Annotated in this window: 95 protein-coding genes and 3 tRNA genes (2 of these 98 cut by a window edge); 46 read left to right on the top strand and 52 right to left on the bottom strand. The window is 34.6% G+C overall.

Annotation, left to right across the window (positions count from 1 at the left end; genetic code table 11):
* The 4 genes from plsX to PMOB_RS09470 form a co-directional block, all read right to left on the bottom strand.
* A protein-coding gene (plsX, locus tag PMOB_RS09485; protein WP_012209631.1) for a phosphate acyltransferase PlsX crosses the window boundary here: on the bottom strand, window positions 1–212 show its start. Its footprint begins 769 nt before the window's first position; the window shows 212 of its 981 coding nt (coding positions 1–212); it begins with the start codon at window positions 210–212; its stop codon lies beyond the left edge, outside the window.
* Window positions 213–216: 4 nt separating this feature from the next.
* On the bottom strand, window positions 217–399 hold the full coding sequence (gene rpmF, locus PMOB_RS09480; protein WP_012209630.1) for a 50S ribosomal protein L32: 183 nt from the start codon (window positions 397–399) through the stop codon (window positions 217–219).
* A gap of 27 nt (window positions 400–426) precedes the next feature.
* Entirely contained in the window at window positions 427–990 is a 564-nt protein-coding gene (locus PMOB_RS09475) for a YceD family protein (RefSeq protein ID WP_012209629.1), read from the bottom strand.
* 150 nt (window positions 991–1,140) lie between these two features.
* A complete protein-coding gene (locus tag PMOB_RS09470; RefSeq protein ID WP_012209628.1) occupies window positions 1,141–1,635 on the bottom strand; it encodes a hypothetical protein in 495 nt (164 codons plus the stop codon).
* A 196-nt stretch (window positions 1,636–1,831) separates the two neighbouring features.
* On the opposite strand from PMOB_RS09470, the gene PMOB_RS09465 reads away from it, so the two are divergent.
* The 10 genes from PMOB_RS09465 to PMOB_RS09420 all read left to right on the top strand — a co-directional run bounded on the left by PMOB_RS09465 (window position 1,832) and on the right by PMOB_RS09420 (window position 11,262).
* The gene (locus PMOB_RS09465; protein ID WP_012209627.1) at window positions 1,832–3,034 is read left to right on the top strand and encodes a hypothetical protein; all 1,203 of its coding nucleotides are present in this window, start codon (window positions 1,832–1,834) and stop codon (window positions 3,032–3,034) included.
* A gap of 159 nt (window positions 3,035–3,193) precedes the next feature.
* A complete protein-coding gene (locus PMOB_RS09460) occupies window positions 3,194–3,646 on the top strand; it encodes a hypothetical protein (RefSeq protein ID WP_012209626.1) in 453 nt (150 codons plus the stop codon).
* Between the two features lie 133 nt (window positions 3,647–3,779).
* On the top strand, window positions 3,780–4,232 hold the full coding sequence (locus PMOB_RS09455; protein WP_012209625.1) for a hypothetical protein: 453 nt from the start codon (window positions 3,780–3,782) through the stop codon (window positions 4,230–4,232).
* A 190-nt stretch (window positions 4,233–4,422) separates the two neighbouring features.
* Window positions 4,423–5,913 carry a hypothetical protein gene (locus PMOB_RS09450; protein WP_012209624.1) on the top strand — a complete coding sequence of 497 codons (1,491 nt, stop codon included), beginning with the start codon at window positions 4,423–4,425 and terminating at the stop codon, window positions 5,911–5,913.
* Complete coding sequence (locus tag PMOB_RS09445; RefSeq protein ID WP_012209623.1) at window positions 5,910–7,076, top strand: type II secretion system protein GspD; 1,167 nt, start codon at window positions 5,910–5,912, stop codon at window positions 7,074–7,076. Before PMOB_RS09450 ends, PMOB_RS09445 begins: the two co-directional genes overlap by 4 nt.
* The gene (locus PMOB_RS09440; protein WP_012209622.1) at window positions 7,073–8,152 is read left to right on the top strand and encodes a hypothetical protein; all 1,080 of its coding nucleotides are present in this window, start codon (window positions 7,073–7,075) and stop codon (window positions 8,150–8,152) included. The genes PMOB_RS09445 and PMOB_RS09440 overlap by 4 nt, the downstream gene beginning before the upstream one ends.
* A gap of 94 nt (window positions 8,153–8,246) precedes the next feature.
* On the top strand, window positions 8,247–9,278 hold the full coding sequence (locus tag PMOB_RS09435; RefSeq protein ID WP_012209621.1) for an AfsR/SARP family transcriptional regulator: 1,032 nt from the start codon (window positions 8,247–8,249) through the stop codon (window positions 9,276–9,278).
* Between the two features lie 12 nt (window positions 9,279–9,290).
* Window positions 9,291–11,006: a diguanylate cyclase gene (locus tag PMOB_RS09430; protein ID WP_012209620.1), complete on the top strand. Its 1,716-nt coding sequence runs from the start codon at window positions 9,291–9,293 to the stop codon at window positions 11,004–11,006.
* Window positions 11,007–11,075: 69 nt separating this feature from the next.
* Window positions 11,076–11,165: transfer RNA gene (locus tag PMOB_RS09425), tRNA-Ser, on the top strand.
* Window positions 11,166–11,185: 20 nt separating this feature from the next.
* A tRNA-Arg gene (locus PMOB_RS09420) sits at window positions 11,186–11,262 on the top strand.
* A 45-nt stretch (window positions 11,263–11,307) separates the two neighbouring features.
* Here the strand turns inward: PMOB_RS09420 and rpmB are convergent.
* The 11 genes from rpmB to PMOB_RS09365 all read right to left on the bottom strand — a co-directional run bounded on the left by rpmB (window position 11,308) and on the right by PMOB_RS09365 (window position 21,708).
* Entirely contained in the window at window positions 11,308–11,499 is a 192-nt protein-coding gene (gene rpmB / locus PMOB_RS09415) for a 50S ribosomal protein L28 (RefSeq protein ID WP_012209619.1), read from the bottom strand.
* A gap of 90 nt (window positions 11,500–11,589) precedes the next feature.
* Window positions 11,590–11,991, bottom strand: coding sequence for a chemotaxis protein CheX (locus tag PMOB_RS09410; RefSeq protein ID WP_158245242.1), 402 nt, complete (start codon window positions 11,989–11,991; stop codon window positions 11,590–11,592).
* A gap of 96 nt (window positions 11,992–12,087) precedes the next feature.
* Window positions 12,088–13,479, bottom strand: a complete 1,392-nt coding sequence (gene cysS, locus PMOB_RS09405; RefSeq protein ID WP_041534441.1) for a cysteine--tRNA ligase — start codon at window positions 13,477–13,479, stop codon at window positions 12,088–12,090.
* A gap of 14 nt (window positions 13,480–13,493) precedes the next feature.
* Window positions 13,494–14,960, bottom strand: coding sequence for a glutamate--tRNA ligase (gltX, locus tag PMOB_RS09400; protein ID WP_012209616.1), 1,467 nt, complete (start codon window positions 14,958–14,960; stop codon window positions 13,494–13,496).
* Window positions 14,961–15,140: 180 nt separating this feature from the next.
* Complete coding sequence (locus PMOB_RS09395) at window positions 15,141–15,671, bottom strand: NUDIX domain-containing protein (protein WP_012209615.1); 531 nt, start codon at window positions 15,669–15,671, stop codon at window positions 15,141–15,143.
* A gap of 341 nt (window positions 15,672–16,012) precedes the next feature.
* A complete protein-coding gene (cdd, locus tag PMOB_RS09390) occupies window positions 16,013–16,411 on the bottom strand; it encodes a cytidine deaminase (protein ID WP_012209614.1) in 399 nt (132 codons plus the stop codon).
* A complete protein-coding gene (locus tag PMOB_RS09385; protein ID WP_012209613.1) occupies window positions 16,404–17,750 on the bottom strand; it encodes a hemolysin family protein in 1,347 nt (448 codons plus the stop codon). Before PMOB_RS09385 ends, cdd begins: the two co-directional genes overlap by 8 nt.
* A 17-nt stretch (window positions 17,751–17,767) precedes the next feature.
* The gene (locus PMOB_RS09380) at window positions 17,768–18,664 is read right to left on the bottom strand and encodes a YitT family protein (RefSeq protein WP_012209612.1); all 897 of its coding nucleotides are present in this window, start codon (window positions 18,662–18,664) and stop codon (window positions 17,768–17,770) included.
* 22 nt (window positions 18,665–18,686) lie between these two features.
* Window positions 18,687–19,823, bottom strand: coding sequence for a molecular chaperone DnaJ (gene dnaJ / locus PMOB_RS09375; protein WP_121515548.1), 1,137 nt, complete (start codon window positions 19,821–19,823; stop codon window positions 18,687–18,689).
* Entirely contained in the window at window positions 19,823–20,527 is a 705-nt protein-coding gene (locus PMOB_RS09370) for a nucleotide exchange factor GrpE (RefSeq protein ID WP_012209610.1), read from the bottom strand. Before PMOB_RS09370 ends, dnaJ begins: the two co-directional genes overlap by 1 nt.
* A 173-nt stretch (window positions 20,528–20,700) precedes the next feature.
* Entirely contained in the window at window positions 20,701–21,708 is a 1,008-nt protein-coding gene (locus PMOB_RS09365; protein WP_012209609.1) for an HrcA family transcriptional regulator, read from the bottom strand.
* Window positions 21,709–21,819: 111 nt separating this feature from the next.
* Between PMOB_RS09365 and PMOB_RS09360 the strand changes: the two genes are divergently transcribed.
* The 8 genes from PMOB_RS09360 to PMOB_RS09320 all read left to right on the top strand — a co-directional run bounded on the left by PMOB_RS09360 (window position 21,820) and on the right by PMOB_RS09320 (window position 32,116).
* Window positions 21,820–23,322, top strand: a complete 1,503-nt coding sequence (locus PMOB_RS09360; RefSeq protein WP_012209608.1) for a UDP-N-acetylmuramoyl-L-alanyl-D-glutamate--2,6-diaminopimelate ligase — start codon at window positions 21,820–21,822, stop codon at window positions 23,320–23,322.
* Window positions 23,322–24,614, top strand: a complete 1,293-nt coding sequence (gene murF / locus PMOB_RS09355) for a UDP-N-acetylmuramoyl-tripeptide--D-alanyl-D-alanine ligase (protein WP_012209607.1) — start codon at window positions 23,322–23,324, stop codon at window positions 24,612–24,614. Before PMOB_RS09360 ends, murF begins: the two co-directional genes overlap by 1 nt.
* A gap of 8 nt (window positions 24,615–24,622) precedes the next feature.
* Window positions 24,623–25,546: a phospho-N-acetylmuramoyl-pentapeptide-transferase gene (gene mraY, locus PMOB_RS09350; protein ID WP_041534439.1), complete on the top strand. Its 924-nt coding sequence runs from the start codon at window positions 24,623–24,625 to the stop codon at window positions 25,544–25,546.
* Entirely contained in the window at window positions 25,543–26,838 is a 1,296-nt protein-coding gene (murD, locus tag PMOB_RS09345) for a UDP-N-acetylmuramoyl-L-alanine--D-glutamate ligase (protein WP_012209605.1), read from the top strand. The genes mraY and murD overlap by 4 nt, the downstream gene beginning before the upstream one ends.
* Before the next feature lie 213 nt (window positions 26,839–27,051).
* Window positions 27,052–28,392: a 23S rRNA (uracil(1939)-C(5))-methyltransferase RlmD gene (gene rlmD / locus PMOB_RS09340; RefSeq protein ID WP_012209604.1), complete on the top strand. Its 1,341-nt coding sequence runs from the start codon at window positions 27,052–27,054 to the stop codon at window positions 28,390–28,392.
* Window positions 28,393–28,404: 12 nt separating this feature from the next.
* Window positions 28,405–29,562, top strand: coding sequence for an aspartate aminotransferase (aspC, locus tag PMOB_RS09335; protein WP_012209603.1), 1,158 nt, complete (start codon window positions 28,405–28,407; stop codon window positions 29,560–29,562).
* A complete protein-coding gene (locus tag PMOB_RS09330; RefSeq protein ID WP_012209602.1) occupies window positions 29,559–30,911 on the top strand; it encodes a GlmL-related ornithine degradation protein in 1,353 nt (450 codons plus the stop codon). Before aspC ends, PMOB_RS09330 begins: the two co-directional genes overlap by 4 nt.
* Window positions 30,912–31,252: 341 nt before the next feature.
* A complete protein-coding gene (locus PMOB_RS09320; RefSeq protein WP_012209600.1) occupies window positions 31,253–32,116 on the top strand; it encodes a deoxyribonuclease IV in 864 nt (287 codons plus the stop codon).
* Window positions 32,117–32,140: 24 nt separating this feature from the next.
* On the opposite strand, the gene gdhA is transcribed toward PMOB_RS09320, so the two are convergent.
* The 6 genes from gdhA to PMOB_RS10350 form a co-directional block, all read right to left on the bottom strand.
* Window positions 32,141–33,505 carry an NADP-specific glutamate dehydrogenase gene (gdhA, locus tag PMOB_RS09315; protein ID WP_012209599.1) on the bottom strand — a complete coding sequence of 455 codons (1,365 nt, stop codon included), beginning with the start codon at window positions 33,503–33,505 and terminating at the stop codon, window positions 32,141–32,143.
* Between the two features lie 366 nt (window positions 33,506–33,871).
* A tRNA-Val gene (locus PMOB_RS09310) sits at window positions 33,872–33,946 on the bottom strand.
* Window positions 33,947–34,009: 63 nt separating this feature from the next.
* Window positions 34,010–36,637, bottom strand: coding sequence for a tetratricopeptide repeat-containing glycosyltransferase family 2 protein (locus PMOB_RS09305; protein WP_012209598.1), 2,628 nt, complete (start codon window positions 36,635–36,637; stop codon window positions 34,010–34,012).
* Between the two features lie 247 nt (window positions 36,638–36,884).
* Entirely contained in the window at window positions 36,885–38,051 is a 1,167-nt protein-coding gene (locus PMOB_RS11060) for a flagellin (RefSeq protein WP_012209597.1), read from the bottom strand.
* Between the two features lie 67 nt (window positions 38,052–38,118).
* Complete coding sequence (locus PMOB_RS09295) at window positions 38,119–38,304, bottom strand: hypothetical protein (RefSeq protein ID WP_012209596.1); 186 nt, start codon at window positions 38,302–38,304, stop codon at window positions 38,119–38,121.
* Window positions 38,305–38,508: 204 nt separating this feature from the next.
* Window positions 38,509–40,851, bottom strand: a complete 2,343-nt coding sequence (locus PMOB_RS10350; RefSeq protein WP_012209595.1) for a glycosyltransferase — start codon at window positions 40,849–40,851, stop codon at window positions 38,509–38,511.
* A gap of 889 nt (window positions 40,852–41,740) precedes the next feature.
* Between PMOB_RS10350 and PMOB_RS09280 the strand changes: the two genes are divergently transcribed.
* The 11 genes from PMOB_RS09280 (at window position 41,741) to PMOB_RS09230 (ending at window position 55,316) form a co-directional block, all read left to right on the top strand.
* Window positions 41,741–44,647 (top strand): PolC-type DNA polymerase III, encoded by a 2,907-nt coding sequence (locus PMOB_RS09280; protein ID WP_041534151.1) that lies wholly within the window; start codon window positions 41,741–41,743, stop codon window positions 44,645–44,647.
* Window positions 44,648–44,752: 105 nt separating this feature from the next.
* Complete coding sequence (locus tag PMOB_RS09275) at window positions 44,753–45,184, top strand: hypothetical protein (RefSeq protein WP_012209593.1); 432 nt, start codon at window positions 44,753–44,755, stop codon at window positions 45,182–45,184.
* 66 nt (window positions 45,185–45,250) lie between these two features.
* On the top strand, window positions 45,251–45,466 hold the full coding sequence (gene rpmE / locus PMOB_RS09270) for a 50S ribosomal protein L31 (RefSeq protein WP_012209592.1): 216 nt from the start codon (window positions 45,251–45,253) through the stop codon (window positions 45,464–45,466).
* 243 nt (window positions 45,467–45,709) lie between these two features.
* The gene (locus tag PMOB_RS09265; RefSeq protein WP_012209591.1) at window positions 45,710–46,081 is read left to right on the top strand and encodes a S1 RNA-binding domain-containing protein; all 372 of its coding nucleotides are present in this window, start codon (window positions 45,710–45,712) and stop codon (window positions 46,079–46,081) included.
* Window positions 46,082–46,347: 266 nt separating this feature from the next.
* On the top strand, window positions 46,348–47,613 hold the full coding sequence (gene hisS / locus PMOB_RS09260) for a histidine--tRNA ligase (RefSeq protein ID WP_012209590.1): 1,266 nt from the start codon (window positions 46,348–46,350) through the stop codon (window positions 47,611–47,613).
* A 26-nt stretch (window positions 47,614–47,639) separates the two neighbouring features.
* Entirely contained in the window at window positions 47,640–48,494 is an 855-nt protein-coding gene (locus PMOB_RS09255; RefSeq protein ID WP_012209589.1) for a hypothetical protein, read from the top strand.
* Between the two features lie 97 nt (window positions 48,495–48,591).
* Window positions 48,592–49,845, top strand: coding sequence for a DegT/DnrJ/EryC1/StrS family aminotransferase (locus tag PMOB_RS09250; protein WP_012209588.1), 1,254 nt, complete (start codon window positions 48,592–48,594; stop codon window positions 49,843–49,845).
* Window positions 49,829–51,688 (top strand): polysaccharide biosynthesis protein, encoded by a 1,860-nt coding sequence (locus PMOB_RS09245; protein ID WP_012209587.1) that lies wholly within the window; start codon window positions 49,829–49,831, stop codon window positions 51,686–51,688. The genes PMOB_RS09250 and PMOB_RS09245 overlap by 17 nt, the downstream gene beginning before the upstream one ends.
* Before the next feature lie 84 nt (window positions 51,689–51,772).
* Window positions 51,773–52,846 (top strand): glucose-1-phosphate thymidylyltransferase, encoded by a 1,074-nt coding sequence (locus tag PMOB_RS09240; protein WP_012209586.1) that lies wholly within the window; start codon window positions 51,773–51,775, stop codon window positions 52,844–52,846.
* Between the two features lie 18 nt (window positions 52,847–52,864).
* Complete coding sequence (locus PMOB_RS09235) at window positions 52,865–54,469, top strand: alpha-amylase family glycosyl hydrolase (protein WP_012209585.1); 1,605 nt, start codon at window positions 52,865–52,867, stop codon at window positions 54,467–54,469.
* 70 nt (window positions 54,470–54,539) lie between these two features.
* Window positions 54,540–55,316 carry an inositol monophosphatase family protein gene (locus PMOB_RS09230; RefSeq protein WP_012209584.1) on the top strand — a complete coding sequence of 259 codons (777 nt, stop codon included), beginning with the start codon at window positions 54,540–54,542 and terminating at the stop codon, window positions 55,314–55,316.
* Between the two features lie 62 nt (window positions 55,317–55,378).
* On the opposite strand, the gene PMOB_RS09225 is transcribed toward PMOB_RS09230, so the two are convergent.
* The 8 genes from PMOB_RS09225 to PMOB_RS09190 all read right to left on the bottom strand — a co-directional run bounded on the left by PMOB_RS09225 (window position 55,379) and on the right by PMOB_RS09190 (window position 68,946).
* The gene (locus PMOB_RS09225; protein ID WP_012209583.1) at window positions 55,379–55,714 is read right to left on the bottom strand and encodes a P-II family nitrogen regulator; all 336 of its coding nucleotides are present in this window, start codon (window positions 55,712–55,714) and stop codon (window positions 55,379–55,381) included.
* 1 nt (window position 55,715) lies between these two features.
* The gene (locus PMOB_RS09220) at window positions 55,716–57,041 is read right to left on the bottom strand and encodes an ammonium transporter (protein WP_012209582.1); all 1,326 of its coding nucleotides are present in this window, start codon (window positions 57,039–57,041) and stop codon (window positions 55,716–55,718) included.
* 134 nt (window positions 57,042–57,175) lie between these two features.
* Entirely contained in the window at window positions 57,176–58,696 is a 1,521-nt protein-coding gene (locus tag PMOB_RS09215) for a glutamate synthase subunit beta (RefSeq protein WP_012209581.1), read from the bottom strand.
* 30 nt (window positions 58,697–58,726) lie between these two features.
* A complete protein-coding gene (gene gltB, locus PMOB_RS09210; RefSeq protein WP_012209580.1) occupies window positions 58,727–63,307 on the bottom strand; it encodes a glutamate synthase large subunit in 4,581 nt (1,526 codons plus the stop codon).
* A gap of 117 nt (window positions 63,308–63,424) precedes the next feature.
* Complete coding sequence (gene glnA / locus PMOB_RS09205; RefSeq protein ID WP_012209579.1) at window positions 63,425–64,750, bottom strand: type I glutamate--ammonia ligase; 1,326 nt, start codon at window positions 64,748–64,750, stop codon at window positions 63,425–63,427.
* A gap of 300 nt (window positions 64,751–65,050) precedes the next feature.
* On the bottom strand, window positions 65,051–67,378 hold the full coding sequence (locus PMOB_RS09200; protein ID WP_231282468.1) for a homocysteine S-methyltransferase family protein: 2,328 nt from the start codon (window positions 67,376–67,378) through the stop codon (window positions 65,051–65,053).
* On the bottom strand, window positions 67,368–67,889 hold the full coding sequence (locus PMOB_RS09195) for a vitamin B12 dependent methionine synthase activation region (protein ID WP_012209577.1): 522 nt from the start codon (window positions 67,887–67,889) through the stop codon (window positions 67,368–67,370). The genes PMOB_RS09200 and PMOB_RS09195 overlap by 11 nt, the downstream gene beginning before the upstream one ends.
* A gap of 223 nt (window positions 67,890–68,112) precedes the next feature.
* Window positions 68,113–68,946, bottom strand: coding sequence for an HAD-IIA family hydrolase (locus tag PMOB_RS09190; RefSeq protein ID WP_012209576.1), 834 nt, complete (start codon window positions 68,944–68,946; stop codon window positions 68,113–68,115).
* Between the two features lie 293 nt (window positions 68,947–69,239).
* Between PMOB_RS09190 and PMOB_RS09185 the strand changes: the two genes are divergently transcribed.
* The 4 genes from PMOB_RS09185 to murJ are packed head-to-tail and all read left to right on the top strand — an operon-like array spanning window position 69,240 to window position 73,252.
* The gene (locus PMOB_RS09185) at window positions 69,240–70,136 is read left to right on the top strand and encodes an aldo/keto reductase (RefSeq protein ID WP_012209575.1); all 897 of its coding nucleotides are present in this window, start codon (window positions 69,240–69,242) and stop codon (window positions 70,134–70,136) included.
* 18 nt (window positions 70,137–70,154) lie between these two features.
* A complete protein-coding gene (locus PMOB_RS09180) occupies window positions 70,155–71,090 on the top strand; it encodes a 1-phosphofructokinase family hexose kinase (protein WP_012209574.1) in 936 nt (311 codons plus the stop codon).
* 27 nt (window positions 71,091–71,117) lie between these two features.
* On the top strand, window positions 71,118–71,747 hold the full coding sequence (gene upp, locus PMOB_RS09175) for a uracil phosphoribosyltransferase (RefSeq protein ID WP_012209573.1): 630 nt from the start codon (window positions 71,118–71,120) through the stop codon (window positions 71,745–71,747).
* Window positions 71,748–71,767: 20 nt separating this feature from the next.
* A complete protein-coding gene (gene murJ, locus PMOB_RS09170; RefSeq protein WP_012209572.1) occupies window positions 71,768–73,252 on the top strand; it encodes a murein biosynthesis integral membrane protein MurJ in 1,485 nt (494 codons plus the stop codon).
* Window positions 73,253–73,255: 3 nt separating this feature from the next.
* Here the strand turns inward: murJ and PMOB_RS09165 are convergent, their stop codons facing one another.
* The 5 genes from PMOB_RS09165 to PMOB_RS09145 form a co-directional block, all read right to left on the bottom strand.
* Window positions 73,256–74,269, bottom strand: coding sequence for an ABC transporter ATP-binding protein (locus PMOB_RS09165; protein WP_012209571.1), 1,014 nt, complete (start codon window positions 74,267–74,269; stop codon window positions 73,256–73,258).
* Complete coding sequence (locus PMOB_RS09160; protein ID WP_012209570.1) at window positions 74,262–75,251, bottom strand: ABC transporter ATP-binding protein; 990 nt, start codon at window positions 75,249–75,251, stop codon at window positions 74,262–74,264. Before PMOB_RS09160 ends, PMOB_RS09165 begins: the two co-directional genes overlap by 8 nt.
* A gap of 5 nt (window positions 75,252–75,256) precedes the next feature.
* Complete coding sequence (locus tag PMOB_RS09155; RefSeq protein ID WP_012209569.1) at window positions 75,257–76,132, bottom strand: ABC transporter permease; 876 nt, start codon at window positions 76,130–76,132, stop codon at window positions 75,257–75,259.
* Between the two features lie 13 nt (window positions 76,133–76,145).
* Window positions 76,146–77,153: an ABC transporter permease gene (locus PMOB_RS09150; RefSeq protein ID WP_012209568.1), complete on the bottom strand. Its 1,008-nt coding sequence runs from the start codon at window positions 77,151–77,153 to the stop codon at window positions 76,146–76,148.
* A gap of 106 nt (window positions 77,154–77,259) precedes the next feature.
* Window positions 77,260–78,765 (bottom strand): ABC transporter substrate-binding protein, encoded by a 1,506-nt coding sequence (locus PMOB_RS09145; protein ID WP_012209567.1) that lies wholly within the window; start codon window positions 78,763–78,765, stop codon window positions 77,260–77,262.
* A gap of 703 nt (window positions 78,766–79,468) precedes the next feature.
* Between PMOB_RS09145 and PMOB_RS10345 the strand changes: the two genes are divergently transcribed.
* From PMOB_RS10345 to purD, 6 genes are all read left to right on the top strand, one after another.
* Complete coding sequence (locus PMOB_RS10345; protein WP_049755314.1) at window positions 79,469–80,020, top strand: amidophosphoribosyltransferase; 552 nt, start codon at window positions 79,469–79,471, stop codon at window positions 80,018–80,020.
* A 238-nt stretch (window positions 80,021–80,258) separates the two neighbouring features.
* Window positions 80,259–81,227 (top strand): phosphoribosylformylglycinamidine cyclo-ligase, encoded by a 969-nt coding sequence (purM, locus tag PMOB_RS09135; protein WP_012209566.1) that lies wholly within the window; start codon window positions 80,259–80,261, stop codon window positions 81,225–81,227.
* Between the two features lie 27 nt (window positions 81,228–81,254).
* Window positions 81,255–81,833, top strand: coding sequence for a phosphoribosylglycinamide formyltransferase (gene purN, locus PMOB_RS09130; RefSeq protein ID WP_012209565.1), 579 nt, complete (start codon window positions 81,255–81,257; stop codon window positions 81,831–81,833).
* Window positions 81,834–81,900: 67 nt separating this feature from the next.
* Window positions 81,901–83,427, top strand: coding sequence for a bifunctional phosphoribosylaminoimidazolecarboxamide formyltransferase/IMP cyclohydrolase (gene purH / locus PMOB_RS09125; RefSeq protein WP_012209564.1), 1,527 nt, complete (start codon window positions 81,901–81,903; stop codon window positions 83,425–83,427).
* Window positions 83,428–83,490: 63 nt separating this feature from the next.
* Window positions 83,491–85,134, top strand: a complete 1,644-nt coding sequence (locus tag PMOB_RS09120; protein WP_012209563.1) for a sensor domain-containing diguanylate cyclase — start codon at window positions 83,491–83,493, stop codon at window positions 85,132–85,134.
* 67 nt (window positions 85,135–85,201) lie between these two features.
* Window positions 85,202–86,440, top strand: coding sequence for a phosphoribosylamine--glycine ligase (gene purD / locus PMOB_RS09115; protein ID WP_012209562.1), 1,239 nt, complete (start codon window positions 85,202–85,204; stop codon window positions 86,438–86,440).
* 7 nt (window positions 86,441–86,447) lie between these two features.
* Here the strand turns inward: purD and PMOB_RS09110 are convergent, their stop codons facing one another.
* A complete protein-coding gene (locus PMOB_RS09110; protein WP_012209561.1) occupies window positions 86,448–86,798 on the bottom strand; it encodes a hypothetical protein in 351 nt (116 codons plus the stop codon).
* A gap of 247 nt (window positions 86,799–87,045) precedes the next feature.
* Here PMOB_RS09110 and PMOB_RS09105 point away from each other — a divergent pair, with 247 nt between their 5' ends.
* The 7 genes from PMOB_RS09105 (at window position 87,046) to PMOB_RS09075 (ending at window position 94,009) form a co-directional block, all read left to right on the top strand.
* On the top strand, window positions 87,046–88,080 hold the full coding sequence (locus PMOB_RS09105) for an L-threonylcarbamoyladenylate synthase (protein WP_012209560.1): 1,035 nt from the start codon (window positions 87,046–87,048) through the stop codon (window positions 88,078–88,080).
* A 47-nt stretch (window positions 88,081–88,127) separates the two neighbouring features.
* Entirely contained in the window at window positions 88,128–88,895 is a 768-nt protein-coding gene (locus PMOB_RS09100; protein ID WP_012209559.1) for a type III pantothenate kinase, read from the top strand.
* 14 nt (window positions 88,896–88,909) lie between these two features.
* Window positions 88,910–90,256, top strand: a complete 1,347-nt coding sequence (locus tag PMOB_RS09095; protein WP_012209558.1) for a B12-binding domain-containing radical SAM protein — start codon at window positions 88,910–88,912, stop codon at window positions 90,254–90,256.
* A 116-nt stretch (window positions 90,257–90,372) separates the two neighbouring features.
* Window positions 90,373–90,627, top strand: a complete 255-nt coding sequence (locus PMOB_RS09090) for a type II toxin-antitoxin system Phd/YefM family antitoxin (protein ID WP_012209557.1) — start codon at window positions 90,373–90,375, stop codon at window positions 90,625–90,627.
* A gap of 141 nt (window positions 90,628–90,768) precedes the next feature.
* Window positions 90,769–91,869 carry an ABC transporter ATP-binding protein gene (locus PMOB_RS09085; RefSeq protein ID WP_012209556.1) on the top strand — a complete coding sequence of 367 codons (1,101 nt, stop codon included), beginning with the start codon at window positions 90,769–90,771 and terminating at the stop codon, window positions 91,867–91,869.
* Between the two features lie 83 nt (window positions 91,870–91,952).
* Window positions 91,953–92,738, top strand: coding sequence for a CRISPR-associated endoribonuclease Cas6 (gene cas6, locus PMOB_RS09080; RefSeq protein ID WP_012209555.1), 786 nt, complete (start codon window positions 91,953–91,955; stop codon window positions 92,736–92,738).
* A gap of 47 nt (window positions 92,739–92,785) precedes the next feature.
* Window positions 92,786–94,009 carry a 6-phosphofructokinase gene (locus PMOB_RS09075; protein WP_012209554.1) on the top strand — a complete coding sequence of 408 codons (1,224 nt, stop codon included), beginning with the start codon at window positions 92,786–92,788 and terminating at the stop codon, window positions 94,007–94,009.
* Window positions 94,010–94,073: 64 nt separating this feature from the next.
* Here the strand turns inward: PMOB_RS09075 and PMOB_RS09070 are convergent, their stop codons facing one another.
* The 17 genes from PMOB_RS09070 to PMOB_RS08990 form a co-directional block, all read right to left on the bottom strand.
* Window positions 94,074–97,271 (bottom strand): S41 family peptidase, encoded by a 3,198-nt coding sequence (locus PMOB_RS09070; protein WP_012209553.1) that lies wholly within the window; start codon window positions 97,269–97,271, stop codon window positions 94,074–94,076.
* Between the two features lie 21 nt (window positions 97,272–97,292).
* The gene (locus PMOB_RS09065) at window positions 97,293–98,654 is read right to left on the bottom strand and encodes a D-alanyl-D-alanine carboxypeptidase/D-alanyl-D-alanine-endopeptidase (RefSeq protein WP_012209552.1); all 1,362 of its coding nucleotides are present in this window, start codon (window positions 98,652–98,654) and stop codon (window positions 97,293–97,295) included.
* Window positions 98,651–99,256 carry a TetR/AcrR family transcriptional regulator gene (locus tag PMOB_RS09060; RefSeq protein WP_012209551.1) on the bottom strand — a complete coding sequence of 202 codons (606 nt, stop codon included), beginning with the start codon at window positions 99,254–99,256 and terminating at the stop codon, window positions 98,651–98,653. The genes PMOB_RS09065 and PMOB_RS09060 overlap by 4 nt, the downstream gene beginning before the upstream one ends.
* A 916-nt stretch (window positions 99,257–100,172) precedes the next feature.
* Window positions 100,173–101,093 (bottom strand): tyrosine-type recombinase/integrase, encoded by a 921-nt coding sequence (locus tag PMOB_RS09055; RefSeq protein ID WP_012209549.1) that lies wholly within the window; start codon window positions 101,091–101,093, stop codon window positions 100,173–100,175.
* Between the two features lie 29 nt (window positions 101,094–101,122).
* On the bottom strand, window positions 101,123–102,856 hold the full coding sequence (locus tag PMOB_RS09050; RefSeq protein WP_012209548.1) for a phospho-sugar mutase: 1,734 nt from the start codon (window positions 102,854–102,856) through the stop codon (window positions 101,123–101,125).
* 107 nt (window positions 102,857–102,963) lie between these two features.
* On the bottom strand, window positions 102,964–103,653 hold the full coding sequence (gene sdaAB, locus PMOB_RS09045) for an L-serine ammonia-lyase, iron-sulfur-dependent subunit beta (protein ID WP_012209547.1): 690 nt from the start codon (window positions 103,651–103,653) through the stop codon (window positions 102,964–102,966).
* 53 nt (window positions 103,654–103,706) lie between these two features.
* Window positions 103,707–104,582: an L-serine ammonia-lyase, iron-sulfur-dependent, subunit alpha gene (sdaAA, locus tag PMOB_RS09040; protein WP_012209546.1), complete on the bottom strand. Its 876-nt coding sequence runs from the start codon at window positions 104,580–104,582 to the stop codon at window positions 103,707–103,709.
* A 28-nt stretch (window positions 104,583–104,610) separates the two neighbouring features.
* Window positions 104,611–105,783 carry a MalY/PatB family protein gene (locus PMOB_RS09035; protein WP_012209545.1) on the bottom strand — a complete coding sequence of 391 codons (1,173 nt, stop codon included), beginning with the start codon at window positions 105,781–105,783 and terminating at the stop codon, window positions 104,611–104,613.
* Complete coding sequence (locus PMOB_RS09030) at window positions 105,780–106,601, bottom strand: bifunctional 5,10-methylenetetrahydrofolate dehydrogenase/5,10-methenyltetrahydrofolate cyclohydrolase (RefSeq protein ID WP_012209544.1); 822 nt, start codon at window positions 106,599–106,601, stop codon at window positions 105,780–105,782. Before PMOB_RS09030 ends, PMOB_RS09035 begins: the two co-directional genes overlap by 4 nt.
* A 37-nt stretch (window positions 106,602–106,638) precedes the next feature.
* On the bottom strand, window positions 106,639–108,303 hold the full coding sequence (locus PMOB_RS09025; protein ID WP_012209543.1) for a formate--tetrahydrofolate ligase: 1,665 nt from the start codon (window positions 108,301–108,303) through the stop codon (window positions 106,639–106,641).
* A 184-nt stretch (window positions 108,304–108,487) separates the two neighbouring features.
* Window positions 108,488–108,748: a JAB domain-containing protein gene (locus PMOB_RS11200; RefSeq protein WP_081429298.1), complete on the bottom strand. Its 261-nt coding sequence runs from the start codon at window positions 108,746–108,748 to the stop codon at window positions 108,488–108,490.
* Window positions 108,749–108,896: 148 nt separating this feature from the next.
* Window positions 108,897–109,262 (bottom strand): restriction endonuclease subunit S domain-containing protein, encoded by a 366-nt coding sequence (locus PMOB_RS09015; protein WP_041534148.1) that lies wholly within the window; start codon window positions 109,260–109,262, stop codon window positions 108,897–108,899.
* A complete protein-coding gene (locus tag PMOB_RS09010; RefSeq protein WP_012209542.1) occupies window positions 109,252–110,709 on the bottom strand; it encodes an AlbA family DNA-binding domain-containing protein in 1,458 nt (485 codons plus the stop codon). Before PMOB_RS09010 ends, PMOB_RS09015 begins: the two co-directional genes overlap by 11 nt.
* Window positions 110,699–111,202 carry a DUF1016 N-terminal domain-containing protein gene (locus PMOB_RS09005; RefSeq protein ID WP_012209541.1) on the bottom strand — a complete coding sequence of 168 codons (504 nt, stop codon included), beginning with the start codon at window positions 111,200–111,202 and terminating at the stop codon, window positions 110,699–110,701. Before PMOB_RS09005 ends, PMOB_RS09010 begins: the two co-directional genes overlap by 11 nt.
* A gap of 184 nt (window positions 111,203–111,386) precedes the next feature.
* The gene (gene glgX, locus PMOB_RS09000; RefSeq protein ID WP_012209540.1) at window positions 111,387–113,543 is read right to left on the bottom strand and encodes a glycogen debranching protein GlgX; all 2,157 of its coding nucleotides are present in this window, start codon (window positions 113,541–113,543) and stop codon (window positions 111,387–111,389) included.
* A 38-nt stretch (window positions 113,544–113,581) separates the two neighbouring features.
* Window positions 113,582–114,343, bottom strand: coding sequence for an ABC transporter ATP-binding protein (locus PMOB_RS08995; RefSeq protein WP_012209539.1), 762 nt, complete (start codon window positions 114,341–114,343; stop codon window positions 113,582–113,584).
* Window positions 114,340–115,343, bottom strand: partial view of a FecCD family ABC transporter permease gene (locus PMOB_RS08990; protein WP_012209538.1) — the 3' portion only. It continues 40 nt past the right edge of the window; 1,004 of the gene's 1,044 nt are visible here — the last part of the coding sequence; its start codon lies off the right edge, out of view — the gene reads right to left on this strand; the stop codon is at window positions 114,340–114,342. The genes PMOB_RS08995 and PMOB_RS08990 overlap by 4 nt, the downstream gene beginning before the upstream one ends.

Raw genomic sequence — 115,343 nt, 5'->3', positions numbered from 1 at the left:
GGTTTTGTCTCGTTACTAACCAAATTTTTAGCTGGGACAATCTGTAAATTCGATATTTTATCTAAATCTTCCTTTGAAATTTCATTTCCCACTATAACCAATTCTTCAGGAGAAAGGAACTTATTCTTTAAAGCAAAAAGTGCGCCCTCAACAACAGAACTGGGCGCATTATCACCGCCGTATAGATCGATACCTATTTTTACACTATTCATAGGCTCATTCACCTATTTCTAAGATTTGTTTGTCACCATAGTATCCACAATTCAAACAAACGCGGTGTGGTAATTTTGGCTCTCCGCACTTCGGACATTTTACAACATTGATCTTGTAGGCAGAGTAAAATTTCGCTCTTCTAGAATGTGTTTGACCTCTTGAAGCCTTTTGTTTTGGCGTTGCCATGTATGTTTCCCCCTTTGGTATTTTGTATTAATTTGATTTTTCATTATCCAACAACTTTTTTAGCATTACAAAACGTGGGTCAATATCCTCTGTTTCACAAGAATGCTCTGGATTTTCGTTCAAATCAATTCCACAGATAGGACATAGCCCTTTGCAATCTTCTTTACACAGTGGAACTTCTGGCACTGCTAATATTATAGTCTCTATTACTCGATTTGTCAAATCTATTGTTTGACCATCATAGTAAATGAGATTGTCTAACGTTTTTAAACGTTCAGTTTTCGATAAATACTTTTCAAAACTCCTACTCATATATACGGCTTCAAAACTTTCATCGATCCAATACTCTATAGGTTTCAAACATCTCGAACAATGAAGCTGAACCATAGTTTCAATTTTACCGTTTACCAATACTTGACTGTCGCCTTTCTCCAAAGAAACATTTACATCTATTGGGGCAAGTATCTTCGCCTTTTCAGAAGGTAGTTCAATTTCTTTCCAGTTTCTGATGATGATCTCTCTTTCTAATATCTTTTCAAAAGATTCTAATTCAACTATAAGGTTTTTATTTTTCAGTTCTTCGTTAAACATTATTCTCACCTCAGCCGTTTTATTTTACTTCAAAAACGTTTATCAAATACAAAATAATTGTTAATTTTTCAATAATAAAAAGAGAGGCAGGAATTAACCTACCTCTCGAGCATTTGCTGCACTATGCAAATAAGGGGCGCATAATTGTCTTTAAACTGCGGGGGAAACTGTGAAAACAAAATTACCAACCTTATCATTATATTCTCCATTTTTTAAAAGCAATTCTCTCATCTCAGGATTGCTAGCGAGCACCTGTTGAAAATTGAATCCTACTTGAACGGTTTTTTCAATAACTCCATACGATGAATCGTTACTATCAACAGAATAATTAAAGCTACTATTCAACAATTCAAACAATGCTTGGTTCTGTTCGTTAAAACTACTTCCTTCTGCATCAAATTCAACCATGAGTTCAAAAGTGGTATTTGCTACGATTTTTACCTTTATTTCTTCACTTTTGTTTTCAGGAGATGACAAATCCAATTCATAATCTAAACTTTCTTTATCAACAGAGTCAATTGCAGCATAACTAGAAACACTAATATAGACAGGGATATTAACACCATCAGAAGTTTGAGAAAAAGAAATAACACTGATATTTAAAACCAACAACATTATTATTGTTATAAAAATAATCTTTTTCATTACATTCACCACCTCTAATAAAAGTCTAATAAAATTATACTAAATAAAAATAAAAATGTCAAGTCTTTTATTATTTTTTTATGTACGATTAAAAGCGAATTATAATCATTTTTATTGAATTTTTATTGAAATAGTTAAAATTATTTATAAAAAATAATGTATAATTTAAAAAGAAAACTATTAGGAAGTGATTAAAATGAAGAAAATGATTGTCTTTATAACTTTCTTATTCTTAACTGTGAGCATATTTTCAGCAAATAATTATTTCGAATTTAAATTGGATTTAGACAATTACAACTATCAGCAAACTCAAATTTTTCTTAACCTGTCCAACGTTTATCGGGTAGAATTACAACTAGATAGTAATTACCAATTCTTTCATAGTTATTTTAACCTTTCAAGTTGGGGAAGCGGAAGTACTTATACATTACAACTAGGGTTTAATATCCAACCATTATGGCAAAACAATAACCAAAAAATTCTGGCTATGTTTCAGAATGGACTTTTATCTTCTTCAGGGACAAAAATAGGAGAAGTTTTGCTTTTAGACTCTACTGGGGAACAGTTAGATTTTATTGATGTTTATTTCGTAGTTGACAACTTTTTTGTCGACTATAACGTTTCAAACGATATAGTCTTTGAATTCACCCCACCTTATCCAGGTAGTGGGAAGTGGTATGATCAAAAATCCTCTAATGTATCCCTCAAGTCTAACTTGCCTCCCCTTCATGTTTACGTTGGTGTAGAGTTATTAGATGGGTTTGATTTTCTATCTGAAGGTAGCTATTTGCAATTTTTAGGTTCTCCAAATACGTATTTAAATAATCCTAATGTAGAGTTCGACATAACAGTTGGCTCTAATTTAGGTAACCTATTCAAAAATTATGGAAGTTTATTACAAGAAAAATTTGTCCAGGCTGGCTTCCCTGAAGAGGGACTTCACGTGGGGGATGTTGTAGTTTCTATCCCTATGGAGGGTGGGTATTTTAGTTATTTGGCTGTTCCTATTTACTTTAAGGTGCCTGAACCTGTTATAAACTTCATCGTCGGAGGAGAAGGCACAATTCAACTAACTTTTGACCTTGCCAATCCTCAGAATAATGTTATTTCTTCAGTTCCTGTACACATTGAATCAACTTTGCCAAATTACGATATTTATCTTTCAATGGATATTTTTGACAGTTACAGCTTTTTAGAGGATTATATTATATTACAAAATGACGAATTAATATCCGTAGATAGCAGTAATACCGATTTTGATATTGAAATAAAGGCAGATTTTGCTGATTTGTGGAATGACAAACGTGAGCAAATACTATCCCTTTTTGAAAATGAGGTGCTCACGGTCAATGAAATTATCCATATAGGTGATGTTTACATTACTCTTTCGTCCTCTTGATACCTTCCTGAATCTTTTTCTTATTTTTTATTTTCTTCTTACTGTTTTTCTTCAAAATTCTTATTGAAATTTTATTGAAATTAATTGCTATCTTATTAGCCCGAGTATAATTAAAACAGAATTAGTTTTATAAAAAATGAAGTCAGGGCGTGAGGGTAAATGATTCAAAAATTAAAATATACATTAATTTTTTCTTTCATAATTATCATTTCATCAACCTCATTTGCTATAAGCAAAGAGACCACTGTCCCTATATATTTAGCCGTACCTGAATACTTGAAAATTACCAACCTTAGCGATTCACGTTTAGACTTGTATGCTACAGTTGCCAATTGGGGCGACATAGTAGAAGACAGTTTAACTTTTAATGTTGAATCTAACATAAATTATAATTTAACAGCTAATTTTACGGTACTTAGCTCGCTACCTGGGTGGCAGCAATATTTGATACTAGGTTCTTATGATTTGCTACTGTCAGGCACTGGAGGAACTCCTGGAATCCACAATTATATTTTAACTTTTCAGCTGGATGTAGGCCTGTTGGAAGGACTTATATACACCTTTATGGAAGGTCAAATTGGGAATATTCAAATAACAGTTTCTAGCAACTGAAGTTGTAACATAAATTTTGATTGGATTTTTATTAAAAATTATTGTTGTTTTATTATAGTAAGTATAATTAAATTAGAAAAGTAAAATAAAGATAATTCAAATAAAACGAAAATTTTAAAAGGGGTGGAAAATTATGAAAAAAGTTTTAAGTTTGGCAGTTTTGATGATGGTGATGTTGATTTCAGTTTCAGGTTTGGCACAAGTTTCTGATACTGTTAACGTTCCAGTTTTTTTGAATGTTCCAGCATTTGTGAGATTGTCAGTAGATACTACAAGTCCTGATTCCCAGTTCGATTTAGTATTTGATCCAGCAAATCCTGCAAATCCTACAGATACTGTAAAGCTCTTAGCAGAGGCAAATGTTAATTATAGTGTTTCTTCTAGTATAGCTGAAGTGACTGGTTATGCTTCATGGGCTAGTTTATTACAAATTTCCATAGACACCAACGCAGCTGGTTTTGGAGGAGCAGGAAATGTGGTCTTCGATGTTACTGCAACACTTGACGTTCTAGGTAACTTAAATCTAGGTGCACTTCCTACAAATACAAAAATCGCTGATGTAACCTTTACCATAGCCTCAATTTAAGAGTTTTTAAAGAACATTTATTAATAATATCCCATATTTTTCAATTACCCCTTTTTGCAATTAGAGCACTTAAAAAGGGGTAATTTTATTAATATACACGTGCACTTTATTTTAGTGAATATAATTATTAAAGATTTTATAAATTTTAATTGTGCTATAATAGACACAAAAAAGGGGATAGGTAATAATCATGAAGAAATTTTATATCATATCAATTGTTTTTTTACTTTTTACAGCTTTTTCTTTTGCTCAGATAGCCGTTTCACCTTTGTCCGTTGAAAAAGATGTCAGGGCAGGGGAAGAATTCGTTGCCACAATAAACGTTATTGGTGGTAACACCACACAAAACGTTAGTATAGAGCTTTATCAAATGACTCAGGATCTTTCAGGAAATTTTGATTATGTAGAAGCAACTCCAGATAACTTTCTTTATTCAAGTTGGATTGAGTTCCCAAACTCCATCACTGTTTCTCCTCGTTCGACAACACCCGTTGAAGTCAGTGTAAATATTCCTTCGAAGGCTCCTTTTGGAACTTACAATTTTATCCTCATGATTACCCCAGAAGTTGAAACGAGTGGAACGATAGGAATAATTATAAGGTATGCAATACCAATAACGGTTCATGTACAAGGAACTGTCATAACAAGGGCAGAAGTTGAAGATGTGAAGGTTGTTCCAGATGAAGAAGGCAAACCGGTAATCGAAGCTACCATCTCTAATGGTTCCAGTTATGACCTCGTAATCTCTGCTGAAGCTATTTTGAGAGATAAATCGGGTAGGATGATAGAAAGATTACCTTTAAAATCTCCTTACATGGAAAATAACAATAGAACCGCCCAAAGAATATTGAAAGGAAATAAAGTTGTATTTTCAGGTAAGCCTACGTACTTGTTAGCTCCTGGAGAGTACAAAGTAAACCTTTTTGTTAACTACTCCAACAGGCAAAGGGTGTTTACATACGATATAACCGTTCCAGAAGAAGGCTTTAATTTCACTCCTCCCACGGAACTTGCGCTTATATTAGACAATACTGAGTTCAGTTATGAGCTTTACCCTGGTGCTGTAAAAACCTTTGTTATAAATCTACAAAATATGTCTAATCAAAACGTCACGGTACAAGTGGGGGGAGAAGAATTTGCGAGTTTACCTCAAGCTAAAGATAGATCCTTGCTATCATGGATCACGTTGAGGTCTCCATCATCTTTTATAGTTAACCCTCAACGAACCTCGAGGGTTATACTTTCTATAAACGTACCAAAGGAAGTCGAAAATGGTGCATACTACGGCAAAATCGTTTTAAATGCCTACGATGAATCGGGAGAATTTTTATCCCAGAAAAAGGTCAACGTTGAAACCGTTATAGGTGAAGTAAATTATGATGTTGAGTTAGTGAGCTCAAATTATGAAAAAATAGAAGGTAGCGGAATTTTCAGTGCTTTGATCAAAAATACGGGGGAGAGATACATAATTCCTAACGGAAGTTTGAGTATTTTAGACAGTGATGGTGTGAGCATAGGTGTTTACGATCTTCTTCCATATAGTCAAGAGTGGTTAGTACCAAGCCAAGAAACGATGTTGATCGGTGAAGTACCCATTTTAGAAGGGGAAGGTTATAGATACATCCTCACTATTTATAACACCGAACAAAGATTGAAAGTCTTCGAGGGGGAGTTAATGTGATAAAAAGCGTATTAAAAAGGTCCCTTTCTTTTGTTATTTTATCACTTATGTGTTTTTTAGCCTTCTCCCAAGAAAGTACTGCCCCAAAAGTGACTGCAACTTTCTATAACACCGATTTGATAGAAGCTCTGAACGAAATCTCTCTTCAAACGGGGGTAACGATTTTAACCGATCAATACTTGAGTGGCTTGGTCACAGCAGACTTTGTAGAAGTGGATTTAGAAAAAGCGTTGAATATACTTCTACTTCCCGGTGGCTACTCTTACAAAAAAATTGATGAAAATGTTTACTTTGTGGGATTAGCTGATCCTCAAAGTCATAATTTTTTGAACTTAGCTGAAATGCAAGTGTTTTCTTTGAATTATATTTCGGTGGAAAAATTTTTAAATTTGATTCCCGAAAATCTACACCAATACATAAAAACTAACGAAGAAACTAACCAAATAGTCGTGTATGCTCCACAAAATACAATAGATTATATAAAAGATCTGGTTGACAAGTTGGATAAGAGGGAACCATATATTGAATTAACCGTTTATATCGTTGAAACAAATGAAAGGTACTCTGATTTGATAAAGGGCAACGTGTTCAACATAAACCAAAAAGGTATAATTAACAGTTTTTCTTTTACGAGTCCTGCAATTGGATTTTCTGTACAAGATCTTTTTGAAGCTGAAATAGAGATGTACGAAAAGAACGAAACCGCAAATTTAGTTACTAAACAGGTTGTCAACGTTTTACCAGGAGAACCAGCGTTATTAAGTTTGAAGAATCTAGAGAGTATCGTTTTTACTACCTACAGAAACGAATTCAGAAATATTGAAAGTGGAATAGAAATAGAAATGACCCCAACTATGATGAATCAAATACTTCAAATTTCTTTTAGGACAAAAACAACAAACTTAATGGAAGTCACAAATGATAGCTATTTACTTTCAGAATCGGAGTTGGAGACTAAAGTGAATTTAAACCCCAACGAAATTTTGCTAATTGCTGATTTAGATTTGAGTCAACTTTATTCAAAAAATGGGGGAACAACTTTGTTAAAAGATCTTCCATTTCTTAGATTTTTATTCGGTGATAACCAAAACATTGATGAGAGCAAACGGATGATGATATTTTTAACTGCTACCCCAACCTTTGAAGGGGTTGATCAAAATTGAAAAAATATCTCTATCTTTTAACACTCTTCGTTTTGATGTTTCAAATTTTTGCGTTTTCACAAAGCTCTCAAATGTATAATTACTCAATTTACTCTGTTTTGAAGAATGATAGCAGAAGCGAAACTCTTTTGGGTAATGTGGCTGTTATTCAAGGTTACACTTTTAATTTTGTTTCGAAAGGCAATATTGATGCTACTTTCGGAATCACTCCTCTCAATGACTTGGGAGATAAGGTTAGAACAAAAATTATTATAGACAGTGTAAATATGCACTTTGAAAATACTATCGACCTCTCAAAAAACAAGAAAAACTATGTTACCTCGATTTATTATTTAGAAGGCGACGAAGAAAAGACGTTGGATATCTATCTCCAAGTTAACAACGTTGAAAAGTTAGAATTCACAGATCAAAAAGAAATTTCAAAAAAGAATAAAATTACTCTTAAAACTTATTACAACCAATTTTCTTATTATGAAGATGAGTTCATTACCGAAACAGAAGTGAAATTAAATAATTTAGTTTTCTTTGGCATGAGTAACTTACTTGATTACAAAAATGGGGGATATTACTTAGGAGTAATTTTTAATGGAATGAAAGTTGGCGCTAACTATCAAAACGATACCTTTTATCTGTTTTTGAACGACAAAACCTATATTGACTCGTTTGAATTCGATGGATTTTTTGTACCTTACACATTTTCCAATAACAGCCTTGATTTCAAAGGTGATTTTGCATTCACAGTTACCGAAAACTTCCCTACGTTTAAAATCGTCGATTTAAAGGATATACTTACCAATGAAGAACAAGGTTTTTATTTAGGAGAGAAAATAGCACGGGCTTTGAATTTTGAAGATCTTGGATTTTATCTTGGAAGAGAGCTCAAAAAATTGACTGAAAATATGAACAACAACTTTTTTGTTGGCTTAGATTTGAGTTATTTAGAAAATCAGTATGACTTCTCCTTAACAGGTGGCATTTCGAATCAGATATCAAATTTTAAATTTGAGACCTTAGGTGGTTATAACTTTGTTTCTAACACATTTTCTTTTTCTTTAACCTCCTTCTATGAATTTTAGTAGATATTGATCGCTTTAAAAACATTAATATTTTTTGGTTTATTATCGAAAGTGCTAAAATATTAATGGATTGATTATTAAAGGAGCATACCCTATGTTAAATATTTATATGTTAGGGGATTTTCAAATTTTTCTTGATGACAATCCAATAGAAAATTTAAAGTCAAGAAAAGCTAGAGAAATTCTAAAATATCTTATTCTCAACAGAGGCCAAAAGGTTTCCGTTTTTGATTTGTACGATCTCTTTTGGCCCGGTTTCGACGATGAAAGTGCCAGACAAAATTTAAATACCACACTATATTATATTAGAAAAAATTTAGGACTTAGTAGCGATGAATTAACTTTACAAGAGGATTTTTGCACATTTTCAAAATCAAAAGACATATATATAGATTTTGAAGAATTTTTAGCCTTAAGCGATGAAGGGTTTAAAGAGAAAGAAATCAATAGACGTTTGTTTTTATTCTCAAAGGCGGTTAGTTTATACAAAGGTGAGTTATTACAAGAAAACGTTCACGAAGAATGGGTAAGAGAAAAAAGGGAATATTTAAAACGTATATACGTTGATATGTTAATTGAAATGGGCAATATTCACCAAAAAATGAATAACCCAATAGATGCGCATTATTATTTTCAAAAAGCTTTTTATTATTCACAAAGAGAAGATAGTTGGTTAAGATTGATTAAATTCTACACAGAAAACAATGAACTTGAAAAAGCTAGAGGTTTATTCAACGAATACAAAGATATTTTTGGTCATGCAAAAGAATTTCCATTCTCTCCACCCATCGTGAATAATGGAGAATTAACAGCATTTTACGAAAAAAATGGTAACCTTTTGTCGTCAGAATTATTTGATATAGTTCTTGAACTTGAGAAAATTAAAAGAGATAAAGACCACCTATTAGTGGAGATTAAAATGCATTCTTCTTTTGACGACAAATTAATTAATGAAATAAAAAAGATCGTCAGGCAAGAAGATTTAATAAGTTATAATTCTCAAGATATATATATTTTATTTAGAGGAATTAAAAACCTTTCTGATAGTAGAGAGATTGTTGTTAAAAAGATCAATAATCTTTTAAATGAAAAAGGTTTCAAATACTCTGTAGTAAAGGTCGAATAAGGGTGATGGGGGGTGAATGAAATTAACGAGAACTACGAAAAACTTACAGGGGTAGAGAAAGACTTCATACTGTCTCAACTTCAAAAAAATTTAGAGGATTCAAAAAACGAGAGTTTTGAATTTGTCGAAGAAAACTTCCCTTCTTACATTTTAGATGACTTGAATGATCTTATACTTATTATGGATTGTGACAGAAAAATTGTTTTCGTTAACAAGAAGATCAATAATTTCGGTTTTTCAAAAAAAGATTTTATCGGTAAAGAGATCATAACTTTTTTTGAGGTTGACGTTAAGAAACAGATCGAATATTTCTTTAGAAGGCATAATCAAAATAAGTTGTTGATTTTCAAATCGTCTTTTTCCGAAAGAAATGGAGAAAAAATACCTTTTGAATTTAAATTAGAAAATTTTCGGCTAAACGATGAAAACTTCTACATATTAATTGGAAAGGATTTAAGCGAAAGTGAAAAATACAAAAAAGAGATTGAAATCATTCAAAAAAGCCAAGAAACTATTCGAAAAGCTTTAGAAGTGTCTCAAATAGGAATTTGGGAGTGGGATGTGAACTGTGGTAAATTCAGTTATGACGAAAGATACAAAGAAATCTTAGGATACACAAAAGACCCTTTTGAAGGCAAATGGGAGAAATTCGAAGAGTCGATCAATAAAGAAGACACTGAAACATTAATAAAAAATATAAGAGAACATTTTTTGACTAAAACAAGTAAATTTGAAGGAACTTACCGTATTAAAGATGTGGACGATAATTATAAATGGTTTCTTTCAAGGGGGAGAGTTTTAGAACGAAACAAGTTTGGACTGCCGATGAATATGGTTGGAGCCTATTTAGAACTAACTGAAGATAAAAAGCAAATTGAAGAAATGAAGAAAGAGAAAGATTTTATTGAAAAAGTTGTTGAAAACATGGGACAAGGTCTGGTATTATTAGATTTTGATTTTAACGTTAAATATGCTAATAAATCATTCTACAAAATGGTAGAGTTTGATGACAGAATTTTAGATTTGAAAAAAGTTTTAGATCAAAGGGATTGGGAAAGTTTTAATGAAAATATGCAAAATTTAAAAAGAAACACCAATAATGCAATTTCTTTCGAATCTAACTTAGTTACGAAAAGCGGTGTCAAAGTCCCAGTTTTAATAACAGGTGTAACGTATGAAGAAGTTGGTTTGAGTAGAATTATCTTGGTCATAACAGACATTACTGAAAAGAAAAAACTTGAAGAAATACTTAAAAAATACGCAACTTTCGATGATTTAACTGGTTCTTATAACAGAAGAGCGGGTTTTTATGCTTTAGAAAAATATTTTCAACTTGCCAAAAGAAGACAAGAGCCTTTGTCTGTTGTTTTTATTGATATTGACAATCTTAAATACATAAACGACAATTACGGTCACGATGCAGGAGATTACATTCTAAGAAAGGTAACTGATGTTTTAAAAAATACCTTAAGAGAATCAGATTTGATAATACGAGTAGGTGGGGACGAATTCGTTTTAGGCCTTCCAAATGCGGAAGAAATCGATGTTCACAAAATTTTTGAAAGAATTTTAAGCCAACTCAAAGAGGTAAAAGTGGATGGTAATGTGAGGATTAATTTAAGTTACGGTGTTTCGGAATATAAAGATTTTCAAAAGGATATAAACCTTGAATCATTAATAAAAGAAGCTGATAATAAGATGTATGAGATGAAAAAAGCTAAGAAATGAAATGTTTCCTTGACAGGTGAGAATATCAATGCTATAATATTTCAGGGTTGAATTAGAAGCAAAAATCACGGAGAGGTGGCCGAGTGGCCGAAGGCGCTTGCCTGCTAAGCAAGTGTAGAGGTGACTCTACCGAGGGTTCGAATCCCTCCCTCTCCGCCATTTTTTATCAAAGTATCAATGTGCCTGTAGCTCAATTGGATAGAGCGTTGGACTGCGGATCCGGAGGTTGCCGGTTCAAATCCGGCCAGGCACGCCAAATTATGTAAAATTAAATCGGTCTTATTTTAGACCGATTTTTTACTTAAGCTTTTTGAACTTTTCCTGATTTTAAACATTTCGTACAAACATACATTCTTCTTACTGTACCTTCGTCTGTTACTACTCTTATCTTTTGAAGATTGGGCTTCCATACCCTTCTTGTTGTTACTTTTGATTTAGCAACGGTGTTTCCGGTTGCAGGACTTTTTCCGCAAATTTCACATTTTCTTGCCATCTATATTCCTCCTTAGCCTATACTTTTTTCTGTTTTTAGAAATTTGGAAATTTTATAACTTTTTTATGAAGGCAAAAACAATTTTCCTTACTAAGAATTCTTGTATATTTCTCTGTAAATAAAGTACAAATCCATCTCGTTGTCACCAGAAACGTAAACTGGGAATTCTATTATAACACCTTTAGAATTGACTTTTACAATCTTACCAGTAAATACGGAAGGAGGAGTTACAATTATATTGTAACCATATTTTTCAAGATTAGTACCTATGGATCCAGAAACCATGTTGCCAAGTTCTCCTATTGCACTAATCGCCATATCATCAATCTCGTCTATTTTCATAATACCATCCATCATGTTATTAACTATATCCTTTGCTACATTCTCAGTAAAAGAATAAAGAATGTTCCCTTCAAGTTCACCGGTAAAACCAATATTAGTAACCACATCATAGTGTTTTTCAATTTCTTTAACGACATATGGCTTTTGCAATTGTATATCCATCTTTGTGATTATTTTAAAGGTGTTTTTGAGGGAGGCGAGTACTGAGTTTATTATATTAACGTCTATTTGAGAACACCTCCAGTTCTAAGACCATTTTGTTCCTTCAGGGGTATCTTTTATTTCTATGCCAATTTTGCTTAAGTTATCCCGTATATAGTCTGAAAGATTGTATAACTTTTCTTCTCTAAGAGCAGATCTTACGTTTAGAATGATTTCCATTAGTTGATTTAATTCTACATTGTTCTTCTGTATTTGTTCGTTAGTTTCAAAAACCCCCAGGACACTCCCGTAAATATTTCTTATTATATAATAATTATTTTTTATTGTTTCTTCATCACGTGAATTTAACGCTTTGTTTAAATCTCTTGATAATTCGAAAATTCTTGCCACAACTGATGGTGTATCAAAATCATTCGAAAGGCTACTAATGAGATACTCCTCTTGCTCTTTAAAATAATTCATTTTCTGAGGACAAGGGACTTTCCCGTTAAAGAAAGTTTCAGCCTCATTCAAAGATTCTTTAACTCTATTAACTGATACCTCTTGGTTACGAAGCAATTCTTCACTTACATCTATAGGTATACGATAATGCTTGCTGAGTATAAAAATTTTTAAGACATCCGAATCAAACTTTTTCAAAAGGTCTCTTAAATACCAGACGTTCCCCAAAGATTTTGACATCTTATCTTGTGCCATACGAATCATTCCGTTGTGCATCCAGTATTTTGCAAAATCCTTACCACTTTTTGCTATAGCTTGGGCTCTTTCGTTCTCGTGATGAGGAAAGATGAGATCGTTACCTCCCGCATGAATATCAAAGGTGTCGCCTAATATTTCAGACGACATAACAGAACATTCTATGTGCCACCCTGGGCGACCTTTTCCCCATGGACTTTCCCAAAATGGTTCCCCTTCTTTTGAAGCCTTCCATAGGGCAAAGTCCAAAGGATTTTTTTTGTATTCGGAGACTTCTACCCTAACCCCTACTTTCAGATCTTCGACCTTTCTGTGAGATAACTCTCCATATCTTGAAAATTTTTCCACTTCAAAGTAAACATCTCCATTTTCAGCCTTATAAGCATAGCCTTTTTCTTCAAGTTCTTTTATATAAGAAATAATTTCATCAACATAGTTGGTAGTTTTTGGGTGGAAATTAAAAGCCCTAGCTTTAAGAGCCGTCATATCTCTCCAGTATTCAATTATATATCTTTTCCCTACCTCTTCGAAAGGTAAGTTCTCTTTTTTTGCTTGTTCAATGATCTTATCGTCTATATCAGTGAAGTTCTGTACTAATGTAACTTTGTAACCAATATATTCCAAAAAACGTCTAAAGGCATCAAATATTATAATAGGTCTTGCATTGCCAATGTGTAACAAGTTGTAGACTGTTGGTCCACAAAGATAAATCTTTATTTCGCCTTCTTTCACCGGTACTAAATCAACTACTTGTCCACTTAAAGTATCGTATATTTTAATTGTAGGAAATCTTTTCAAATCTCGATCACCCTTTGAAGTCTTTCCAAAACAGTATTCCTACCTAATAAAAATATCGTATTTATCAAATCGGGTCCATGAAATGAATCCGTTAAAATTTTTCTTAAAGACATGTAAAATGGTTTCTTTTGAGGATTGGCTTCGTTCATAGCATTCTTTAAATTCTCTGTTATAGTTTGTGTATCCCATCTGTCATCTTCATTGAAATACTTATAAATCAAGTTGATAGCTTCTTTTACTCCTCTTTTATCAAAGTATTCTTTAAATTCAGGATCGTTTGTATCTGGATAAACATCTTTTAAAAAAACTTCCATTTTTTCAGGTATTTCGCTCAATATTTCAACAGAAGAAAGAATAGTTTCTAAAGCTTTAATAACCCATTTTTTGTTTACTTCATATTGTTCTTTGCTTAGAAGTTTTGATCCAGTCACAAAAGGTTCTGCAAGTTGATAGATTTCTTCCAAAGGCTTATTTCTTAGATACTGCCCATTCATCCATTTTAATTTTTTCTCATCGAATATTGCAGGGCTTGAATTGACTCTATCCAAAGTAAAATTATCAATTATTTCAGAGAGAGGCAATATTTCCTTACCCTCAGGATGAGACCAACCAAGCAGTGCCAGATAATTGTCAACAGCTTCAGGCAAATATCCTTGAACCATAAACTCTTCGACAGAGGTAGCTCCATGTCTTTTGGATAATTTTTTGCCATCTGGTCCCAAGATCATTGAAACATGTGCAAATATTGGGGGTTCCACCTCAAAAGCCTCATAAATCGCCATTTGTCGCAAAGTATTTGGTAAATGATCGTCCCCCCTGATAACATGGGTGATTTTCATTTCGATATCGTCTACAACGACAGCAAAATTATATGTAGGTATACCATTACTTCTTAAAATTATAAAATCACCAATAGAACCTTTCTTAAAGATAACTTTACCCTTTATTTTATCATCGAGTTCATAATCTTTCTGAGGCATCTTCAAAAAAATAACGGGTTTTAACCCTTTGTAATTGTACTCTTCAATTCTTTCCTTTGTGTTGTACTTTGAAATCAAATCATAGGTATAATGTGGCGGTTTACCTTCGCTTATTAACTGGTTTTTTACTTCTTCTATTTCTTCTGGTGAGATATATGCCTCGTATGCTTTACCTTTTTCTATTAGTTCCTTTGCTCTTCGCTGATAGATTTCTAACCTTTCACTTTGGCGATAAGGTTCATAATCTCCGCCAATTATAGGTCCTTCATCCCAATTCAAATTCAACCATTTTAGAGTGTTTATAAGTTGATCTTCAGATTCTTTTGTTGAACGTTCTATGTCTGTATCTTCGATTCTTAAGATAAATTTTCCTTCATTTTTTTTGGAAAAGAGATAATTAAAAAGTGCCGTTCTAGCTCCACCAACGTGGAGATATCCTGTTGGACTTGGTGCAAACCTTGTTCTTACAGTATTTGAGATCATTGTTTAGTCCTCCAAAATTTTTTGATTTTATTGTTTTTAGAAACTCTAAAATTTGTTTTAGCGCCCCTTCGCCCCGCTGCCCACCCTTTTAAGGATGGACCGATGGCCCCTATGCCCCGGTGCCCACCCATCTAAGGAAGTTTAAAAGGCTTTCCCTTCGCCACGCAGCATGCCCATTTATTAAAGAAGTAAATATTTGTAGAAAGCGCAAATACTTTTTGAATCGGTAATTTCGCCTTTTTTTATCATCTCTTTCATTTCATCTGTGGTTACTTTTAAGATTTCAACAAACTCGTCATCGTCAGGATTGACTCCTACTTCAGTTAATTCTTTTGCTAAATATAAATATATTTTTTCGTTTGAAAAACCCGGGGTTGTGTATATGTATCCTAATTCAATCCATTTATTTGCTTGCTTCCCTATTTCTTCTGCTAATTCCCTTTTACCGCATTCCAAAGGGTCCTCATTGGGGGAATCAAACTTTCCTGCAGGTATTTCTATTAATACTTTTCTTATTGGGAATCTGTATTGTTTAACAAGATAGATGTTCCCTTCATCATCTACCGGCAATATCGCTACTGCCCCCGGATGGTTGACAACTTCTCTGGTTGAAGTGTTTTTATTGGGCAATTCAACGTGGTATTTTTCTAGATCTAAGATTTTCCCTCTAAAGATCACTTCTTTTGATAATTCTTTTTCTATTAAATCCATTTTTAGTTAAACTCCTATATTTTGATTTTGGTGTTTTTAGAAACACAAAAACTTTATAATAGCGCCCTTTCACCCCGCTCCCCACCCTTCTAAGGAGGGACCTGCGGTCCCTAACCCCTTTAACATTAAGGGGGTTCCCCCTTAAAAACCCCAAATTCAAGGTCAAAATTATTTAAAAAAATGGTTTGCATACTGCAGCAAGCAGGGCTCCGCCCTGGAACCCATTTTAAAATCAAAATCTTATTTTTGAAAGATGCGCCCGCTTCCCAAGCATAAGGAAAAATAGAAGACTTAGTCTCAACTCCTACTAGCCTACTTTATGAAACGGATGTTTAGATCTTTCACAGATCTTTGGGGCTAAAGGCATTTGGTAGTAACTCACTTACCCTTGTTTTTTCTATTTTCCCCTTCGTATTTGCTAGATAAACGTCGAAATCTCCGAACTCAGCCATTACTTGCCTACATGCCCCACATGGTTTTACAGGTGCCTCTCCTTCTGCAACGACTAACATGGCTTTGAATTCACGTTTGCCCTTGGCAACAGCAGAAAATATTGCGTTCCTTTCGGCACATATAGATAACCCATAAGAAGCATTTTCTACGTTACAACCTGAAAATATTTCTCCATCATCTGATAACAAACATGCTCCAACCTTAAAATTAGAATAAGGGGCATATGCATTTTCTCTTGCTTTCATAGCTTCTTCATACAATTTTTCAACAATAGTTTTATCATTCATCTTTCTCTTTACCAGTCCCTTCTTGGTTTTCTGTTTGCATTTTTGGATGTACAGTTATTTTAACTTTATCTATCTTATTGATAGTTACGGAAACAATTTCGAATTCAATATTTTCAATATAATATATTTCTCCAGGTTTAGGAAATCTTTTGAACCTTTCAAGTAAAAATCCACCAATGGTTTCAAACTCAGTTTCTGGAAATTCTATGTCCAACTCTCTTTCAACGTCATTAATTGGTGTTGTGCCATCAACTAGTATAACATTTTCTGCTACTCTTATTATATTAGTTTCATCGCTGTAGTCATCGTACTCATCAAAAATTTCTCCGGTCATTTCTTCTATTATATCTTCTAAAGTAACTAATCCAGCGGTTCCTCCATATTCATCAACAACTATAGCCATATGTGTATGATTATTCAAAAACAGCCTAAAAACATCTCTTATTTTCATCGTTATGGGTACAAAGAATGGTTTATGCATAATTTCTACAACTCTTAATTTTTGCAGTTTGGTAAAATCTTTTACCTCATCGAGCTTTTTGAAAATATCTTTTGCGTAAACTATGCCAATTACATTGTCCAACGTTTCCTTGAAAACAGGAATCCTCGAGTACCCTTCTTCATTTATTATCTTTATCAACTCTTCCATGGTTTTTGTATCCTCAATCGCTAATATATCAACTCTTGGAGTCATAATTTCTTTGACAGAGGTATCCTTCATCTCTAGACTTCTTTGCATCAGGTACTTTTCACTTTTCTCAATTACCCCTTCTTCATGCCCTATGTCCAAGTAAGAAATTATTTCGTCCTCTGTGATTAATGGTGGAGCATTGGTAATGGTCTCGCCACCAAACAGCTTAATAAAAACGTTTGTAATGTTTACAAGCAACCACACCACAGGTGTTAAAAGTTGATTTAAAAAATAGATTGTAAAAAAGGCAAAATTAAAGTATTTCTCTCTATTTTCTCTTGCATATACCTTGGGTGTTATTTCTCCAAAAATCAATATCAATAGGGTCATTATAGCTGTTACTAAACCAATGGCACCACTATGAGAAGAGGGCATTAAACTAACTGCAAAAGCTGTCGCCGTAGATGTAGCTAAGATATTTACAAGGTTGTTCATTATAAGTATGGTTGTTAAATAATGATTCGGATTCTCAACAAAATGTTGGTATTTTTTCCTTTTTTTCTCATTTTTTTCTTCATCGATCAGTTCTCTTATCCTGTATCTCCCTATTGTAGTCAAAGCAGTTTCAGATCCTGAAAAAAAAGCAGACAAAGATAAAAGAACAACCAGTAATATTAATGAGCCCCACAAACCACCGGGGTCATCCACTTTCCATCATCTCCTTGTTAAGATATTTTTTTGAAACCATATCCTATGGCTTCACTATTTGGCAAAATAACCATGAAAGCACTGCTATCTCTTTCTTTTACAATGTTCTTAAGTAAACCTATCTCTGACCTGGAAATGGTTACCATTACAATATTTTTTTCTTGATTAGTGTAACTACCAACTCCTTTTAAAAAGGTGACTCCTCTATCTAATTTGTTATATATATCTTCTTTAATTTTATCATAATGATCGCTGATAATCAAAACTGTTCTTGTTGATTCAAATCCTTCTATCACCCCATCTATAGTCCTTGCAGTTACAAAAATTGCTATTATTCCATACATTGGTAATAAAGGACTGATTAATATGGAAGATGCGGTTATAACAGTATCAGCAATCATAAGACCGGTACCCACACTTAAAGAGAAATACTTGTTGAAAATCATTGCGATTATATCTGTTCCACCGGTAGTTGCACCTTTCCATATAACTAAACCCATGCCAAATCCAGCTATCAGGGCTCCGTAAAATGCAGCCAATAAGCTCATTTCTAGACCAGCGTTTCCTGTTTCTCTCATCAATGAAGGAATGAGTTGATCCCAGCCTAAACCATGTTGAAAAAAATCAGTGGAAAAGGAAAGCAAAGCAGCCGAATAAATGCTCTTTATTCCAAAACCTATTCCTAGTAACCAAAACCCTAAAAAGAACAAAATCAAATTATAAGCGAACATTTGTACCCCTACCCACCAACCAAAAAAATTGTTTAATATTATAGCCAATCCGCTAACCCCACCAGCAATAATATTGTAAGGGATCATGAAAAGAACTAGCCCTATAGCCGTTATCAAAGTACCGACCGTAATAATTATATAATCTTTGATAACTATTTTTTGATCAGAGATATTAAATTTCAATCTTCATACCCCCCAAGATGAATTACTCAACGTTTGTTTCTTCCAAAAGTTGACTAAGGATCTTCCGCTCTTTTCTCGATGGTTTGTTGATTTTTACGTTTATTTTGACATATAAATCTCCTCTTTTACCTCCACCAAATTCTGGAAGTCCCATATTTTTAAACCGTAAAATCGTCCCAGGGTTGGTCCCTTCTGGCAACTCCTCTTCTATGTCTCCTTCTAACGTAGGAATTTTTACGGTTCCTCCCAAAACTGCTTTCAAATAATTTATTGTGATCTCTGTTTCTAAATCTGCTCCTTTTCTGATAAACCTTTCATGCGGAAGAACTCTTACTTGAACAATTAAATCACCATTTGGACCTCCGTTCTTACCTGCATTTCCTTTATCTCTTATTCTCATGGTATAGTTATCTGGAACTCCTGCAGGTATCGTAATTTCCATTCGTTCTTTTTTCAAAACTTTTCCGCTACCACCGCAGTAAGGGCATCTACGGTTGACTATTCTGCCTTCTCCGTTACACGTTGGACATGTATAAGTCCTTACAAAACTTCCAAAAAAACTTCTTTGTTCCTCTCTAATAACTCCTCTTCCGTTACACCTTGGACAAGTTTCAAAACTGGTGCCGTTTTCTGCCCCGGTACCATGACAGTGCTGACATACTTCGTACCTGTTGTATTCTACAATCTTTTTAACATCATAAATAATCTCTTCTAATTTTAAACTGATTACTACATTAATATCCTCTCCGCGTTCCTTGACTACGTTTCTTCGCCTAGAGGAAGATCTACTACCGCTTCCTTCCGTACCAAAAATCATATCAAAAAAGTCCGAAACAGTGCCTCCACCAAAACCTTCTCCGAATATATCTCCAAAAATATCACCCATGCCACCGCCTGGATTACTTTGCCCTGTATAGGCGGTTCCTTCTTCTGGTACGAAGCCGAATCTATCGTACACTTTCCTTTTTTGTGGATCACTTAAAACTTCGTAAGCCTCCTGAATTTCTTTAAATTTGCGCTCTGCTTCTTCTTTATTTTCAATGTGTCTATCAGGATGCCATTCTTTGACTTTTTGTCTATAGGCTTTTTTTATCTCTTCCTGTGATGCGTTTCTATCTACTCCCAAGATTTTGTAATAATCTTTTCTTTCCGCCATAATTATTTGTCACCTTCTTTTGAGTCGATCCCTTCCGCAGTTTGTTCGTCAGAATCAACATTTTCGTCACAAGGGTTTTTCTTGTCTTCAACTTTTTCCTTGACCCCGTTCGGGGCGTTCTCCTTCGGTTTAACAGCCACTATAACCCTTGCTGGTTTTATTACTTCACCTTCCAATTTGTACCCGATGGATTGGACATCGTATATACAGTATTCACTCACTTCTTTTGTTTCAAACTTGTCAACAACATCATGTTCGAATGGATCAAATTGATCTCCTTTTTGTGGAACTATAAAATTCATTTTCAAGGAGTCAAAGACTTTCAACATATCTTTGTAAACCATCTCAACAGCAGAAACAAATTCGGGTTCATCTTTGTAATTCAAAGAAAGATTCAACTTTTCAAATGGGACAAGTAATTTTTCTATTATCATTTTTGTTGTGTTCAGTTTTATCTGCTTTTTTTCTTTCTCCACTAAATTTTTGTAATCTTCAAATTTAGTTTTAAGATATATAGAATACTCTTTAAATTCATCTCTTTCTTTTTCTAGATTTTTCAACTCGTGTTTTAACTCATTATTTTCTTTTTCTAATTCTTCTAATTTCTCTTTCAACGATTCGATATCTTCCTGACTTAATTCTTTTTCTTTTATTTCTTTTTGTTCCTCTTGTTCTGTTATTTCTTCAGTTTTTTTTCTTTCTTCCATTTCAAAAAAACACCTCCTAAAAACTGATCATTACTATTTTTAAGTTTGCACCCTTTCACCAACCGTTAAGGGGCAAGCCCCTTAAAAACCCCGAATTCAAAGTCAAAATCATTTAAAAACATCGTTTGTATACTACAACAAACTAAGTCTATAAACAAAATTATATACTAATTTCATAAATTTTTTGATATAATCTCTGAGAGTCTCGAAATATACTCTCTCAAAAAATAGTAATTTTTTTCATAATTACAGTATTTTTGAGTTATAAACAGCACCCTACCAAGGGGATCGGCATTTAATTTGTAAGTAGTGTAGAAAAATACCATTTTTTTTAGAGCTTTAGAGTTTAAATCTTCGCCAAACAATATTTCTATATCATCAGTGAAATCTAAAAGTTTAAATATTCCTTCTTTGATTGTATCATTTTCAACCATAGAAGCCAACGCTTCTATAGCTTCCAAGTCTGGGATAGATTGAGAGATGATTTTTTCCAAACCACTTATAATATATTTTTTTCTGTTGAACTCAGATGTTAGATGCCCTAAAATCTCAATAAAATTAGTCACCCTTAGATCTTCTGTTTCAAATTTTGGAGCTGAAAGAAACATGAAAAGTGAATGAAAAGACTTGCCAACAAGACCGTTATTCAAAATATTTTCCAATTCCTTTGAAGGTGGCAAACCATATATTTCAACCGTCCTGGATACAGCTAAGCCTAAATTTGTTAAAATAGTAATGACGTTATTTGTCTCCATTAAGGGAGTAACAGTCACCCTTGTTATATATACATACTTTGGATTAGGATATTCAAAAATCACCAAACCTTCCAAAGTATTGGATATTAGTTCACTCAAGCTTTGAAACATAAGATTTAAATCATAAAATTTGTACTTTTTTGGAATATCAATATGTGTATCCTCTTGGTTGTAGGCGTCTTTTATCATTTGAAAATAGATCTTCAAAGCGGAATCTGTAGGAATTCTTCCACCGCTTGAGTGTTGTTGATAAATGTATCCTAATTTTTGAAGTTTTTGCATATCGTTTCTGATAGTGGCGCTACTGGCTTTTATATTTGAGTTTTCCAAAACTTCGTCTGAGCTAACTGGTTTATCGTTTTTTAGGTATAATTCAACAATGGTTTTTAGAATTTCTTTTTGTCTATCGTGTAGCACCTTAGCCATTTTATCACTCCCGCATATTAAGTGCTAATAATATGATACCAGGTCTTATATACATTGTCAAATATATTAATTTACCACATTGTAACAACTAACATTTAGGAGGCAGTATTAATGAGAATCCCTTCAAACAAACTACTACAATTTTTAAACGGTAATATAAAAAAGAAAGTAATCAAAAATGAGATATTGAATATAGCAGATATCAAAGACAACAGTGAAAACGTTGAAAAAGACGATATTTTCATCGCTTTCAAAGGTTCCCGCTTCGATGGTCATGATTTTATTCTTTCAGCATTTGATAAAGGTGCTTCATTAATAATTGCTCAAGACGAAGAAAAAATTCCAACAAATGATTCTCTGCAATACATAATCGTAGAAGATATTAAAAAGGCTGCTGCTGATTTATCTCACAAATTATTCGACATCTCTCCAGATGATTTTAAAATACTTGGAGTAACCGGCACTAATGGCAAATCTACAACGGTATCTTTAGTTCATCACATCTTACAAAAATCAGATAAGGACTCGACGCTAATAAGTACCGTAGAAATTAAAATAAAAGACGAGGTAGTTAAGGAACCATACAACACCACTCCCAGTATTTTAGAGTTGTCCAAAATATTAAAAAACAGCAAAGAAAATAATATTGAATTTATTAACATGGAAGTATCGTCTCATGCGATCCATCAAAGAAGAATTGAAGGCGTTAAATTCGATATCATATCTTTCACAAACATCACAAGGGATCATTTGGACTATCATAAAGATTTTGAAGAATACAAAAGTATCAAATTATCCCTGATGAACTATTTAAAAGATGAAGGAAAAATAGTAATAAATCTAGACAGATTGAACAAAGACGACTTCGTAAAAAGTGGAAAAGAAGTTATCACCTATGGATTTAAAAAAAACGCAGACTTTGTGATAGAAAATTACGAACAAACGCTTCAACAAATGAAATTCACGATCAAGACAAAGGAACACAAAAGTTATGAAATACGATCCCACTTGATAGGGAAATTCAACGTTTACAATATAACAAATGCCTTTGTAATAGCAACCCTATTTGGACTAGAACCAGAGAAAATCATCTATTCCATTTCCACCTTTAAAGGTGTCTCTGGAAGGTTCCAAATCGTTCCAGGCAGCAAATCGCTAGGTTTCTTTGCAGTTATCGATTTTGCGCACACCCCCGATGCACTCAACGAAGTATTAAAAACCGCTTCATCAATAACTGAAGGTAGGATAATCACAGTATTTGGGGCTGGAGGAAACGCAGACAAGGGGAAACGAAAGTTAATGGGACAAGTTGTAAGTGAACATTCGGACGTTATAGTTCTCACCAACGATGATCCAAAAGATGAAGACCCTGACCAAATAATAGAAGACGTATCAAAAGGTATAGACCAAGATAAACATTTCATCGTTATACCCGATAGAGAAACCGCCATAGATACAGCCCTAAGATTTGCTAACAAAGGGGACATAGTAATCATAGCGGGAAGAGGCCATGAAAAATATCAACTCTTCGCCAATGGAAAAAAGGTTAAGTTCAACGATTACGAAGTAACAAAAAAACTAATTGACAAAATCAAAAGGAGTTCGGGAAGGTAATGTTGGAACGTTTAAAATATAAAGGCCACAATTTTCAAATTGACTCTCGAAAAGTGAATGAAGGTGACGTATTTTTATGTTTAAAAGGTGAGAAAACCGACGGACACCTATTTATAAACGACGCATTGAAAAACGGAGCGTCTTACGTAATTGTTGAAAAAGATGTTGTTGACTTTCCAAAAGAAAAAATAATCAAAGTCAACAGCGTCCTAGAAGAAATGCTTATCTCTGCTTCAACATTGATCAATGAAAACGCCAAATTAAAGATTGGAATAACCGGATCCACTGGAAAAACCACCACGAAAGAATGCTTGTATTATTTGTTGTTAGCTTATTTCAAAACTTTTAGAAACGAGATGAATTTGAATACGGAAATAGGAATACCCTTATCGATTTTGAACAACTATAACAACGAAGAAACCGTCATACTAGAAGAAGGTCTTAGAAAAAAGGGAGACCTTGAATTTTTATCAAGATATTTTAATTTAGATGTTGCCATTATCACGAACGTAGGGGCTTCACATTTGGAATTTCTAGACTCTTTAGAAACGGTAGCTGAAGAAAAAATGAAAATAACAAGCAACATGGATAAAGGAGTTTTAATAATCAATGGAGACTACTCATTATTAAAAGAATTGGCACCGAAACATCTGAACCGACTAACCTTTGGAACAAAAGATGAAAACGATGCCGTTTTAAAAAGCTTCGAGTACAATGAAAACCACACAACGACCTTTTACGCTAGAATTCTACAGGAAGATTTGATGGTAACGCTGAACCATTATTGGAGTGAAGGTCAGATATTAGACTTACTCTCAGGATTGCTGCTTTTGAGATTCATCGATTTACCAGTTGATCCATACTATTTATTTAACATCAACATCCCTCAAGATCGTTTTCAAACCATAAAACGTGGGAATCTTTTAATAGTAAACGACTCTTACAACGCATCCTACGAATCTTTTAAAAGTGCTTTTAACAGCATAAAAAAGTGGAATCTTTCTCCTAAAATTATCATAATGGGAGAAATAAAAGAATTAGGAAAATACAGCGAAGAATACCACATCAAAGTTATAACAGAAGCCTTAAATATTTTTGATCGGATTTATTTCTACGATCCTCAAGAAAATTTCACCTATCTATCAAATGATAAAGTTACCTTCTTTAAAGAGCTAAAAAAAATTGATGAAATAATATCAAACACCACCAAAGGAGTGATCTATATAAAAGGATCTAACACTACTGGAATAAACAAATATCTAAAGGAAAGTGACTTAATTTGGAAAGATTGATATTTTATATCACATTAATAACTTTTATTTTCTTACTTTTTCTCTACCCCATATTTATAAAATGGCTAAAAAAGAGGCAATTTGGGCAGTATATCAGAAAAGAAGGACCAGACCTTCATAATTACAAGCAAGGAACCCCAACAATGGGGGGAATTTTATTCATTCTTGCTATTTTTTTTCTAAGTTTACTCACCTACTTCATTCAAAAAGAAGATTTATTTCTGATAATTGGAGTTGCCTCTTTACTCTTTGGATTTATAGGATTTCTGGATGACTATCTAAGTATAAAAAAGAAAGATTCAACAGGATTAACAGCCATACAAAAATTGTTACTCCAATTCCTATTCTCAATCGTTATAGTATATCTAATATCAATATTTAACAACCATTCAACATTGAAAATACCATTCACAACTAAAAGCTTAGACCTAAAATTTTTCTATCCTTTATGGGGGATAATATACCTAACAGGTATGTCCAATGCAACAAATTTAACCGACGGGATAGACGGACTCTCTGGAGGTATTTATGTAATATCAGCACTATTCACAGCACTGATTGCGGGTATTAATTTTAATCACATTCCCTTATTGATTTTGCCTGTAATAGCGTATCTCTTCTACAATATAAAACCAGCAAAAATATTCATGGGAGATACTGGATCTTTAGCATTAGGTGGGATATTAGGTTCTTTAGCATTATATTATTCTGTTGAACTTTTCACCATTTTAACCTGTTTTATATTTATTTCAGAGATGTTTAGCGTTATAATACAAGTGGGGAGTTTCAAAGTACGAAAAAAAAGAGTCTTTTTAATGGCACCAATTCATCATCATTTTGAACTAAAAAAATGGAGCGAAGAACGGATTGTTCTAATATTCTGGACTATAAACATATTAACTGGAATAGTCGCACTGGGAGGAGTACTGTGAAAATATGCCTTGTAGGATACGGAAAAAGTAACAATGAGTTACTGACAAAGCTTTTAAAAAGTAATCACGAAATCTTTGTTAGCCAAGACAAAGATTTTACTAAAACCGATGAAATATACTTTAAGAAAAACAACATTCAATATGAAACCAACCACAACGACCTTTTAAAAAACTGTGATTTGGCTATCGTAAGCCCTGGTATCCCACCAAACAGTAAGGCTGCTAAAATAATATTTGAAAACAATATCGATTACACTACAGAATTAGAGTATTCATGGCAGAATATAAAAAAAGAAAACAAAAAAGCTGTTTTTATTGGAATAACAGGAACCGATGGAAAATCAACCACCACCTCTTTAATAGGACATATATTAAAATTCGCAGATCCTTTAACCTTTGTGGGTGGTAATATTGGAGTTCCCTTAGCAAAAGCGTCAGAAACTCTAAACTACTACGTAGTTGAGGTTAGCTCTTTTCAAATATTCTGGTCAAAAACGTTTACTCCTGAAATATCCGTGTTAACGAACCTGGCACCCGATCATCTAAACTGGCATAAAGACTTAAATGATTACTATCAAACCAAAGCAAAATTATTGTTAAGAACCCTCAAATCAGGAGGAGTGGCAGTTGTAAACGAAGATGCTGTAAATCTTTTAAACCTAAAAGATTATCAAGCAAGTGAAAGGATTATAACCTTTTCTAAAAACATGATTGAAGGCAATTACATTAAATACAAAGATAAAAAGATACAAGTCAACAACAAAATATTTGAACTGGACATCTTCAAAGAAGACATCTTGGCATCAGCAGTAACGACGCTAAATCTTGGGATCTCTGAAAAAATTATCGAAGAGGCAATAAACTCATTTAAACCACTAAAGTATAGGTTGGAACTGATAAAAAGCAAAAACGGAGTCAATTATTACAACGATTCAAAAGCAACCAACGTTCACTCCGCATACAACGCTTATAAAAGTTTCAGAGGAATGCATTATATAGCAATCCTAAGTGGAATCCCAAAAAATGAAGACTTAACACCATTAATCGAAGAACTTAAAACCTACGCCAAAGCTGTAATAGTATTCGGAGAAATGGAAAAAGAAGTCAAAAAATACCCCTTGAATTCTAAATTTATCTTCAAAAATAATTTAGAAGAAGTATTCTTATACCTAAGTGAAATATGTGAAGTTGGAGACAATGTGGTATTTTCACCAGCTGGCGCAAGTTTTGATAAATACAAAAATTATGAAGAAAGAGGAGAACATTTCAATTTATTGGTCGAAAAATCGTAAATGGTCGGGCTGCAAATTCAAGGGTTAATGGCAAAGCCCTTCCTTTATTCCTTATGGGCGGCTGCGGGGATCTAAGGGACCGCGGGTCCCTTCTTTAGATGGGTGGGCTGCGGGGCGAAGGGGCGCAAATGATGATCCTTTTCCTCACGGGCGGGCTGCGGGGTGGAAGGGCGCTAATAAGGACAATAATTCCCCAATTTTGGAGGCAGTTAGATGAATAATGAAGAAGTAAAAATCGTCATCGAAAAATTAGTCTACGGTGGATACGGCATGGCTCGTTATGCCGACAAAATCTACATGGTAAACAATGTTTACCCTGGAGAGTTTGTCTCAGTTATTCCAACAAGAACGAATAAAAATTTAGTATTTGCAGATCTAAAAGAAATCCTACAACCATCCCATCAAAGGGTATCCTCCAAATGCAAGCACTTCCCCGAGTGTGGGGGTTGCCAATGGCTCGATTACGATTATAAATCCCAACTAAAATCAAAAACAGAGATAGTAAAAGAACAGTTAGAAAGAATCGGAAAGTTAGATAGCTCTGTTGTTAACGACATAATCGAAAGCGATTTAATCTGGGGTTACCGAAACAGAATGGAATACACCTTTCAGGAAAATAATAAATTAAAATTAGGTTTAAATATCGCCAATTCAAATAATGTTCTTGATATCTACTCATGCCCAATCTCACCAAACTTATTCGATAACATAAGAAATAAATTCAGAGAACTAGTTAACAAATTGAATATCGAAATATACGACAAAAAGACAAAAAAAGGTATCTTGAAACACTTAGTCATTCGAAGATCATTTTCCAAAAATCAAACGATGGTAATTATAGTTACCAACACAGAATATTTACCTTACGAAGAAGAGATAAAGCAATTTTTTCAACAAAATTTCCACCCTTATTCATTGATTCACCTGATGAACAGCTCCGATAGCGTTGTACTAAGAGGCCCTTACAAAACTCTTCTCGGTGAGGGAGTATTAAATGAGGAGTTTGATGATTTCAAATTTCAAATTCCACCAACCTCCTTTTTTCAAAACAACTACAACGTTACACAAAAACTATTAAGGCACATTTTAGAATATTTCAAAAGTAACGCCCAAAAAGACGCAACTATGTTAGACTTATACTCTGGTGTTGGGCTCTTTTCGATATACTTTTCACCGCTCTTTAAACATATAGAATCTGTTGAAACCTCTAAAGTCTCAGTAAAAGCGGCAATTGCTAATTCACATATAAATTTTACTAAAAACGTTAATTTCATTCTAGCAAGCTCAAAACCATACCTCATGAAAAATTCCAGTAAAAGATTTGACTATGTCATCTTAGATCCCCCAAGAAAAGGTTTGGAAAAGAAAGAAATACAACTACTATCTTCTATGGCAAAAAAGGGGATTATCTATGTATCCTGTGACCCTTCAACTTTTGCGAGAGACCTCAATCTATTTACAAAAAATGGATTCACTTTAAAATCAGTTCAACCATTTGACATGTTTCCACACTCATACCACATCGAAAATGTAGGCATTTTAGAAAAAAACTGAGAGGAGGTTCCTATGGAATTTTCTACAAAAATAGAATCAATTCAACCATCCGCAACTATTGAGTTAAACTCAAAGGCATTAGAACTACAAAGCAAAGGGTACGAAATAGTCAGATTGACAGCTGGAGAACCTGATTTTGATACTCCGCAGCCTATAATAAACGCAGCTTACCAAGCCATGAAAGAAGGAAAAACCAAATACACGGACAACAAAGGAATAAAAGAGCTCAGACAAAAGATAGCTCAATATATAAATAAAAAATACTCAACTAATTACAATGAGAACAATGTAATCGTAACTAATGGGGGAAAACAAGCACTATTTAACTCACTCTTTTTGATAACAAACCCAGGCGATGAAATAATCGTTATTGATCCATCTTGGGTCAGTTACGACGCACAAATCAGAATGGTTGGCGGAATCCCCGTTCACGTTAAAACTACGAAAGAAAATAACTACATCCCCGAAGAAACAAAGTTGGAAAAAGCTATAACCAACAAAACAAAAGCCATTATAATTAATTCTCCCAACAACCCAACAGGTGTTGTTTACGATAAAGAGTTTTTGAGTTTTATCTCAAGACTCTCCATCGAACATGACCTTATAATTATAAGTGATGAGGTATACGACGCCCTAGTTTACGACGGTAACTACACCTCTATGACAAACTTTGAAGAATCAAGAGATAGAACAATATTGATCAACAGTTTTTCAAAGACATGGTCAATGACTGGATGGAGAGTCGGATATACGATTGCTAACGAAAAAATCGTATCTCAATTGGCTAAGATTCAATCCCATTCAACTTCTAATGTAAACACACCTTCCCAATATGCAGCTCTCAAAGCCCTAGAAATAGACAATTCTTATATGGTAAAAGAATTCAAAAAAAGAAGAGACTACTTGTACGATGAATTCAAAAAGCTCGGTTTAACAAACGATAAACCAAAAGGCGCATTCTATTATTTTATCGATATATCGAATTATGGATTAAGCGACAAAGACTTCTGTGAAAAATTACTCGAATACGGTCTAGCAGTTGTACCTGGTTCTGCTTTCTTTAGCGATGGCCACATCAGACTTTCATTCGCCGCGTCTATGGATGACTTGCAAAAGGCGGTTGAAATACTTAAAAAGTTCCTAACAGATTTGGAGAAAGAAATGTCATGAAAATTGATTTATTAGTAGCTGAGATAGGAAGTACAACAACGGTAATTACAGCTTACCAGCTCAAAGAAAAAAACGTTAAAATAATAGCTCAAACAGAAAGTTATACAACCATTGACAAAGGTGATGTAACTCTAGGAATAGAAAAAGCACTAAAAAACATGGAAGAAAAAGTTAAAGATAAAATAAGTTGGGAAAAATTTTTAGCAACCTCATCTGCCGCTGGTGGGCTAAGTATGACGGTCCACGGATTGGTATACGATATGACAGTCAGGGCAGCAAAAGAAGCGGCTTTAGGTGCAGGGGCTATTTTAAAATACATCACATCCGGCAAACTTAGAGAAAGCCATTTAAAGCATATTTTAAAAATAAAACCAAAATTGATTCTCTTATCAGGTGGGGTAGATTACGGGGAAGAAGAAACCGTTCTTTACAATGCTGAATTACTCTCTAACTTGCCATTAGACATTCCCATAATATACGCAGGAAACACTGCTGTGAAAGAAGAAATAGAAGAAATCTTCAAAGAAAAGAACAAAAATATAATCATAACAGAAAACGTTTATCCTAAAATAGATCACCTCAACGTCGAACCAGCAAGAAAAATAATCCAAGAAGTTTTTTCAAAACATATAATTCATGCACCTGGTATGGAAAAAATCTATGATGTAGTAGATGAAGAGGTCATACCTACCCCCGGGGCTGTTATGAACACCACAGAATTATTAAATGAACTATATGGAGATGTTCTAACAGTTGACATTGGTGGAGCCACCACGGATATAGATTCCGTTACCGACGGCTCACCAGAAATTCAAAAGATTTTGGTATCTCCACAACCCCGTTCCAAAAGAACGGTAGATGGAGACATGGGAATATACGTAAACGCACATAACGTAGTTGAAATGATAGGCAAAGAACAAATAAAAAAGGACTTTGAAAACTACGAAGAGATACTAAAAAATATATCCCCTTATCCACAAAACGACGAACAAGAAAAATTTGCAACTTACTTGGCAAAGTTTTGTTTCTTAACATCCCTAAAAAGACATGCTGGAAGAATTGATTACATCTTTACTCCTACCGGAAGAAAAAAGGTGGCTCAGGGAAAAGATCTAACCGCTGTAAAAATCATATTTGGCACTGGAGGAATATTATCCAGATCAAAATACAAAAAGGAGATATTTGAAAGCCTTAAGCAGCTAAAAAACTCAGAAGATTTACTACTACCACCAAAAGACGTAACCTTCGCTTACGACAAAAATTACATATTCGCTAACGTAGGTGTTATCGCAAACCTCGACAAAGAAATAGCAATAAAAATATTACAAGACGATATAGAATGGCTATAGGATAGCGTTTAAGGGTTGAGCCCTTCCTTAGATGGGCGGGGTGCGGGGCGAAGGGACACTAATAAAGACTTTTCCTCACGAGTGGGAAGCTGGGGAAAGGGCTGCAAATAAAGAACTTTTCCTCACGGGTGGGGAGCGGGGTGGAAGGGCGCTAATAAAAACTAAGCGTAGCTTACAAAAAAGTTCATCTTTCAAAAATAAGATATCAATTTTAAAAGGGTATAGGGTGAAGCCCTCCCCCCTTGTTGGTTATAAAGGACCGCAGGTCCTTCCTTAGATGGGTGAGGTGTGGGGGGAAGGGTCGCAAATCCGCAAACTAACAACGATTAGGAGTGAAAAAAATGATAAAAATCGGCGCACATATGAAAATCTCAAAAGGCTTCACAAAAGTCCCTCCTGACACAGCAAACATAGGAGGCAACACCTTTCAAATCTTCACAAGTTCACCACGAGTTTGGAAAGTAAACCCACCAAAAGAAAACGACGTAGAAGGCTTCAAAAACGCGATGACCGAATTCAACATAAATTTTGAAGACGTCTTAGTTCATTCAAGCTACTTAATAAATCTAGCCTCTCCAAAAGACGACATCAGAGAAAAATCCATAACTGCAATGATAGAAGAAATAAAAGCCACAGACCAATTAGGAATACTCCACTACAACTTCCATCCCGGAAGTCACTTAGGCGAAGGAGAAGAATTCGGTATAAACAAAATATTAGAAGGGTTAGATATCATCTTCAAAGAAGTTCAGAATACAAAAGTAACTATCTTGCTCGAAAACGTCGCTCAAAAGGGTTCAAACATAGGATACTCCATGGAACAATTGGGAAGAATAATAAACAAATCCCCCTGGAAAGAAAGATTAGGCATAACTTACGATACCTGCCATGGATTCGACTCAAACTACGACATAAGAAAAAAAGAAGAGGTACAAAGACTCTTAGACGAAATTGACAAATACATCGGCTTAAATAAACTAAAAATGATCCATCTAAACGACTCAAAATACGACGTGGGCGCAGCTAAAGACAGACACGAATTTATAGGAAAAGGATACATAGGAAGAGAAGGATTTAAAACCTTCCTCTCTTTCGATGAAATATCTAAGCTACCTCTGATCCTTGAAACCCCTGGAGATGATCCAGAGCATAGCCAAGACATAAAAGTAGTAAAAGAAATCTTCAAGGAATTAGGAAAGCTTTAAAAATACCCCTATCAGGGGGTATTTTTAAACAATCCCTTGATCCATCATTGCTCTTGCTACCTTTAGAAAAGCCGTCACATTAGCCCCAAAAACAAGGTCTCCGTCTTTCTTGTACTCTTCAGCTGTCGTCTTTATACTACTGTATATATTCTTCATGACCTCTCGTAGTTTTTTATCTACCTCTTCAAAACTCCAAGACTCCCACATACTATTTTGAGTCATTTCTAAGGCAGAGGTAGCAACACCGCCAGCGTTGGCAGCTTTAGCTGGGGCAAACAAAACGTTGTTTTTTTGGAAACATTCAATAGCTTCTGGCGTGCAGGGCATATTAGCGCCTTCTGCTACCACTAAAACACCGTTATTTACAAGTGTTTTTGCTTCTTCCATATCAATTTCGTTTTGAGTGGCACATGGGAAGGCAATATCACATTCAATTTTCCAAATATTTTTACTATTATCGTTATACTCTGCTGATGGATGAGTTTTGAGATACTCAACTATTCTTCCTCTTCTTTTTTCTTTTATCTCAATTACAGAATTTAAATCTATTCCTTCTGGATCGTATACCATTCCATCTGAATCACTAAGGGCTATAACCTTTCCACCGAGTTCTATAACTTTTTGAACCGTGTAAATAGCCACGTTTCCAGATCCAGAAACTATCACCTTCTTGCCTTCAAATGTTTCACCAATATCTTTTAGCATTTCATCAACAAAATACACCAATCCATACCCTGTTGCTTCTGTTCTTGCTAAACTTCCACCCCAATCTACACCTTTTCCAGTAAGGGTGCCAGCTTCAAAACGGTTGGTAATTCTTTTGTATTGACCAAAGAGATACCCAATTTCTCTATTTCCAACACCTATATCTCCTGCTGGAATATCCGTTTGTGCCCCTATATGTCTATATAGTTCAGTCATAAAACTTTGACAAAATCTCATAACTTCGGAATCTGACTTCCCCTTTGGATCGAAGTCACTGCCACCTTTTGCTCCACCTATAGGCCTTCCAGTTAAAGCATTTTTGAAAGTTTGTTCAAATGCAAGAAACTTCATAATTCCAGGGTATACGGTGGGATGAAAACGCAATCCCCCTTTATAAGGCCCTAATGCGGAGTTAAATTCTATTCTGTATCCCCTATTAACATGAACGTTCCCTTGATCATCTACCCATGGAACGCGAAAGATAATCTGCCTTTCAGGCTCAGTTAACCTTTCTAAAATCCCGTTTTCTTCAAATTCAGGATACAGTTCAACAACCGGTTTGATACTTTCAAGCACCTCACGTACCGCCTGGTGAAACTCGGTTTCTCCAGGATTCCTTACAACTACCCTTTCAATTATGCTGTCAACATAACTTTCTTGGGTTAATTCAATTGAGTTACTCACTGTTACCTCCTCCTTTTTGGTTTTTCCCCGGTATACCTAAAAAAGATCAAAAAACAAGAAATTATTTTCATAACAAATAATTCAATGAAATATATTTCATTATTACTAATAAATGGTAATAAATATATTTACTCGGTTATTTTTGATTATACACAAAACTGGCAAAAATGCAAAATTTTATAATTTTTTTGCCGAATATGCTTAAAATTACTTATTCATGGTAGGTTTTGATGATGTGCTATAACTGAAGAAAGCTAATTAAAAAAATATTTATATTTCTTTAATAAAAAATTTATTTTTCTAGTCTCGTGAGTAGGTACCAGAAGGTATGCAGAAAGAATAAAACTTACAGAAGTATAAAAAAGATGGTGGGCGCTGTAGGGTTTGAACCTACGACCTTCTGCGCGTGAAGCAGACGCTCTCCCACTGAGCTAAGCGCCCCGAAAACACTTTTCGAAAATATTATACATTATATTTCAAAACTTGTCAATGAAAGTAAAAAAATTACTCTTTATATGCTTGAATACATCTCAAATTTCCATCAATAGCCTCAACTTTTGAAACCTTAAACCCTTCTTTCTCAAATAACGAAATCAACTGGCTCGTTGTTCTTAGCACCCTAAACTTCGGAATAAACCAAACCACGTTCTCTCTATCCTTTAAATCAGGAACATACGCAAAAGCTAAAACCTTCTTTGCCTTCTTTAAAATATCAGACAGATCATAATTTTTCTCAAACTCACCTACAATTAAAAGATTGTTAGAAGTATCCTTCACAGAAACACCCAAATCTTCAAAAACACTTTCATACTTCTCTTTATCAACCCCAAGAAGCTTGATATCTTTAAAATCACTATCAATTAATCCCTTTAAAATAACTTCCTTTTTGATCTCCAAAGGAGCAGACTTGTAAGCCTCTTTCTCACGTTCTTCGTAAATCCTCAAAGCTTCATCAGAAGGATAAGGGGAAGCGTACATAAAAGATTCTGATTTCTTCCAACTCCTAATGGGATGAATGATTCCAAGCGTGGAAAACTTTTCGGAAATATTCCCTACCCAAATCATTTCATCGTTGCTTTTCATAAAACTAATCTGAGTACTTGGATAAAGCCCAGAATAACTGTATCTACCAAGTGCCAAATCAGCGAGTTTGTTATTTTCCTCAACAGCTTTTATATGATATTCAAAAGCTTTTTTAATATCTTTTTTTTCGTATATCTTAGCAAGCCTATAATAATAAAAAGGAAATTCGTCGATATTTTCTACTTTTTTCAACAACGTTTCAGCCTTTTGTGCATCCTTTTGAATAAAAGATACCCCCGAAACGTACAAAGCCAATGGAGCTTCAGAAATAAGATAAAGTTTTTCAGCGTTCTCTTGCCCAACGTACCCCATTATATCGAAAATGAACTCTTTCCCTGAAGCAAAATGGGTATACATCTCTTCGTAAACCCCATCCATCTCGGGGTCTAATTTCGTGCTCAAATCCTCAATTATAGGTTTAATAAACTGTGAAAGCTCAGGAAGTATTTCTAAAGACTTTTTATACTGACTCAGAGCCTCTTTGAACCTTTTCAAACTCAGATAACAATCTCCTAATAAGGCGTATAAAACTCCTTGAATCTTTTCATCTTCGATCTTTCTTAAACTAGAAAGGGTCTTCAACGTATCAACAGTATCTTTTGTGTTTTGCAAAACAGAATAAAAAAGCAAAAGTCCAGGTATACCGTTTTTTTCTACAAAATTAAGATAATCACTTTTTGTTATAAAATCTAAAAGTTTGTCTTCTGATGTTTTCATTTTCTTTATTATGTATTTTGAAAGTTCATTTCTACAAGATAATTTATCTAACAAAACCTCATCGACTTCAACTTCTAATTCAGCAATTTTTTCAACGACGCTGTCATAATAAACAACAATTCCTGATTTTTCTACACCTTCAACCATAACTCTTAATCCAGGTAATAACTTTTCAAACTCATCTTTAGCTTCAACACTTTCTTTTATATCGTTCATCAAAACATACAAATTCTTTTTATCAATATTAATGTTCTCATCTTCACTAAATGCAATTGAAATATGATTGTTGAAACCTTCAAAATCCTTTCTTTTCAACATTGCACGTGCCATCAAAATATGCGCCAAAGGCACTTGCTTGAAAGACATAATAGTCCAATCAAAATTCTCAACATTTTTCATAGCTTCATCTAAGACATTAAAAAACTTTTCCCCCCACTTGCTTAGCTCATCCCAATCTTTTGATCTTTCGTACAAAGCCATCATACCAAAATAAGGGTCAGGATACTGAGGAGTAGCATCTATACACTTTTGCAGCAAATCCCTTCCAAGGTCTTTCAAACCCGCAAACATACAGTCCAATCCAAACATGTACAAAAATTCAAGCCCTATGGCAGGAACTTTTCCCACCCTTTTTATCTCTGCCAACGTCTCCCAAGCAACTTGGTTCTTTTTATGCGTATACCCCCCGATAGACTCTGTTTTGTACAACTGAACTAAATAGTATAACCTCTCGATTGGGTGTTTTGCGTCTTTTAGTTGCTCTCTTATTAAATTACCTGTTCTTTCATACTTCTTTCTCTTCAAAGCCCTTGTCCAGATGTAACCGTAATGAAGAATTGGAAAATTACCTCGAACGACCTTTGGTTTATATTTAGCTTGATTATGTACAACGTTTTTGTATTCAATGGTACCTTTTCTAAAAATTCTTGAAGTTGAAGCAACTTCAGTTCTTGTGTAGTTAATATCCATATAACTGATTGTTGGTATATAGACGGTATTAACATCTTTTGGCTGCTTCATAAGAAAATCTCTTATATTTTTTTTAAACGATTCTGAAGCCTCCTCGTCCGCATCGTATATCAAAACCCACTCACAGGTTGGAAACTTCAAAGAATAATTTCGAGCCTCAGAAAAATCATTCTGCCATTCATGGAAGTACAACTTATCGGTATACTCTTTAACTATCTCCGGTGTTCTATCTGTTGAACCTGTATCAACAACGATTATCTCATCAGCCACATCTTTAATAGCCTCTAAGGCACGTCTAATATTAGTCTCTTCGTCCTTGACGATCATAGCAACGGACAACAATTTTTCTTTATCAGCACTCATAAACTTTCCTCCCATCAAAAAGCTACATCTATTATATCATTCTTGTTCAATATATTTAATTCCTTAAGGGGCTTTCTCCAATCATAGAAAAACTACCTTAAGGGGTGGTGGGCGGGAATAGATAAAAGAAGCTCTAACCAAAGAAATAACTCCTTAAAGGGCGGCGGGTGGGAATAGATAATAAATAGATAATAATTAGATAATAAATAGAAAAAAGAGGGCCGAAGGCCCTCTCTCAAATTCCCCTTTATCTCAACAACTGCAACACATTTTGTGGAATTGTATTCGCTTGTGCCAACATCGCATTCGATGCCTGCAAGAGTATCTGTTGCTTTGTAAAATCCATCATCTCTTTTGCCATATCTGCGTCTCTGATTCTGCTTTCTGCTGCGGTTAAGTTCTCAGAAGCTACACCCAAGTTGGATATAGTATGTTCCAATCTGTTTTGAACGGCACCAAGTGAAGCTCTCGCTGTACTTACCTTGTGAATTGCGGCGTCCACAACCATTATCGATCTTTCAGCACTGTCTTGGTCGGTTGCTTTAAGTGAATCCTCCGTGAGTCCAAGAGCCTTGGAACTCATATCGTCTATTCCAAGTACGATGTTGTGACCTTCATTCGCCCCTATTTGCAAAACTAATTGATTAGCAGCTGTATTAGCTGCTTCAACTCTAACTACTGCACTATCTACAATTTCATTTTTGGGCAAAGACCCTCCAAAATCTGAGATAGCAAAAGTTGATGATTCCCATTTAAATGAAATTCCACCAATAGTAGCTGCTCCAGCTCCCAAAGTGACAATGGTGCTAGTTTGTCCACCAGCTGTTATCTGAGTTATTTTAACATCCAAAGCAGTGGTTTCAGTACCACTTAATTGTCCAACTTCTACAACGTAAGTACCTTCCACTGCTGTACTGCCGGATATCAATCCAGCTTCAACATTTATATTTCCTCCAGTAACAACTTTAATATCTTCACTACCTCTGAAAGATTCAATCTTACCATCAAGCAATTTCATTGTGTTGAACTCTGTGGTTCTTGAAATCCTATCGATCTCTTCTCTTAGTTGGTCTAATTCTAACTGAATTTGATTTCTATCAACATTTGTGTTGGTATCAGATGCAGCTTGAACAGATAATTCCCTCATTCTTTGAAGTATAGAGTGTGTTTCTGTCAATGCTCCTTCTGCTGTTTGTATCAAAGATATAGAGTCTTGTGCATTCTTTACAGCGGTATCCAAACCTTTTATTTGACCTCTCATCTTTTCGGATATTGCTAATCCCGCTGCATCGTCTCCTGCTCTGTTGATCCTTAAACCAGAAGAAAGTTTTTCAAGTGTTTTACCCATAGATTGGTTTACTTGATCCATCGATCTCCATGCATTCAATGCACTGATGTTGTGGTTAATCCTCATAATTCATACACCTCCATGTGATTTTTTTGTTTCTTGCCCTTCCTTGGACAAGGATTTTCCCTTAGCGCTAAGGATTTTCATACATATTATCGAACAGTTTTCCAAAAACTTTAGCATTTTTTATATGTTCTTTTTCTATCCATTCTTCAGCTTTTTTAACGTTCTTTGATTTCAACATCTGTTTGAATTCATTTAGTAAGTTTATTATACTTTCAATAACTGGGTATCTTTGAATAATCTTTTCGTACAACACTTTTGAAAGACCTTCTACTTCTTCAACGGGTTAGCCATAGCATCAATTATACTCAAACTTGATTCTTTAAGCCTTCGAACATTCCTGCCTTTTTCTTTCAGAAGAAAAGTGTTAAGAACTCTCAAAGGTCGTGGAGAGATTAGTGAATATTATATAAATCAGAAAATATAAATAATTTATATATTGACAATGACCGTTACATTATCAATGATTGTTTAGACCTTTTTGGCGTCTGCAGAAAATAAAAAAATCAGAGAGAGACTCCTGAGGATATTTGTTTTTAATCTTACGGAATAATTCCCATTCTGGAGAGTTCTTTTCAATCCAATCAGTAAACCTTCTGTATTTTATGTGAGGGGGCGTGCCTTCTGGATTTTTATCTGTGTTTGAAGAATAGACGATAACAAATTTTTCTGCAGATAGGAATAAGTTTTTCATGTATAAATCAAACTGCAAATCCTCAACCAGGTGGTAAATCACATCCAATGACAACGACAGCTCAGCCTTAAAAAGTGATTTGTTGCTTTCTACCTCTTCTGGATTATATAAGAAAAAACTTTTTGTTTTATCTTTCATAAAACGTTCTCTACACAAATTAACAGCAGTCTCTGAAACATCCAAACCAGTATACTTTGGAAAGTCAAACAAAGATACTTGATTCCCATCTCCACATCCAAGTTCTACAATGGATTTAATTCTTTTCTCCTTTACAAAAGAATTTATTACTTCTGCTTTGAATTCTGCTAATTTTCCATAAGAACCATGTCCTGAATTACCTCCTGTTTTGTATCTTTCTTCCCAATATTTTTTACTTCCTGGAAATCTAAACATATTACCAATGTAACTTAACCTGGATTCGAGTATCTGATATACAAAATTTTGAATTATCTTTTTATTTTTACTTAATGAGATATAATTTGGGAAAGTTATTTGCTTAGTAGAGTGATTATACCAAATATTTTGCAATGCTAATTGTTGACCCTTTTTATTTTTTACTATAAATTCAATAAGGCTAATCTCATCTGTAATTTTTTCTACCTTTCCAATTCTAATTTTAGAACCTTCAAAATCGAAAGAATCAATATATTTGTCTGTGTATGGTGTAAATTCTATAAATTTAGGAATCATATAATCTAAAAATGAGTCCTTCAGATCTTCGGCAACTTTTTTATTTATTTTCTTGTTGACTTTTTCTAATGTATTTAGTGCGGTTTCTAATGCATTAATCTGTTCCTCCAACGTGTAATTATCTTCGATAAACCTACGGTAACTTTCGGAGTCGTAACTTTCTTCTGTTATTTTTTCTACTGCTTCATCGACTGTGTTGTATATAAGCTCATCTGGATAAAATCCTCGGGCAGCGTAAAAATTATGAATTATTGGTTTTATCCCTCTTGCCATAGATTCCATTATTCCTACCCCATAACCCTCATGAATGCTGGTTGATAAAAAATAATTTTTATCTTCCAACCATGAATTGATATCATTTGTCCAATCGTGAAAAGTAAATTTATCTTCTATTCCCATATCTTTTAATATGTAATTTAAATATTTCTTTATTCTTATATCCTGATGATCTCCTGCCCAATCTATTCTGTATTCTTCATCTATTTTTAAAAGTTTTTTTAAGATTTGGATTATGAGCATAGGATTTTTTTTGTAGTTAACGTGTCCACTAAAACATATTCTTTTACCTTTCGTCCTTTTGCTAAAGACAAACTTATCTAAATTAATTCCATTATAAACCATTGTATATGGAACATTTTTTATCTGGGGGCAGGATTCATAAGCATCTTCTCTAACATGATCAGCAACAAAAATCATCCTATCAATAAGATTCCAATTTATTTTGTTAAGAACATTCACATTAAAAGCCTCATACCCATGTAATCTACAAATAACTTTTTTATTTGCTATTTCAGGGACTTTGTTAGTTGCAAATACTGCTAAGTCATTTGCCCACTCAAGCCAGACTATGTCTGCCCATTTTATCGCTTGTGTTATTTCGTTGCCGTCTGTTGATACTACGAGTTTGACATTGTATCCGAGAGAAAAGGTTTCTACTATGTCTTTTAGGAAGTTGTCTAAGCCAGGTAAACAAAGGAAGGCTATCTTTGTGTCTTTCTTTAGCTTGTTTCTTATTTCTAAGAATTTCTTTTTCATTTGTGGGTTATCTGTTAGTTCTGCCGCTTTTAGGTAAAATCTTAAAGATGCTAGTTTGCTTCTGTTTTTGAATTCTATGTCTCCTAAGAGGTCATAAGTTGCCCAGTCTTTGTCGTGTATCCTCATCAGGTATCTCCATGCTTCCATTTCTTGATTCATTTCTTTTAGTAGATACCCATAGTTGAATAATAGGTCTGTGTCAACGGGGTTTATTGTTAAACCTTTTTCGAATTGTTCTTTGGCTTTTTCGAGTTCTTTTTTGTTGAAGTGTATTAGTCCTTTTAAGTTGTATTTTTTCGGGTCATCATCGGATATTTTTTCTATTTGTTCTTGAGCTTTGTTTATTTCTCCTTTGTTTATCAATTCAAAGATTTCTTCGTACATGGGATTCCTCCTTAGCTTTTGAAGTTGTCTTTAGAAGTTCTAAAACTTGATAAATAGCGCCCCTTCGCCCCGCTGCCCACCCTCTAAAGAAAGGACTCTGGCCCTTTTCATCCCGCAGCCCGCCCTTTAAGGTTGATCGTACTTTTCATTGCCTTTTAATATTTCTTTTTAAGTAATTGTTTATCCTATTTTTATCGACTGAAATTGAGGGATTTTTAGCAGAGTTTTTTAAAAGTGATATTGTTGCCAAAAATTTTTGCTAAAAACTATTGCATTTAATTTTTAGTATGGTATAATATTTATAAGATTATTATATGTGTTGGTTATAGGTATAAGGGTTCCATTGACAGGGCTTTTGCCCGGAGGAGGAAGGGTCATGGCAGAGGAAAAAAAGAAGAAACAAGACAAGCCAAAAGATAAACCAAAGAAGTAGTTAAGTGATATTGATCGGAATGAAGGCAGATAATTATTTATCTGCCTTCTACTTTTTATTAGCGCTCTTTTTATTAGCGCCCTTTAACCCTTTGAAAGTTACAAAGTTTTTAAAATAATCATTTTATCTACATTTGCGCCCCTTCGCCCCGCAGCCCACCCTCTAAGGATGAGCAAAAGGCTTTGCCCTTCCCCCGCTCCCCACCCATTTACGGAAGGGACCTGCGGCCCCTAAAACCCCCGAACATTTAAGAGAGCCCCCCTTAAAAAACCCCGCTCTGAACTTTTTTAAAATCGGAATCTTATTTTTAAAATTTATGAAGTTTTTAAAATAATCATTCCATCTAGGTTTGCGCCCCTTCGCCCTGCTCTCCGCCCCCACTGCAACCCACTGTTGACTTCTTGGGTAGAATTATGTATAATAATATATATACGTATTCCTAAAGGAGGAGGTTCTATGTATTTTTTTGAGAGTCTATTGGATATTAAAGGGCGGGAGGAAGAGTTTTTTAATAAGGAGATAAGCATAAAAGGCCAAATTTTTCATGTTAATGAGTCAAAGGATTTTTATTATCTGTTTGTTTCTGATTATAGTTATTCTTTTTTGTGTAAGTCAGAAAGCGGGAAAACGCCCCGAACAGGGTCAAGGAAAGGTGAATGGTTTAGATTTGAAGGGGTATTAGAGTACGATTGCGAAATGGGGAGTTATTGTTTGAAGGTAAACACAATAAAAGCTGCTGTTCACTTATCTTGGCATGATCTTTCGGTAGAAAAGAGGGTTGAACTTCATGCTCATTCAAAGATGAGCTCAAAGTTGTCTATATTGGGTATGGAGGAGTTGGTGGATGCTGTTTCTTCGTTTGGACAAAAGGCGGTTGCCATTACTGATAACGAAAATGTGCAGATAATTCCTTATTTCTATGAGTATGCTAAAAGAAAGGGTATAAAAGCTATTTTTGGTTGTGAGTTGAATGTACACGATGAGAGAAGAGGGATCGTAAAACATGTGAATGTTTTGGTTAAGAATAAAGAGGGGTTGAAGAATCTTTATAAAATAATATCGATTTCACATATGAACGTTGTGAATAAAAGTGCAATAATTTCACTCTCTGATTTGAAGAATTTGAGAAAAGGGCTACTTTTAGGCTCTTCACTGGATGGGTTTTTGCTTTACTCCTATTTGAACAAGTATTCTACTAACGATTTGAAGGAATGGATAACTTTTTTTGATTATATAGAGCTTTTCCCTATGAATTGTTATAATGATTTATGTTTGGAGAAGGGTAAGATTATCGATTATTCTAGAACTGTCTATGAGATTGCAAAAGATGTCAGAAAGCCTGTTGTTATGTCCGGTGATGTTCATTATTTGAGAGAAGAAGATCGAGAGTATTTAAACGCTATGATCGTTGGTACCTCCACAAAGAGTAAACCAAGAAAGACTGTGCGAAGTGTTAATTATTTTAGGAGCACTTCCCAGATGTACGATGAGGCGTTTGAGATCTTCAAAAAGCGTGGCATTGCAAAAGAAATTGTGGTGAAAAACACGAATAAAATCGCTGGTGAGATAGAGGAGCTTGCTCCTTTTGATTTTAAATTGAAGGCGCCTTATATCCCCTCCGCCGACCAAAATTTGAGAGATATCGTTTATAGCAACGCAAAAAAGAGGTATGGGGAAAAGTTACACCGTATAATTATAGATAGGATAGAAAAGGAATTGAAAAGTATAGTAGATAACGGGTATGCGGTGATATTTTTGATCTCAGCCGATATGGTCGAGAAGTCTTTAGAGATGGGTTACCCAATCGGTTCGAGGGGTTCTGTTGGTTCTTCGCTTGTGGCTTTTCTTTTGGGGATAACGGAGGTTAATCCGTTGCCGCCACATTATTTTTGTGAGAGTTGTGGGTTTATAGAGTTCGTGGAGAATTTGAATTTGAGTGGTTTTGATTTAAAAGAGAAGTCATGCCCAAATTGCGGTGCAATTTTAAACTCCGATGGGCATAATATAAGGTTTGAGGTTTTTATGGGGTATTCTGGCGAGAAGATCCCAGATATAGACGTGAATTTTTCGGCTGAGATCTTCACCGATATACAGAGGTTCTTGGAAGAGAAATTTGGTAGGAATTATTGTTACAAGGCAGGTACGATTAGTACCATCTCAAGGTACAACGCTATGAAGATGGCTCTCAATTACTTCAAGGATGAAGATATGAATTTTGCACATCTTTTTTGGATTTCTCAGAAAATAAAAGGAACAAAGTTGAATACAGGTCAACATCCATCGGCTATGATAATAATCCCTCAAGAGTACGATGTTCACGATTTCACTCCTTACCAATATTCTGCAAATTCTCCTGAGATTGGTATCGTTACGACACATTACGATTTTAAGGCTTTAGAAAATGATTTGTTGAAAATAGACGTGTTGTCTCACGATGGGCCAACATTTTTAAAAATGCTTAAGGATTTAACCGGTTACGATTACAACGATATTTCTATGCACGATGAACGGATTCTTTCACTTTTCTCTTCTACAAAGGAGTTGGGAGTGGATCTTTCGGAGATAGGTACGGAGATTGGCACGTTGGGTGTTCCAGAAGTTTGGACACCTTTTTCCCATAAGATGCTCACCGAGACAAAGCCTGAAACTTTTTACGATCTGTGTAGGACGAATTCACTTGCACACGGAACGGATATTTGGTTCAACAACGCCCGTGAGATAGTTTTGAAAAATGTTGCAGGTATCGATCAGATCGTTAGCTGTAGAGATGATATTTTGACAACACTTGAGTATTTCGGAGTGGAACCAAAAACAGCCTTTATGGTTATGGAAAAAGTGAGAAAGGGGAAAGAGCTTACAGAGAAAGAGCTGAAGGCGATAGATGATTCAGAAGCTCCCGAATGGTACCTTGATTCTTTGAAGAAGATTCATTATCTCTTCCCAAAAGCCCATGCGGTTGCCTACATGATAATGGCGTACAAGATAGCGTTTTACAAGCTTTATTATCCTCTTGAGTTTTACAGCGTTTATTTCACTATTAGAGCGAGGTTTTTTGATATTGACATTATAATGGATGAAGACTTGACTGTTAAAACGATTAAGAAGCTTTCAAAAAACGAATACCAACATAATTACGAAGAGTCCAACTTTTATTCCACACTTAAAACCGCCTATGAGATGAGAAAGAGAGGTTTTGGTTTTTTAAGACCGGATCTTTACAAGAGCGAGGCAAAACTTTTTAAAATTGAAGGAGAATATTTGAGGATTCCTCTGACCAAAGTGAGAAATATTGGTAGCAAGAATGCTCAGCGGATCCTAAAAGAAAGGGGAGAAGCCACACAGAAAACTCTCCTTTCAAAATAATGTTATTACTAAAGAAATTAATAAAAATTTAATAAAGTTATGATATTATATTTTTGTTACTTTTTTTGCATTTTTGAAAAAACTTTAACATCAGGAGGGATTAGGATGAAAAAGATAGTAGTCTCTTTATTCGCTTTAATAGTTTTAACTGCAGTAGTTTTTTCGGCTCCATTAGGGTTAGGAGTAAAAGTTGGTGAACCAACGGGATTGTATATAAGAAGTTACTCTAGTAATACAAGTTTTGCAGGAATCACAGCCGCTTGGTCTTTTACTGACGAAAGTTTTTTAATTGACAGTGATTTCAATGCACTATCTCATAATTTATTTGGCGATATAGGTTTTAGTTATGGAGGAGGTTTGCATGTTGGAGTAACTTCCAGTGAATTAAGTGTGGGGGTTAGAATGCCTTTAGCTTTAAATTTTGAAATTCCGAGTACACCTCTCTTAACATTTTTAGAATTGGCTCCTGGCTTTAATGTAATTCCAGAGACCAAATTTAACTTATCCGGGGGATTAGGTTTTGGTTATGTTTTTTAATTTGACATAATTATCAGATTATGATATAATAAGTTGGTAAGAAATATAGATTAAGGAGTGTTAGACGTGAAACAAGGTATTCATCCAGAAATGAAACTTATAACCGTAAAATGCGCTTGTGGCGCCGAACATACTATGTATTCAACAGTTGACAATTTCAGATTAGATGTTTGTTCTGAATGTCATCCTTTTTACAGAGGAGAATTAGGTTCACAAATATTGGATACAGAAGGTAGAGTTCAGAAGTTTAAGAACAAATACAAAGATTTTCTTGAAAACTAAAATCTCTAATTTTCTTATTGGGGGGGATTTATTAGAGTTAAGAAATAAAAGTATCGAGAGATGAAAAGCGTTATCCAGTTGGTCCTTGCTATTGGTAAGTTTCTACCAATATCCATCTGGAAACACAACAAAAAATTTCGGAGGTGAAAACCAACGCCCGGACCCAGGCCATCCGTTTAGAAAGGGTGATATCACGACTTAGCAAGGTTCTCGTGATTAAGAAAAAAGGGCAAGGTAATTATTTTGGTAAATGAAAGTTTAGCAACAGGGGATTCTGTGAAAGGTAAAGTAGTCGATATCAAAAAGTTTGGTGCTTTTTTAGAACTTGAAAATGGTGAAGAAGGATTTGTACACATTTCAAAGATTTCAAAAAAGTATGTTAGAGAGATATCCAGCTTTTTAAAAATTGGTGATGAAGTTCAAGGAAAAGTCATTGGAAGAACGAAAGACGGAAAGTATGAGATCTCTTTAAAAGATTTTGATGAGGAAAAAGAGGACACGGGAAAATCACACAACTTTGAAAAAAGATTGAATCAGTATCTAAAAGACAGCGAAAAGAAGATATCCGAGTATAAAAAGCACCTAGATAAGAAAAAGAATACACGTAGAAGATAATTAATTATAGGTTATGCATATATAGAATAATATCTGAGAGGGAGATTTTCTCCCTCTCAATTATTTTTTACGTCTTAAAAATTCTTAACTTTGATCTTTTCTTTTAAAGTTATAAACTTTGTGGTAAAATAATTGAGAAAGCGGGGAACGGGCTGCGGCAAGTCTCCTTCCTTAGAAGGGCGGGGAGCGGGGCGAGGGGGAGCTAAAATAAGTTTTAAAGTGTCTACAAACAAGTACTACAATCAAGATCTAAGGAGGATTACTATTTGAGTACTTATACAAGAATAAAAGGTACAAAAGACATTTTTGGGGAAGAAGTTAAGTATTGGGAATACATCGAAAATACGGCAAAGAAACTTTTTAAAATATATGGATACAAAGAGATAAGAACCCCATTAATTGAAAAAACCGAACTTTTTAGCAGAGGAATAGGCCAAGAAACAGATATTGTTCAAAAAGAAATGTACACTTTTGATGATAAAAAAGGAAGGTCACTAACTTTAAGACCTGAAGGCACCGCTTCGGTAGCAAGGGCTTATATAGAAAACTCTTTAATAACCTTTGGGTCTCCTCAAAAATTATTTTACATGGGTCCTATGTTCAGATATGAAAAGCCTCAAGCAGGACGTTATAGGGAATTTTATCAAATAGGAGCAGAGATTTTTGGAACAGACCATCCTTTAGCAGATGCTGAATTAATCACATTTGTCTACGATTTCTTCAATAAGCTAAAATTGAGCAATTTTAAGGTGAAAATTAACAACATAGGCACCTTTGAAAGTAGAGAAAAATACAAAGAAGTATTGAAAACGTATTATCAACCGTTGTTACCCAACCTATGTGAAGATTGTCAAAGACGTTTTAACACCAACATTATGAGGTTGTTGGACTGCAAAATCGACGTGGAAGCGGCAAAAAATGCTCCTTCAATTTTGGATTATTTAGATGAAGAAAGTCGCGAACATTTTGAAAACCTTCAAAAATATTTGAAGGCTTACAATGTACCCTTTCAAGTTGATCCAAAGATAGTTAGAGGTTTAGATTATTACACGAAAACCGCATTTGAGGTAGAACATTCTGATTTGGGTGAACAAGCTGTCGTAGCAGGTGGTGGTAGGTACGACGATCTCGTTGAACAATTAGGGGGTCCTAAAACTCCAGGGGTTGGTTTCGCTATAGGGATTGAAAGAGTAATAGAAGCATTAAAAAAAGAGAATGTCGAGGTCGAGAGTGAAAGCGAAATAGATGTTTACATAGCTTTTCAAGGTGAAAAGGGTGAAATGGCGGCAGTTACTTTATCGAAAGAACTGAGAAAAAAAGGTATAAATACTTTTCTAAATATATCGAAAAGGAATTTATCGGGGCAATTTAAACATGCCAACAGATTGAACGCTAAATACGTGGTTGTAATAGGAGAGGAAGAGATTTCTCGGGATATCGTTACAATAAAGAATATGAAAAGCGGAGAACAGACCCAGATCGAAAGAAATTGGGTGTCTGAGATCATAGTGGAAAAGCTTAGAGAAGAATAAAGACTTTTTTAACTGGAGGAAATGGAATGATTTTGCTGAGACCTTTTATTATTTTTATAACCTTTATACTGTCATATATACCTGTCCTACAATTCGTTGGACTGGCTTTATTATTTTTTATTTACCACGTTTTAATCAGAAACAGAAATCTTCATATTGAACGAATGAAGAAGGTCTACCAATCGAATAATTTGAGTTTTCCGGATATAAAAGATAAGAACCCCATAATTTGGTTTATTTTGTACATAGTTTCTTTTTTGGTACTAAATGTCTTTTATCTGTACTTGATACAACAAGTAGGAAGTTTAACATTGGATGAAATACAAACTTTCACACTACCTAGTTGGCAGATTTATTTATTTTTGGGAAGTTTTCTATTAAGCTGGATCTCATATGCAAGTATGATAAATAGGATTGACAAAGACCAATGGCAGCTTCAAGAATCCGAAATTAGCAACAAAATAGTTAAAAATCGTTTCATCAAATTGAGAGACGGAAACGTCGTTATGTTACTGAGAATCATCACCCTTGATGTATACCAGTGGTTTCTTTTGTTTTTCTTAATACGAGAAACAACAATACATTATTTTGAGGACGGTACCGCTACGGGAAGGTATCTTGAACTTATTAAAAAAGATGAAAAAGAAACACAAAACGATGCCTCAACAAGTGGCGCAGCCGAAAAACCTGCACAAGAGAACCTTTATGAGAAAATAACCAATCAAATTAAAAATATGGGCGAAGATGAAAGATATAGCACTATTTTTTCTCATGTTACATCCTTATCAAATAGAAAGAAAGCCGAAGAGATATTAGAAAAGCTGCTGAAAGATGGTTATATAAAAGAGGAAGAATACAAAAAACTCCAACAATTTTTATAATTTTTGCAGCTTTGCGCAAAAAAATTCTTTTAAAATAAAATTAGGTTTTGGGGATCTTAAGGGCAAAGTCCCTTAACGCGTGGAGGCGATATCAACTATGTTTGTCCCATTATCAGGTGCAGATATTACTGACTTAGAGAAAAGAACTATCATGGATGTTTTGAATTCTGAAAGACTTGCTTTGGGTCCTTACTTAGAAAAATTCCAAGAAATAATAAAAGAATACGCTGGAATGAAATATGCTCTGGCTGTAAACAGTGGAACATCAGCCTTACATTTGATTATAAGGGCTTTGGATTTTCAACAAAATCAAAAAATGATTGTAACACCTTTCACCTTTATATCTTCGGCTAACGTAGCTTTGTTTGAGAAAGGAGTGCCGGTATTTGTTGATATAGATCCTCATACTTACAACTTATCCGTTAAAAATTTAAAAGAGTTCATAGACAAAGATTACAAAGATGACGTCACAGCCTTCATGGGTGTGGATGTTTTTGGAGTTCCCTTGGAATGGGATGAGATACTTAAGATTCTTCCAGATAAAATTAAAATAATCGAAGATTCATGCGAAGCACTGGGGGGAGAGTATAAAGGGCGTAAATTAGGAACTTTTGGAAAAGCTGGCACATATGCCTTTTACCCAAATAAGCAGATAACCACTGGTGAAGGCGGGGTTATAGTTACTGATGATGAAGAAATCTTTGACTTATGTAAGTCCATGTGTAACCAAGGTAGAGGCAAAAGCGGTGAGTGGTTAATAAGTGAAAGACTCGGATACAATTATCGTATGGATGAAATGTCTGCTGCACTTGGCTTTGCTCAAATGAAACGGATAGAGGAGATAAGTTCTAAAAGAAAAGAGAAGGCTATGAATTATTTTGAGTTGTTTCAAAGTGAAGAAAGAGTAGTTTTACCTTTCATTCCTCAAGAAGTTACTTCTCAGAGCTGGTTTGTCTTCGTTTTGAGATTGAACTTAGATTGGGTATCAGAGTTAATTCATATACCTACATGGGTTAGAAATTTCGATCTACCAATAAAAATTGAAGGGAAACAAAATCGAAAAGAATGGAAGGAATTAATAAATAAGATAAGAAATATCTTACAAACCTTTTTAAAAAAATTGAGTGAAAAAGGTGTTGAATCCAAAAATTACTTTTACCCTGTCCACTTACAGCCTTTCTATAGAAAAATGTTCGGCTATGAAGAAGGAGATTTCCCTGTCACGGAGCTGATCTCATCTTTAACTTTTGCAATCCCATTTTTCTCCAATATCAGTCTTGAAGAACAGAATTACGTATATCAAATAATAACAGATAGCTTAACGGAGATAAAAAATGAAACATTTGTCTAAAAGATCTTTTAGATTGATGATAATTGACTATATTTTGTTTTTCCTTGCTTACATTGTTGCAATGTTCATAAGGTTTCAATTTGACTTTGTGGAGATGAGAAAGTACATCTCCCCCATCTTTTTCTTTCCTTTGATTATGGTAATTGTTTTTTATTACTCTGGAATATATAGATATATTTGGAGATTTGCCACTCTTAACGAATTAAGACCTGTATTTAATAGTGGTTTCATAGGTTTCCTTATCAACTTTTTTATTTTTGAGTTTGTAAGAAGATATATAAGCGATATTTTTACACTTCCTTTCAGCGTGGCGGCGACTGCGTCGGTGGTTGGAGTAGTCTTTGTTTCAGCTAGTAGGATATATTGGTTTTCAAGACATTCTCGAAATTATAAAAAGCGGTTAAACGGAATTAAAAATATTCTTATAATAGGAGCAGGCGATGCAGGAACAGAATTGTTGGGGGAATACGAAAGGCATCCAGAAGAGGGATCAGTTGTAGGCTTTTTGGATGATGATCCAGAAAAGATAGGAAGAAACATTCGAGGCTATCCTGTACTGGGGAAAATAAACCAAGTTATGGATTTTGTTGAAAAATACAATGTTGAAGAGGTTATAATAGCTATTCCTAGCGCTTCATCAGATCAGATAAAAAAAATCATAGATTATGTTGATACATCGAAGGTTAGATTAAAAACTTTGCCAGGAATCTTGGAAATTTTAGATAACAAGTTATCACTTGGCTTTCTACGAGAGGTCGATATTTCCGATTTATTAGGTAGAAAGGAAGTTAGCGTTGATTTAAAAGAGATAAAAGATTACATAAAAGGCAAAAAAATACTGGTTACTGGTGCAGGGGGAAGTATAGGTTCTGAAATATGTAGACAGGTTTTACCAATGGGTCCCAAAGCTCTTTTCTTGCTTGGAAAAGGTGAAAACAGTATTTTTGAAATATCGAATGAACTGAAAGACAAATTTTCAGATGCCTTTATAGAAGAAATTATCGCAGATGTATCCGATGAAAATAGAATGAGGTATTTATTTTCAAAATATAGATTTGATGTTGTTTTTCATGCTGCTGCTCATAAACATGTACCCCTCATGCAAAAAAATCCAACAGAAGCCTTCAGGGTCAACACAATTGGGACTTACACTGTTGCAAAACTTTCAGGGGAATACAATGTAGAAAGATTCGTTTTTATTTCCACCGACAAAGCCATCAAACCAACATCCATTATGGGTGCTTCAAAGAGACTTGGGGAAATTATAGTAAAGACAATGTCTAATTTTTATCAAACAAAGTATGGAATTGTAAGGTTCGGGAACGTTTTGGGAAGTAGAGGGAGTGTAATTCCAATTTTCAAAGAACAGATACAAAAGGGTGGTCCCGTTACTGTCACACATCCCAATATGAAAAGGTATTTCATGACTATTCCGGAGGCTGTCTCTTTAGTATTACAATGTGGACAGTTCGCTCAAAAGGCTGAAATATTTGTTTTAGAAATGGGAGCGCCTGTCAATATTGATCGATTAGCAAGGGATTTGATCAGACTTTCCGGGTATATCCCTGATCAAGACATTAAAATAGTTTATACAGGCATCAGGCCTGGTGAGAAATTATACGAAGAAATATTTTTGGAAGATGAAGATTACGAAAAAACTAGAAACAGACGAATCTTTATTTCAAAATCCAACAATCACGAAATAAATAAAGAGAAGCTAAATGAATTGATAGATCGAATAAATATAATGATAAAAAATCATGATTACAACAGTGTTATTGAGATAATAAAAGATTACATACCAGATTCAAATATATCAAAGATCAGCGAAGAAACTCAATGAGTAAAGACCCCTTTTCCTTATGGGTGCGGAGCGGGGTGAAAGGGCACTAACAACTACAACAATCAAACAAGGAGGCAAAAAGCTATGAAAGCATTAATACTCTGTGCGGGGAAAGGAACAAGACTTCGACCACTAACCTTCACAAACGCTAAACCATTGATACCGATAGCTAACAAACCAACCATTATGTATAGCTTAGAAAAAATAAGGGACGCTGGGGTTACAGAGATCGGTTTGGTAGTAAATTCAGAAAATATAGAAGACTTTAAAAAAGTCTTAGGTGACGGTAGTCAATTAGGTATAAAATTATCGTATATTATACAAGATCATCCAAAAGGTTTGGCGCATGCTGTAAAGGTTTCAAAAGACTTCCTTGATAATGATGACTTTATAATGTATCTGGGGGATAACTTGGTAAATTTTGATCTTAAAAATTTTATAGACCAGTTTAAACAAGGAAATTATGAATCTTTTATACTTTTGACTTCCGTTGATAACCCTTCACAATTTGGAATAGCGGTGATGGAAGATTCTAAAGTAACAAAGGTTGTCGAAAAACCAAAAGATGCGCCATCGAATCTCGCAATAATTGGGGTTTACATATTCACTCCGAAGGTTTTTGAGGCAATTCAAAATATTCAACCTTCGTGGAGAGGGGAACTTGAAATCACCGATGCCATTCAATGGTTAATAGATAATTCAAAAAACGTTGGAGCTCACATTGTTGAGGGTTGGTGGAAAGATACTGGAAAACCTGAAGATTTAATCGAGGCAAATAGAACGATTCTCAGTAATTTAAAAGAGCAAAAAATAGAAGGAGAAATAAGATCAGATTCTTCGGTCCAAGGAATGGTCCACATAGGGAAAAATACGAAGATAATGAACTCTATCGTCAGAGGACCTGTAATAATTGGAGAAAACGTTACAATAAGCAATGCGTACATAGGGCCATATACAAGTATCGGTGACAGTGCCTATATAAACTCTTCAGAGATTGAGAACAGTATAATCTTAAGTTATGCAAATATTTCAAATGTGTATATAAGGATAGAATCATCTATTATAGGAGAAAATTCAAAGATTTATTCAGCAGAACGAAAACCATATTCTCTAAAATTGATAATAGGCGATTATAGCAACATACAAATACCAAAATAATAGATAGTTAACTTGGGGGTGAAAATAATAGACGATAAAATAGAGATAATAACTGAACTTTGGAACAAACTGTATTCTGATAACCATAAATTGGAAATTCTCTTAGACTTTTTAAAGTCAAAAAAAGATTCTTTCACATACGCACCAAACGATAAATTTTGGTATAAGAAAGGTTTGGTCTATTCTACTTATGTTGACCTATTCGCTGGTGATTTTGACAAAATGAAAGAAAAATTAGATTATTTGAGTGATTTAGGTGTAACTATATTATGGCTTCTTCCTATTTTACAATCTCCAATGAAGGACCAAGGATTCGATATTTCTGATTTTTACAAAGTTCGAGATGAATTAGGTGGCAATGAAAGTTTTTTCGAATTCATCGATCTTGCGCACGAAAAAGGTATAAAAATTCTTTTTGATGTCGCAATAAATCATACTTCTGATGAACATCCATGGTTTCAAGAGGCAAAAAAATCAAAAGATTCTAAGTATAGGGATTATTACATATGGAGTGACACAGATAAAAAATACTCCCAAGCCCGACTGCTTTTTAAAGGTATGGTAAACAGCAACTGGACCTACAACCCTGAAACGAATGACTATTACTTTCATAGATTTTACGAAATACAACCGGACTTAAATTACAAAAATCCTGATGTGCTGATAGAGATGATAAAAGTTTTTACCTTCTGGAAAGAACACGGTGTCGATGGTTTTAGAATGGATGCAGCACCGTTTTTATGGAAAGAAGAAGGTACTAACTGTGAAAATTTAATTCAAACTCACTGGATTTTAAAAATATTCAGAGCAGCTTTAGATTACCTAAAAGAAGGAACAGCATTGATAGCAGAAGCCAATCAGCCTCCTAAAGACGTTGTTGCTTATTTTGGTAATTCTGATGAATGCCAGGTTGCATACCATTTTCCCGTTATGCCAAAAATTTTTTTGTCTATAGCTGAAGGTAACCCCAATTATATAATAGATACTCTTTCTGAAAGAATCACCCCGCCTATTCCAGAAAATTGTCAATGGTTCGTTTTTCTAAGGTGCCACGATGAATTAACCTTAGAATTCGTCGACCCAGAAGAAAGGGCGAAGATGTTGAAATACTACTTGCTCGATGAAAGATGGAATTTCAGAGAAGGAGAAGGGATCGCAGGAAGATTGTACAACCAAATGGGTAAGGATTACAAAAAAGTGCTTTTAGCTTATTCAATTTTGTTTTCTTTGGATGGAACACCAATAAATTATTACGGTGATGAAATAGGAATGGAGAACAATGAAGAATTCTATAGGAAAATGACTGAAAAGATAAGCCATAAAGATTCAAGATTTTTCAACAGAGGACCTTTCGATGAAGAGAAAAGAAAAGAAGCTCTGAACAACTCTAACAGCGATAGTTATAAGATTTTTCATGGAATAAAAAAGATGCTTGATTTAAAAAAGGAAAACCAAGGTCTGTTTTCAGAAAAACCAATCTATGAAAATATCGATGGTGTATTTAAAGTTACAAGGAGTAATCAAAATAGGCAGATTATTATTTATAACAACTTAACCGCTGAAAGCAAATCATTAGATAGTATCACTTTGCAACCTTATGAATATGTGTGGAAAATAAGTTAAAAGCGCCCCGAAGGGGCGCTATATACAAAGTTTCTAAAGATACTCAAAACTCTTTTAGGAGGAAAATTAATTGACAAAAAATGATTTCATTGAAATAAAAAGAATAGTCTCTAATGCCGGTGAAAAATTAAAAATGTGGAGCACCGAGAATTTCCATGTTAATTCAAAAAAATCTCGAACCGATCTTGTAACCGATGTGGATTATCAAATACAGGAATACCTGATAGAAGAGATAAATAAAAGTTTCCCAAATTCATTATTTTTAGCAGAAGAATCAGGGCTAACCAAAACTCCTGAGAAAAATGAATATTGGGTTATAGACCCTATAGACGGTACGGTTAATTTTTCAAGGGGATTGCCAGAACATTGTATCTCGGTAGCCTATGTTGAAAATAAAGAACCAACAATAGGTATTATCTATTCGCCTTTTATGAACCTTTTTTACTCAGCCACAAAAAACAATGGCGCTTATTTAAACGATAAAAGATTGATACCGCACTGGGCTAAAAATTTTGAAGATTCCATGATTTCCCTTGGAAATGAACGAGGGAAAACATACAAATATTTTAAAGCCTTGGAAGAGAAAGTTATGAGGATTAGATTGTTTGGTACTGCCGCCTTGCAGATCGCTTATGTGGCATCGGGTTTTTTGGATGCCTTTATATCTATAAGATCTCATCCATGGGATGTAGCAGCAGGACATCTAATATTAAAAGAAGCGGGCGGGGAAATTGTAGATCTCGATGGAAAAAATGTAAATATTTTCCAGCCTGACGCCCTTTACTGCAATCCTAATATTATTCAAGATCTGATAAATAATGTAAAAAATATTCAAAAATTTCAATGATGGATAATAATTCGTATTTATTGGTCCAACGAAACAAATGCGCCCACAGGGCGCATTTTTATTTAAGTGGTTCGTATTTTTATACTTTCTTCTACCGGTGTAATATAAATCTTTCCATCACCTACCTTACCTGTTTGCGCGTGTGCTTTTATAGTTTCTATAATTTTTTCAACTTTGTTTTCGTCAGTTACTATTTCTAATTTGATCTTTTCCTTGAATTTTACTTCATATTCTTTTTTCTGTTTGTAATCTTCCACCTCTTTTTCTTCCCCTTTTTGACTACCATATCCATAGATCTTATCAATGTTAATGCCATCGATACCAACTTTTTCTAATCCTACGATGACTTCCTCAAATTTTTCTGGCCTGATAAAACATTCAATTTTCTTGTATCCCATATTATTCACCTTCCTCATCAATTTTTACTCTCACGCTTCGCCCTTTAAGCGGAGTTAAATCAGGATAACTAACAGATCCATGCTCTGCAAAATCTAAGCCCTCTATTTCACTAGTAGAATCAATCCTTAAACCTATTGTTAAATCGATACTTTTAAAAAGGATGTAGGTAGTTACAACGGTCCAACCTGCAACAGCTAGCACCCCTTTTAGCTGAGTCAAAAACAGATTTAATCCTCCTCCGTAGAGTAATCCACCATCCACAGCAAATATTCCAACCATTAATGTACCGAACGCTCCACCAACTCCATGCACAGAGATTGCTCCAACAGGATCATCGATATGTATTTTGTCGAAAAAATCTATAGCTAGAACAACTAAACCACCGGATAAAGCTCCTATTATGGCAGCGCCAACATTAGTAACACTTGCTGTGCCAGCAGTGATTCCCACCAATCCAGCTAAAACACCATTTAGGGTAGAGTTGACGTCCGGTTTTTTGTAAATAAACCAACCTATCGTCAACGCCCCCAACCCTCCTGATGCGGCAGCTAAATTTGTAGTCATCGCTATATCAGCGATTTTGAGATTTAAACCTGAAATGGTACTTCCAGGGTTAAAACCAAACCATCCAAACCATAGGATGAAAACCCCTAAAGCAGCTAAAACTAAGCTATGTCCTGGAATCTTATTCGGTGTTCCATCTGATCTGTATTTACCGGTTCTTGGCCCTAAAACCATTGTTCCCATCAGTGCAGCCCATCCGCCTACGGAATGAACTACTGTGGAACCTGCAAAATCAACCATATCTGATAACCAACCTCCACCCCATATCCAATGACCAACTATGGGATATATAAATGCACTGATGAAAACACTGTAGATCAGATAACCTGTGAATTTAGTTCTTTCCGCCATTGCTCCAGATACTATAGTTGCAGCGGTTGCAGCAAATACCGTCTGGAATATTAAAAAAGCGTTAAGCGGAATGTTTAATCCCAGATATTCAAAACTTCCTTGCCAACCTATGAAACCATTCCCAACACCAAACATAATAGTAAACCCAACTAGCCAGTAAAGTATTGAGCCAACTAAAAAATCCGTAAAGTTTTTCATGATGATGTTTACCGTGTTCTTTGATCTTGTAAACCCTGCTTCCACGAGCGCAAATCCAGCTTGCATAAAAAACACTAAAAACGCTGCGAGTAAAGTCCACATAGTATCGATGGAGCTTACCACGTCCTCCATAGTAATACTATCTGCGAGTAAAACGGTTGGAACAATAAAGGCAACAGACATCATCAACAAACTCTTCCAAACTCTCTTCATAATACCCTCACACTCCTTTTTTTGTTTTTTCCAAACCCCAGAATATGGTACTTAACGTAGACTTTTTTCACCTCCCATTACAAAATAAAAAACCGACGCATTAATTTTTCTGCGTCGGCTTTATAACAACAATACTACAGCGTTTTGAGCCGACGCTGTTTATTATTGTTATTATTGGAAGAAATTAAGTATTCATTACATTCTTTTGCTGCTTGTTTCCCTTCATTTATTGCCCATACTACCAAACTTTGTCCCCTTCTCATATCTCCAGCTGAAAAAATCCCTTCCACATTTGTCGAGTATTTTCCTTCTTCCGTTTTAACGTTTGATCTTTTATCTGTTTCTACATTTAACTGCTCAATTAAATACTTTTCGGGGCCTAAGAATCCCAAGGCTAACAGAACTAAATCTGCTTTCCATACCTTTTCTGTTCCATCGATTTCTTTTGGAAACAATTTTCCTGTTTTATCCTGTTTCCATTCTACTTCAACGGTATGGACCTCTTTAACGTTACCTTTTGCATCTCCAACAAATCTTTTAGTTGAAATGTTGTACAATCTCGGATCTTTACCGAATAGTTCTGCATATTCTTCCTGAGCATAATCAACAGTTAAAACTTTGGGCCATTCTGGCCAAGGATTGTTTTGTCTCCTTAAAAGTGGAGGTTTGTCCATAATTTCAAACTGTACAACACTTTTACAACCCTGTCTTAAACTAACTCCCACACAATCCGTTCCCGTATCTCCTCCACCGATTACGATAACGTTCTTACCCTTAGCAGAGATCTCCTCAATATCTTTTTCACTTTTTATAAATTGAGACAGTATTCTCTCGTTTGCACTCTTCAAAAATTCTGTGGCAAAGTATATCCCTTTTAGGTTTCTTCCCTCTACGTTTAAATCTCTCGCTTTAGCGGTTCCTCCACATAATACAACGCTATCAAACTCTTCTTTTAGCTTTTGAGCAGGATAATCTTTACCAACGTCTATATTAGTTTTGAATTGTATGCCAGATTTTTTCATCAATTCTATACGTCTTTTTACAATCTTTTTGTCCAATTTCATATTTGGTATACCGTAAGTCAATAAGCCCCCCGGATATTCATACTTTTCAAAAACTGTAACTTCATGACCATATCTTTTTAACTCCCAAGCACATGATAACCCTGCCGGTCCAGAACCTACAACAGCCACCTTTTTACCAGTGGAGTAAGATGGCTTATCCTCTTCTACCCAACCATTTTTGAATGCTTCTTCTATAATATAATATTCAATACTTTTAATGGAAACCGGATCCTTTACCAAATTGTTTACACAAGCTTTTTCGCATGGAGCAGGACAAACCCTTCCCGTGAATTCTGGGAAACTGTTTGTTTCGATCAACCTTTCGTAAGCTTCTTTCCAAAGGTTTCTATATACTAAATCGTTCCATTCTGGAATCAAATTATTCAAAGGGCACCCCGAGACCATATTATTTATCAATATGCCAGAATGACAAAACGGTGTGCCGCAGTTCATGCATCTTGCTGCTTGCATTCGAAGTTCATCTTTTTCCATTTCTATATATAATTCTTCCCAATCATTTATTCTTATTTTTGAGGGTCTTTCTTCAGGGGTTTTTCTTTCATACTTTAGAAATCCTTGGGGATCGCCCATATAGTGACCTCCTTTACAAATTGCGAATGTTCAATGCATTTCAACCAAAGATTGTTGCTTGTAATTATCTTCAAAAGCCTTCATAAGTGCTTCTTCACCAGTAATCCCTTCGATATGCATCCTTTTTACAGCTTTCATCATTCTCTTGTAATCTTTGGGTATAACCTTAACGAATCTTTCTTTAGCTTTTCCCCAATTGTTCAAAATGTTTTTAGCCACATTACTACTCGTGTATTCGTAATGCTTTTTTATCAGTTCTTTTATTTCGTTCTCTTCGTTCTCTTCTTCAACTTTTTCCAACAAAACGGTATCTTTGTTACATTTGGATTCAAAGCTATTGTCTTTGTCATATACGTAGGCTATTCCACCTGACATACCTGCAGCAAAGTTTCTACCCGTTTTACCAAGTATAACAACCTTCCCACCTGTCATATATTCACATCCATGTTCACCAACACCTTCGGCAACAGCCGTAGCCCCACTGTTTCTGACCGCGAAACGTTCGCCCGCTAAACCACTGATGTATATTTCACCGCTCGTTGCTCCATACAAGGCAACGTTACCAACAATTACATTTTCTTCTGCATAGAATTGAGAATCCTTGGGTGGATATACAATAATTTTTCCGCCCGATAAACCTTTAGCTATGTAATCGTTTGAATCGCCTTCTAATATCAACGTTTCCCCCTTGGGTATGAAGGCTCCAAAACTTTGACCAGCTGATCCTTTGAAATGTATTTTTATTGTATCTTCAGGCAGTCCTTCCTCACCATATCTTTTAATTATTTCATTTCCCAAAATTGTTCCAACGGTTCTATTCACATTTTTTATATCTAAAGTGGCCTCAATTTTTTCTCCGTATTCTAGTGCATTCTTGCAAATGGGAAGTAATTTAGTTATGTCCAAGGTATCTGATAAACCATTGTTTATTGGTTTAGGATATTGGCTGAATGAGTAATTTGTTATTTCTGGTTTGTATAATAATTTTGAAAGATCGATACTATGTGCTTTCCAATGATTTTTTATTTCTTTTTGTCTTAATATATCCACACGCCCAACCATTTCACTAACCGTTCTGAACCCTAACTTGGCCATATATTCCCTTACTTCAGAGGCGAGAAAGTACATGAGATTGATAACGTATTGAGGATCGCCTTTGAAATTTTTTCTCAGTACAGGGTTTTGTGTTGCAATTCCCACAGGACATGTATCCAAATTGCAAACTCTCATCATGACACACCCTAAGGCAACTAACACAATTGTGGCAAATCCAAACTCTTCTGCACCTAAAAGTGCGGCAATCACTATGTCTTTTCCTGTTAGTAACTTACCATCCGTTTCCAAAGTGACCCTATCTCTCAACTTGTTCATCACCAAGGTTTGATGAGTTTCCGCCAATCCTAACTCCCATGGCAAACCAGCGTGCCTTATACTAGTACGTGGTGAAGCACCTGTACCTCCATCAAAACCGCTTATCAATATAACATCCGCTCCAGCTTTTGCTACGCCCGCTGCTATAGTACCTACACCAGATTTTGAAACTAATTTTACGTTTATTCGAGCGTTTCTATTAGCGTTTTTTAGGTCGTATATCAATTCTGCTAAATCTTCTATCGAGTAGATATCGTGGTGTGGAGGAGGTGAAATGAGAGTAACTCCTGGAATAGAGTTCCTTACCTTTGCCACCCACGGATAAACCTTGTTCCCAGGTAGCTCCCCACCTTCCCCAGGTTTTGCACCTTGTGCTATCTTTATTTGGATCTCTTGAGCGTTGTTTAAGTAGTTGATCGTGACTCCGAATCTTCCAGAAGCAACTTGCTTTATTGAACTATTCTTTGAATCCCCATTTTGTTCTTTTGCGAAACGGTTTGAATCCTCCCCTCCTTCACCTGTGTTACTCTTGGCACCTATTCGATTCATCGCTATTGCTATGGCCTCGTGTGCTTCTTGACTTATTGACCCAAAAGACATAGCTCCTGTTTTGAATCTTTTAACAATCGATTCCACAGGTTCTACTTCGTCAAGGGGAATTGCTTTCGTTTTATCAAAATTGAACTCAAAAAGACTTCTCAAACTGTATAATTTTGCATCTTCGTCGACTATAGATTGTGAAAACTTTTTGAAAAGTTCATAATCGTTGTTTTTAACAGCATTTTGTAAATAATAGATGGATTCGGGGTTATACAAGTGATACTCACCTTTTGCCCTCCATTTTATAAGACCTTCTGAATCAAGCACCGATCCTTTATTAACCTGATCAAATGCATTTGAATGGCGTTTAGAAATTTCTTGAGCTATTTCTTTTAGGCCTATTCCTTCTATTTGTGAAGTGGTTCCAGTAAAAAATTGCTCTACGATAGACTTTTTTATCCCTACTATTTCGAAGGTTTGAGCACCTTGATAGCCTTGAAGGGTCGAGATCCCAAGCTTTGATAACACTTTTTGAATACCTTTCAAGGCAGCATCTTTATACCTTTGAACGGCTTCTTCATATTTCAAACCTTTAATGTAACCTTTATTAACTAAACTTTCAATACTTTCATAGGTGAGATATGGATTGATAGCAGAAGCACCATAACTTATGAGTGTACAAAAATGATGTACTTCTCTTGGTTCTGCAGATTCCAAGATTATTCCAATCTCCGTCCTATTTTCTCTTCTAACCAAATGGTGATGAATACCCGATACCGCTAGTAAAGCTGGAATTGGAGCATAATCTTGGTTAATTCCTTTATCCGACAATATTAATATATTTGCACCATCGTTTATGGCAGAATCAGCCTTTTGAAAGAGGTTTGCAATTGCTTTTTTTAGCCCTTCTTCTCCATCTTTTACCTTGTACAAGATGGGTAAGATAACGGTTTTGAAACCTTCTAAGTCAATGTTTTTTATTTTTTCTATTTCATCGTTGGTAAGAATAGGGTTTTCGATCTTTATTTGCCTACAACTGATGGATGATGGATCAATAAGATTACCTTCAGAACCTATGTAAAGATGGGTAGAGGTGACTATTTTTTCTCTTATAGCATCTATTGGAGGATTGGTTACTTGAGCGAAAAGCTGTTTGAAATATTCATACAATAACTTTGGACGTTCAGATAAGACGGCCAAAGGTGTGTCATCCCCCATGGCCCCAACGGGGTCGGAAGCATCCATAACCATAGGTTCTATGATCATTTCAATGTCCTCAAATGTGTATCCGAAACATTTTTGTTTTGTAGTTAAAGATACATCATTAATTTCCATATTTCTCTTTTTTGGATGCTCAGGAAGATCCTCAATATTCACAATGTTCTCTTTTACCCATGAGAAATATGGCTTTTCTGAAATTATCGGTCGTTTTATCTCTTCGTCATTTAGAATTCGACCTTTTTCAATATCCAGCAACAACATATTCCCTGGCGTGATCCTTCCCTTAGTTGAAATCTTTTGAGGAGGTATTTCAAGGACCCCAGCCTCTGAAGCAAGTATCAATTCATCATCCGTTATGTAGTATCTTAATGGTCTCAATCCATTTCTGTCCAGTGTCGCACCTACTTTTGTACCATCGGTAAAAATAATCGCCGCAGGGCCATCCCAAGGTTCCATCAAGCAACTGTGAAATTCATAAAACGCTTTCTTTTCTACATCCATCGTTTGATTGTTTTCCCAAGGTTCGGGTATCATCATCATTATCGAATGAGGTAGCGATCTACCAGACAAATAAAGGAATTCTAAATTGTTGTCAAACATTGCTGAATCACTGCCATCTTCATCGATTATTGGGAAGATGTCCTCAATGTTTTCTCCAAAGATATCTGTGCTTACCTTGGATTGCCTTGCCTTCATCCAGTTAACATTACCAATTATAGTGTTGATCTCACCGTTGTGAACCATGTACCTATAAGGGTGAGCCCGTTTCCAACTGGGAAATGTGTTCGTACTGAATCTGGAGTGTACAATAGAAAACGCCGATTTGAAAAGAGGATCAGTCAAGTCTGGGAAAAAGTGTTTTAATTGTTCCGCTGTTAACATCCCTTTGTAAACAATTGTTTTAGAGGATAGACTTGCTATATAAAAGGTTTTATTTTCATCTGTGTACGGTATTTTTATCTCTTTTTCACTTTTTTTCCTAATTAGGTACAATTTTCTTTCAAATTCTATTTCAGATTTCAAGGAAGGATTCTTAGCGATAAAAACTTGTAGAAAAGATGGCATGCTTTTTAATGCAGTTGGGCCAACAAATGCTTTATTGATAGGTACATCTCTCCAACCTATTACTTTTTGGCCTTGATCGGTGACTATTTTTTCAAATTGTTGTTTGAAGATATTTGTAAGAGTTTTATCTCGGGGACAAAAAACCATACCCACGGCATATTCATTTTGATTCGGAAGCTTGAATCCTAAGTGTTTTGATACGTTTATTAAAAAATCATGGGGAAGCTGAAGCAGTACCCCTGCCCCGTCCCCATCATTTTCTTCTCTGCCTCGCGCACCACGATGAGCCATATTTTTTAAAACGCTCAACGATTTGTCAACTATTTCATGTGACTTTATTCCTTTTGTACTTGCAACTAATCCAACTCCACAAGCATCATGCTCAAACTTTGGATCGTAAAGCCCATTATTCATTTTAACCCTCCCTCCTATATTGGAGACTGTCCCAATACAGTGTGTTTCTGTATAATACTTTTTGAAACCCCGGTTTTATTTTTAAAAAAGAAAATAATAATAGATATTAAAGGTTTATCAAAATTGGTTTATGTACTTATTAATCTCCCAATCAGTTACCGCTATCTTAAACTCTTCAATCTCTTTTTCTTTTAATTCTATAAATTTTTTAAATATGTGTTCTCCCAAGATTTCGGCTATAAATTCGTCTTTTTTCAGAGCTTCCAAGGATTCATTGAGTGAACCAGGTAAATATCTAATATTTTTTTCACTCTTTTCTTTGTGGTCCATTTCGTAAATATTTCCATCAACGGGTTGAGGTGGCTCTATCTTGTTTTTTATACCTTCTAAACCTGATGAAAATACACTAGCTAAAAGTAAATAAGGATTTGCTGTTGGATCTGGAGATCTTAATTCCAACCTAGTTCCGTCTCCTCTCGACATCGGTATCCTCACTAAAGCACTTCTATTCAATACGGACCATGCGATGTTAACAGGGGCTTCGTATCCGGGAACTAACCTTTTATATGAGTTTATCGTAGGATTTGCCAAAACGGTTATCGCATCTATATGCTTAAAAACACCTCCAATAAACCATCTAAGCTCACTGCTTAATTGATAAGTACCGTTTGGATCGTAAAAGATATTCTTTCCGTCTTTAAAGATACTCAAATGGGTGTGCATCCCTGAGCCGTTCATACCAAAAAATGGCTTAGGCATAAACGTTGCCCACAGCCCGTTCAATAGAGCTATCGTCCTTACAACCAATTTAAAAGTTTGAATATTGTCGGCGGTTCTAAGAGCGTTGTCGTACCTGAAATCAATTTCATGTTGAGAATTTGCTACTTCATGGTGAGCAGCCTCCACTCTAATACCCATACTTTGTAGAGTTTCTACCATGTTTTTTCTAACCCTTTCCCCTAAATCTATTGGGAGCAAATCGAAATAGCCTCCCCTATCAAGAGGAGATAATACCGGTTGTCTTGTTTCCTCATCCCTTGGAAGGATAAAAAATTCTGGTTCTGGACCGGCATATGGGGTATAGCCATACTCTTTCATATCATTCATGACTTTCTTCAACACATATCTGGGGTCACCTTGGAAATGCTTCCCATCAGAAGTATAAATGTCACAAATGAATCTACCAACTTTTTCTCTTTCAACGGTCCACGGCAAAACTGCAAAGGTGTCTATATCAGGTTTAAGCAACATATCGGATTCGTTGATTCTCACTAGCCCTTCAATCGATGAACCATCAAACATAGTCCCGTTAGTCAAAGAAGATTCTAACTCTGTAGATGGTATTTCTACGTTTTTCAAGGCTCCGTTGATATCAGTAATTTGCAGTCTAATATACTTTATACCTTGACTTTCTATCTGTTCCAATAGTTCCTCTTTTGTCATAAATTTTTCCCTCCCAATAAAGTAAAATCGCTAAGATATTATTTTCAAAAGTTAGTTTAAATTGAAAATTGTTTCATTATTTCTAATTATCGGTAAATATTTATGATTAGAAGCATTTATTTGCGATTATACACTGAAATCTCCATTTATCAAAATTTGAAAAAAATTTCGTTATATTTGCTCGAAATTTTTTATCTATAAGTATTTTAGAAAAATTGATAAATTTTATCATGTTTTATCGACATAAAGCTTTTTCTTTTTATTAACATTTTTGATATATAAAAATCGGAAGATACACAATTACGAATTCAAATTGACCCAACTTTTGCATATCTTGAGCCCTTCGCTTGCATCTTTAGCGTAGGCATCACATCCAAAAGTTTCAGCTAATTTTCTGTTCATAGAAGCACCACCAGCAATAACTTTCACATTAAGACTCAATTTTTTTAGTTCATTTACCACATCTTCTATTTTTCCCACGGTAGTTGTCATCATAGCCGAGAGCCCTAATATATTTGGTTTTTCTTTTTGTACAGCGTCGATTATTATAGAAGTTTCCACATCTTTGCCAAGATCTATAATTTTGAAGTTAGCGCTTCTTAATACTGCTGCTACTATATTTTTACCAATATCGTGTATATCTCCTTCTACCGTGGCTAGTACGACTTTAGCTTTTTTATCGTTTTGAGATTCAGGAATCAAATTGTTTAGGTAATCAAAAATGGGTTTGACAGTTTCGGCAGCTAACAATAACTCAGGAAGATATATGTTCCCTTGTGCGTAGAGGTCTCCGATCTTTTCCATCGCTTTACCCAGCACATCTTGACTAACTTCTAATGGACTTTTCTCTTTTAACTGATTTTCAATGATTCGTTTTACTTCACCTTCTTCACCTTGTAGGATTTTCTCGGTTAATTCATCTTGTTTTTCAACCTTAGTTGGTATTACAATATTTTTATCCAACAATAGGTTGCCATTCAACGTGTTCATAAGAAACTCATCTTCTGGATTTAAGATGGCTGAAGTCAAGCCTTTACTTTTTGCCCTTGAGAGAAAAGCTGCATTTATATAATTTCTGTTTGGTAAACCGAAGCTAAGATTCGAAAGACCCATAGTGGTATTGAACCCATTTTGCGAGAGTAATTTTACTGTCTCCAAAGTAATATTTGGATCGTTATTGGCAGCAAGGGATAGCACCAATGGGTCAACTATAATTCTATCTTTACTTATTCCTTTACTTTCTATGTATGGCCATTTTCTTAGCATTAGTTGTAGTCTTTCTTCTGCAGATTCTAAGATTTCTTTCTCAAGCGCTAATACTATTAATAACCCACCATATTTTTTAATCAACTCTAGTTTTCTGTCTAGATCTTTTTTACTCAATTTAGAAGAATTGATTATTGGTCTTCCTGGATACTCTTTTAAAGCGCTCTCTAAAAACCCAATATTTTGAATGTCAAAAGAAATAGGAAGAGAAGAGTGTTTGTCTAATTCTATGATAATTTTTTTGAAATGCTCTTCGTTCAAAATCTTTTCGATACCCAAGTTAACGTCTATTGCATGGGCTTTTGCATTTTTTTGATTGTTTGCCCTTTTTATTACATTATCGAAGTTGAATTCTTCAATTTCATTTTGAAATTTTTTGTTCCCCGCAGGATTTATTCTCTCTCCGATAACGGTAAAGGGATGAAATTTGTTTAAGATCGTTCTTGAAGAGTACATAATAGGTATTTCTTTAACTATTTTTTTAGGTCTTCTTTTTACCATATTCCTAATTACCTTTATATGTTCTGGAGAGGTACCACAACAGCCTCCAATAATATTTACTCCTAAATCTAAATAGTCTTCAACAAACATTCCAAATATTTCGGGCGTCATTTTGTATTCCAAATTTTTTCCATCAAAAATGGGTTTACCAGCGTTTGGTTCGACTGATAAAAACTTGTTTGTTGAGAGTGATAGACGCTCAAAAACCTTTAAAAGATCCTCGGGACCCAAAGTACAGTTAATTCCTAGTACATCTACATCTAAATCATTAAAAACATTCGCAAAGATTTCCACAGAAGTCCCCGTAACGGAACGGCCGTTCTCTTCAAACGTCATATGAGCTATTAAAGGTAAATCTTCTGTAACTTTTCTTATTCCATATACAGCAGCTTTTAGCTCTTTTATATCTGTCATTGTTTCAACGATAAATCCATCTACACCGCTTTCAAACAACACTTTTGCCTGTTGATAATACTCCTCAATAGCTTCGTCCATTTCAAGAGCTCCCATAGGCTTTGGATACTCTCCTAGAGAAGATAGATCGCCAAAGACCAAAGCTTTGCCTTTTGATGCTTGCTTGGCAATTTCAACTGCTTTGACGTTGACCTTTTCGAATGCTTCTTCATAATTTAGCTCTTTGAGTTTTCGTCGATTTCCACTAAAAGTATTAGTTAAAAGAATGTCTGCTCCAGATTTTACGTATTCACTTTGTAGATTGTAAACTACTTCTGGATATTCGATGTTTAAAATCTCAGCAGGAATATTTTTATATCCTCTTTTTATAAATTCTGTTCCATATCCTCCGTCTAAAATGAGTATCTTTTCATTCAATATTTCTGCAAACTCTTTTCTATTCATCATACCACCCTATCATACATACAGTACTTTTTCTTGGAGTTATGATACCAGTTTCTTTGTTGACAACTACTATCTCTGTTTTGAGTAAATTACAGACGATATCCCAATTTTTTCTCACATCTATATCCGAATATCCAGGAGAAAATCTCCTGGTACCTTTACCGAAATCTTTTCTAAGTTTTTTATCGATAGATTCGTTGAACGCTTCTATGGCTTCTGAAGCCCAAGCATCCATTAACATGGAAGAGAGAGTATTGGCGTTTGATATATAGTTGTCTATTTCGTATCCTAAGGTGGATACAAAAAAAGTGATCGACTTAACACCTTCGAAAGATTTAGGAATCAGCTCTTTTGGAAGTGAGTCTACTTTATATGTGTCACATATGGCTTTTGGTTGTGCTAATTCTAAGCCGATCTTGTATATTTTATTTATTTCTTCTTTTAATTTGTCGTTGATTTGGAATTTAGATCCATTGAAGCCTGCTCGGAGTAAGTATATTTTTTTTTGAGGCATTATTTCATAAGTTTCTGGAATGTAGATTTTAATAAAATTCCCCCTCCTGTTATTTCGATAATAACATCTTTAGAAAGTCCTGCGATAGCGCCCCTTCGCCCCGCAACCCGCCCATAAGGAAAAGGTTCTTTACCCTTTCATCCAACTCCCCACCCATAAGGAAAAGATTCTTTGTCCTTTTATCCATTTCCCCCCATCTACGGAAGAACAAAAGACTATACCTTTAGCCACGTCCCCCATCTATGATTAGATCTGCAAGTTGTCCTAAATCGTCAACTACAAGATCCGGTTTTATTGCAGAATCTTTTAGGTCCTCTAATTTTGCTTCCCCGGTTAATACTAATGTAGATAACGTACCAGCGTTTATTCCAATTAATATATCGGTATACAACCTGTCTCCAACTATACAGGTTTTTTCTGGGGTTACTTGATAATCTTTCATTATCATTTCTAAAATCTTGGGATCTGGTTTCCCAAAGATGATGTCGGGTTCTTTATTGCATGCTTTAGATACTACACTTGCAATAGCAGCGGTATCGGGGATAGGCCCTTCTTCAGTTGGACAGTTCAAATCTGGATTGGTAACAAAAAAGAAGGCTCCTTTAGATACAAATATGGAGGCTTTTGCTAACTTATCATAGGTTAAACTTTTATCGAAAGTAACTACCACCATCTCAGGGAAATCTGTAACAATTTGATGTCCAAATCTTTCATATTCTTCTATCATTGAGGGAGTAGCCACCAAAAAAATCCTTTTTGTCCCAAACTTATCTTTTATATATTCTGCAGCAGCGATACCTGCTGTGTAGATTTCGTTTTCTTTTATTGGATAGTTTAAAGCGTCAAACTCTTGTTGGTATTCTTTCTTCGATTTGTTTGAATTGTTGGTTAAAAAGACAAGCTTTTTATTTTGCTTTTTTAAAAGGTTGGAGAATTTTAGTGCACCGTTAACTAACTTTTGGCTGACATAAAAAGTACCGTCTATATCTAAAACGAAGAGTTCTATTTGTTGTAATTTTTCGATTGTTTTTATATCGTTTATCAGAGTAAAAACCACCTTTTTTAAAATTTAATTCTGTTTTTAGAAACTCTAAACCTTTTATTAGCGCCCCTTCGCCCCGCTCCCCACCCATAAGGAAAAGATTCTTTTGTCATTTCATCCAGCTCCCCACCCATAAGCAAAAGGAGCCTTTACCCTTTTGACCCGCAGACCTGCTTATGCATTTAATTATATCAAAAAATTAAAAGTTTGTTGCTTTTTTTCTATTTCAAACGATAGCTAAGAATAAAATATGTTATAATAAATGGAATAAAAAGTATTCAAATTCTTCTAGATCAAGAGGTGAAATAATGCAAGTCAACGTTTCTAATAGTGGTTTGTATTTATCAAGAATAGTACAAGGGATGATGAGACTTAGAGACTGGAATTTTTCAACAGAACAAACAGAAAAATTTATTATGAAAGCGATAGATTTAGGAGTAACTACTTTCGATCATGCCGATATTTATGGAAATTATACTTGTGAAGGCTTATTTGGAGAAGTTTTAAAGTCAAATCCTTCTTTAAGAGATAAGATGCAAATTGTAACCAAGTGTGGCATAGTACTTCCTAACAAGGAGACAAAAAGAATTCATTATTACGATACTAGCAAAGAACATATTCTGAAATCTGTAGATAATTCCCTTCGTAGTCTTCATACCGATTATATCGATTTACTACTGATACATCGCCCAGATCCCTTCATGAACCCAGAAGAAATTGCAGAAGCCTTCTTAGAATTACACAAATCTGGTAAAGTTCGTTTCTTCGGAGTGTCAAACTTCACCATCAATCAGTTTGAAGCTTTACAATCGAAATTGAATCTTCCTTTGGTGACTAATCAGATAGAAATCTCTCCATTCAACTTAGAACATTTTGAAAACGATAATATTTATTTTCTAAAAGGGAAAAATATCAATCCAATGGCTTGGTCACCTTTGGCTGGCGGGAAGTTATTCGATGGTTCAAACGATAAATCAGTAAGAATATTGACAACGTTGAAAGAAGTTGGCAAAGAACTGGATATTGATTCAATAGATACTGTTGTCTATGCTTGGCTTTTAAACCATACTGTCGGGATAATCCCTGTTTCTGGAAGCGGTAGATTAGAAAGACTTAAGAACGCTGTTGAAGCTCTGAACGTAGAAATGACGAGGGAGCAATGGTTTAAAATCTATGAAGCTGCCCTCGGCCATGATGTACCGTAAAGGAGACGATGATTTTATATGATATTTACAATAACGCTTAATCCATGTTTAGATAGATACCTTTATGTAGATAAATTAAAAACAGATGATACTACCCGTGTTAAAAAGATAAAAGACTATCCTGCAGGAAAAGGAATAGATGTTTCTAGGGCAATCAAAGAATTAGATGGGAAGTCCGTAGCTATTTCTTTTCTTGGTGGTGAAAACGGAAGAAAGATTGAGGAAATGTTGGACAAAGAAGGGGTAATATACACAGCTGTTAGAATTACAAAAGAAACGAGAATGAACATCATCCTACAGGAGCAAAATTTTCAATACCGGCTGAGTGTTCAGGGCCCAAAGATTCCAAAAACTGATTTGAACCAACTGTATGAGACTCTCAAACTTTTAATCAGAGAAAATGATACCGTTGTTATTTCAGGAAGTTTGCCACCAGGAGTAACCCCAAATTTTTATGCAGAAATAATTTCTTACCTTAAAAGGAAAAACGCTAAGGTATATTTTGATGCCGATGGTGAAAATTTAAAAGTCGGAATCGAATCACACCCTGATTGTATCAAACCTAATTTATACGAGTTTCAAAGGGTTCTTGATAAAAAAATAAATGAGATTGACCAAGACGAACTTGCTAAATATGGTTTGGAGCTAATTGATAAGTACGGAATAAAAGAAATATTGCTTACTCTAGGATCAAACGGAGCTATGTTTATCTCAAAGGAGAGTTGCCTATACTCTCCTTCCATAGATGTCCCTGTTCAAAGTGCCGTTGGATCCGGAGATTCCTTTCTTGCCGCTTACGTTTTAAAACGTGAAGAAGGCGCAAATGTAGAAGAATCATTTAAATGGGCAAATGCCTCAGGTAATGCCTCAGTCATAACTCCAGGAACAGAACTTTGTAGAAAAAATGACGTTTTGAGGCTTTTAGATGAAGTCAAAATCGAGAAGATATTTTAACAAAGATTTGGGAGGTGCAAATTTTAAATGAATAATCTTCACGTCGTTGATCATCCTTTGATAAAACACAAACTTTCTATAATGAGAAATAAAGACACAGGACCTAAAGAATTCCGGGAACTTTTGAAGGAGATAACCCTTTTGCTAACCTATGAAGCAGCCAGAAATCTCCCTACGATGGAAGTTGAAGTTGAAACGCCAATTGCACAGACAAAGGGAGAAATGGTTGAAGATAAAAAAGTTACCATAGTTCCTATATTGCGAGCAGGTTTAGGTATGCTGGATGGTGTTCTTTCATTGGTTCCAAACGCCAGTGTGGGCTTTCTGGGTGTGTATAGAGATCCCGAAACCCTCAATGCAATAGAGTATTATGTGAAGTTTCCGCCTTTGACAGAAGACCATCAAATCTTTATTCTCGATCCTATGCTTGCCACAGGACATTCTATGAATCATGCTATAAAGCAAGTGAAAAAACAGGGAGGACAAAATATCACTATTATGTCCTTGATAGCCGCTCCTGAAGGGGTTAACGTAGTTGTAAGTGAAAACCCAGATGTGATTATTTATACTGCTGCTTTGGATAATAAACTCAATTCAAAAGCGTATATTGTTCCAGGATTAGGGGATGCAGGAGACAGATTGTACAGGACCAAATAAAGAATATCGGGGGCATTTGGATGTCGAAATTGTTGAGGCATACATTTCTTTTCTCTTTGGCAACTCTTATAAGTAGACTTTTAGGCCTTTTGCGGGATGCTACCTTTGCTCATTATTTTGGGATTAGTGCAGAGTACGATGCATATTTAGTTGCCATTCTTCTACCTTTTTTTCTTCGGAAAATCTTCGCTGATGGAGCCCTCTCCTCAGCTTTTATTCCTTTATTTACAAGAAAACAAGGAAAAGATTCTCAGGTTTTTCTTAGCACCACAATATGGTTTGTATTAATAACGACTGTTTTATTATATATACCTGTATATCTCTTTTCCGACCAAATAGTTTTAGTTTTGGGAACAGGTTTGTCCGAATCAACTATGGAATTAACCTCTTATTTGTTGAAAATTACATATCCATTTATAATTTTTATCTCTTTGTGGGCAATAGCTACCGGTGTTTTAAATAGTAAAGATATCTATTTTGGGCCTGCTTTCGCTCCAGCTTTATCCAACCTTTGCAGTATCGTTTTTATCTTTTTATCTTCTTACTTTTCCCCAAGAATATTGGGACCAACTATAGGATTCACAGTGGGTGGAGTTTTACAGTTTTTGTTGGTTTATTATCTTTTGAGAAAGATACACTTCCGGATGACACTTGATTTTAATTTCAAAGATCTGAAAAGTATAATGAACTTGTTTGGTCCCGCATTATTAGGAGTAGCAGTAGCTTCCTTGAATACGTTGGTCGATACCAATATCGCAACCTGGACGGGTACTGGCGGTGTCTCGACCATTCAATACGCCCTGAGAATTTATCAGCTTCCTCTAAGCATATTCGCCATCAGTGTTGCAAACGCCCTTTTACCTAAATTATCGTATTCTTCGAGTATAAAAGATGAAAAAGAATACAACAAGAATTTGAAAGATAGTATAGAACTAACTTTGTTCTTTGCAATTCCTTCCATGTTCGGTTTGATATTTTTAAACAATGAGATCGTTGCTTTGATATATCAACATGGTAGTTTTACCTTTGAAGATACGTTGATAACAGCAAAAACTTTGTTGTATTATTCTATAGGGCTTCCATTTTATTCTTTACATACCATTTTCATTAGGACTTATCACTCTAAATTAAATACAAGGTATCCTTCTTTAGTCGCAGTTGTAATGCTTTCAGTGAACGCAATTCTCGATGTTTTGTTGGCTTTCAGATATGGTGTTGTTGGAATTGCCTTTGCAACTTCTATTTCTGGAATTATCGGCATGTTTATGACTGGTTTCAATATTATTAAAGGTTTGACTGGTGAAGATTGGGTAGAAATATTTAAAATTTTCATCGCAAGCGCTTTTATGTCCATATTTATTGTGACTTGTAAAGGATTTTTCGATTCGAGATTGTTAGTTGTTCTCCTGATTGCTCTGAGTGTAATCGTCTACTTCCTATCAGCGTACCTTATAGGTTCAAAAAAGTTAAAATTAGCAATAAACCTTTTCTTGAAAAGAAAATAAGATCTAAACGGCACTCTTTTCATATTCTGAATCATAGAGATGACAGGCAACTTCTTGGTTTTCAACATTTTTCAAAATGGGTTCTTTAATTTTACAAATTTCTTTTGCATACGGGCATCGAGGATGAAACCTACAACCTGTAGGGATGTTAACGGCACTTGGAACTTCCCCTTGAGGTATTATTCTTCTTTTCTTGCTCTTGGGGTCAGGTTCAGGAACGGCTGATATTAGAGCTTGAGTGTACGGATGTTTGGGTTTTGTATATATTTGCTCAAAATTTCCAACTTCGATAATTTTGCCCAAGTACATTACGGCGATTCTGTCACATATATATTTGGTTGTAGCTAAATCGTGTGTGATGAAAAGATAAGTCAGATCAAAATCGTTTTTTAAGTTGATCATCAGTTGCAACAATTGGGATCTAACAGAGACATCCAACATCGCAACTGCTTCATCCGCCACAACAAAAGTAGGCTTTAAGATCAAAGCTCTTGCTATTACAACCCTTTGCCTTTGACCACCAGATAAATCACGAGGATATCTATAATAATACTCACTTGCAGGTGATAACTGTACCCTTTCCAACATCTCCATAACAAGCTTTTGTCTTTCGGAATGGTCTTTGCCAATATTGTGTATTTCTAGAGGATGCATCACAGCTTCACCGATCCTCATATGAGGGTTCAAGGCTGCAAGTGGGTCTTGAAAGATTATTTGAATCTCTTTTCTTATGTGTTTTAATTCTTTTTTTGTTAATGTACTGATGTCTTTTTCTTTGAATAAAATTTTTCCTTCAGTGGGATCTTCTAACCTTGTAATCAGCCTACCTGTAGTTGTTTTCCCGCTTCCTGATTCACCAACTAAACCAAGAGTTTCACCTTTTTTTACTTCAAAATTAATCTCATCTACCGCCCTTACATATTTTGGTGGAGTTCTAGTTAAAACTTCCCCCACCGTTCTTTTTAGAGGAAAATATTTTTTCAAACCTTGAACTTTTAAGATTGTATTTTCAGTCATTAGTACCACCTACATTTACATTATTTAAATCTTGAGAATTTTCATAAAGCCAGCACTTAACTTCCGATCCTTCGATTAAAAAACTTGGGGGCTCCTGCTCATGGCAGATATCCATAGCGTACTCACACCGAGGGGCGAATCGGCATCCTTTTGGAGGTTTACCTAAATCTGGAGGACTTCCAGGAATATATTTTAAATCTTTGTCGTTGATATCTGTATTTGGGATTGAATCTAAAAGAGCTTTTGTATAAGGGTGCTTGGGATTGTAATAAATATTTTCCTTTGAAGATATTTCCACCAAATGACCGGCATACATTACTCCAATCTTATCTGCAAGTTGAGCAACTACACCTAAATCATGTGTTATAAGCAACATAGACATTTGATATTCATCCCTTAATTTATTCATCAACTCTATTATTTGTGCTTGAACTATGACATCCAAAGAAGTTGTTGGCTCATCAGAAATGACAAAGGACGGTTTTAAAACAAGACCTAGGGCGATCATCACCCTTTGTCTCATACCACCACTGAATTGAAATGTATATTGGTTCATCCTGCTTGGGTCTATTCCCACATCCTTTAGGACACCACCACCCATTTCTATAGCTTTTTCTTTAGATATATCGGGAAAATGAGCTCTTACAATTTCAACAAACAGGTCTTTGACTTTCATGATGGGATTGAGAGAAGTCATCGGATCTTGAAAGATCATGGTAATATCTCTACCACGAATTTCTCGCATTTGTTTTTCGTTCATTTTAATAATATTTTGACCATTTAATATAATTTCGCCGTACAATCGTGCATTTAACGGTAATATTTTCATTATAGCTTGTCCTAAGGTAGACTTCCCACAGCCCGATTCTCCCACTAGGCCCAGGGTTTCTCCGTCTTTTACCTTAAAACTAACATCGTCAACCGCTTTTATAATCCCTTCTTCACTTTTATAATAAACTTTCAGATTTTTCACTTCAAGCACTCTTACTACCTTCTTTCCCTAATTGTTGGATTCAGCATCTCGTTCAACCCTTCGCTGAACATGGAAAATCCTAGTGTAACAGTCATTATAGCAACACCGGGAAACGTCAAAGCCCACCAAGCACCACTCAAAATGAATCTTTGACCGTTACTTAAATCAAAACCCCAATCGGGAGTTGGAGGAGCTATGCCTAATCCCAAAAAGCTTAGTCCAGCTTCTGTCATTATGGCGTCTGCTAGGTTCATAGAAAGCACAACCACAACGGACGGAAGCACATTTGGAAGTATATACCTTCCCAAAATAGACAAGTTCGAAGCGCCTATAGCCCTTGCACCATCGACATAAAGTTCATTTTTTACTGAAGATACTTGATTCCTAATTACCCTAAAGTATGTGGGTATGTAAACAACGGCTATTGAAATAGCGATATTCATAATACCTGGTCCTAAAAATGCAGCTATCGCTATGGCAAGAATCAAACCTGGAAAAGAATATATAGCATCCATAACTATGGTCATTATTCTATCGAATATTCCGCCCACAAATCCAGATAATAAACCTAACGGTATACCAATAGCAGAAGCTATTGCCACAGAAACAAAAGCTATTGTTAAGGCTATTCTAGCCCCATAAACAACCCTACTAAATACGTCCCTACCGAGGTTGTCTGTTCCAAACCAAAATTCATTACTCGGAGGGGTTAAAGATCTTCCAACCCTTTCTGTAGGGTCGTAAGGAGCTATTTGAGGTGAAAAAATGGCTAAAAAAATGTAAAAAATTAAAATAACCATACCTATGAAGGTAAGCCATGCATTGGAACCTCTAAAGAATCTGGAGAAGCCCTTTCCAATCTTCGATGAAATGAATTTATGTTCTTCCAATTTTATACCCTCCTCAGTACCTTACTCTTGGGTCTATTAACGCGTTGATAATTTCTACTATGATGTTAATTATAATTACGAAAATTGCGAAAAAAACTATCGTTCCTTGAATGGCGGGAAAATCTCTGTATCTGATTTTCATGATGAGGTAACTCCCTATCCCTGGCCAAGAAAAAGTTGTTTCAGTTAAAACAGCTCCAGCCATCAATAGTGCGAGCTGTAATCCCATTACTGTTAAAATAGGAACTAAAGCGTTCCTTAAAGCATGCCTGTATAATATTCTATTTTCAGGTATACCCCTTGCTTTAGCAGATTTAACATAATCAGAGGTTAACGTTAGAATTGTATTATTCCTCACCATTCTTAAAAAAATACTTGAGATAACAAGGCCAAGAGTAATACCAGGTAACAACAAATGTTGCAGAACATCCCAAAAAGCAGTCCAATTACCTCTTAAAAGGGAATCCAGTAAAAACAAACCTGTAATTTCTTCGAATTGCACTGTAGCGCCGATCCTTCCGGCAATAGGTAGCCATTTCAACTGCATTCCAAAAATGAATTGCATCATCAAACCAAACCAAAATACCGGTACAGCATACATAAGCATCGAAAATCCTCTGGCAATTATATCTACGGGTTTGTCTCTTTTTTGTGCAGCTTTTGAACCCCAAAAGACCCCTATAACTACTGCTACAATAAACGCAAAAATCGTTAATTCAAGTGTTGCAGGAAATCTTTCTAAGATCTCATCAAGCACAGGCCTTCCCGTCATTGTTGAAGTTCCCAAGTCACCTTTGAACAGTCCCCCTACGTATTTAAAAAATTGAACCAATATGGGATCGTTAAGTCCTAATTCTGCTCTCCTGGCTTCAATAACTTCTTGAGAGGCTCTTCCACCTAACATTGCTGCAACGGGATCTCCGGGAATTATCCTAATAACAAAAAATATTACTACTAGGAGAACAAAAAGCATGGGAATAGCCAACAAGATCCTCACAATAATATAATTTCTCAGAGACACTTAGATCACCCTTCTTTTCTGAGGTTTGTTTTCTTAAAATTGCCCCGATTCTTAAAAAATCGGGGCAATTGTTTTAGTTTCAAACGTAAAAAAATTCTTAAGAAAATTATTCCTTGTAAAGCAAATAATATCTAAAAACTTGAGAAGGTTCTAACAAAATTCCTTTGATGTTATTTTGGGCAGCTACCGTTTCTACACCTTGCCAAAGCGAAACGTATGGTGCGTTGAACGCTAGATCTTGTTGGACCAATTTGTACAATTGGGATCTAACTTCCTGGTCAGTCGCTACTCTTGCCGCCCTCATTACACTTTCAGTTACTGGATTGACATAAAAACTACCCATCGATCTAGCCCCATTTTCACTTAAGAATGGCCAGAGGTAATCATCAGGGTCAATATAATCAGGATACCAACCTAATAAGAACATCCCCATGTTTCCATTTAAGAAATAATCAACATAGGTTGCCCATTCAGCATATTCTAAGTTGATATCGATAATTCCTGTTTTTTCTAAGGACTCCATTAAAACTTGGGCGACATCTGCTTCTGTTGTTCCATAATGAGTAGGGCTGTACCAAAGATCAACCACTAGTTTGTTTTTTTCGTCGTAACCAGCTTGATACAACAGTTGTTTTGCAGCCTCAAGATCCCCTTCTTGGAAGACATCTTCATGACTCCACATTCCCATTGGTACAAGTGAGTACAGTGGTGATGCCATATTCAAAAATACATCTTCAACGATTACATCTCTTTCCACAGCTAAGGAAATCGCTTGTCTTACCAATGGATCGTCGAAAGGTTCTTTCTGTGCATTGAATACTAGCATTCTGATTTGTGGACTTTCCCCCTGGATAACTTGAACATTTTTAGAACTTTTTAAATCTTGTATATCCCTTGGGTCTAAATGTCTGAATGCAATATCTATTTCACCCGTTTCCAAAGCTAATCTCAACGTTGCCGCGTTTTCGTAAAATAAAATGATGATCCTATCCGTTTTAGGTTTTTCACCGAAGTATTTGTCATTTGCTTGCAATGTAATTCTTACGTCTCTTATCCATTCGGTGACTTTGTATGGACCAGAAGCGGAAGGTGCCCCATCATAAAAACTATCTGCGGAGAATACGTTTGGATTGACAGGCCAACCAACAGTGTAACCTAATACTGATACAAAAGCAGAAAAAGGATAATCGAGAGTCACTTTGAAGATATAATCATCGACCACTTCGGTTGTTTTAACTATATCAGAAAGTAAGAATGCGGGATCTCCCCCAAGGTTTATAACCCTATCGAAAGAGAATTTAAAAATGGATGCATCTATAGGGGTCCCATCTTCGAAAACTACACCTTTTCGAACGTGGAAAAGATACTCTAATCCATCTTCAGATACTTCCCAACTTTCGAATAAATTTGGAACAATTTCCGTCGAATTAACCTTGTAATCTACTGGCCCAGCTAAAACATTTTGTAAAATATTACTAGAAAAGTAGTCATAACACAAAGCCGGGTCTAGAGTTCTAATTTTGTCTGTGGTACCAACAACTATAGTAGATTGTGCCCAAACTCCAACAAATAAAACCAACACAACAAATAAACTCACCAAATACTTTTTCATAAAATCCCTCCTCGTAAAATATGCTGATATGTAATACTTGAAAAACCCCTACTACAAAAACTTATGCTAATTATTTGCTGAACCAAAAACTAGTTTTACAAAAATATGAAAAAAATTTCATAGAAGTTCTTTTATTGACAAAAATTTCATAAATAATGTCTCAATTGGTAACTTAATTTAAATTGAATTAATTATCTCTATTATACAATTAATATCTTTAAGAGTCAAGTAACAATAAAAAAAATCAGCGATTGGTAACTTGAACCAGGAGATATTAGAAGATTGGATTTATGGGCTGAACATTTTTTGAGTTTTAAAGAGTTGCATTCTTAAATTAAGTTATTTTAAATTAACATAATATATAGGTAAGTTAATTGCTGAAAATATATCTCCTTCTTACTCACTACTTTTTCTTTTTACAGATAAAATCATTGCTTTTAGAGATCCTTTCGGATACAGACCGTTAAGTATTTGTGAAACTGAAAATGGAATTTATATAGCTTCGGAAGATAGTGCTTTCAAATTTTTTCCTCTTAGAAATGCTAAAATTAGAGAAATAAAGCCCGGTGAATTAATTGAAATAAAGGATGGAAAGATTAAAAGTCATTTAATATCTTCTAATAGTCCTAATAAGTTTTGCTTTTTTGAACACGTTTACTTCGCAAGACCCGATTCAAATATATTTGGTGATAACGTACACTTAATGCGTGAAAAGTTGGGAGAGTTGTGTGCAAAAGAGAATCCTGTGGATGCTGATATAGTTGTTCCGGTAATGGATAGCGGCTTTTCTGCTGCCTTAGGATATTCAAAAGCATCTGGTATTCCGTTAGAAATGGGGTTAATGAGAAACAAGTATGTTGGAAGAACTTTTATCGATCCAGATCTGCAAGAAAGAAAGTTGGGAGTCAGACGTAAACTTTTACCGATTAAAGAAGTTATAGACAACAAAAGAGTTATTTTAATAGATGATTCCATCGTAAGAGGAACAACGATGAAACATATAGTGAAGATGCTAAGGGAGAATGGAGCCAAACAAGTTCATATAAGAATAGCCTCTCCAATGGTAACTAATACGTGCCTTTGGGGGGTTGATATTCCTACGAAAGAAGAATTAATCTGCGCAACTAAAACGGTCGAAGACATTAGAAAAATTCTTAATGCAGATTCTCTTAATTTTATTACTTTGCCGAATTTACTTACTTCTTTAGGTGAAAAGGGAAAAAATTACTGCTTTCACTGTTTTATAAAAGATTAAAATTTTTTAAATTATTGGGTAGCGGGGCAAAGGGTCGATAACAAAGACTAAACAAGGCTTACATGAAAACCATGCAAACAATTAATAAAAAAATCTGCTTTTAAAAAGGGTCACAGGGCGGAGCTCTCCCCCAGCCAGTTTAAGGGACCGCAGGTCCCTTCATAAAAAGGGTGGGATGCGGGGCGAAGGGGAGCAAATATCATAGAAGACACTATAACCAAAATTTGGGAGGTAATCCATGTTTTATAAAAACTCAGGTGTAGATATAGACAAAGCTAACGAATCAATTAAAGAAATCAGATCTTTTATTGGCTCCAATATAGGTGCATATGCAGGGATATTTCCTTTGAAAGATGTGCTACCTAATTATAAAAATCCTTTTTTAGTAGCTACTTCCGATGGAATAGGTACAAAGCTTCATTTGTTAAAAAAGTATGGAAGATGGGATATAGCTGCACAAGATTTGGTGGCTATGAATTTAAACGATTTGGTTTGCATGGGTGCAAAGCCTTTATTTTTTTTAGATTATTTCTCTACATCACACTTAAATAAGAATAATTTTGTCACTTTCATTCGGCATTTAAAAAATATTTTAGATGAATATGAGTGTGTTCTTTTAGGTGGAGAAACAGCCGAACTACCTGGTGTTTTTAAAAACAAGAGTGAAGATATCGCTGGTTTCGCCGTTGGAATAGTTGAAAAAGATAATATATTTGACTATTCAAAGGTAGAGCCAGGTGATAAGCTTATCGGTCTTTCTTCTTCTGGGATACATTCAAATGGCTATTCTTTGGTTAGAAAATTACTGGATGAAAGAAAAATTACCTTCACAGAAGAACTTTTAAACCCTACAAGAATATATGTTAAACAAACTTTAACGTTGATTAATTATATAAAAGGTGCTGCTCACATAACGGGCGGGGGAATAATCGATAACTTGCCCAGAATAATCCCTGATGGTTGTTGTGCAGATATAAAGGTTAATTGGGAGATTCCTTCTGTCTTTGAAAGTATTAAACAGTCAGGTGTCTCTGATGAAGAAATGTTCAAAACCTTCAACATGGGTATCGGTATGATTTATGTTGTTTCTGAAGACAATCTTTCTGAAGTTACAAAAATATTGGAATCTGTTTTGAAGGAAGATTTTTTCATTATTGGAGAAGTGAAGATGGCAAACGATTCAAACCAAAAAGTTAGGATCATTTAGTAAAAACGTTTTTAGGAGCGATATACTGTGAAAAAGATAGTAATTTTAGCCTCAGGTAACGGGACAAATTTTGAAGCTATATGTAAATATTTTTCGAAATCTGAAAAAATTAGTATAATTAAATTGATAACGGATAACAAGGAAGCTCAGGTAGCAGAAAGAGCAAAAATATTGGGAATAGATTATGAAATAATAGATTATAGCACTTTCAAATCAAAAAAAGAGTTCAATGATTATCTTTTTGATCGTTTGAAAGCTCTAGATTTTGATCTAATGGTACTAGCAGGATACATGAGAATCTTACCAAGCTACATAGTTAGATATTATGACAATAAAATAATAAATATTCATCCTTCTCTCTTACCTAAGTACCCTGGTGTACGTTCAATAGAAAGGGCATATAATAATAAAGAAGAATACACAGGAATAACGATTCATTACGTTGAAGAGGAAGTTGATGGTGGGAGAATCATATTACAAAAAAAGTTAAAAGTAGACAAAAATTGGGACCTTGCAAAGTTAGAGGAAGAAATTCATAAGTTAGAACATCAATATTATCCTCAAGTAATTGAGAATCTCTTGAGCAATTCCGATGAAGATAGCTAAAGATTGAAGGGGCGATGAATAAAGTTTATAAAGGATAATTTATAAAAATAACATGGGAGGTATTAGAGTGATAAAAAGAGCATTGTTAAGTACTTACAAAAAAGAAAAAGTAGTCGATTTCGCGCAAACTCTTCAAGAACTTGGAATTGAAATTATTTCAACGGGTGGAACCGCTAAGAAACTTCAAGAGAACAGCATCGAAGTTACCCCCGTTGAAGAAATCACCAATTTTCCTGAGATATTAAATGGAAGAGTTAAAACTTTGAATCCTTTTATACAAGGAGGTATTCTTGCAAGAAGAGAGAATAAGCAAGATATGGAAACTCTAGAAAATTTAAAAATAGAGCCAATAGATCTCATTTATGTTAATCTTTATCCATTTGTAGAAGTAGCTAACAAACGCGATGTTGACATGAATGAGTTGATTGAATTTATAGATATAGGCGGACCAACAATGATAAGATCTGCGGCGAAAAATTACAAAGATGTAATTGTAGTAGTAGATGAATCTGATTTGGAACAAATATCCGCTAAATTAAAGACACCAGAAGAGTTAGATGAGAATTATAGATTGTACTTAGCTTCAAAAGCTTTTAATTTGACCGCCTTTTATGATAGTTGTATAAGTAATTATCTAAATGCTCAATTAACAAATAAGGATGATTTTCAAGAATTTTTAACGGTTCCATTTGAAAAAAGTTATGAAATGAGGTATGGTGAAAATCCTCATCAAAGTGCCATTTTTTATAAAAATACTTTAACTTCTGGGGCTATGACTTCATTTGAACAATTAAACGGGAAAGAGTTATCCTTTAACAATTTGAGAGATGCAGATTCTGCATGGAAAGCGGTGAATGAATTTGAAGATACAGCATGTTGTTGTTTAAAACACAGTTCTCCTTGCGGTATTGCTTTGGGAGATAGTGTTATAGAAGCATACCAGAAGGCTTATTCATGCGACCCTGTTTCAATATTTGGTGGAATAGTTGCTTTTAACAGGAAAATTGATGTTGAAACAGCACTTGAGCTAAAGAAAATATTTCTTGAGATAATAATGGCTCCAGAGTACGATGAAGAGGCTTTAGATATTTTAAAAGAGAAAAAGAATTTAAGAATTTTGAAGATGAATTCTAAGCCTATTGATACGTATGAATATGTATCAGTTGATGGAGGGATTCTCGTTCAAGAAGTTGATAAACGGGTTATAAACGAATTTGAGGTTGTAACAGAAACTAAAGTATCAGAAGAAATCAAAGAAGAACTTTTGTTTGCATGGAAGGCGGTAAAACACGTAAAATCAAATGCAATAGTGGTTTCAAAAAACAAGGCTACCACAGGCATAGGGGCTGGCCAACCCAACAGGATTTGGGCTGCTACGCAAGCTCTAGAAAGAAGTAAGGATAAAGGAGGGGACGTTTTAGCTTCAGATGCCTTTTTCCCTTTTAGCGATGTGGTAGAAAAGGCTGCAGAATATGGAATAAAAGCGATAATCCAACCTGGAGGATCAATCAGAGATGATGAGTCTATTCAGGCGTGTAGCAAATATGGAATAGCCATGGTATTTACGGGAATGAGACATTTCAAACATATATAATTTGTTTAAATTTTTAGTATACAAAGCACCCATTTTTTGGTATACTATTAATGGGTGATTAAAATGAATGTAAAAATAAAATCTCTTATTTTACTAGGAATTACAATCTTTTCTTTTTATTTTTTAAGGGTAGATTTTGAAAGTATTGCTCTTTTAGATGCTTTAATGGTAATAGCATTAACTGCTATTTCTGATAATATAAGGGTTTATTGGAATTACAGCAATAGGTTGGTCTCTAACACCGTGGGTTTTGTATATGCTTTTATATTGGGGCCGCAATATATTTTAATTTCCTCTTTGGTCATTCTTTTGAGTAAAACAAAACATCAAGAAATAAGTAGAAAGTTATACAGGACTCTCGTGTTCTCCACGAGCTATTCTTTGGCTGCTTTGATTTCTTATAGATTCAGTCCACCTCTTTCTATATTTTTATTTTTGACTATTTCGAAAATTATTAACACCATTATAGTTGAAGGTAGAAAAAATTTTGATTTTTCAGTGTTTATTTATGAATATCTTTACTTTTTGAGTCTTTTACCATTTTCTTACTTGTATTTACAATTCGGGTTTTCGCCTTTTAAGTACTTAATAATTTCTGTGAACTTATTGATACTAATGCTTTTTTATCTGATAATTAAAACGAGAAACGATAAAAACGATGAGATTTTGAGAACCCAAAGAATACGAAAATTAAACGATGTGATTGTTAATTTAAGCAAGGTTATCAGGCAACTTTCCTTGAAGGTATCCTCCGAAAAAATTCTCGATCAAATAGCAGAAATAATGCAGAAAAATATGGGTTATGCATATGTTCTTATCAGTTTGTTTAATTATCAGAATAATAAAGTTGAAAGAATAGCACATCGAGGTCTAAAAGAAGAAATGTTTGAAAAAATTAAAGGTCAAGAGGTTCCTATATCTGAAGTTCTTAAATTTATGGATGAAAAATATAATTATAAAGATACCTACTTTATTCCTCACGCTGATAAAATAAGCGAAACTTATACTTATCAACCTAGGGATGAAGTGAGCATAGATTATTTAGAAGATAATCAGAATTTATGGGATCCTGATGATTTATTGCTATTAGCTTTGAGAGATGAAAGAAACAACATTATAGGGTATATATCTTTGGATTCTCCAGAAAATAATTTAAGGCCGTCTAAAGAGGAGTTGAACATTTTATCGGTTTTCGCTCAGTTAGTCTCACTGGCGTTGGAGCATTCACAAAAATTCATGGAGATTAGAGACCAAGCCGAGAGAGATAGTTTAACGGGACTTTTTAACCATTCTAAATTATTTTCTGATTTGGAAGATTTTGAAAAAAATGAAGAGAAAATTTGTGCTGTATTTATAGATTTGGATGATTTCAAGGACATAAACGATAAATATGGCCATAAGTTTGGTGATGATGTTCTTGTTAAATTTTCTCAATTAATATTGAATACTGTTAGAAATAAAGACAGGGTTTATAGATATGGTGGAGATGAATTTGTAATTTTATTTACTGGTATTTCAACAGAGATTGGTATAAAGATTATAGAAAGGCTCTATGATGTGCTAAAAGTTTTTCAACCAAAGATCAGTTTTAGTGCGGGATTAAGTACTTGTGATGAAGTAATTAATAATTATAAAGAGATCGTTGAAATTGCAGACAGAAAAATGTATCTATCAAAAAATCAAGGTAAAGGTAATTTGATGGTTTAGTAGATCTTACTTTTTGTAGACATAAAACGAGGGTGGTTATTTTTTTTGTAACAGGAGGAAAAAAATAATGAAAGTATTAGTAGTAGGCAAAGGTGGTAGAGAACACACAATCGCTTGGAAGTTATCTCAAAGTAAAGATATAGAAAAAGTGTTTGTGGCCCCTGGTAATGATGGTATATCAATTGAAAATAAATGTGAATGTTTAAAAATAGAATCTATCAAAGAAATTTTGAATTTTGTTAAAAATAACAATATAGATATAACGATAGTAGGTTCGGAAGAGTATTTGGCTAATGGAATAGTCGATAAGTTTGAGGAGTCAAATTTAAAAATAATCGGTCCCAGCCAAAATGCCGCCCAATTAGAAAGCAGTAAGATATTCGCAAAGAGTTTCATGAAAAGGCACAACGTTCAAACTGCATCTTTTAATACATTTATTGAGTTAAAAGATGCCCTTGAATATTCCAAAAAAGCTTCGTATCCATTGGTAATAAAAGCCGATGGTTTAGCGGCAGGTAAGGGTGTTTTTATATGTAATTCTTATAAAGATTCTACCCAAGCTCTTAATGAACTTATGAAAGAAGAAAAATTCGGTGAAGCTGGTAGAAAAATTGTTGTTGAGGAATATTTAAAAGGCTTTGAAGCCTCTGTTTTTTTGCTGATGGATGGTCGAAATTACAAATTTTTTAACGTTTCGAAGGACCATAAGAAGTTGTTGGAAAAAGATCAAGGCCCAAATACTGGAGGGATGGGAGCAATTACACCTCATCCTGACGTTGATGAAAAATTAACAAAGATAATATTTCAAAAAATCATAAACCCAACTATCAAAGGTTTAGAAGAAGAGGGTTTATTGTACAAGGGATTCTTGTACATAGGTTTAATAATTGAAAATGATGAACCCTTTGTATTGGAATACAATGTGCGTTTAGGAGACCCAGAAGCCCAATCGATGCTTTATTTATTAAAATCTGATTTTAGTGATATCATAAACGACATAGAAGAAGAGAGAGTTAACACTACCAATATTGAGTTTTATGATGGCTTTTCTTTTTGTCTTGTGCTTAGTAGCGAAGGTTACCCTTTTTCCTATGCGAAAGGTGAAAGAATCACAATTAAACCTGAAATAACTTCGAAAATCTTTTATTCTGGTGTTAAAAAAGATGGTGAAGATTTACTTACCAACGGTGGTAGGGTATTATCGATAGTAAATAAAGCAAATACATTAGAAGAGGCACGAAATATTGTTTACGAAGAAGCAGAAAAAATTCATTTTAAATCAAAGTATTATAGAAAGGATCTCTAGTGAGTGTTTAACCACTTCTGTTAATTTTGTGACGACTTAAGGACTCCTCGATCTTGAGATATCCTTTTTTCATAGCTTTTTTACTCACCTGAACGTTGAATTGATCGCCTTTGATTTTTTTCATCTTCTCCTCTATACTTTTTGAACGCTCAGAATCTTTTTTTAAGATTTTTTCAAGGACGTTTTTTACGGCGAGTTCGTTTTTAAATGGTTCCAATTGTTTCAGTAGTTCCAATCTTTCTTCTAGCGTTTTAGAAAAAATTTCAAAATTATCGTTCTCTAGCGAATCATCTAGCATATTTTCCTTTTTGTTTATTTTACTTATTAATTCTTCTATTACGGTCTTTTGAGTATTCATTTATAACCCACCTTTTCTCTTTCTTTTGCTTTTAACGGCACTTAGCCCCCGCTCTCCATCCAACGTGTACTTTTTGAATTATACCACATTTAGCTTTACTACAAGAAAAAAGTCGAATATTTGTATTTAGAGACATTTAACAGAGATTAGAGGTCATTATGATCGATTATTTCACTTTTTTGATGTTTTCTTGTATAATATAAGTTGAAGGTATTTTTATTTGCCAAATGGAAAAGGAGAATTCATTATGGAAACCAAAGTTATCGACGTGGATCCATTAAATATCGAAGAGGAAAAAATTAAAGAAGCAGCTCAAGCAATCAAAGAAGATAAAACAGTCGTTTTTCCTACTGAAACGGTTTACGGTTTGGGGGCAAATGGTCTTTCAGAAAATGCCGTGAGAAAGATTTTTGAAGCTAAAGGTAGACCTTACGACAATCCTTTGATACTCCATGTATCAAACGTTAGATCTTTTTTAGAGTATACTTATATCTCTTATGCTCTTTTAGAAAAAATAGAAAGGTTATTACCAGGTCCGATTACTTTTGTATTGAAAAAACGGGAGGTTGTTCCAGATATTGTGACAGCTGGAAAAGACACCTTGGCTATTAGAATGCCCGCCCATCCTGTAGCTTTAAAATTGATAGAGTACGCTGAAGTACCAATTGCTGCACCAAGTGCTAATATTTCAGGTAAGCCTAGTCCAACAATGTCGGAACATGTTTTAAAGGATATGCTTGGGAAAGTTGACTATATAATTATTGGAGGTAAAGTAGAGTTTGGAGTAGAATCGACGATAATTGATTTAACTCAAGGAAAGATACCAATAATATTACGGCCAGGTCCCATTCCACCTGAGAAATTAAAAGAGATTTTTGGAGATATTATTATTCCTGATTTTGTATATGGAAAAATAGAACCGGACTATATAAAATCTCCGGGTATGAAATACAGGCATTATGCTCCTAACACCCCTGTTATTTTGGTTGAACATGATGATGCAAATACTATGGTAAAAAAGGTTTTAGAGGAAGTGAAAAGTTATAACAATCCTTTAGTTCTCTGCCTGAAAGAACATGTTGGATATTATAAAGATCATAATATTAATTTTGACACTATAGGTAGTGAATCAAATTACTATGAATTTGCGGTTAAACTTTTTGAAATGTTAAGAAAATACGATGAAAAAGTTGATGCCATGATTATCGAAGGTATAGAAGATAAAGGTATAGGTATAGCAGTCATGAATCGTCTAAGGAAGGCAGCCTACCATATATTATGAAGAGACGCCCCCAAAGGGGTTCAAGGTAAAGAAAGGAAGGGGTAAAATTGGAACTTTTATTTGATGTCGGTAACTCTTATACGATGGTTGGGATACACCAAGATGGTAAGTTTTTGACTTGGAGAATTGGACCAAGTAGCTTTGAGTCGGAGGATGGTTTATTTGTTATCATTTCAAATTTATTAAATCGGGTAAATGTTGATTTAAACAAGATAACCTTGGCAGGCATTTCTTCTGTGGTTCCCAATGTAAACTTTATTTTAGAACAGATGCTAAAAAAATATTTTAATGTTGAAATTATTTTTGTTGGTACGAAGAACAAAATTAATAATATAGCATATTTAGTAGATTATCCCAAAGAAGTTGGTGCGGATAGAATATGTAACGTTATTGCATGTAAACAAGAATATGGTGACAACGTAATTGCTCTAGATTTTGGGACCGCTATAACCGTAGATGTCTTAGAAGGAGGGAATTTTGTTGGTGGTGCGATAATTCCTGGATTTAAGACCGCTATAGGTGCATTGTTTTCTAGAACTGCCCAACTTCCGAAGGTAGAGATAAAGATTCCTGAATACCATTTGGGGAAAAATACTATCGACAATATTCAAATAGGGGTAATAAAAACAACGTTATACGGGATAGAGAGACTTATAGACGAAATAAAAAGAGAAAGGAACAAAGATTTTGTCGTTGTAGCAACTGGGGGAGATATGAGTTTCCTTTCGAGTAAAATATCTATTTTCAAGCATTACGACCCTTATTTAACATTAAAGGGAATATTATATTATTCAAAAGAAATCAAGAAATTGTGATAGGAGGCAACGATTTGAACTTCTTGGTTGTTAATCCTTGGATCTACGATTTTGCAGCATATGATTTTTGGCTTAAGCCCTTAGGGTTGTTATACATAAGTGAGGTACTAACTTATTTAGGTCACAGCGTAACTTTTATCGATCTGCTAAACAGGCATGATGATGATTTAATTTCAAAATATCCTCCAAAAGATAAAAAGTACGGAACTGGTAAGTTTTATAACGAAGGCGTTGAAAAGCCGGATATATTAAAGAATATTCCAAGAAAATTTAAAAGGTATGGATTACCTTTAAAATTGTTTGAAAGTAAATTAGAAGCTATAAAAAAACAGAACAAAGTTGATGCAATTTTGGTGGGAATCACTTTAACATACTGGTACTACGGTGGAGAAAAAACTATCGAAATTTTGAGAAATTTCTTCCCGTCAACTCCTATCTTTTTAGGTGGAATTTATTCAACTTTGTATACAAAGCATGCAGAAGATAATTTTTCCAAATTTGGAGTCAATATTTCTCCAGGAACAGGTATGTCTCCTTTAAAGACAGTTTTGGAAGTACTAAACGAAGATACCATAAAATTAGATAACTTCAACTGGTTTGAAGAAATCGATCTTACCTACGATTTTTATGCTTCTTATTTGACTTATGTTGTTCTAGTTTCTTCAGTAGGTTGTCCCTTTCACTGTACGTATTGTGTAACTCCTAAGATGTGGAAATTTCAATATAGAAGTATAGACAAAATAATAAATAATATAGAGTATGTTCTTAAAAAAAGACCCTATGTAAAAGATATCGTTTTTTTTGACGATGCGTTTTTATTAAGAAAAGATATTAAAGAATTGTTGAAGTACCTTTCTAAATTTGACGTTCGATATCATTTGCCCAATGGTATACATGCCCGACGTGTTGATGATGAAATAGCTTTGTTATTGAAAAAAGCAAATTTTAAAACGATAAAGCTGGGATACGAAAGCTATGATTTTAATATTCAAAAAGGGACAGGGTTTAAGGTAACTAATAACGATCTTGTAAAAGCGGTTACATGTCTGAAAAATGCTGGTTTTGATATGAACGATGTTTATGCTTACGTCTTGGTAAATCTACCATCTCAGAATAAGAATGATGTAATACAAGCTGTTGATTTCTGCCATTCGCTCGGAATAAAGGTGAATTTAAACGAATTTACTCCAATTCCTGGCACGGTTGAATACGAAGAACTTGTTAAAAAAAATGCTATATCTTCAAATATAGATCCTTTGCTTCTAAACAACACAATTATCCCTTATTGGTCGAATTTTGGCCTTTCTATTGCCGATATTGAAGAAGTAAAAAGATATACCAAAGCCAAATATATCAATTAGATGAGATTATTTGGCATTAGAATGAATTAGAATTGATTATGCCCAAAAATCTTTAAATTCCTTGGGTTGACAAATTAGAATAAATTGACTATAATTATAGTCAAGGGGTGTGAGATATGTATTTAAAAGACTTTACTTTTTATAGCTTAGCCGAAGCGAAAGCAAAATTATCTCAAGTTGTTGATGAAGTTGAAAACAAAGACATTGTTATTACCAAGAATGGTGTACCAAAGGTTGTTTTATTAGATTATGATAAATTTGTTAAGCTCATGGAATTCGTCGATGAAGTGAGAGATATTTCTCTTTTTGAGATAGAAAACGTAGAGGAATATCATCGGATTAAGGACTTTTTTAAAGATTTTGATTACTGAGTTCATCATTCTTTTTGGTTGACTCTGCAGGTATGGCATAGACTCTTTTTTCCTTATGGGTGGCTGCGAGGCGAAGGGGCGCTAACACAAGTTTTAGTGTTATTAAAGACAGAATAAATTAAAAGATGGAGGTGTACTTTAATGGCTCAAGTTGTATTAGAAAAGGTTAACAAGGTTTATCCAAACGGATTTCACGCAGTAAAGGATGTAGAATTTGAAATAGAGGATAAGGAATTCCTTGTATTACTTGGACCTTCAGGATGTGGGAAAACTACTACTTTAAGGATGATCGCGGGATTAGAAGACATTACTGAAGGAACAATAAAAATAGACCAAAAAGTTGTAAATGATGTGGAACCAAAGGATAGAGATATTGCGATGGTTTTCCAAAATTATGCCCTTTATCCACATATGACTGTTTACGATAATATGGCTTTTGGATTGAAATTGAGAAAAACCCCTAAAGACGAAATTGAAAGGAGAGTTAGAAACGCCGCAAAAATTCTCGGGATCGATCATTTGCTAGATAGAAAACCAAAACAGTTATCAGGGGGACAAAGACAGAGGGTAGCAGTTGGTAGAGCCATAGTAAGGGATCCTAAAGTTTTCTTATTTGATGAACCTCTTTCAAACTTAGATGCAAAACTAAGGGTGCAGATGAGAGCCGAACTTAAGAAACTACAAAAAAGGTTGGAAGCTACTATTGCTTACGTTACACATGACCAAGTGGAAGCTATGACTATGGCTGACAAAATTGTTATAATGAATGAAGGATTAATTCAACAGGTTGGTGGACCTTTTGATGTATACAATAACCCAGCTAACATTTTTGTTGCTGGATTTATTGGGACGCCTCCAATGAATTTCTTGAATGTAAAAGTAGCTAGAAATAACGGCATTTGGTTCAAATCAGAAGGAATATCTATAAAAGTACCAGATGATAAAGCCCCTTTACTTGAAAATTATATAGATAAGGATGTTATATTTGGTGTTAGACCAGAAGATATTTATGACAAAAATTTTTTCGAAGGTGCTGAAGAAACTAATATTTTAAAAGCTCTCGTTGACGTTGTTGAACCTTTGGGGAGTGAGACTTTACTCCATTTAACGATTGCTGGACAATCTATGACTGCAAAGGTAAGTCCTCAAACGCGAGCAGAATCTGGACAGAATTTTGAAGTCGCAATTGATTTAAAAATGATACATGCATTCGATAAGGAGACCGAACAAGCTATATTTTAATTTCTTTGAGTCAATAAACCCTTTGTGCGTTTGTCACAAAGGGTTTTATCTAAAGACTTATTATTAATATTGGGGGGATTCTATTGGTCATTAAGTTAGTTTTTGGAGCTCTAGAAGGCGACAAAATCGATCTTCCTGTTCATTACAATAGACCTTTGCAAGGATTGTTTTACTATTTAATGTCAGATACTGTACCTAAGTACCACGATTTAGGAACAAGGTCTGAAGATAAGAAGTTGAAGCTTTTCACTTTTTCAAGGATTTACCCCTATAGTTCTTTTAAAGTTGAGAATAGAAGGATGATTTTTAAAGGTTTATTCAATATTTACTTCGCTTCCCCAATTGATAAATTAGTAGAGGCGGTTTTACATTCTTTAAATGAACAAAAGGTCGTGAGAATCGAAAAAAATTATTTTACTTTGAGGAAGTATGAAGTTATTCAAAATGAAGTGGATGAAGAAATGCTTGTTAAAACTTTATCGCCCATTACAGCATATTCAACTATCGTCCTACCAAACGGAAATCGTTATACTCATTATTTTTCTCCCTATTCATCAGATTTTAAAAAATTGATAGAAGAAAACCTCAAAAGAAAAGCTTCAGCATTAGGTATTGTAATAAAAAACAATAATTTTTATATTGAACCTTACGGTATAACGGAAAAAAATGAGAAATTACTTTTTTACAAAGATATTATCATAAAAGGATGGACTGGATATTTCATTTTAAAAGGTGAAACTCAATTGTTGAAATTAGCGCTTAATTCAGGATTGGGAGCAAAAAATGCACAAGGTTTTGGAATGATCCTTTCTGTTGAAAAGAATTCTATAAGAGAAAGAAGTTTTCTGGAACTTGCAGAAGAAGGCTGAAATATAGGTAAATTGTAATTTAAATTAAAAGTTCGGGGGTGTAATTATTGAACAAAAAAAATATTTTATATGCACAATCAGGGGGAGTTACAAGTGTCATAAATGCTTCTGCATATGGACTGATAAGTAAGGCTTTAAAGGATCCACAAATTGATAAGATATATGTGGGAATAAATGGTATCACTGGAGTCCTTGAAGGGAAATTATTCGATTTAACAAAAGAATCTTTTGATAAAATAAATAATTTGAAAACCACACCTGCAAGTGCCTTTGGTACTTGCAGACATAGGTTAAAAGAAGGAGACGAAGAAGGTTTTCAAAAACTTTTTAAAACGTTTGAAGATTATAATATTAGTTATTTCTTTTATAACGGTGGTAACGATTCAATGGATACGGCCCATAAAATCGATGAGTATTCAAAAAAAATTGGTTATGATTTAAAAGTCATAGGTATTCCAAAAACAATAGATAACGATCTATACGGCACCGATCACTCTCCGGGTTATGGTTCTGCAGCAAAGTATTTGGCAATTTCAATGTTGGAAGCAAGTATAGATACGCGTAGTATGGCAAAAGATTCTACAAAAATTTTCATAATGGAGACAATGGGGAGACATGCAGGCTGGCTTACCGCAGCTACTTCGTTGGCAAAGTTGAATAGAGATTTTGGACCTCATATCATTTTGCTACCCGAAAGGATTTTTGAAGAAGATCATTTTATAGACAAAGTTCAAAAAGAAGTAAGTAAGAATGGTTACTGTACGATTGCTGTCTCTGAAGGTATTAGGTATAAAAGCGGGGCTTTTGTTTCTGATATGGGATACACCGATAGTTTTGGAAACAGGCAGTTGGGAGATGTAGGAAGAGTTGTTGCCAACATTATTTTAACAAGGTTAGGTTTGAAAGTACATGTGTCTATCCCGGATTATCTTCAAAGAAGTGCTGGACACATCGTTAGTAAGACTGATCAAACTGAAGCGGTTATGGTAGGGGAAAAGGCCTTAGAATATGCTCTGGATGGTATATCAGGATTCATGGTAACAATTAACCGCCTTTCGAACAACCCTTACAAGATAGAATTTGGGAAGGTTCCCTTATTTGAAGTGGCAAATAATACCAAATATTTACCTGAAGAATATATTTCTGTTGATGGTTATGGTGTGAATGAGAATTTTATTGAGTATGCTAAACCTTTAATCCAAGGAGAAAGTTATCCGCTTTATGAAAATGGTATTCCTAAATACGTATCTTTTCCAATTGAAGAGAGATAAGAAACAGATCTTAATTTAAACTAAAAGCCGAGCAGTACGCTCGGCTTTTGTATTATTTAATAATTTATGGCTTTTTGATATCATTTGGAGCTATTGGTGGATTTTCTTTCAGTTCTTTTAGTACAATCTCTATAGCCATATCGAGTTGCGTATCTTTATTTTCTTTATAATCTTTTGGGGTAATATCTATTTCAATGTCCGGATCGGTTCCATAATTTTCAACATCCCATCCAACATCTTTAAACCAAAAGGCCATTTCTGGTTGAGTTGTTATGGTATGATCAACAAGTGGATTTCTGGGCCAGATTCCAATCACTCCCCCCCACGTTCTCTTACCTATAAGTTTCCCTAGTTTCATTAATTTGAAGGAGTGACTAAAAATATCCCCATCTGAACCAGCAAACTCGTTCGTTATAGCAACCATTGGGCCTCTTACACTGTCATATTGATAGGCTTGGGCTTCTCTATATGGTGAGAGATCGTATCCAATAAACTTTCTATTCAATTTATCCAAGATCATTGAAGATACAAAACCACCACTGTTGACTCTTACATCGATTATGAGTCCATCATATCTGACTTCGCTTAAGAAGTTTCTGTGAAATTCTACATATCCAGTGTATCCCATATCTGGGATGTGAATGTATCCAATCCGTGAATCAGTTTTTTCATGAACATATTTCTTGTTTTTTTCTACCCATTCTCGGTATCTTAGAGGTGTTTCATCTTTTAACGTTTTGACAACATACTTTCTCTTATGATCAATATTATCGCTGCTTGATACCACTATTTCAACATCTTTACCACTGTAATTCACCAAAAATTCATTGGGTATTTTATCCTTTATTTCTATGCCGTTTATCGCTAATAGGTAATCTCCTTCTTTTACCTCAACCCCTGGTCCAAGTAATGGGGGTTTATTTTTTTCGTCCCATATGTCTCCCTTTACGATGTGACTAATTTTATATAGTTTTCTATCTTCATCGAGTATCAAATCTGCTCCTAAATATCCAATTTTGTAAACTGGTTTGGGTTTGTATTCTCCTCCCATCTCGTAGGCGTGTGATGATTTTAATTCGCCTTGCATTTCCCATATTAAATCAGAAAATTCTGTTCTTGTTGCTATTCTTTCAACTAGAGGATAATACTTTTCTAATATCTTATCCCATTCAATTTCGTCTAGTTTGTCCTTGTTCCAAAAATAGAACTTTTGTAGGCGCCAAGCTTCACAAAGCATTTGTCTCCATTCTAACAGTGGTTGAACTTCCACATTGATTCTGTGAAAATCTATCCAGCCGCACTTTCTTGTATACTTATTTTCACATTCTTTTTCTTGTTCTGGGGAGGGAGGATTGGTAGTTTTAAGAATTCTTAGTTCATCGTCTATCAGAATTGCGATTTTTTCTTTGTCCTCGGAAATTTGAAAATCTGAAATTCCCTCAAGATAAGTTTTTTCTTCTTTTTCTGTGAGATCGTAGTATTTCAAGGTTAATTTTTCATGTTTCTCGCTGAGCATATCTTCTTCATCTTCCAGTACACCACTTACAGGAGAAATAGCGTAAAAAACCTTCTCTTTAGCAGCTTGTATATTTACATATCTTTCTTCACTAACCGGGAAGGGTATAATTCTATCAGCGATGTTATCAAAATCAATATCAACTTTTATTTCTTCTTCTTTTTTCTCTTTCTCTTTCTCTTCTTCTTCTTTGATTATTTCCTGAAATGGAGAGCAAATATCTTTTTTTAGTGTTATAAGATAAGGCTTTGTTCCTTTTTCGAAAGCTAAATTCATTTGAAATCTATCTTCAATTGGGTTGAATATTCTATAAGATAGAAAATAAAGATATTTCCCTTCAGGATCAAAGACAGGGTCTACATCAAATAGAATAGGTTTTGTAACTTGGTGTACCTCTTCTTTTTCCTTATCAAATATCATAATAGCTGCTTGTTTGCTGTTTATAAACTTTGAATAAGCAATCCACCTACCATCTGGAGAGAAAGAATATCCATTAATGGGACCAAAGGTACTTTTATCCACATCAATCTTCTTATGGTTTCTCAAATCAATCAAAATGAGTTCGTTTCTTTGATTGGTTAATAAAATTTCTTCATCTTTCGGAGAGGCAACGATATTCATAACCCTTCCTAAATCATATTCTTCTACTTTTTTTATTAAATTGCCAGTTTTTAGATCATACACCTCGATATGTTCATAATTATTTTCATCACTGATTGTTACTGCCTTTTCTTCATCTTTTAGATTTAGGTATGTGGTAAGCCTATATCTGACACCGTTTTCTTTTCCAAGTTGTTTAACGGGACCGTACCAGTTATTGTAATAAAAGCTTTTGCCTCTATGAGTAGTTATTAAATTCTCAGCATCTTTAGAAATAGAGAAACCTTCAAAATACTGTGTTGGGTCAACGAATTTTCTGTTTCTTTGTGGTAAGGTACTGTAGTATTTTATATTTACCTTTTCTGATACGTTATTTGATAAATTCAAAATATAAATATCCGAACCGGCATGGTATACAATATTTTTTCCATCAGATTTTGGATTTCTAACATAAAAATCATTGTGATATGTGTGCTTTTTTAGGTCTTTTCCTTCAACTGTGCAGGAGTATATGTTAGCAACATCGTCATGGTCAGAGATAAAATAAATCCGGTCTTGGATCCATATTGGGTTGGCAAAGTTGGATTTTAAGTCGATCAATTTTCTGAAGTTGTAGTTTCCTTCCAAGTCTATCAGTAATTCACCCGCTGTTCCACCTCTGTACTTTTTCCATCGAGCTGGGTCTCCTGTTTTTCTTCCTAAAACAACACCTTTTTCTTTCCCAAACGAGATTTCAGTGCATATACCAAAATCTAATTGTTTTAATTTTCTCTTATCTTCAACGTCTACTTCCCATAGAGATGTAATCCTTTTAAACGGTTGAACATAATTTGATGAAAAGATTATCTTCCCATTATGCCAACATAGTACCTTGCTGTTTGCGCCTAGATATGTTAACCTAATTGGTACTCCCCCAATTGAAGGAATTATATATACGTCAGGTACTCCTTCATCTCTTCCAGTAAAAGCTATCCATTTTCCATCTTCAGAAAAAGTTAGATCAGAGATTTCTCCAACATTTGTGGTTAACCTTCTGGCTATTCCCCCTGAAGAAGGAACTACCCAGATGTCATCTTCTGCAACAAAGGCTATTTGATCGTTGTAAATGGTCGGAAATCTGTAGTAACCGTTGAACTCTTCACTCATAAATTAATCCCCCTTTTGTTATTATAAGTTTTCATAGAGATAGTTGATTATGGAATTTTCAAACTCTTTCACCTTCAAAACATCAAAGGAAAAGTTGTTTTCCATTAAGCTAAAAATATAATATTTTCCACTTTTTGATTTGAAAATCCCACTGATGGCAGAATCGTAATATAAAGTTCCAGTTTTTGCGTAAATTTCAAAGTTAAAACGATTTTCAAGAGTGCTTTTTTCGTATGGTGATGCTAAGTAATCAAAAAATTTAGATTGATACTTTGAATATAGATAAAATAATGTATCAGATATCATCTTTGGGGGTAACAAGTTGTACATTGATAATCCACAACCATCTTTAATTACATAATCGGTTGGGTCGTATCCTAAGGTTTCTTTGATTACTTTTTGGAAGTGATTTTCAGAATCTTCTATTTTCCCATTGCCATAAATAGCGCCAAGATTTCTAAAAATCTGTTCGGCTATCTGGTTATCGCTTGTTTCCAACATTTGTTGTATTATATTGATTAGTGGTGGAGAATGATTTGTATATAGAAGATTAGCGTTAAAAGGCACTTCATCATATCTTATTTCTCCCCAAAATTCAACACCTATTTCTTGCAAGAATAATGTTGTAAGGAAGTTTATATAATCTTTTATTTCATGATTTGTTTTATATTTAAAAGATTCATAGCTTGTTTGCCAAATATTAATTGCAGCGATTTGTGGCTGGGGGTCATCCCACATCCAGCCTCTACCAAAACCTTCTTCGGTCATGAAAGAATAATCGAAAATTATATCACCATATATCCTTTTTATTCCTCTATCCACCGTTGCCCTTTTTAGTATTTCTTTATATTGTAAGGAAGTTAAAACAGGGTCTCCAAATCCTTTTATATACAGATTTCCTCTGAAATTAGGTGATATTTCCCCTGTATGGTATATTTTAGTTTCGAATTTGTAATTATCCCCCAGACTTTCCAAGGCAACGAGGGCGGTAATTAATTTTGTGTTTGAGGCAGGGATGAATAATTTATCTGAATTGTAGTTGAAAAGAACTTCATTGGTGCCAAGATCTCTCAATTCAAACCCAACAAATCCTTGAAAACTTTCAAATTTTGAAATTAATTCATTTTGTATTTGATTAGTTATTGTTTTCGAAGGTGGGATTGTGGGAACAGATTTGGGCACAGGTTCAGCAATTTTAGACGGTTCTATTATTTGTATTTTTGAGGAATCTTCGTTATCTCTAGCAATTGGAACCCTACTCGAAATTGGAGCAGCTATGACAACTGTACTAACATTAAAAAAAACTAAAATAAAGATTGTGAGACTCAAGACGGTCAAAAAATTACTGGATCTTAACTGATTTTTGGATTTAATATTATTCACTCCTTTTCAGAATTTATTTTATAAGCTAAGGCGGTTTCGATTAACTTTGTATAATTACCTATGACTTCTTTGAAATCATGATCTTTGAGCATCATACCCATTCCTTTGGTAACAGAAGTAAGAAATTCTAAGATGTATTTAGCTTCGATATCCTTTCTTATTTGTCCAGCATTTTGAAACTCAGCAATCTTTTCTATGATTACCTTACCAAAACGTTGATAGTAGTAATCATTTATAATGGAAGTGATCTCAGGGTGTTCAAAAAGATCATCTATGGGGTACTCTTTCATCAGAGATTGAACATCGAAGTTTAAGTTTGAGAGATACTCAAGCACTTCTTGGAAAGTGTTAAAATCATCAACGTATTTCTTAAAAGGGGTGAAGAAATCGTCCAATAAACTCTTAATAACAAAAATTATGAATTCATCTTTTTTTCCAAACTTTTTATAAACAGTCGATTTGCTGAGTTTGGCATCGTAGATAACCTTTTCATAATTGAAGTTAGTGATGCCGTGATTGAGTAGTTCCCCCTTTGCCAAATCGATTAATACTTCAATTTTATATTTTGTATTTTTTTTTGAAGTTTTTTGCCTTTTAGCCATACATCTTCTCCAACTTATAAAATTTGTAAAATAAGAGTGTAATCTCTTTTCATATTAATATAGCTTCTTTTAATATTTCATCTTTTAACTCTTCTCTTATAGCTCTATCTGAAACAACATCAACTTTAACATTAAGTGCCCTTTCCATTTGTATTTCACCTTCTTTACTTTTTTGCCCTTTTAATTTCAACTTTGGGTATCAATTAATATTATAACATTCTTTGAGCATAAGAAGAAACTTTTAAATTTATATATTTGTTAATGCGTACAAAATGATATAAATATACAATGTATATAAAAAGGATTCCTGGGTAAAGGGGAAAAATTAAATTTTCATCTTAAATGAAGGTAAAATTTTTTATCTAACACTTCCTAAAGAAAAAGGTCTTCGTAAAACGCTTAATTTTGAGAATTAAATTTAATATATTAGTTTCTATATTTATTTAAAATTTCAAAGGCTCTCAGGGCTTCTTACAAAGAGATAATGTGTAATTAGCATAGATAAAGGTTTTTAGAGGTTAAAATTAGTAACTTTAGATTGTTTAATTCACTATGTCGGAAAACTTAGGTTTTCCGACATTAATTTCTTTTCTATTTTTTACTAAATTACTTACTTTTTTATTTGTCAATGGAAAAATTCATATTATTAATTTATTGTTGATCCGTTTTGTTATATTTTAATTTTCAAAGATCATATATACATTATATATTTTATTATACGTCATACATAAATTATATATTAGATATATTTATATTTAATAAGAATAATCTTTTTAATAGTAAATATATTATATCACTGTAAATATTATTATACAATGTAAAGTTAAACATATAATAAACAATAAAAATATTTTTTTCTTTATTAAAAAGTTCCCCGTTAAGTTGGGGAACTTTTTGAGAGGTAACTTTGAAATTGTTATATTTGATCCAGCACTGAACTATGGCTATCAGATCTTACGTATATCCCAGTAGTTGAGATGGTTGTATGTCCAAGTATATATCGAACTTCCTCCAAATTTTTTCCCGAGTTCAAAAGCCTTTTTGCACATGTGTGTCTTAAAGCATGAGGAGTTGCGTTAATATAATTTATATTGTTATAGCCCTTTGTTCTTAATTGATCAATTTTATTGTTGGCTTTAATAACGTAATCTTTGAATCTTCTCTCCATAGTTCTAGAAGTTATGGGGACATCGTTGTCATTTGAAAAGATATACTTCTTACCTTGAGCCCCCTTTGGGGTGTTTTTTTCTGCAAAGGTTATTAACTGTTCTGCGTATTGTTTTGAAATCTTTAGATATCTTACTCTGTTTCCTTTCCCATTTATAACAAGCTCAGCATGATCGTTGTAAAAAATAATTTGCTCTTTTTCTAACCACAAAGCCTCTGAAATTCTTAAACCTGTTTTTAATAACAATGAATAAAAAGTTTTGTCAAATTTGTCTTCAATAACCGAGAAAAAAACTTTGATTTGACTTTCTGTCAAGCCTTTGGGAACGTCACTTGGAATTTTTGCGTTTGCATCTTTCCAATATTTTTTACCAGATATTTCTCCATTTTCGTATAGATAGTTCAAAAAGGATTTTAAAACAACTATCCTAAGTTTTATGGTTCTTTGTGATAGATTTGAGATCTCTTCAAGATATTTAAGAAAGCATCCTCGGGTAAGACCATAAATTTGAACAAATTTTTTATAACTCTTCAATATTTTTTTGTATTCATATATAGTAGAATCTGCCCTTCGCTTGACGAATTTCAGATATGATAAAAATTCTGAGATATATCCTTCGATTTTGTCTTTATCTTTTATAGAGTCTGATGTATTATCTATATCCATCATAGTTTTTTCCCCCAATAAGGTGTGAAACGCTAAACAACATGTTCTATGATGCTATCAACGGTATTTCTAATCAGATCGAGTTTTGCTTTTGATTTTTCTTTTTCTTTATCGTTTGAATATATGTATATTTTAAGTTTTGGTTCAGTACCGGAGGGCCTAATTGCATACCATGAACCATCGCTAAACCAGAATCTTAAAACATCAGAAGAAGGTATATCGGTTATATCGTTAATTTCACCTGTTGTTAAATTGTATATTTTTCTTTTTAAATAATCCGCGTATTGTTCAAGTTTGAGATCCCCCATTTCTTTGGGAAAGTTGTTTCTGAATTTCTCCATTATCCTTTTAATTCTTTCTTGGCCTTCAACTCCTTCAAGCACAAGAGAATAATTGTTTTCCAACTCGTAACCATACTCCTGATAAATATCTTCTAATACCTCAATTAAATTCTTATTTTTTTTAGAGTAGTATCCAACCATCTCTGATATAAGCATAGAGGCAATAGTTCCATCCTTATCTCTCACAAAGGTGCCGTATATATAACCAATACTTTCTTCGAAACCAAAGAGAAACTTACTCTTACCTTCTTTTTCTAATTCGTTTTCTTTTCCACAAATATTTTTAAATCCAGTAAGTGTTTCAAGAACGGATACACCATATTTTTTTGCAATCCTTTTTGTGAGATCTCCCGTAACTATCGATTTTATGATAACAGAGTTTTCTTCCAAACTACCTTTTTTACTCTTGCTTTCTAGTATGTAATTAACCAAAAGGGCTCCAACTTGGTTACCGTTTAACATTTTGTAATTGTTGCCATCTAAAATTTCTAAAGCGGTTCTATCTCCATCGGGATCATTTGCTAAAAGTAATTGGGCATTTTTTTCATAACCTAATTTTTTTGCCTCTTCAAAAGCTACTTCGTATTCTGGATTTGGGTTGGCAACGCTTTTGAAATCTGGATCGGGTAGTTCTTGTTCTTTAACTATGAATACATTTTTAAAACCTCTATCTTTAAGTACCCTTCTGACAAAATTATTTGATGTTCCATTCAAAGGTGTGTAAACTATTTTTATATTTTTATCTAAATCTTCGTCCCTTAACGCCAAACCTTCCACTCTTTGAATGTATTCTTCATCGACTTCTTTTGAAATGTATTGAAGTAAATTCTTGTTAAGCGCTTCTTCTTCGCTTATTTTTTTTATTTTACTAAAATCGTATCCTATTTTTTCGATCTTTTCTATTATTCCATTGGCAACATCATCTAATATTTGAGACCCTTGATCCCAATAAACCTTGTAACCGTTGTAATCTTTCGGATTGTGACTAGCGGTAACGACTATTCCAGCAGTAGTTTTCAGATATCTGACAGCAAAGGATAAAACGGGCGTAGGCCTAATATCGTCAAATAAGTAAGTTTTTATACCATTAGCCGCAAGGATTAATGCAGATTCTTTTGCAAACTCCTTTGAAAAGTGGCGTACGTCGTAGGCTATCACAACACCCATCTTCATCCTTTCTTCACCAAAGTCTGTTATATAATCAGCAAGGGCTTGAGATGCTCTGCCCACAGTGTATATATTCATCATATTCGAACCTATACCCAGTTTTCCTCTCAATCCAGCTGTTCCAAACTCGAGATCTTTGTAGAATCTTTCTTTTATCTCTTCAGGATTGTTTTCAATACTTTTTAATTCTTCTTTTGCTCTTTCATCAATATATGGATTATTTAACCACTCGTAGTAGATTTTTTTGTAATCTCTCAAATTTAATTTCCTCCTTAGTTTTGGGTTTTTTACTATTTTTGGAAACTGTAAAAGCAAGCATTTGACTATTTTCTAAAACTTTCAATAGTAAGACATTTAACTTTTATTTAATCATTGCTTTTACCTATTTTTGAAATGGGTACATAAATATATTTGCTAAATAAAAAAGTCTTTCCGTTTTGGATAGATTCATAGAGTTCAGAATCTAAACTTTCATTTAATTCTACTATAAGAAGAACCTCATCGTCTTCTTTGATGGTTCTCATTAAATCAATATTATGCCCTTTGGAGTACAAAGCATTGGAAATATAAGCAATCATTCCTTTTTGCTCTTTGTATCTAAAAAGTAAAGTAGGATTTTCTGCTGTAAAAATAACAGAGGTACCATTAATATTAGTGATTTCAATATTTCCCCCACCGATAGAAGAACCGATTACATAAAAATAACTTCCATCGGGGTAATGAAACTCAATTTTTACAGTATTAGGATGGACGTCTTCCAAGTTAACAGGAATAAAATTATAAGTAATTCCTACCTCTTTGGCATGTAAAAAAGAATTCTTAATGCGTAGATCACTAGGCTCAAACCCTAATATTCCTCCAACAAGAGCCTTATCGGTTCCATGGCCTTTGTAAGTAGCTGCGAAAGAACCATGAAGAAAAAAATCCACATGATGATAGCCTACCCCGGCAATCCTTCGAGCTACTAAAGCAATTCTAGCAGCACCAGCAGTATGAGAACTAGAAGGACCAATCATAACGGGACCGATTACGTCGAAAATACCGAAGTTTTTCATATGATATCCCTTTCTTTATCTCTCTGATATTATTGCAATGAAAGTAACAAAGTTTAACCATTCTTAAGCAGAGAGTTTTTTATAGCACAACCTGTTGGAGTACCTGCTATACCACCAAGCCCTGTTTCTCTTAAGCTTTCTGGAAGAGCTTTTCCTACTTTGTACATTGCTTTTACCACTTCATCAAAAGGTATTAAAGATTTTACCCCTGCAAGAGCTAAATCTGCGGCAGACAAGGCATTTATAGCTCCTGAAGCATTTCTCAGAATACATGGGAATTCTACTAAACCAGCAATGGGATCACAAACCAGCCCCATTATATTAATGAGTGCAATAGAGGCTGCATGAAAGATTTGTTCATTGTTTCCTTCTGAAGCAAACACTGCAGCTCCCGCAGCCATAGCTGCCGCTGAACCACACTCTACTTGGCATCCCCCTTCAGCACCAGAAAAGGTTGCATTTTGACCGATAACTCGTCCAATCCCCGCTGCTACAAGTAGGGCATGGATCAAATCCTCTTCATTCAAATTTAAACTTTCCTCAAGAGTCATCAAGACTGCTGGTAATATGCCAGAAGAGCCCGCAGTGGGAGCTGCTACTATTTTTCCCATAGAGGCATTGACTTCTGCGGTTGAAAGGGCCATAGCCATCGCTTTATTAGGAATAACCCCTAAAAGGGTTTTACCATCCTTTTGATAATTGTTAACCCGTTGAGCATCTCCTCCCATCATTCCTGATAAACTAGGTACCTTTTTATTCAAGGTACTTTGAGAGGAGTGCTCCATGACAGATAAAATTTCTTTCATTTGTGAAAGAATTATTTCAGGAGCTGAACCAGATGATTTGGATTCTTCTTCTATAACTACTTGATAGATTGGCTTTTTTTGCTTTTCACAAAGTTCTAATAGTTGCTTTGCAGAGTTATACATTAAATTCTCCCTTTTACTTTTTCTATTTTTATAAATTTTTAAAAGCATCGTAAATATTGTTGCATGCATCTTTTAACATAGATATGGGACATCCAATATTCATTCTAAAAAAGCCTTTACCTTCTTCTCCAAAGATGCTACCTTCTTCTAAACCAACTTTTGCTTTGTTTACGAGTATATCTTTGACTTTTTGCTCATCTCCATATGCCCTAAAATCTAACCACATTAAATATGTTCCTTCTGGTTTTTGCAATTTTACTTTAGGTAGTTTTTCATTGAAGAAATCGTACACGTAATCGATATTGGCTCTCAAGTAATTTAGTAAATCATCAAGCCAATCTTCACCTCTTTCATAAGCAACTTTAGCTGCAACCATTCCAAAGATATTTAAATTATCACTTGAAAGACTCTCAATAACATTTTTGTATTCAGTTCTTAATTGTTCATTTGGGATAACAGCAAACGAGGCTTTTAAGCCAGCTAAATTGAATGTTTTACTTGGGGCATAAAAAGTTAAAGAACCCTCTTTTATATCTTGTGAGATCGAAAATATTGGAATATGTTTGTTGGGAGAAAATACTAGATCTGAATGTATTTCGTCGGATAACAAAAGAACGTTATGTTTAATACATAATTGAACTAACTTTTCTAATTCTTCCCGTTTCCAAACTCTTCCCACTGGGTTGTGCGGATTACATAAGATGAATAATTTCGTTCTTTTGAGTGATAATTTCTTTTCTAAATCATCAAAATCCATGCTATAATTTCTGTTTTCAAATTTTAGAGAATTTTTTATTATCATTCGGCCATTGGATTTGATGATGTTATAAAAAGGATAGTAAACAGGTGTTTGAATTACAACGTTGTCTCCTGGTTTGGAGTAGGCAAGTATGGCTATTTTTAAGGCGTCAACCACACCGTCAGTAGTCACTATCCACTCTTTTTTTATCTCGATGCCATGTCTTGCCTTGATCCAATTTATAAAAGGAACAAAGTAATCTTCGTCTAACATTGGATATCCAAAAATTCCATGTTCTGCTCGTTGTTTTAATGCTTCAATTACTTCAGGTGGAGATTTAAAATCCATATCAGCTACCCACATGGGGATAACATCATCTCTACCATAAAGACTTTTGACACCGTTCCATTTTACTGACTCTGTAGATTTTCTGTCCACAATTTCGTTGAAATTATTCTTCAAAGTTGCATATCTCCCTTTTTATTGTTAGCCGCTCTAAAAACATTTCTCATTAGAATAGCTGTTGTGACGCTTCCAACACCACCGGGTACAGGTGTTAACTGGCATATTTCTGAGACATCTTTATTTACATCACCCACTATTTTTCCATCCACTACATTTATTCCCACATCGATCACGATCATTCCTTCTTTTACAAAAGTACTATCAACGAAATTAGCCTTACCTATTGCTGCAACCAAGATGTCTGCTTCTTTGGTTATCTCTTTTAAGTTCTTAGTTTTTGTATGTGTGACCGTGACAGTGGCATCCCTTCCGTGTCTTTGAAGCATTATTGCAGCGGGTTTCCCTACCGTTGTACTTCTTCCAAGGATAACGATATTTTTACCTCTAACGTCAGTTGTATCTTCTATTATTTTCACCACCGCTTCTGCTGTACAAGGTACAAACAATTCTTTTTCGTAAAACATAGAACCGATGTTATGTAAACTTACCCCTTCAACATCTTTTTCTGGATTGATATATTTTGCTATATCTAATTCAGTGTATCCTTTCTTTAAAGGTCTTGCAATAAAGATTGCATCAGTATCATCGTCTTCATTATATTTTCTTAAATCGTTAGTCAAATCATTACTTTCAACAATTTCTAAGTTGATTCCAAATTTTTTTGCATTTCTTTTTTGAGAGTTAAGATAAGATTTGGTAGATTCATCGGGTTCAACAACTAAACTTACTAATTTGGGTTCATAAGGAACTTTTTCTTTAAGTGATGATATTTCTGCCTTTATTTCATCAATAATATTGTCTACTTCAATTAACATAATGTGATACCCCCCAAATTCAATTTATTCACCGTGCTCATGACAATCCGGATATGTTTCCTTCATTGTCTATGTCCATATTCACTGCATTGGGAACCTTTGAAAGGCCAGGCATTCTCAATATATCTCCAGCCAATGCAACAATGAACCCTGCGCCCGCCGAAAGTTCAAAATCTCGTATTGTGAAAGTATAGTCCTTTGGAAATCCAAGTTTTTTAGGATCGTCGGATATAGAATACTGGGTTTTTGCTACAATTACAGGGAGATTTTCGTATCCGTATTTTTTCAAAAATTTAATTGTTGATAAGGCCTCCGAAGAATATTCAACCTTGGAAGCACGATAGATATTTTTTGCTAACTTTTCTATTTTCACTTCTAAAGGATCTTTAAAATCGTAAATACTTTTCAATTCGGATTGTTGTTCACTAACTTTTACCACTTTTTCAGCTAAGTCTATAGCACCTTCTGAACCTTTCTCAAATCCTTCGTTGACACTTACTTCTACACCTAATTTATCACAATAATCTTTTACCATATTGATTTCTTCATCCGTATCTGAGTAAAATTTATTTAAAGAAACAACCACAGGAATATTGTACTTTTTTAGGTTTTCAACGTGAACCTGTAAGTTAGGCAATCCTTTTTCTAAACTTTCAAGGTTTGGCGTATTCAAATCCTTTAAGTTTTGTCCCCCATGGTATTTTAAAGCCCGTATTGTAGCTACCAAAACCGTAGCTGATGGTTTTAAGCCAAAAGTTGGAGAAACAAAATCATAGAATTTTTCTCCTCCCAAATCAGAACCAAAACCTGTTTCGGTTACAACGTAATCAGAAAGCTTCAAGGCAAGTTTTGTTGCTAAAATAGAATTGGTTCCATGAGCGATATTTGCAAAAGGCCCACCATGAACAAAGGCAGGTGTATTTTCAATTGTTTGAACTAAATTAGGATTAATTGCGTCTTTTAAGAGTACAGAAAGAGCCCCAGTGATTTCTAAATCTTTTACAGTTACTGGTTCTCCCTTTTTATTTTTAGCAACTACTATATTAGATAATTTTTTCTTTAAGTCTTCCAAATTTTCTATCAAACATAGTATTGCCATTATTTCTGAAGCAGCGGTGATTATAAAACCGTCTTGTCTGGGATAACCGTTTTTCTTTCCACCCAACGCAACTATTATTTCTCTCAAAGCCCTATCGTTCATGTCCATAGTTCGAGGCCAAGAGACTTGGGTTGAATCTATATCATATTTATTGTACTTTATGTAATCATCTAAAATTGCTGATATTAGGTTATGGGCTGAGGTAACGGCATGAATGTCTCCTGTGAAATGTAAGTTTATGTCTTCCATAGGAAGTACTTGAGAGTAGCCTCCACCTGCTGCTCCCCCTTTTATACCCATTACTGGACCCAAAGAAGGTTCTCTTAGAGTTACTATTGACCTTTTGTGGATTTTGTTTAAAGCCATGGATAGTGAAATACTTGTTGTAGTTTTTCCTTCACCAGCAGGCGTTGGAGTAATAGCAGTTACCATTACTAAATTACCGTCATTTTTGAAGTTAAGTTCATTCAAATATTTGTGGGAAACTTTGGCAATGTTCTTTCCGTAAAGATTGTAGTACTCCTCTGGAATATCCAGCTCGTTTGCGATTAAATCAATTTTTTTTAGCTTTGCAGATCTTGCAATTTCGATATCAGAAAGCATTGTAAAACTCCTCCTTTTTAATTATTTTGAAATACAGTCTTCTATGATATTTGATAATACAATATATGCATAAACAAACAACTATTTTCTTTTAAAATAAGTGGGTGGTAGAACGCCAAAATCTTTACGGGAAAAAATACGATCCTAACTATCATTATAAATTACCAAATCAAGAAATGAAAGTTCATAATAAACCTCTATCTTTCATGCTCAAATGTCCCCTTTTCGATATGATTAAATGGTCCAATACTTTAATACCCGAAATTGATACGGCCTCAACAAGTTGCTTTGTCATAAAAATATCTTGATTACTGGGTTCTAAGACCCTAGATGGATGATTGTGGACAAGAATTACGGATGCTGCTCGATCTGTAATTACGTCTGCAAAAACTTCTCTCGGATGTATATAGAAATTTCTGGTCGTGCCTTCTCGGTAAAGCCAAATATATCTACAACTTCCTCCTTGGTAATCACTACTGCTGTTTCGGGGGCATGTGGATTTTGTCGTCTAGAGCACCAAGGATAGAGGCGATTTTTTGTTGCACCAAATACCGTTCCAGTTTCAAGACTCTTCCATTTGCGTTCATAATATTTCATAAGAAAATACAGAAATTCATTGTTACCATTATCCAATCTAAGAGCCGAGACTCCCCTAAACCAATACAACAGTCTTCGATTGCTTCGTTTATTTCGCCTACAGGAGCCCTCACAGTTAAAAGGACATCCCCTTTAATGGCAATTTTCTTTGGATCAGTGCAATAAACACTAACTGTAGGATATTTTCTACCGAAGTCTCTCCTTCCCTGATAAAAAGGCAGCCCATTTCCAACTTCGCTATAAGTTTCTGATTTAGGAGATTGCCCCATATTTATCTGCCTAACCTCCTGAAGTCCTTTAAAATCCCACTTTTCTGGAATCTTTCCAATTTCTGTTTCATTAAATTCTTGCTCAGAACCCATACCCCGCCTCCTCTATCATCTTCTTTCCCTTCTCTGTCAGAACATATTTTCCTGTTTTGGGTGCGCCCTCGAACCTTATAAGATTTACATCTTTTAGCATTGCTATATCTCTTTCAGCAGTGGCTGTTGATACATTAAAGAGCTTTTCTATATCTCTGCGGGTGATAGATTTCCGTGCGTGGATTTCGATCAACTCTTTTGATAATCTCAATTTTACTCCCTCATTTACTCCATCACCTACTCCCTCATTTACTCCATCATAAGCACGTTTCAAGAGCATTTCACTATCTGTAAGTTCTGTTATAACTTGTGGCTTCCTATCGAATATAATTGTGAAGAATGATTTAAACTCAAACCCTGGCTCGCTCAACCCACTGGTCGCCAACAAATCCCTTATACGATTGATACCTGAGCCTGCTTTCTCTACTTCACCCATTCTGTGAAAAAGGTCAGCGATTATCTTGTTTCTGTGGACACTCTTCTTACCGAGGTCCTCGGGGTGCATCCCCGGTGGCAGCCCCCCGGGATCCGAAATCTCTACCCTATCCCTGTATATCTCTACAGTTATCCACGCAGTATCAAAATGGTAATCTCTATGGATAATGGCGTTAAGGATGGCTTCGCGTAGTGCTTCCTCTGGAATTTCTAAAAATTCTTTCCTTTTTAATCCCTTAATCTCATATCTTAAAGGCAAGTGCATTTTTAGGAATATCATTGCCTGCTTCACATTTTCCATGAGATTTCCTTTCAACTCTTTTCTATCGAGGATCTCCAACTTATCAGTACCTGCAAGAAGTATACAATCTACAATGTTGTGTCTCAGAAATCGTATCGGCTCTTTGGCAAAGAATAAAACCCCTGCATTATTGAAGATTAATCGTTCTCTAGTTTTCCTTGCAACACCAATATTTATCAGTAAGTCTTCACTTGACATTCCGGCCGAGGTTATTTTTGCGCTATCCAGAAAGTACCTGAATGCCTCCTCGTCAAAATCATCCGGATAACGAAAATCTTTACATGATTTCTCATCCCACCTCACCTGTCCCACTGAGTAGAGAAACTCCACAATTTCGTCTCTTTTCATCTTCTGGGTGCTAGTGCCGCTTCTAAGAAAGAACCCTGAAGCGCAAGAATAAGGCTTATCCTCACCATCTGGAACTTCAACTTCAAGGATTTCTTTTCCATCTAGTGTATATGAACTGATCTTCAAAGGTATTGGAGGATCACAGTTTCTGGCTATACTCTCCAACCTTGAAATTTGATCATTAACATCAGATATACCAACAACTTTGCCATTATTATCGGCTCCAACTATGATGTGGCCGCCACCTGAATTAGCGAATGCTACTATCTCACGATCAACCGAACTAGAAACAGATCGCTTCAGCTCCACAAATTGCCCCTCCGGATGGGATAGCATGAACCTTAAACTCTTTTCAGAATCCATATGCCAACTCCTCCAGATTTGCTTTTATCTGTTTCTTTAATTTCCTCTGTTTTTCGTCTTTTATTTTATTTATAATGGTAAGATTATGTCCCCAGGGAATTTCTGCCACAGCTTGTGGCAGATTTACACCATCGAGAGCCAGCACAAGTTGGGCGAGGTCCTTAGATGAACTTTCTGGCACAGCCTGTGAGAGTTTTATAACATCTTCGGTAAAAGCCAAATAGAACGCACGCATCCGCCAGATATTCCTTGAAGAGAAGCCCTTTACATCTGGGAACTCTCGCCGTAGATCTTTAGCCAACTGCTCCACCACACTTTTGCCCCAGCCCATATCCTCTTGTTTCTCAACTATACTTTTGCCGATGTTCCAGTAAAGATAAATTAATTCCCTGTTTACGCTCAAAATCGCTTTAGTCTGGGCAATTTGGATGCGCTCTTTTAGTTCATTGATGAATTCTGTATACTCAGCTCGTTTTATAATATCAGAATCCATATCCCAACCCCTCCAGATTTGCTTTTATCTGTTTCTTTAATTCTTCTGATTTCTCGAACTGCTCTGCAAGTTGTGTTGACAACCGTTCTATCTTCTCCTCGAAAGGTTCACCGTCGTCCTCCAGCTCTTAAGTTCCGGTTGGTCACCTTGATCCTCGTGCTATCGACGGCAATCAAGTATCTAATTATTTTGAAATTAAAACTATTGAGCTTCTTGAATGTACGGTGTAGTGATTATCTTTGACTATAGAAGGTTCTAAGAGGAAATCGTTGGGTGATTCTTCAGATGTATCTACTACCCTATACCATTTTTTCCCATTTTGTAATTTTGGAATTTCAAATTGTAAATCCTTTATGAAAGCATTTAAGGCTACGTATATATCACTGTCTTTTTCTTTACATCCTTGAATATAGTCATCGCCACTTATCATGAACGCTAGACTGTGAGAATAATATCCAAAATCAGGTTTGAATGGTTTGACTCCATGCCAAGTTATGTCTGCTATGCCATCACCACTTAGATCTCTTCCCGTAAAAAATCTGTCTCTTCTAAGTGCACAATGAACTTTTCTAAAATGGATCATATTTTTTGTAAAATTAAAAATGTCGTTGAATTTTACTTTTCTGCTCCAATCCACCCATGAAATGTAATTATCTTGGCAGTAAGCGTTGTTGTTACCAAATTGAGTTCTACAGAATTCGTCACCCATTAAAATCATAGGTAACCCTTGTGATACCATTAATATAGTTATGAAATTTTTAATTTGTTGTTTTCTGAGTTTTATTATATTTTCGTCGTTAGTCTCTCCTTCAACCCCGTAATTGAAACTATAATTGGCGTCAGTTCCATCACGGTTATTTTCCCCGTTAGCATCATTGTGCTTGTTGTTGTAAGAAACTAAATCCCACATAGTAAATCCATCGTGAGAAGTAATAAAATTAACGCTATTGTAAGGCTTTCTGCCTCTTTTTTCAAAAAGATCTGGGCTTCCAGCTATTCTTGTTGCTAAATCTGAAACTACACCATTATCGCCTTTAACAAATCTTCTCACTGTGTCTCTGAACTTTCCATTCCATTCTGCCCATCCAGTGGGAAAATCACCAACGTAGTATCCTCCAGCGGCATCCCAACCTTCTGCTATGAGTTTGGTTCCAGCCAAAATAGGGTCATCAGCAATGTCTTTTAATAGAGACAGATCGCCAATCCAATTTCCTTTTGAATCTCTTCCTAAAATAGAAGCTAGATCGAATCTAAAACCATCTACATGCATCTCGGAAACCCAATACCTCAAACTATCCAAAATCATTTGTTTTACAACATAATGACTAGAATTAATAGTGTTTCCAGTTCCTGAAAAATTTTCATAATATCTTGGGTTATCTTTTTTTAATAGATAATAAACAGAGTTTTCTAATCCTCTAAAATTGAGAGTTGGTCCCAATTCGTTTCCTTCTGCTGTGTGATTAAAGACAACATCTAATATCACTTCTATTCCATTTTTGTGTAATTCAAAAACTAAATCCTGGAACTGGATTATTTCCTCCCCAATTTTTACACCATATCTGTAATTACTCGTTACAGAAAAAAAGTTTACCGGATTATAACCCCATACATTTTTTAATTTTTCACCAGTTATAGTATTCACTTTGGGATTATCGTTCAAAGGAAAAGCAAAGATGGGCATCAGTTCAACGGCGTTTACTCCTAAACCTTTTAAATAATTTATTTTTTCAGCGATTCCCTTATAAGTTCCTCGATGTTCTACGTTAGAATTTGGATTTATTGTGTAAAGTCTGACATGAAGTTCATAAATAATCATATCGTTTAGTGGATGACGTGGATTTTCATCATTTTTCCAGTTATAGCCACGGCTATCCCAAATAAAAGATTTCACTTGAGACTTTGCAGAATCCAAAGTAGAAAAACTTAGGTCTTTTTTAGGATCATTTTTGTCATAACCGAAAATGGATTCTTCCGAAAAATCTAAACTTCCTCCAATTACTTTAGCATACGGATCTAAGAGTAATTTGTTTTTGTTGAATCTAAACCCTTCCTCTGGATTGTAAGGTCCATCAATACGCCAACCATAGGACATACCTGCTCTTGCTTGTTCAACAAAAACGTGCCAAATATTGCCTGTTCTATTTTCTTTTTTATCGAGAACATATTTAAAAGCTGGTTCTTCATCATAGTAATTTTCATATATCTCTAAAGTAACTGATGTTCCGTTTCTCGTGAAAACACCAAAATTAACTCCTCCTCTATCTATAGACGTACCTAAGACTGGAAATCCCTTGCTTACTTTAAATTGTGCTTTTTCCTTTATTTTCGTTTCTTCCATAATTTCACCTTCTAAAGATATAAACTTTTAATATTTTATTAGTTTATGTATATTATGCTTACGTCTTTCACCTTGTTCATCGAAACCGGTACGTCGTAGAGGATTTGTAAATTTTGTGAGTTCATCACTTCGGTTTTTTCACCGCTACAAATTACTTCACCATTTTTTACCATTATTATTCTATCACAGAATCTTAAAGCAAGATTAGGATCATGAAGTGCTGTAATAACTCCTTTTCCGTTTTCACTCAATTTTTTTAATTCTTTCATTAATAGATGTTGATTCTTAAAATCCAAATGAGACGTAGGTTCATCCATGATCAAGTAATCTGTATCTTGCATCAAAGCTCGTGCAATTAGCACCAACTGTTTCTCTCCACCACTCAATTGGTTATAATTCTTTTCAGCAAGGTGTTGAATATTAAAAAATTCTAACTTTGTATATGCCTCCTTATAATCTTTTTTTGTAGGCATCCTTCCAAAAGAAAGATAGGGAGTAATTCCCATGGCTACTATATCTATCACAAGGTATGAAAATACAGCAGAGTGTTCTTGAGGAACTACACTTATAAGTTTTGCTATTTCTTTATAACTAAGATCTTTAATATTGTAATTTTCTATGTATATTTCCCCAGTTTTTGGTTTCAATGTGCCGTTTAAACATTTTAGTATAGTTGATTTACCTGAACCATTGGGCCCTAACAAAGCAATTAGTTCACCTTTATTCAAAGTAAAACTGATATTTTTAATCGTGTCTCCAACAGTGTCGTAAGAAAAAGATATATTATTAACAGATATCATTGATTCCACCCACTTTCTCTTCTTCTTAATAAAAGATAAACGAAAAACGGTGCACCTATAAATGCGGTAACAATACTTATAGGGATTTCTGCGGGTGTGATTGTTCTGGCGATGTTGTCCATAATTAACAGGAGTACAGAACCTAAGATACACGTTGCAGGAAGCATGTATCTATGGTTTGCACCTATTATATACCTTGCAATATGTGGAGTAATTAACCCAATCCAGCTTATTTGCCCTGCAACAGCCACGGTGGGAGCAACCATAACGGTACTCACAATGATCAATAAAATCCTCATTCTTCGTACATTTATTCCCATGGATAATGCTTCTTCTTCTCCCATAGACATAACGTTCAAATACCATCTTAAAATAAGAAGAATTATTATCCCTGGAAGCATTGTAAATAATGAAATATATACTTCTCTCCAACCTGCCCTGTTGAAACTCCCCATTAGCCAAAAAACTATATTTGGTAATTTTTCGTAAGGGTCTGCTAAGTATTGTACTAAAGAGACACAGGCGTTGAAGAAAGAGGTTACCGCCATTCCTGCCAGAACAAGGACGGTAACCCCTTTTACTTTACTCCAAACAGAAATGAAAAAAGTAAAAAGAACGGCAACTAGCCCTAAAACAAAAGATAATAAGTATGTACCGATTAAAAAATCTTCACTGAATAAGATAGCTAAGGCTACTCCAAATGCTGATCCGGCTGATACACCAAGAATTGATGGAGAAGCCAGTGGGTTTCTAAAAACACTTTGATATGTTGCGCCAGTTATAGATAAAACAGAACCCACAAATATTACCAGTATAATTCTAGGTAAACGAATGTGGTAGAAAACTAGCCAGTCGTTGTTTATTTCTACCTCATTGCCTAAAACTAAGTTTTTTATCGTTGTAGTAATTTCAGTAAATGAGATTTGGTATCTACCAACAAAAAGCGAAATAATAAATACCAATAACAGAATTAATAAAAGATAGAGGAGTGTTCTTTTTT

The organism is Petrotoga mobilis SJ95, assembly GCF_000018605.1.
Taxonomy (GTDB): Bacteria; Thermotogota; Thermotogae; order Petrotogales; family Petrotogaceae; genus Petrotoga; species Petrotoga mobilis.
The sequence above is the reverse complement of the archived record's forward strand: the minus strand, read 5'-3'. Positions and strand labels throughout refer to the sequence as shown.

Excerpts from the sequence above, each read along its gene's own strand:
- rpmF (WP_012209630.1), bottom strand. The coding sequence starts at position 399 with ATGGCAACGCCAAAACAAAAGGCTTCAAGAGGTCAAACACATTCTAGA.
- PMOB_RS09475 (WP_012209629.1), bottom strand. The coding sequence starts at position 990 with ATGTTTAACGAAGAACTGAAAAATAAAAACCTTATAGTTGAATTAGAA.
- PMOB_RS09470 (WP_012209628.1), bottom strand. The coding sequence starts at position 1,635 with ATGAAAAAGATTATTTTTATAACAATAATAATGTTGTTGGTTTTAAAT.
- PMOB_RS09465 (WP_012209627.1), top strand. The coding sequence starts at position 1,832 with ATGAAGAAAATGATTGTCTTTATAACTTTCTTATTCTTAACTGTGAGC.
- PMOB_RS09460 (WP_012209626.1), top strand. The coding sequence starts at position 3,194 with ATGATTCAAAAATTAAAATATACATTAATTTTTTCTTTCATAATTATC.
- PMOB_RS09455 (WP_012209625.1), top strand. The coding sequence starts at position 3,780 with ATGAAAAAAGTTTTAAGTTTGGCAGTTTTGATGATGGTGATGTTGATT.
- PMOB_RS09450 (WP_012209624.1), top strand. The coding sequence starts at position 4,423 with ATGAAGAAATTTTATATCATATCAATTGTTTTTTTACTTTTTACAGCT.
- PMOB_RS09435 (WP_012209621.1), top strand. The coding sequence starts at position 8,247 with ATGTTAAATATTTATATGTTAGGGGATTTTCAAATTTTTCTTGATGAC.
- rpmB (WP_012209619.1), bottom strand. The coding sequence starts at position 11,499 with ATGGCAAGAAAATGTGAAATTTGCGGAAAAAGTCCTGCAACCGGAAAC.
- gltX (WP_012209616.1), bottom strand. The coding sequence starts at position 14,960 with ATGATCTCAAATACTGTAAGAACAAGGTTTGCACCAAGTCCAACAGGA.
- PMOB_RS09395 (WP_012209615.1), bottom strand. The coding sequence starts at position 15,671 with ATGGATTTAATAGAAAAAGAATTATCAAAAGAAGTGATCTTTAGAGGG.
- cdd (WP_012209614.1), bottom strand. The coding sequence starts at position 16,411 with ATGAATGATAAAACTATTGTTGAAAAATTGTATGAAGAAGCTATGAAA.
- PMOB_RS09370 (WP_012209610.1), bottom strand. The coding sequence starts at position 20,527 with ATGGAAGAAAGAAAAAAAACTGAAGAAATAACAGAACAAGAGGAACAA.
- PMOB_RS09365 (WP_012209609.1), bottom strand. The coding sequence starts at position 21,708 with ATGGCTAAGGTGCTACACGATAGACAAAAAGAAATTCTAAAAACCATT.
- PMOB_RS09360 (WP_012209608.1), top strand. The coding sequence starts at position 21,820 with ATGAGAATCCCTTCAAACAAACTACTACAATTTTTAAACGGTAATATA.
- murF (WP_012209607.1), top strand. The coding sequence starts at position 23,322 with ATGTTGGAACGTTTAAAATATAAAGGCCACAATTTTCAAATTGACTCT.
- rlmD (WP_012209604.1), top strand. The coding sequence starts at position 27,052 with ATGAATAATGAAGAAGTAAAAATCGTCATCGAAAAATTAGTCTACGGT.
- aspC (WP_012209603.1), top strand. The coding sequence starts at position 28,405 with ATGGAATTTTCTACAAAAATAGAATCAATTCAACCATCCGCAACTATT.
- PMOB_RS09330 (WP_012209602.1), top strand. The coding sequence starts at position 29,559 with ATGAAAATTGATTTATTAGTAGCTGAGATAGGAAGTACAACAACGGTA.
- PMOB_RS09320 (WP_012209600.1), top strand. The coding sequence starts at position 31,253 with ATGATAAAAATCGGCGCACATATGAAAATCTCAAAAGGCTTCACAAAA.
- PMOB_RS09305 (WP_012209598.1), bottom strand. The coding sequence starts at position 36,637 with ATGAGTGCTGATAAAGAAAAATTGTTGTCCGTTGCTATGATCGTCAAG.
- PMOB_RS11060 (WP_012209597.1), bottom strand. The coding sequence starts at position 38,051 with ATGAGGATTAACCACAACATCAGTGCATTGAATGCATGGAGATCGATG.
- PMOB_RS10350 (WP_012209595.1), bottom strand. The coding sequence starts at position 40,851 with ATGTACGAAGAAATCTTTGAATTGATAAACAAAGGAGAAATAAACAAA.
- PMOB_RS09280 (WP_041534151.1), top strand. The coding sequence starts at position 41,741 with ATGTATTTTTTTGAGAGTCTATTGGATATTAAAGGGCGGGAGGAAGAG.
- PMOB_RS09275 (WP_012209593.1), top strand. The coding sequence starts at position 44,753 with ATGAAAAAGATAGTAGTCTCTTTATTCGCTTTAATAGTTTTAACTGCA.
- PMOB_RS09255 (WP_012209589.1), top strand. The coding sequence starts at position 47,640 with ATGATTTTGCTGAGACCTTTTATTATTTTTATAACCTTTATACTGTCA.
- PMOB_RS09250 (WP_012209588.1), top strand. The coding sequence starts at position 48,592 with ATGTTTGTCCCATTATCAGGTGCAGATATTACTGACTTAGAGAAAAGA.
- PMOB_RS09245 (WP_012209587.1), top strand. The coding sequence starts at position 49,829 with ATGAAACATTTGTCTAAAAGATCTTTTAGATTGATGATAATTGACTAT.
- PMOB_RS09240 (WP_012209586.1), top strand. The coding sequence starts at position 51,773 with ATGAAAGCATTAATACTCTGTGCGGGGAAAGGAACAAGACTTCGACCA.
- PMOB_RS09225 (WP_012209583.1), bottom strand. The coding sequence starts at position 55,714 with ATGGGATACAAGAAAATTGAATGTTTTATCAGGCCAGAAAAATTTGAG.
- PMOB_RS09220 (WP_012209582.1), bottom strand. The coding sequence starts at position 57,041 with ATGAAGAGAGTTTGGAAGAGTTTGTTGATGATGTCTGTTGCCTTTATT.
- PMOB_RS09215 (WP_012209581.1), bottom strand. The coding sequence starts at position 58,696 with ATGGGCGATCCCCAAGGATTTCTAAAGTATGAAAGAAAAACCCCTGAA.
- gltB (WP_012209580.1), bottom strand. The coding sequence starts at position 63,307 with ATGAATAATGGGCTTTACGATCCAAAGTTTGAGCATGATGCTTGTGGA.
- glnA (WP_012209579.1), bottom strand. The coding sequence starts at position 64,750 with ATGACAAAAGAGGAACTATTGGAACAGATAGAAAGTCAAGGTATAAAG.
- PMOB_RS09200 (WP_231282468.1), bottom strand. The coding sequence starts at position 67,378 with ATGATGAATAGAAAAGAGTTTGCAGAAATATTGAATGAAAAGATACTC.
- PMOB_RS09195 (WP_012209577.1), bottom strand. The coding sequence starts at position 67,889 with ATGCCTCAAAAAAAAATATACTTACTCCGAGCAGGCTTCAATGGATCT.
- PMOB_RS09185 (WP_012209575.1), top strand. The coding sequence starts at position 69,240 with ATGCAAGTCAACGTTTCTAATAGTGGTTTGTATTTATCAAGAATAGTA.
- PMOB_RS09180 (WP_012209574.1), top strand. The coding sequence starts at position 70,155 with ATGATATTTACAATAACGCTTAATCCATGTTTAGATAGATACCTTTAT.
- upp (WP_012209573.1), top strand. The coding sequence starts at position 71,118 with ATGAATAATCTTCACGTCGTTGATCATCCTTTGATAAAACACAAACTT.
- murJ (WP_012209572.1), top strand. The coding sequence starts at position 71,768 with ATGTCGAAATTGTTGAGGCATACATTTCTTTTCTCTTTGGCAACTCTT.
- PMOB_RS09165 (WP_012209571.1), bottom strand. The coding sequence starts at position 74,269 with ATGACTGAAAATACAATCTTAAAAGTTCAAGGTTTGAAAAAATATTTT.
- PMOB_RS09145 (WP_012209567.1), bottom strand. The coding sequence starts at position 78,765 with ATGAAAAAGTATTTGGTGAGTTTATTTGTTGTGTTGGTTTTATTTGTT.
- PMOB_RS10345 (WP_049755314.1), top strand. The coding sequence starts at position 79,469 with ATGCGTGAAAAGTTGGGAGAGTTGTGTGCAAAAGAGAATCCTGTGGAT.
- purM (WP_012209566.1), top strand. The coding sequence starts at position 80,259 with ATGTTTTATAAAAACTCAGGTGTAGATATAGACAAAGCTAACGAATCA.
- PMOB_RS09120 (WP_012209563.1), top strand. The coding sequence starts at position 83,491 with ATGAATGTAAAAATAAAATCTCTTATTTTACTAGGAATTACAATCTTT.
- purD (WP_012209562.1), top strand. The coding sequence starts at position 85,202 with ATGAAAGTATTAGTAGTAGGCAAAGGTGGTAGAGAACACACAATCGCT.
- PMOB_RS09110 (WP_012209561.1), bottom strand. The coding sequence starts at position 86,798 with ATGAATACTCAAAAGACCGTAATAGAAGAATTAATAAGTAAAATAAAC.
- PMOB_RS09105 (WP_012209560.1), top strand. The coding sequence starts at position 87,046 with ATGGAAACCAAAGTTATCGACGTGGATCCATTAAATATCGAAGAGGAA.
- PMOB_RS09090 (WP_012209557.1), top strand. The coding sequence starts at position 90,373 with ATGTATTTAAAAGACTTTACTTTTTATAGCTTAGCCGAAGCGAAAGCA.
- PMOB_RS09085 (WP_012209556.1), top strand. The coding sequence starts at position 90,769 with ATGGCTCAAGTTGTATTAGAAAAGGTTAACAAGGTTTATCCAAACGGA.
- PMOB_RS09070 (WP_012209553.1), bottom strand. The coding sequence starts at position 97,271 with ATGAGTGAAGAGTTCAACGGTTACTACAGATTTCCGACCATTTACAAC.
- PMOB_RS09060 (WP_012209551.1), bottom strand. The coding sequence starts at position 99,256 with ATGGCTAAAAGGCAAAAAACTTCAAAAAAAAATACAAAATATAAAATT.
- PMOB_RS09055 (WP_012209549.1), bottom strand. The coding sequence starts at position 101,093 with ATGATGGATATAGATAATACATCAGACTCTATAAAAGATAAAGACAAA.
- sdaAB (WP_012209547.1), bottom strand. The coding sequence starts at position 103,653 with ATGAAAAACTTCGGTATTTTCGACGTAATCGGTCCCGTTATGATTGGT.
- sdaAA (WP_012209546.1), bottom strand. The coding sequence starts at position 104,582 with ATGTATAACTCTGCAAAGCAACTATTAGAACTTTGTGAAAAGCAAAAA.
- PMOB_RS09030 (WP_012209544.1), bottom strand. The coding sequence starts at position 106,601 with ATGTTAATTGAAGTAGACAATATTATTGATGAAATAAAGGCAGAAATA.
- PMOB_RS09025 (WP_012209543.1), bottom strand. The coding sequence starts at position 108,303 with ATGCTTTCTGATATCGAAATTGCAAGATCTGCAAAGCTAAAAAAAATT.
- PMOB_RS09015 (WP_041534148.1), bottom strand. The coding sequence starts at position 109,262 with ATGGGTTCTGAGCAAGAATTTAATGAAACAGAAATTGGAAAGATTCCA.
- PMOB_RS09010 (WP_012209542.1), bottom strand. The coding sequence starts at position 110,709 with ATGGATTCTGAAAAGAGTTTAAGGTTCATGCTATCCCATCCGGAGGGG.
- PMOB_RS09005 (WP_012209541.1), bottom strand. The coding sequence starts at position 111,202 with ATGGATTCTGATATTATAAAACGAGCTGAGTATACAGAATTCATCAAT.
- glgX (WP_012209540.1), bottom strand. The coding sequence starts at position 113,543 with ATGGAAGAAACGAAAATAAAGGAAAAAGCACAATTTAAAGTAAGCAAG.
- PMOB_RS08995 (WP_012209539.1), bottom strand. The coding sequence starts at position 114,343 with ATGATATCTGTTAATAATATATCTTTTTCTTACGACACTGTTGGAGAC.